The organism is Pseudoroseicyclus tamaricis (assembly GCF_012070395.1).
Taxonomy (GTDB): Bacteria; Pseudomonadota; Alphaproteobacteria; order Rhodobacterales; family Rhodobacteraceae; genus Pseudoroseicyclus_A; species Pseudoroseicyclus_A tamaricis.
In genome coordinates, this window is record NZ_JAAFYS010000003.1 from 111,587 (window position 1) to 222,170 (window position 110,584).

Genomic DNA, 110,584 nt, shown 5'->3' on the forward strand with positions numbered 1-110,584 from the left:
CGCTCCCAGGCCTCGATGACCACCCGGGCATTCTCCTGCGGTGCCGCGCCGCCATCCACCTCCAGGTCGTAGCGCTGCCCCTCGTGGACCCGGCCGAAATCTTCCGCCGCCATGCCCGCAGGGCGGTCGCCCCGGGCGGCTTCCCTGCGCTCCAGCTCCTCCAGCGGCGTCCGGAGGCCGACGTAGAAGAGGTCCACCCCCGCCCATCGCTCCGCCAGCTCGCCACGCCAGTCCGGCGCTTCGAGGATGTGCTCCAGGATCATGTCGTTGCCCGCCGCCAGGCCCGCACCGACCATGCCGTGGAAGCCGTCGAAGAAGGCCTGCCGCTGCGCGCCCCACGAGAACTCGCCGGAGCGGAAGCGGGCCATGGGCACGATGCCGCCGTCCCTCAGGTGATCGATGGAGAAATGCCAGAAGGGCTCCGGCAGCGCCGCCTGCAGCGCCCGCGCCAGCGTGCTCTTGCCCGAGGAGGACGCCCCGTGGAGAAAGATCAGCCGTCCGCCCATGGCGCCCCCCAACTTGCCAGCCCGCATCGGCCCGGCTACCCATCGATGGCCATGAGCCGCATCTGTCACATCCAGATCGACGATTCCAACCTGCCCCCTCCGACGCCGGAGATCGAGCAGGAGCGGAAGGTGGCGATCTTCGACCTCCTGGAGGAGAACTCCTTCACCCCCCTGCGTGACGGCGCCGATCTGCCCTCTGGCCCCTACCGGCTGCAGCTCTACGTCCGCGAGCGGCGGCTGGTGCTGGATCTGACCACCGAGGCGGGCGCGGAGGTGGGCGCCATCCACCTCTCCCTCGGGCCCTTCCGGCAGGTGGTGAAGGATTACTTCCAGATCTGCGAGAGCTATTTCGACGCCGTCAAATCCATGCCCGCCTCCCAGATCGAGACGATCGACATGGCCCGGCGCGGCATCCACAACGAGGGGGCGCGCCTCTTGCGCGAGCGGCTGGAGGGCAAGGCGGAGCTCGACCTCGACACGGCCCGCCGGCTCTTCACCCTCATCTGCGTGCTGCATTTCGGGGGCTGAAAGATATGGAGGACGGCAAGAGCGACAAGGTCGTCCGCGCCCCGCCCCAGTCCGTCCTCTTCTGCTGCGATCACAACGCCGTCCGCTCCCCGATGGCCGAGGGCATCATGAAGAAGTTCTACGGCACCGCCTGCTACACCCAGTCCGCCGGCGTGCGCAGCGACATGGAGATCGATGGCTTCGCCATCTCCGTCTGCGCCGAGATCGGCGTGGCGCTGGAGCGGCACCGCTCGCGCAGCTTCGACCAGATGGTCGAATGGGGCGACGACCTGACGTCCTTCGATCTCATCGTCGCGCTCACCCCCGCCAGCCACCGCCGGGCGCTGGAGCTGACGCGCGTCGTGCACCTCGACATCGAGTACTGGCCGATCCTCGATCCGACGGGCCTCGGCGAGGGGCGCGAGGAAAGGCTTGCCTCCTACCGCAAGACCCGTGACATGATCGCCGCGCGCCTTCAGGCGCGGTTCGGAGAGCCAAGGAAAACCCGATGAGAGACGAGACCGAAGCCCTGATCGCCGCCTATTACGAGGCCTTCAACGCCAAGGACACCGACGCGATGCTGGCCCTCCTCTCCGAGGATGTGGCCCATCACGTCAACGAGGGGCAGGTGCGGCAGGGGCGCGAGCTCTTCGCCGAGTTCAACGCCCACATGAGCCGCAGCTACGACGAGCGGCTGACGGAGATGGTGATCTTCGCCAGCGCCGACGGCACGCGCGCCGCCGCCGAGTTCATGGTCAACGGCACCTACCTGCAGACGGATCCCGGACTGCCGGAGGCGAACGGCCAGGGCTACCGCCTGCCCGGCGGCGCCTTCTTCACGGTGGCGGAGGGCAGGATCGCCCGGGTCACCACCTACTACAACCTCGCGGACTGGGTCGCCCAGGTCTCCGCGTGAGCCTGCGGTTCGAGACGCTATCGGGCGCCGCGGTCACCGAGCGGCTCGACGATCTGGCCCGCCTCAGGATCGAGGTCTTCCGCGACTGGCCCTATCTCTATGACGGCGATCTCGCCTACGAGCGCCGCTACATGGCCAGCTACGAGGACAATCCCCGCGCGGTGCTCGTCGGCGCCTTCGCCGGCGAGGCATTGGTCGGCGCCGCCACCGGCACCCCGATGGAGGATCACGCGGAGGACTTCGCCGCCGCCTTCGCCGGCCGCGACCTCGGCGAGATCTTCTACTGCGCCGAGAGCGTCCTCCTGCCCGACCATCGCGGCCAGGGCGCCGGCCATGCCTTCTTCGATGCTCGCGAGGCCCATGCCCGCGCCCTCGGCCGCCGCTATTCCGCCTTCTGCGCCGTCGACCGGCCGGCGGACCATCCGCTCCGGCCCGAGGGCTACCGGCCGCTCGATCCCTTCTGGCGTGCGCGGGGCTATGTGCCGCTGGAGGGCGTCTTCGCCACCTTCCGCTGGAAGGACGTCGATCAGCCGGCGGAGACGGAGCACCGGCTGCAGTTCTGGATGAAGACACTCTAGGGGGGCTCTGCCCCCCGCCTGCGGCTCCCCCCGGGATACTTGAAGAAAAGCGAGAGGCCCCATGAAGATCGCCGTGTCAGGATATGCGCCCGAATGGCTGCCCGACTGGGCGGCGCTGGAGGAGAGCCTCGCCGCCCATGTGGGCGGGGCGGTGGCCCAGGGGGCGGAGCTGCTGGTCTACCCGGAATATGGCGGCGTCGCCTCGGGCCTGATCGGCCAGCCGGAGGGGCTGGACGCCGCCGGCTGGGCGGACAGGCTGGCGGAGCGGGCGGAGGCGTGGGTCGGGCTCAACGCGCATCTGGCGAAGGCGCACGGGGTGCATGTCCTCGCGGGCTCCACTTGCGTGCGGCTGGACGGGCATATCGTCAACCGCACGTGGCTCTGCACGCCGGACGGCGCGACGGGCCATCAGGACAAGGCGATCCTCACCCCCTACGAGCGCGACGACATGCAGCTCTCGCCCGGGCAGGAGCTGAACGTCTTCGACACCGCGCTGGGGCGGATCGGCGTGCTGATCTGCTACGACAGCGAGTTCCCCCTCCTCGCCCGCGGGCTGGTGGAGGCGGGGGCGGAGATGCTGCTGGTGCCCTCCTACACCGACCTTCCGGCCGGCGCGACGCGGGTGCGGGAGAGCTGCCGGGCGCGTGCCATCGAGCAGCAATGCCTCGTCGTCAACGCGCCGCTGGCGGGGGCCTGCGCCGATTGCGAGATCTACGATGTCGGGACCGGCCGGCCCGGGCTATTCTGCCCGCCGGACGTGGGCCAGCCGCCCTCCGGCATCCTCGCGGAGGCTCAGAGCGACGCGGCACCGGGCTGGCTGATCGCCGAGGTGGACCCGGCCGCGATCTCCATGCCCCGTCTCACCGGCGCCGTCGGCAACCATGCGCAATGGGCGGAGCAGAAGCGGGTGCCGCCGCCAGGCCTCATCTCGCTGAAATAGGCAGAGGCGCAAACGGAAACGGGCCGCCCAAAAGGGCGGCCCGCTCCGTCTCGTCTGGCTAGCAGCCGGGTCGATTATTCGACCACGACGCTTTCCATGGCTTCGAGCTGCTCGTCGGTGTAGTCGGCATAGACGCGCACGTCATCGCCGAGGTCCGACTGCAGGATCGTCAGCGAGTTGAACGGGATGGCCACGTCCTTCTCACCGATGCCGAGGAAACCACCGACTTCGACGATCACGGCTTCGATCTGGCCACCTTCGCTGAACACGAAGTTGCCGATCTCACCGATCGTCTCGTCGTTGATGCCGTACAGCGTTTCGCCGAGCATTTCTTCGGCCGGGATGTCGCCGAGACCGGCAACATTGTAGCCGTCGAGCACGACGTTCGGGCCCATGGCTTCGTCTTCCATGAGTTCGCTGTCGGTGGCGGTCAGATCGCCGGCCTCGTCGACTTCGGCCTCGATCTCGTCACCGGCCGCGTCGAGTGTCGCCGCGGTTTCGGCACCGGCTTCCTGGACTTCGTCACCGACTTCTTCGGCGGCCATTTCCATCTCGTCGCCGGCTTCGTCCAGCTCGGCTTCGACTTCGTCGTCGATCGAGGTCAGCTCGGTATCGTCTTCGACCTCCATCTCGCCGTCGAGCTCCATGGTGTCGTCGGCCATGGCTTCGTCGTCCATGGTCGCTTCCATCTCGGCGTCGTCCATTTCGGCGTCGTCCATGACCGCAGCGCCATCATCGGAACCTTCAGCCTGGTTGAACGTCACGACGGGCTCGCCGGACTGCACCCACTGGACCTGCGGCTCGCCGGAGGAGCTGAACTGCACGTTCGGCTCGGCGCTCTCGAAGGAGACCATCGGCTCGCTGCGCTGGATGTCCACAGACGCTTCCTGACCACCGTCGGAGTAGGTGACGGTCGGCTGGTTGGCGGTCATGTTGACCTGCGCATCGGCCATCTCGCGCTCGGCGCCCGCGGCACCCGTCTGGTAGGTCTCGCCGGTGTTGCGGTCGGAGACCTGAACACCCGGGCTGCCTTCCTCGTCGACGGCACGGCGCAGTTCGAGCTCGACGCGCGGCTGGGCCTGCGTGACCGTGATGGTCGGCTCGGCCTGGCGCACTTCGACCTGCGGCTCGGTGGTGGCAACATCAACGCCCGGCTCGGGCATGGTGATGATGATTTCCGGGGCCGGCTGCTCGATCGTGATGGTCGGCTGCGGCATGTCGAGCGTGATGTTCGGCGCGGCCTGGCGCACGACGATCTGGGCCTGGCCCTCGGTCACGCGAACGGACGGAGCCGTCTCGGACACGGAAACCTCGGCGTCGCCGCCTTCGATGTTCACGGTCGGCGGGGTCTGCTCGAGATAGACGGTGCCCTCGATGACGGCCTCGTCTTCCAGACGCACGGTCGTGCGCTCGGTGTCGACGACTTCGGCTTCAGCTTCCACCTCGGCCTCGGCCTCGACTTCAGCAGTGGCCGTGTCCGTGTCGGTGGCCATGGCGGCCTCGTCCTCGGAGAACTGGACGAGCCAGAGCTGGCAGCTCTCGATGTCGCCGGCCTCGATGGCAGCCATGATTTCCTGATTCTCGGCGTCGGTGCTTTCAACGGTGCCGGATTCAACCACGGTGAGCAGATCTGCACAAACTTGTGCCTCGGCATCCTGTGCGAGCGCGGCGCCGCCGACGGGCACGGTCAGAGCCGTTGTCAGCAACATGGTGCGAGTGCTAATTTTCATGACGGGGTCTCCCTGTCGTTTCTATTCGGTTCACACCCTCACAACGACGAGACCGCTGTGGCGTTCCGCACAAAGTGAACGGAACGGCGCAGAAGCAGCCGGCCCACGCCCCTTCGGCAGGGTCGGTTGCTTCACTCTAGCCTTGAAATCCTAGGGATACGGGCGCATATGCACGCCACCCGCCGCATGCGGGAAACATTTTATGGAGATCACATGGCCAAGGAAGACACGCTCGAATTTCCTGGTGTCGTGAAGGAACTCCTGCCGAATGCGACGTTCAGGGTCGAGCTTGAGAACGGCCATGAGATCATCGCGCACACGGCAGGCAAGATGCGCAAGAACCGCATCCGCGTTCTGGCTGGCGACAAGGTTCAGGTGGAAATGACCCCCTATGATCTGACCAAGGGTCGGATCAACTACCGCTTCCGCTAAGCCGGGCGCGGTGCCCCAGAGCATGGCGCTCGTCCTCGGCTCGGCCAGCCCGCGCCGCCTCGAGCTGCTCGCGCAGCTCGGCCTGGCGCCGGCGGACGTGCGCCCCCCCGACATCGACGAGACCCCGGCCAAGGGCGAGCTGCCGCGTGACTACGTGCGCCGCATCGCCCGGCAGAAGGCGAAGGCGGTGCCCTGCGCGCCCGGTGAGGTCGTGCTCTGCGCCGACACCACCGTCGCCCTCGGCCGTCGCATCATGGGCAAGCCGGAGGACGAGGAGGAGGCGCGCCGCTTCCTGCAGCTCCTCTCCGGCCGGCGCCACCGCGTCATCACCGCCGTCGCGGTCTCGACGCCGGAGCGGCTGTGGGAGCGCGACGTGGTGACGAGCGTGCAGGTCAAACGCCTGAGCGAGGTGGAGATCGCCGGCTACCTCGCCACCGGCGACTGGCGCGGTAAGGCCGGCGCCTATGGCATCCAAGGCCCCTTCGGCGCGCTGGTGCCGTGGATCTCCGGCTCCTTCTCCGCCGTCGTCGGCCTGCCGCTGGCGGAGACGGCGCATCTGTTGCAGGCGGCGGGCGTGGAGGTCTGGCGATGACCGCCCCGACCGTGAAGGCCCCCGGCATGGAGACGCGGCCATGAAAGGCAGACGCATCGTTCTCGATCACCTCGGCGGCCGCCCCGCGGCGGCGCTGATGGTCGACGGTCGGCTGGACGATCTCCTGATCGACGATGAGGGCGTCCGCCCCGGCGCCATCTTCCGCGGCCTCTGCGACCGGCCGATGAAGGGCCAGGGCGGCATGTTCCTCAGGCTGCCGGATGGCGACCGCGCCTTCCTGCGCGGCGCAGGCGGGCTGAAGCCCGGCCAGTCGCTGCTGGTTCAGGTGACGGGCGTGGCCGAGCCCGGCAAGGCGATCCCGGTCACCGACCGGCTGCTCTTCAAGTCCCGCTTCGTCATCGTCACCCCCGGCGCCCCCGGCATCAACGTCTCCCGCGCCATCCAGGGCGAGGAAGTGCGCGCCGCCCTGCGCATCATCGCCGAGGAGGCGACGGACGGCGCCCATGGCCTGATCCTGCGCTCCGCCGCCGAAGGCGCGCCGGAGGAGGAGATCGCCGAGGACATCGCCTCGATGGAGGCTCTCGCCGCCGCCGTTCTCGCCGATGCCGCCGGCACCGAGCCCGAGGCGCTGACGGAGGGCGACGGCCCGCATGAGCTCGCCTGGCGCGACTGGACGGCGCCCGAGGTGGTGACGGAACCCGGCGGCTTCGCCCGCGAGGGCGTGCTGGACGAGATCGAGGCGCTGGGCCGGGCGGAGATCGACCTCGGCGAGGGCTTCATGAGCGTCGAGCCGACGCGGGCGCTGGTGGCGGTGGACGTCAACACCGGCGCCGACACCTCCCCCGCCGCGGCGCTGAAGGCCAATCTCGCCGCGTCCCGCGCCCTGCCCCGGGCCCTGCGCCTGCGCGGCCTCGGCGGTCAGGTGGCTGTGGATTTCGTCTCCATGCCCAAGGCGCAGCGCAAGCAGCTGGAGCAGAGCCTGCGCGCCAGCTTCCGGGCCGACGCCATCGAGACCTCGCTCGTCGGGTGGACGCAGATGGGTCTCTTCGAACTCCAGCGCAAGCGCGAGCGGCCGCCGATGGCGCCCATCCTCGCCGCCCTGAAGGAGCACCTGTGACATGGCCTGTCCCATCTGCGGCAAGAAGACCGACCCCGATCATCGCCCCTTCTGCTCCGACCGCTGCCGTGAGATCGACCTCGGCCGCTGGCTGAAGGGCACCTACCGCGTCCCCACCCAGGAGACGCCGACCGACGAAGACGAGGACTAGCCCCCTCTCCCGGCCAGCCCTGCCCCCGGCGCCCCGCACCCCTGTTTCATCTGGCCAAAAATACCCTCGGGGGTGTGGGGGCAGCGCCCCCACGCGTCGCCATCAAGGCCCCACCTCTCACCGGCACGCGCCCCGTCACCGGTCGTGCATCCCCTTCCCCGCGAGGATCGCCCCCCGCCACTTGTCGATCCGCCGCACCCGCGTCTCCGCCTGTTTCGCCTGCCCGATGTGCAGCACGTAGCCCCGCTGCCGTCCGGGCGTGAGCGCGTCCCACGCCTCCTGCAGCTCCGGGTCGGCATCCAGCGCGTCGACCAGCTCCTCGGGGTAGTCCAGCTCCACCGGGCCGAGCGTCACCTCCCGCCCGTCGTCCACCAGCCCGATCGCCTCCTCGACATAGGCGGTGATCACGTCGCTGGCGGCTTCCACCTCCTCCAGCGAGGCGAAGACGAGCTTGCGCATGGCGCGCGAGTTGGGGCCGGGGGCGACGAGGAGGCCTTCGGAATCGCTCAGCAGCACGCCGCGGTAGAAGCCGACGGCGCAATGGTCCTTGTAGCCCCAGATGGTGCAGACATTCCCCTGCCCCTCGCCCTCGCCGCGAACGTAGCAGGGCTGGGTCCATTTCCACGTCTCGGTGACGCCGGTGGCGAGGACGATCTCGCGCAGCCGCCGCCGCTCCTCCGCCCAGCGCTCCCGGGTGGCGTACCAGTGATCGGCTTTGGGATGGGTCACGGGATCGGGCAAATTGAGGCACCTCCTGCCGCCAGCCTAGCCCCCCGCCGCCCGTCCCTCCAGCGCCAAGGCCCTGCCCCCGCCGGTCACCCCCGGGTGACCTCTTGCGCCCCTGCCCGCGCGCTCCGATCTTCCGTCTCGACTGCCATAGACAAGGAGATCGCCATGACTCCCGCCCTCCTCGCCCTCGCCGGGCTTCTCGGTCTCGCCGCCGCCCTCCCACGGCCCCGGCCGATCCCGCTGGAGGCCCGGCCATGAGCAAGGCCCCTGCCGAGACCCGCATCGGCCACGTCCACCTCAAGGTCTCCGACCTGGAGCGCTCCGTCGCCTTCTACCGTGACGTGATCGGGCTGGAGGAGGTGATGCGCTATGGCGACGCCGCCGCCTTCCTCTCCGCCGGCGGCTACCACCACCATATCGGCCTCAACACCTGGGAGAGCCTCGGCTCTGCGCCCGGGCCGCGCCGGGCGCCCGGCCTCTACCACACCGCCTTCCTCTTCCCCGACCGCAAGGCGCTGGCGGAGGCGGTGGCCCGTGTCGTGGCCGCCGGCGTCCGCCTCTCCGGCGCCAGCGACCATGGCGTGTCGGAGGCGGTCTATCTCGACGATCCCGACGGCAACGGCATCGAGCTCTACTGGGACCGCCCGCGGGAGGACTGGCCGCGCGGCGCCGATGGCGAGCTGGTGATGTTCACCGAGCGGCTCGACCTGCAGGCCCTCCTCGCCGAGGCGGGCTGAGCCCCCGAAGGGCTGTCACGGAATCGATTCCGTCCGCCCCTATCCTTCCTCCTGCCGGGCCTCGCTCCCGGTGTCCCCCAGGCGTCGGTCCCTTGCCGATTCCTCTGCCGCGCCCGGGCCCTGCCGCCCGGGCGCGTTTTTCCCCGCCCCGCCCGTGACGGCCACCGGCCGGGGCGCTTGTCGCCCCCGCCGGCGCCGCCTAGTCTCCCCCGGCAATTCTCTGGGGGCAGCACATGGCGACCGGCACGAACATCCGCACGTGGTTCGAGGGGCAGTGGCACGAGGGCGACGCCTACGTCATGCGCGCAGCCGACCACGGCGCCTGGCTCGGCTCCGGCGTCTTCGACGGCGCCCGCCTCGCCCATGGCCTCGTGCCTGATCTGGATCTCCACTGCGCCCGCGTGAACCGCTCCGCCGAGGCGATGATGTTGACGCCGAGCCACTCGGGAGAGGAGATCGAGGCCATCGCCCGCGAGGGTCTCAAGCTCTACAGCCCCGGCAGCGCTGTCTACATCCGCCCGATGTACTGGGCCATCGAGGGCGGCCTCTCCGCCATCCTGCCCGCCGATGCCCCGCCCGGCTTCGCCCTCTGCCTCGAGGAGATCCCGATGCCGCCGGAAGACACGGCGGTCAGCCTCTGCCGCTCCTCCTTCCGCCGACCGGTGCTGGAGACGGCGGTCGTCAACGCCAAGGCCGGCGCGCTCTACCCCAACAATGCCCGAATGCTGGCCGAGGCCCGGGCCCGTGGCTGCCACAACGCCCTCGTCGCCGATGCCCTCGGCAACCTGGCGGAGAGCGCCACCTCCAACGTCTTCCTCGTCAAGGACGGCGAGGTCTTCACGCCGATTCCCAACGGCTGCTTCCTCGCCGGCATCACCCGCGCCCGCCACATCGCCAACCTGCGGGCCGACGGCGTCACTGTGCATGAGACGGTGCTCACCTTCGCGGATGTCCATGCGGCGGACGAGGTGTTCCTGTCGGGCAACATGGCCAAGGTCACCCCCGTCACCTCCTTCGAGGAGACGGAGTTCCGCCCCGGCCCCATGACCGCCCGCTCCCGCCAGCTCTACTGGGACTGGGCCGCCGCCTCGCCCCTCTGAGGGCCTCGAAGCGGCCCCGCCCGCCCCAGGCCCCCCTGTCTTTGGTCCCAAAAATCCCGGGGGTTCGGGGGCAGCGCCCCCGACGAACCAAATGGCGTGCGCCGCAGGCGCTCATTTTAACAAGCGGCCGGCGCTCAGCCCCGCCGCCGCAGCCGGATCACCACGTCGACGGAGGCGATTTCCGCCCCCTCCGGCACGTCGGGCAGGCGGGCGATCTCCAGCTCCGCCGCGGGGGCGTCGGTGAGGGCGCCGCTCTCTTCCCAGTAGAAGTGCGGGTGGTCGGTGTTGTTGGTGTCGAAGTAGCTCTTCGTGCCGTCCACGCGGATCTCGCGCAGCAGCCCGCAATCGCAGAAGGCGCCGAGCGTGTTGTAGACGGTGGCGAGCGAGACGCGCTCGCCGCGCGCCTGCGCGGCCTCGTGCAGGCCCTCGGCGGTGACATGCCGCGCCCGGCCGTCGCCGACCAGAAGGGCCGCGAGCGTCAGGCGCTGGCGCGTCGGGCGCAGGCCGGCTTCGCCGAGCCAGTCGGCGGCGCGCGCGTCGGAATGAGGGGCCTCGTCATGCATGGCTTTCGCAAGATAAGGCCTCTGCCCCCCGTCTTTCAACGGCTTTCGGTGTCGCATTTGTCGCGAGCGTCATCCCGCCGCCACGGCGGGGCCGGGGCGCAACCCTTGCTCTCTTTCACCTCACGGTGATAGTGGAGCATCCGTGACGCCGGGCGCAGCAGGCGCGCCGGCGATGGATTGGTTCAAGGGGCAGGCATGGCGGAGTATCCGACCTCATTCGACAAGGACGCACTTCTCGCCTGCGCCCGGGGCGAGCTGTTCGGGCCGGGCAATGCCCAGCTGCCCGAACCCCCGATGCTGATGATGGACAGGATCACCGAGGTCTCCGGCGATGCCGGCGAGAACGGCAAGGGCCATATCGTCGCCGAGCTCGACATCACGCCGGACCTCTGGTTCTTCCCCTGCCACTTTCCCGGCAACCCGGTCATGCCCGGCTGCCTGATGCTCGACGGGCTGTGGCAGCTCACCGGGTTCAACCTCGGCTGGCGCGGCTGGCAGGGCCAGGGCTTCGCCCTCGGCGCGGGGGAGGTGAAGCTCTCCGGCATGATCCGCCCCGATCGCAAGCTGGTGCGCTACGTCGTCGACTTCACCCGCGTCATCGAGCGGCGGCTGAAGATGGGCGTCGCCAATGGCCGGGTCGAGGCGGACGGTGAAGTTGTCTGCGAAGTCAAGGACATGAAGGTCGGCCTCGCGGCCGCCGAAGGCTGAGGAGGCCGCTCATGCGCCGCGTCGTCGTCACCGGGCTGGGAATCGTCTCGCCCATCGGAAATTCTGCCGACGAGGTCACCGAGAGCCTCCGCGACGGCCGCTCCGGCATCGAGGCGTCGGAGGAGATGGCCGAACACGGCTTCCGCAGCCAGGTCGCCGGCACGCTGAAGATCGACCCCAAGGAGCATCTGGATAAGCGCACCCTGCGCTTCATGGGCCCCGGCGCCGCCTATGCCTACATCGCCATGGAGCAGGCCATCGCCGATGCCGGCCTGACGGAGGAGGATGTCTCCAACATCCGCACCGGCCTCATCGCCGGCTCCGGTGGCCCCTCCACCTCCGCCCTCTTCGCCGCGCACCAGACGGTGCTGAAGAACGGCAGCCCCAAGCGGATCGGCCCGCTGGCCGTGCCGAAGGGCATGAGCTCGACGATCTCCGCCAACCTCTCCACCGGGTTCAAGATCAAGGGGATCAACTACTCGATCACCTCCGCCTGCTCGACCTCCCTGCACTGCATCGGCGCCGCGGCCGAGCAGATCCAGATGGGCAAGCAGGACGTGATGTTCGCCGGCGGCGCGGAGGAGCTCGACTGGACGCTCTCCTGCCTCTTCGACGCGATGGGCGCGATGAGCAGCAAGTTCAACGACGCGCCCTCCAAGGCCTCCCGCGCCTTCGACGAGGCCCGCGACGGCTTCGTCATCGCCGGCGGCGGCGGCATGGTCGTCCTGGAGGAGCTGGAGCGCGCGCAGGCCCGCGGCGCCAACATCCTCGCCGAGGTGACGGGCTTCGCCGCCACCTCCGACGGGCACGACATGGTCGCCCCCTCCGGCGAGGGCGGCGAGCGGGCGATGCGTATCGCGATGCAGACGCTGCCCGAGGGCCGCAAGATCAGCTACATCAACGCCCACGGCACCTCGACGCCCGTCGGCGATGTCGGCGAGGTGGAGGCGGTGCGCCGTGTCTTCGGCGAGGGCACCACACCGCCCATCAGCTCCACCAAGAGTATGACTGGTCATGCCCAGGGCGCCGCCGGCGCGCTGGAGGCGATCTTCTGCCTGCTGATGCTCAAGGGCGACTTCATCGCCCCCTCGATCAATGTCGAAACGCTCGATCCGGCGCTAAAGCCCGACGAAATTGCAACAAAATTGATCGAACGCGCCGCGCTCGACACCGTCATGACCAATTCGTTCGGCTTCGGCGGCACAAACGGTTCTATGCTGCTCTCGCGCTTTGAAGGATGAACTGATGGACATGAGCGGCAAGCGCGGGTTGGTGATGGGGGTCGCCAACGACCATTCCATCGCGTGGGGCATCGCCAAAGCCCTCTCCGCCGCCGGCGCCGAACTGGCCTTCTCCTACCAGGGGGAAGCCTTCGGCAAACGGGTGCAGCCGCTGGCGGCCTCCCTTGGCTCCGACTTCCTCTTGGACGTCGACGTGACGAACGATGCCTCGCTCGATGCCGCTTTCGGGCAGATCGGCGAGCGCTGGGGCGGGCTGGACTTCGTCGTCCACGCCATCGCCTTCTCCGACAAGTCGGAGCTGACGGGGCGGTTCATCAACACCTCCCGGGCGAACTTCCAGAAGTCGCTCTCGATCTCCTGCTACTCGCTGATCGACGTGGCCCGCCGGGCAGAGCCGCTGATGACCGATGGCGGCAGCATCATCACGCTGACCTACCAGGGCTCCAACCGCGTCACCCCCTTCTACAACGTCATGGGCGTCGCCAAGGCGGCGCTGGAGGCGGCGGTGCGCTATCTGGCGAACGATCTCGGCCCGCAGGGCATCCGCGTCAACGCCATTTCCCCCGGCCCGATGAAGACGCTCGCGGGCGCCGCCATCGGCGGCGCGCGGCGGACCTTCCGCCACACGCAGGAGAATGCGCCGATGCGCGCCAACGCCACGCTGGAGGCCATCGGCGGCACCGCCGTCTGGCTCTGCTCCGAGGGTGGCGCCTTCACGACGGGCGAAATCGTGCGCGTCGACGGCGGCTACCACGTCCTCGGGATGCCGCAGCCGGAACACCTCTGACACCGGGCGCAACAGATTTCCGCGCGGAAATCGTGCACGGAATTCGCGCGAATTCCGGTCGCCGCTCGTGGTAACGTCAGCTGATTGGACCCCGACCGCATCCGCCAAATAATTGACCCCCGCCGAGGGGTGCGGCGGGGGTCGAGCGCGCATCAGGGGGTTGCGCGCCAGGGGAGCGAGAGCCAGGGCAGGACAGGCATACCCGCCTGGTCATGCCTTAGTTACGCATAACCCCCGAAGATGGTTTCCGGGCGGCGCAAATTTTTTTTGCGCCCCTCTCACCCCCCGGATCGCGCCCCACCGGCCTACCGACAACCCTCTGACACCGCAAAAGAAAATGCCCGCCAGCGGGGTCGCTGACGGGCACCAGATTCTTCGCGCGGAGCGCCCGCGCAAAAAGAAATCTTACATCGACGGCTGGAAGGTAACCGTCACCGGCGCACCATCGTCCGTGACGGGCGTGTCGACGTCGGTCATGCCTTCGCCGAAGGAATAGACGCCGTCGCCATCCGTGTCGTAGTGCAGCATGAGCATGTACTGCTCATCGGCCGAGAATTCCTCGCCGATGCTGACGGTGACATCTTCGTTCATGCCGGCGACGAGTGCCGTGTGACCGATGGATTGCGGCACGACCGGCTCGCCATCCACCATCTCGTGCACGACGAGGAAGCCGGGCTCATCGATCCAGACCTGCGGCACGGTGACGGCCATGCCGCCGGCTGTGGCGCCATCGGCCATGATCATCGGCGCATCGAGATCGTCGATCTCCTCGGCCGCGGCATCGACACCGGCAGCGACATCCTCCGCCACGCCTTCGACACCCTCGGCCACGCCCTCGGCGACGTCCTGCACGCCCTCGACGACGGTGCCGGCGGCCTCGGCCACGGCGGCCTCGACCTCACCCAGCGCGTCGGCGGCGGTCGCGAAGACGGTGGTCACCGGGGCGCCGTCCATCACCACGGGGGTGTCGACGTCGGTCATGCCTTCGCCGAAGGAGTAGGTGCCGTCGCCATCCGTGTCGTAGTGCAGCATCAGCGTGTACTGCTCGTCGGCCATCAGCGGCTCGTCGAGATCGATGACGACGTCATCGCTCGTGCCGGCATCGACATAGGCGTGGCCGATGGATTGCGGCACGACCGGCGCGCCGTCTTCCATGCGGTGGACGACGATGAAGCCGGGCTCATCGACCATCACTTCGGGGACGATGATCTGGTTGCTGGAGGCGGTGACGCCCTGCACCATGATCATCGGCATCATGTCATCTTGCGCCGCGGCGGCGCCAGCGAGGGCCGACGCCCCGGCGGTCAGAGCGGCGAGTGTGTGTACCTTGAAAGACATTTACGAACTCCCTGTCGGGTTATTGCTACGTTGGTCACTAAAGTCGCGCCGGCCCCCACTCGTTCCCCGCCGCACACGGCCCCGTGACGGACCGGCGGAGTCCTGCCGGCGCCGCGCCCCATGCCGGTCCTTCCCCTCCGCCCGCCGTCATGCCAATTTCCCCCGGCGAGGAGCGGACGGGGGAGCGTGTGGCAACAACAACCGTGATTTTCGATGCCTACGGCACGCTCTTCGACGTCGCCGCCCCGGCGCGAGAGGCCGCCTCCGCCCCCGGGGGCGAGGCGCTGGCAGAGGTCTGGGAGGATCTGGCCCGCCTGTGGCGAGACAAGCAGCTGGACTACACCTGGCTGCGCGCCGCCGCCGGCCGCCACGCCGATTTCCGCACCGTCACCGAGGAGTCGCTGGACTGGACGCTGGCCTCCCTCGGCCTTGAGGAGCCGGGCCTGCGCGCCACCCTCCTCGGCCTCTACGACCGGCTCGCCGCCTTCCCCGAGGTGCCGGATGTGCTCGCGGCGCTGAAGGCGCGGGGGCTGGCGACCGGCATCCTCTCCAACGGCACGCCGCAGATGCTGGCGAGCGCGGTGGAGGCGGCGGGGATCGGCGGCCACCTCGACGCCGTGCTCTCCGCCGAGGACGCCGGCATCTACAAGCCGGCGGCCGCCGTCTACGCCCTCGTCGGCCGGCACTTCGGCTGCGCCCCGGTGGAGGTGCTCTTCGTCTCCTCCAACGGCTGGGACGCCGCCGCCGCCTCCGGCTACGGCTTCACCAGCGTTTGGGTCAACCGCGCCGGCGCCCCGCGCGAGCGCCTCTGGGCGGCGCCGGAGCATGAACTCACCGACCTCACCCCCCTGCCGGAGATCGCCTGATGCCCACCTTTTCCGCCGAGGACGGCACGACGATCTTCTACACCGACGAGGGCTTCGGCCCGCCGCTCCTCTGCCTTGCCGGGCTGACGCGGGGCGGCGAGGATTTCAACCACGTCGCCCCCCACCTGCAGGGCCTGCGCCTGATCCGTATGGATTGCCGGGGGCGCGCCGGCTCCGCTTGGGCGAACCCCGCGACCTACACGATCCCGCAGGAGGCGCGCGACGTCCTGACGCTCCTCGCCCATCTCGCCCTGCCGCAGGTGGCGGTGCTCGGCACCTCCCGCGGCGGGCTGATCGCCATGGTGCTGGCGGCGGCGGCGAAGGACCGGCTGCGCGCCGTGGCGCTCAACGACGTGGGGCCGGAGCTGATGCCCGAGGGCCTCGCCCACATCGCCTCCTACCTCGGCCGTCCTCCGAAGGCGGCAACGCTGGACGAGGCGGCGGCGCAGCTGGCCACGGACCCGCGCTTCCCCGGCGTCTCGCGCCAGCGCTGGCGCGAGGAGGCCGGCCACCGCTACCGCGAGCGGGAGGACGGGCTGGAGCTGCGCTACGATCCGGCCCTGCGTGAGGCGGTGCTGGGCGAGAGCGGCTCTCCCGCCCCCGCCGGCGACCAGTGGCACCTCTTCGAGGCGCTCTCCGGCCTGCCATTGGCGCTGATCCGGGGCGCGAACTCCGACCTTCTGTCTCTGGAGGTGGCGGACGAGATGTCCCGCCGCCGGCCGGACATGATCCGCGCCGAGGTGCCGGACAGGGGCCACGTCCCCTTCCTCGACGAACCGCAGGCGCTGGAGGCGCTGGCCGCATGGAGAGCTGCATGGACATGACACCCCCCGGCATCGCCGACATCCGCGCCGCCGCCGCCCGCATCGGCACGCGGCTCAACCGCACGCCCCTCCTCGCCTCGCCGGGCCTCGACGCCATGGCCGGCCGTCCGGTGCTGGTGAAGGCCGAAAGCCTGCAGCTCACCGGCTCCTTCAAGGCGCGCGGCGGCTGGTCGGCGGTGTCGAAGCTGGCGGAGGGCGGCGTGCGCGGCGTCATGGCCTTCTCCTCCGGCAACCACGCGCAGGGCGTCGCCTATGCCGCGCGAGAGCATGGGTTGCCGGCGACGATCCTCATGCCGGCTGACGCCCCGGCGGCGAAGATCGCCGGCACTCGGGCGCTGGGGGCTGAGGTCGTCACCTACGACCGCGCCACCGAGAGCCGCGAGGAGATCGGCGCCCGGCTGGCGGAGGAGCGCGGCTACGTGCTCGTGCGCCCCTACGACGAGCCGCTGGTCATCGCCGGGCAGGGCACCGCCGGGCTGGAGCTGGCGGCGCAGGCGGCGGAGCGCGGCCTGCGCGAGGCGGAGGTGCTGGTCCCCTGCGGCGGCGGTGGCCTCGCCTCCGGCATGGCGCTGGCGCTGGCGGCGGAGGCGCCGGGGATGCGGGTGCGGACGGTGGAGCCGGAGGATTTCGACGACGTCGCCCGCTCGCTGGCGGCGGGGGAGAAGCGTCGCAACGCCCGCCTGTCGGGCTCCATCTGCGACGCCATCGTCACGCCGGAGCCGGGGGACATCACCTTCCCGCTCCTCGCCGCCCACGCCGGCCCGGGCCTCGTGGTGACGGAGGAGGAGGTCCTCCGCGCCATGGGCGCCGCCTTCCGCCACCTGCGCCTGGTGGTCGAGCCCGGCGGCGCGGTGGCGCTGGCGGCGGCCCTGTTCCACGGGGCGGAGCTGGCAGGCGAGACGGTGATCGCGGTGGCCTCGGGCGGCAATGTCGATCCCGCGATGTTCGCCCGGGCGATGGAGCTCGCGCCCGAGGCCTGAGGCGGGCCGGGTTGGTGCCGAGGGGGCTCCGTAGGGCCCGTAGGGCGGGCTTCAGCCCGCCATGCCGCCGGTGCGCCTGTCCCGGCTGGCCGCGGGACCACCAGACCCGGGGAGCGACGATGCGAAGACAGTCCCATTGTCGGGCCGGGCATGGTGGGTTGAAAACCCACCCTACGTCGCGCGGATCCGTAGGGTGGGTTTCCAACCCACCTCGGCGCCCCACCACCGCTCCTTCCCCCGCGCGGAATCAAGGCCGCAGGCCGCCGCGCGAGCGCCGGCCCGTCCCCGCGGGCTGGCGCTCTGGCGGGGCTGGGTGCTTAGCGCGCCGCTGGGAGGGGCGTGACAGGCATAAAGCACGACAGCGGAACAGGAGGAGCGCCACCCCACGGGCCGGCGTGAGAGCCGGGCGCCAGCTGCGAGACGGCAATGCCCAAAGCGACCGCCTCACCGAGCCCCCCCTCCGACCAGTCTTCCACCCTTTTCCACCCACCGCCCTTCCGCCCCTGCCCCCGCCCGCGCTAAGCCTCGCCCCATGTCCCTGCCCCGCCTGCCCATCGACGACGCCCTCCCCGCTCTCCTGACCGCCCTTCAGGAGACCGGCCACGCCGTCCTCCAGGCCCCGCCCGGCGCCGGCAAGACCACCCGCGTCCCCCCCGCCATGCTCGCCGCCGGCCTCGCCGGCCCCGGCCGCATCCTCATGCTCGAGCCCCGCCGCCTCGCCGCCCGCGCCGCGGCGGAGCGCATGGCCACAGAGCGCGGCGAGCGCCCCGGTGAGACCATCGGTTACCGGATGCGCGGCGAGGCGGTCACCTCGCCCGCCACCCGCATCGAGGTGATCACCGAGGGCATCCTCACCCGGATGATCCAGTCCGACCCCGAGCTGCCGGGCATCTCCGCCATCCTCTTCGACGAGTTCCACGAGCGCTCCCTGCAAGCCGACCTCGGCCTCGCCCTCGCGCTGGAGATCCGCGGCGCCCTCCGCCCCGACCTCCGCCTCGTCGTCATGTCCGCCACGCTCGACGCCGCGCCCGTCGCCGCCCTCATGGGCGATGCCCCCGTCATCACGTCGGAGGGCCGCACCTACCCCGTCGAGCGCCTCTGGCTGGACAAGCCTCCGCCGCCCCGCGCCCGGCTCGAACAGGAGGTCGCTGCCCTCACCCTCCAGGCCCTGTCGGAGACGGAAGGCGGCGTCCTCGTCTTCCTCCCCGGCGAGGGCGAGATCCGCCGCACCGAGGCCGCCCTCTCCGGCCGCCTGCCCGCCGGCGCGCAGTGCTTCCCGCTCTACGGCGCCCTGCCCCCCGCCGCCCAGCGCGCCGCTCTCGCCCCCTTCGACGGGCGCAAGGTGGTCCTCTCCACCGCCATCGCCGAGACCTCGCTCACCATCGACGGCATCCGCGTCGTGGTGGACGCCGGCCGCGCCCGCCGGGCCCTCTTCGACCCCGGCTCCGGCATGTCCCGCCTCGTCACCGAGCGCGTCACCCGCGCCGAGGCCGAGCAGCGCGCCGGCCGGGCGGGCCGCGTCGCCCCTGGCCGCGCCTACCGGCTCTGGACGAAGGGCGAGGAGGGCGCCCTTGCCGCCCAGCCCCGGCCGGAGATCGAGGCCGGCGACCTTGCCCCCCTCGCGCTCGACCTCGCGCTCTGGGGCTCCGCCGACCTGCCGTTCCTGACGCCCCCGCCCGAGGCGGCGCTGGCCGAAGCCCGCGCCCTCCTCCTCGGTCTCGGCGCGCTCGACGCCTCCGGCCTCATCACCGCCCATGGCCGCCGCCTCGCCGCCCTTCCGCTGCACCCCCGCCTCGCCCATATGCTGGCCGAGGCCGGCGCCCCCGCCGCCCCCCTCGCCGCCCTGCTCTCCGAGCGGGACCCCTTCGGCCCCTCCGCCGGCGTCGACGTCGCGCCCCGCCTCTCCGCCCTCGCTGGCCAGCCCGGCCCCTCGGCCCCGCCCCCGGCCCTCAAGCGCCTGCGCTCCGAAACCAAACGCCTCGCCCGTGGCCTGCCCGAGACACACGCCTCCCCCGGCATCGCCGCCGCCCTTGCCTTCCCCGACCGCATCGCGCTCCGCCGCCCCGGCGACGCGCCGCGCTACCTGCTCTCCGGCGGCAAGGGCGCGATCCTGCCGGAGGCGGACCCACTGGCCGGCGACCGCCTCCTCGTCGCCATCGAGACGGATGGCCACCCCCGCGAGGCCAGGATCCGCCTCGCCGCCCGCCTCACCGAGGCCGAACTCCGCGAGACCTTCGGCGCCCGGATCACCTGGGTACAGCTCTGCGAATGGTCCCGCCGCGAGCGCCGCGTCGTGGCCCGCGAGGAGGAGCGCCTCGGCGCCCTCACCCTCGCCTCCCGCCGGTGGGAGGCGCCGGGGGAGCTGCGCGCCCGCGCCATGCTGGAGGGCGTCCGCCTCACCGGCCTCTCCCTCTCCGGCGCCGCGCTCCGCCTCTCCCAGCGGGTGGAGCTGGCCCGCTCCGCCGGCGCCGACGTGCCGCCCTTCACCGAAGAGGCGCTGCTGGCGGAGGCGGAGGAGTGGCTCCTGCCCTACATCGGCTCCGTCTCGTCGGAGGCGGAGTGGCGCGGCTTCAACCTCGTGCCCCCGCTCACCGCCCGCCTCGGCTGGGCGGGGGAGCAGGCCGTCAGCAGCGCCATCCCGTCGCATTTCACCACGCCGCTCGGCAACCGCGTGCCCATCTCCTACGAGGACGGCCAGCCCGCCATCGAGCTCAGGATGCAGGAGATGTTCGGCACCACGCGCCACCCCGTCGCCGCCGGCCAGCCCATCCGCATCACGCTCCTCTCCCCCGCCCGCCGGCCCCTGCAGGTGACGATGGACCTGCCCGGCTTCTGGGCCGGCGAATATGCCGAGGTCCGCAAGGAAATGCGCGGCCGCTACCCCCGCCACCCCTGGCCGGAGGACCCCCGCGTGGCGGACCCGACGCTCCGCGCCAAGCCGCGTGGTACCTGACTGGGCACCTGACGGGCGCCCCGATCCGCCCCCGAAGCCTTTTCTTTGTTTTTACCCTTGACTGTGATAGGGTGTCACAAATCTCAAAAACAAGAACTCGAGCACCCCATGCCGGCCAAAGCGCTTGTCGCGGCCAAACCGAAGAGAGCCTATTCACCGCCTGTCCATCGCCAGCTCGCGGCGCTCTGCCTGCGCAAGGGCAAGAGCGGCACCGAAGTGCTGCTCGTCACCTCCTCGGAGGGGCGCTGGATCCTGCCCAAGGGCTGGCCGATCAACGGCAAGACCCCCGGCGAGGCGGCGATGCAGGAGGCGTGGGAGGAAGGCGGCGTCAAGCGTGGCAAGGTCGGCCGCAAGGCGCTCGGCAGCTTCATCGCCACAAAGGTCACCGATCACGGCGATGAAGAGCCCTGCCTGCTCGACGTCTTCGAGGTGAAGGTCCGCAAGACCGTCTCCGACTACCCGGAGGCCGACCGCCGCAACCGCATCTGGGTGAGCCCCAAAGAGGCCGCCGAGATGGTGACGGAAGACGGCCTCAGAGAGATCCTGCTCTCCGTCTGACCACCCCCCGGGCGACAGCGCCCCGGCCGACCGCGAGGGCCGGCCGGTGACGGCTCAGGAGGCGCGCAGCGCCTCGGTGCCGAGGACGGGGTCGTGCTCCGCGGCGTAGTGGCCGGGGGAGACCTCGACGAGCTTGGGGCGATACTGGTCCGCCTCCGGGTCGTCGACGAGCTTGGATTTCATGAACCGCAGCTGCGCCCGGCTGTCGAGCGGGCTCGGCAGGTCGCCCTCGAGGCGCACCCGCTCCCGGCTCCGCTCGGCCCGCGGGTCGGGGCGCGGCACGGCGGAGAGGAGCGCGCGGGTGTAGGGATGCGCCGGGCTCTCGTAGATCTCCGGCCCGTCGGCCAGCTCCACCACGCGGCCGAGGTAGAGCACCATGATGCGGTGGCTCACCTCGCGCACGACCGAGAGGTCATGGCTGATGAAGATCATCGCCAGCCCCATGCTCTTCTGCAGCTCGATCAGCAGGTCCACCACGCGGGCCTGCACCGAGACGTCGAGCGCCGAGACCGCCTCGTCGCAGACGACGAGCTTCGGCTCGGTGATCATGGCGCGGGCGATGCCGACGCGCTGGTTCTGCCCGCCCGACATCTCGTGCGGGTAACGGTTGATCATGTTGGAATCGAGGCCCACCCGCTCCAGCATCTGCCGCACCTTCTGCTGCCGCTCGGAGCGGGACAGGCCGGGGCGGTGAACCTTCAAGGGCTCGGCGATGGAATCGCCCACCGTCATGCGGGGGTCGAGGCTCGCCAGCGGGTCCTGGAAGACGATCTGCAGCTCCTCGCGCAGATCGCGCAGCTCCGACCGGCTGGCGCCGGAGACATCGCGCCCGAGCCAGACCACCTCGCCGCTCGTCGGCGGGATGAGCTGGAGGACACCGCGCGCCAGCGTGGACTTGCCGCAGCCGGATTCGCCCACGACGCCGAGCGTCTGCCCCGGCTGCAGGTCGAAGGAGACGCCATCGACGGCGCGCAGCGGCCGCGTGCGCCGGAAGAGCCCCTTGCGGTCGATCTGCACCGGGAAGTGCACCTTCATGTCGCGCACCTTGAGGATCGGGTCCTCCCCCCGGCCGGCCGCGAGGTCGATCGACGGGCGCTCGCCCCTGTCCGTCCGCTCGAGGTGCGGCACGGCGGCGAGGAGCATCTTCGTGTAGTCGTGCTGCGGCTCGTAGAAGATCTGGTCGGCCGTGCCCCGCTCCACCACCTCGCCGTAGCGCATGACGATGATGTTGTCGCTCATCCGCGCGACGACGCCCATGTCGTGGGTGATGAGCGCGATGCCGGTGTTCGTCTCGCGCTTGAGGTCATCCATCACGTCCAGGACTTCGGCCTGCACCGTCACGTCGAGCGCCGTGGTCGGCTCGTCGGCGATCAGCAGCTTCGGCTTACAGAGCAGCGCCATGGCGATCATGATCCGCTGGCGCATGCCGCCGGAGAACTCGTGCGGATACATGTTGAGCCGCGCCTTGGCGGCGGGGATGCGCACCATGTCGAGCAGGCGCACGGCCTCGGCCAGCGCCTCCTTCTTCGACTTGCCCTCGTGATGCTGCAGCACCTCGGCCATCTGGTCGGAGATGCGCATGTAGGGGTTCAGCGAGGTCATCGGGTCCTGGAAGATCATCGCGATCTCCCGGGCCCGGATCTTGTTCATCTCCGCCAGCGGCATGCCGATGAGCTCGCGCCCGTCATACTTGGCCGAGCCGGAGACCTCGCCGTTCTGCGCCAGCAGGCCCACCGTGGCGAAGGCCGTCTGGCTCTTGCCAGAGCCGCTTTCGCCCACGATGGCGAGGGTCTCCCCCCGGTCGAGCGTGAAGTCGATGCCCTTCACGGCGTTGACGACGCCGTCGTTGGTGCGGAAGTCGACCTTCAGGTTGTGAATGTCCAGCAATGCCATGTCAGCGGTCTTTCGGGTCGAGCGCGTCACGCAGGCCGTCGCCCACGAAGTAGAACGCCGTCAGGATGAGGACGAAGAAGGCCAGCGGGAAATACAGCATCCACAAGGTGCCATAGGCCATGTTCTGCGCGCCGAAGTTGATGAGCGCACCGAGCGAGGTGTTCGGCTCCTGCACGCCGAGGCCGAGGAAGGAGATGAAGCTCTCCGCCAAGATCATGCCGGGCACCAGCAGCGTCGCGTAGACGATGACGAGGCCGAGCAGGTTGGGCACGATATGGCGCAGGATGATCGTCATCGGCGCCACGCCCGTGGCGATGGCCGCCTCGACGAACTCCTTGTTCTTGATGGAGAGCGTCTGCCCCCGTGCGATCCTCGACATGTCGAGCCAGGAGATCAGGCCGATGCCGACGAAGAGCATCCCGATGGAGCGGCCGAAGATGACGAGCAGGATGATCAGCACGAACATGAAGGGGATCGACATCAGGATGTCGACGGCGCGCATCATGATGCTGTCGGTCTTGCCGCCCACGTAGCCGGCGATGGCGCCGTAGAGCGTGCCGACGACCACCGCCACGAGCGCGCCAAGCACGCCGACGAGCAGCGAGATGCGCGTGCCCTGCACGGTGCGCGAATAGAGGTCGCGCTTGTCCTGATCGAGGCCGAAGTAATGGCCGTTCTCGATGCTGGGCTTGCCCACCTCGCGGAGGTTCCCCCCGATGGTGAAGTCGATGAACTGCCCGTTGTGCTCGTTCAGGTAGCCCCCGAAGAGCGCGAAGAGCAGGATGAGCAGCAGCACCACCATCGAGACGACGGCGGCCTTGTTCTGGAAGAACCGGTGCCGCGCATCGGCCCAGAGCGAGCGGCCCGCGATCTGGTCATGGCCGGCATGGCCCTGCCGCTCTTCGGCGGCATCCTTGTCGACGAAAGTCATGGCGCCCCCCTTCAGTAGCGGATTTTCGGGTCGATCCAGGCGTAGAGGATATCGACCACGAGGTTGAACAGGATGGTGAGGCAGCCGACGAGAATGGTGATCCCCATGATCACCGAATAATCGCGGTTGAACGCCGAGTTGACGAAGTACTGCCCGATGCCACCGGTGGAGAAGTAGACGTCGATGACCACCGAGCCGGTGATCATGCCCACGAAGGCCGGGCCGAGATACGACAGCACCGGCATGATCGTCGGCTTCATCGCGTGCTTCCAGATGATCCGGCGCATCGGCAGGCCCTTGGCCCGCGCCGTGCGGATGAATCCGGTGTTGAGCACTTCCAGCATCGACGAGCGGGTGAGGCGCGCGATCGAGGCGAAGTAGCTGGTGGAGAGCGCGATGACCGGCAGGATGATGTATTCGATCTGCCCGCCGTTCCAGCCGCCGCCCGGCAGCCAGCCGAGCCAGAGCGTGAAGATCAGCAGCAGGATGGGCGCCAGCACGAAGTTCGGCAGCACGCTTGCGCCGATGGCGACGCCGACGGCGGCGTAATCCACCTTCGAGTTATGGCGGATCGCGGCGACCACGCCCAGCGAGACGCCGGAGACGACCGCCACGACGAAGGACCAGAAGCCGTAGGTCAGCGTGACGGGAAAGCCCTGCGCGATGATGTCGGTGACCGAAAGGTCCTTGTACTTGAACGAGGGGCCGAAGTCGAAGTGCAGGACGATGTTCTTGATGTAATTGAAGATCTGCACGACGTAGGGCTGGTCCAGCCCGTAACGCGCCTCGATGTTCGCCAGCGTCTGCGGCGGCAGCGGCCGCTCGGAATTGAAGGGCCCGCCGGGGGCCGCGAACATCAGCACGAAGCTGATGATGACCAGAATGAGGATCGTCGGGATGGCGATCAGCAAACGGCGCAGGATGTAATTCAGCATGGATGCCCCCACTCAGGCGGAACGCGCCCCGCCTCACTCAAGAGACGGGGCGCGAAAGGCTCACAACGGCCGATTACTCGGACAGGGTGAAGTCTTTGACGTAGAAGTTGCCCTGCACGTTATCGTAGGGCCAGCCCTGGATCGCCGGGTTGAGCATGAAGACCGACGTGTAGTGGTAGAGCGGGATCACCGGCATCTCTTCCGCCACGATCTGTTCGATCTGCGTGTAGAGCTCCTGCGGGTTCTCCGCGGTCTTCGCGTCGGCCAGCATCGTGTCGACCTCTTCGTTGACGTAGGCGGCGTCGTTGTAGCCCGAGCCGCTGTCCATCAGGTCGAGGAAGGTGGAAGCCTCGTTGTAGTCACCGCACCAGCCGGCACGGGAGACGTCGAAGTTGCCATTGCCACGCTCTTCGAGGAACGTCTGCCATTCCATGTTGGCGAGCGTGGAGGTGATGCCGAGCGTCTGCTGCCACATCTGGGACACGGCGACGGCGATCTGACGGTGACCTTCGGAGGTGTTGTAGAGGATCTCCACTTCCAGCGGCTCGCCTTCCGGGCCGTAGCCGGCACCGGCGAGAAGCTCCTGGGCCATCTCGTTGCGCTCTTCCTGCGTCATCGTCGCGAACGGCACTTCCGGCACCTCGAAGCCGGCGGTGGCGCCGGGCGTGAAGGTGTAGGCCGGGATCTGGCCGGCCTGCAGGACGTTCTCGACCAGCACGTCACGGTCGACGGCGAGGCTGAGCGCCTTGCGCACGTCGGCGTTCTGGGCCCACTCCGGCCCCGTGTCGCGCAGGTTGTAGTTGTAGTAGTAGGTGCACAGCGACGGCACCGAGACGGCCTGATCCGGATATTCCTCGGAGAGGCTCGGGTACTGGCCGGTCGGCACTTCGGTGCGGTCGAGCTCACCGGCGAGGTAGCGGGTCAGCGCCACGTTCTCGTCGTTGATGATGAGGAAGACGACCTCTTCGATCGAGGTATTCTCGTTATCCCAGTACATCTCGTTGCGCTCGGCGACGAGACGCTCCTGCGGCACGCGCTCGGTGAGCACGTAGGCGCCGTTGGAGACCATGTTGCCGGGCTCGACCCAGGCATCGCCCAGCTCGGTGATCACGTGCTCGGGCACCGGGAAGGTGGTGGTGTGCGTGACCATCTGCGGGAAGTACGGCAGCGGCGTCGTCAGGTGCACGACGAAGGTGCTGTCGTCGGGGGCTTCGACGCCCAGCTCGGAGGGGTCGACCTCGCCGGCGATGACGGCCGAGGCGTTCTCGATCGACATCAGCTCGATGTACCAGGCGTAGGGCGAGGCGGTCTCGGGGTTGGCCGCACGCTGCCAGGAATAGACGAAGTCAGACGCCTTCACCGGCTCGCCGTCGGACCAGACGGCCCCGTCGCGCAGGTTGAAGGTATAGGTGAGGCCGTCCTCGGAGACCTCGTAATCGGTCGCGACGCCGGGGATCACGTTGCCCTCGGCATCCTGGTTCATCAGGCCTTCGAAGAGCTGGCGGGCGATGTCGGAGCCCGAGACGTCTTCGATGAGGCTGGGGTCGATCGACGGGGATTCGTCGAGCATCCGCATGGTGAAAGAGCTGTCCTGGGCGGCGGCTGCAGAGCCAAGGCCGAGGACGAAAGCAGCGGTGCCGCCCTTCAGAATGTTTTTGACTGTCATTGAAGTCTCCCTGTTCGGATAACGCGGTGCGGAGATGTCCCTCTCCGGCCCGCAGATGACGAAGGCCGCGCGGGGAGCCGCGCGCCATGCGGCCGATCCTTTGGCCTGCGCAAGAAAATGGCAAGAGCCTTTGAAAGTGACATGGCGGCAAAACCGGGCTGGGGGGCGGCCCCTGCCGCATTGCTACGTATTTTGCCCTGCCATCGTCAGTCTGACGACATTTGCGACAGATTGGCGGTCACTTTCCGGGCAGAATGGCCCCCGGATTGAGCAGCCCGTGGGGGTCGAGCGCCGTCTTGATGGCTGCCATCGCGGCAAGTTTACCCTTGTCGCCGTAGCGCGCCAGATCCTGCACCTTCAGCCGCCCGATCCCGTGCTCGGCGCTGATCGTCCCGCCCCGCTCATGGGCGAGATCGTGGACGATCCGCGACAGCGCCAGCGCCTGCTCCTTGTAGGCCTCGCGCCGCTGCCCCTTGGGCGGGAAGAGGTTGTAATGCAGGTTCCCGTCGCCGAGATGGCCGAAGCAGTTGATCCGCAGCCCCTCCGCCACCTCCGCCAGCCGCCCCGGCGCCTCCGCGATGAAGCCCGCGACCTCCGAGAGCGGCAGCGCGATGTCATGGCTGGCGATGGCGCCGATGCGCTTGTTCGCCTCGGGGATGGATTCCCTGAGCGTCCACAGCGCCTGCCGCTGCCCCTCCGAGGAGGCGATGACACCGTCGCTCACCAGCCCCTCCTCCGCCGCCGCCTCGAAGAGCCGCGTCAGCATCTCCTCCGGCGCGCCGCCCTCCGGCAGCCCCACCTCGGCGAGCACCATCCACTCGGGCACCTCGGCGAAGGGCCGCGTCACCTCCGGCCCCACTTCGGAGAGGAAATCCGGCCCCTGCCGGTGGATCAGCTCGAAGGCGGTCAGCGTCTCCCCCGAGAGCCGGTGCGCCAGCGCCAGCAGCGTCAGCGCCGCCTCGGGCGAGGGCACCACCAGCGCCGCCGTCCCCACCTGCGCCGGCCGCGGCACCAGCTTCAGCGCCGCCGCGGTGATGATGGCCAGCGTCCCTTCCGAGCCGACGATCAGGTCGCGGATGTCGTAGCCGGTGTTGTCCTTGCGCAGCCGCGTCAGCGTGTCGATCACCGTGCCGTCGGCCATCACCGCCTCGATCCCGAGGCAGAGCGCCCGCGCATTGCCCCAGCGCAGCACGTTGATCCCCCCGGCATTCGTCGCCAGCAGCCCGCCGATCCTTGCCGAGCCCTCCGAGGCCAGCGACAGCGGGAAGAGCCGCCCCTCCGCCTCCGCCGCCGCCTGCACCTCGGCCAGGATGCAGCCGGCCTCGACGACCATCACGTTCTCCTCGGGGTAGACGGTGCGGATGGCGCCCATCCGCTCCAGCGACAGAACGAGCGGCACCGCCCCCTCCGGCGCGATCTGCCCGCCGACCAGCCCCGTGCCGCCGCCATAGGGCACGATGCCCACCTTCGCCTCGGCGCAGGCCCGCACCACCTCGGCGACCTCCTCGGTGGAGCCCGGCGCCACCACCGGCCCCCGGCCCCGCCAGCGGCCCCGCGGCTCCTCGTGGTAGCGCGTCCCCTCGCGGATCGCCGCCTCGCCGAGACGGGCGCGAAGGGCATCGATCAGGCTGTCGGAGGCGTCCTGCAAACTCATGCCGCCAGAAGAACCACCACCCCGCGTTCAGCGCAAGGGTCGGGGCAAGCCCTTCTCATTCGGCGAGAAATCCCGACTGCAGCACCATCACCGTCGGCTCTCGCGGCAGCGTCTCCCTCGACAGCACCGCCTCGTTGCCGTCCCGCCGATCCACCGCCACGCCCTGCGCCTGCATCCCGGCCACGAAGCGCTCCATGTTCGCAGGCCCGAACCAGTGCATGGGGATCACCACCCTCGCCTGCCAGCGGGCCATGGCCCTCAGCAGAACCTCCTGCGGCAGCGTCAGCCCGCCATCGACAGGCACCATCACCACGTCGAGCCGCCCGATCTGCGCGTAATCGTCCAGCGTCGGCTCGTGGTGCAGGTGCCCCAGATGCCCGATGCAAAGCCCCCCGGCCTCGAAGATGAAGATCGAGTTGCCATCGGGCAGCAGCCCCACGTTCCCGAACCGGTCTCCCACCCGGATATCCGTCGGCACGTTGCGGATCAGCATGGCCCCGAGGTCGAGATAATGCTCCGCCGCCCCGCCCTCCTCGCTCCAGCCGCGCAGCACGTGCCCGATGGCCGGGTCGGGGAAGGGCGTCCAGTGGGAGGAATGCGCCCGGTTCATGGTCACCACGTCGGGCGTGAAATCGACATTGCCGACAAACCCGGTGAAGTCCGTCACCACGTCGATCCCCGGCACCTGGATGAGGAACATGGCGTGATCGATGAAGGTCAGCCGCACCTCGTCGGCCCCCAGCGGCTCGCGGAAGCTCGCCGGCATCACCTGCGCCTCCCCTTCGGCGAAGGCGAGGCAATGCGACGGAATCCGCTCCTGCGCCGCCAGCGGCGTGGCAAGGAGCAGAGCGGCAAGGGCCAGGACAATACGCATGCCCCATCCTGCCACGCCCCGCGCCTCCCCGACGTCACACCCCCGTGAGCCCGCCCCGCGCAACAAAAAGCACAGACCGCCCCCCGCGCCCCATGTTCATCTGGCCAAAAATACCCTCGGGGGGGCCGCAGGCGGGGGGCAGAGCCCCCCTCCTCCCTCTCCGCCCCCACCCAGCGCCAGATCCAGCGCCCCCCAGCGCCGGGCGCGCCGGGGTGGGTGGGCGGGAGGCCGCCCGGCGCTGCCGCCGGCTCCGCCGGCGCTCAGCCCGCCTCGGTCTTGCCGCGCCGGTCGCTGCGCAGGTTGGCGTAGAGCACGTGGTTGCGCCAGCGGCCGTTGATCTGCAGGTAGCTCTGCGCCACGCCTTCGTACTTGTAGCCGCAGCTCTCCAGGAGCCCGCGGGAGGGCGCGTTCTCCGGCAGGCAGCCGGCCTCGATCCGGCTGAGGTCGAGCACCGTGAAGGCGTGGTGCACCAGCGCCCGGATCGCCTCCCGCATGTAGCCCTGCCGGGCGTAGCCCTGGCCGATCCAGTAGCCCGTCGTCCCCGCCTGCGCCGGGCCGCGTCGGATGTTGTCCAGCGTGATCGCGCCGAGGAAGGCCTCGTCCTCGCGGCGGATGAGGAAGAGCGGCAGCGCCGAGCCCTGGTTGATCGAGCGCTGCGCCCAGTAGACGCGGTTGGTGAAGCTCTTGCGGGTCAGGTGATCCGCCGCCCAGGTCGGCTCCCATGGCTTGAGGAAGGCGGCGCTCTGCGAGCGCAGCGCCGTCCAGGCGCGGAAGTCGGCATGCACGGGCGGGCGCAGCGTCAGCCGCTCGGTCTCCAGCCGCACGCGGCGGCGGGACCCCAGCATCAGACGGCTCCCCGCATCGGCATCAGCCCCGCCTCACGCCGCCAGGCGCCGGCGCAGCTCGCCGAGCTCGGGCGCGCCGCCGGCGGGGCCGTAGAGCGCCATGGCCATGCCCTGCTGGCCCAGCGTCGCCGCGTGGGCCTTGAGGTCGGCCAGCGTCACGTCGCGGATGCGCGCCTCGGCCTCCTCGAGGCTCGGCACCCGGCCCCAGATCTGCAGCATCCGCGCCAGCCGTTCGGCGCGGTTCGACGGGCTCTCCAGCCCCATCATCATGCCGGCGAGGATCTGCGCCTTGGCGCGGTTGAGCTCCGCCTCGCTCATGTCGTCGGCCGAACGGCGGATCTCCGTCGCCGTCAGCTCGGCCAGCTGGGCGATCTCCGCCTCCGAGGTGCCGGCGTAGATGGTCAGCATCCCCGTATCCGCATAGGCCCCGGCCTGCGCGAAGATGGTGTAGCAGAGCCCCTTCTCCTCGCGCGCCTTCTGGAACAGGCGGGAGGACATGCCCCCGCCGAGCGCCATGGAATAGACCTGCGCCGCGAAGACCCGGTCATCGCGGTAATGCGGCCCCTCCAGCCCGAGCGTGAAGTGCACCTGCTCCAGCTTCTTCAGCTCTCTCCGCTCGCCGGAGGAAAAGCTGGCCGGCGTCGCGGCATCCTGCGCCTCGCTGGCGGGCAGGTGGCCGAAGAGTCGCTCGGCCTCGCGCACGATCTCGTCGTGGTCCACCGCGCCGGCGGCGCAGAGCATCATCTCGGCCGGGCGATAGCGCTCGGAGACGAAGCCCTTGAGGTCCGCCTTGGAGAAGGCCGCCACCCGCTCGGCGGGGCCGAGGATCGAGCGGCCCATGGGCTGGCCGGGGTAGGCAACCTCCTGCAGCCAGTCGAAGATGATGTCGTCCGGCGTGTCCAGCGCCTGCCCGATCTCCTGCAGGATCACGTGTCGCTCGACCTCGATCTCCTCGTCGTCGAAGGCGGGGTTCATCAGGATGTCGGCGATCACGTCCAGCGCCAGCGGCACGTCGGCCTCCAGTACGCGGGCGTAGTAGGCGGTCATCTCGCGCCCCGTGTAGGCGTTGATGTAGCCGCCCACGTCCTCGATCGCCTCGGCGATGGCCAGCGCGCTGCGCGTCCGCGTGCCCTTGAAGGCCATGTGCTCGAGGAAATGCGCGACGCCGTTCTGCTCCTCCCGCTCGTGCCGGCCGCCGGCCTGCACCCAGATGCCGATGGCGGCCGAGCGCATGGAGGGCATGTTCTCGGTCGCCACGCGGAGGCCGTTGGAGAGGGTCTGAACTTGTACGGTCACGTGCGGCGCGTCTCCCGGATGAAGGTTTTCAGGGCCGAGAGGTCGTCCGCCATCTCCGTCACCCGTTCCGGCCGGTCATACAGGTCCGCCATCTGCGGGGGAAGGGGCGGGCGGAGGCCGATTGCCTTCTCCACGGCGTCGGGGAACTTCGCCGGATGCGCCGTCGCCAGCGTCACCATCGGGTTCGCACCCTGCTGCGTCTCGGCGACGTGGTAGCCCACGGCGCTGTGCGGGCAGAGGATCTCCCCCGTCGCCACCTGCGCGCGGAAGATCGCCTGCAGCGTCTCCTCCTCGCTCGCACGGCCGGAGGCGAAGCGCTCCGCCAGCCAGCCCCAGGCCCCCTGCCCCAGCGCGTAACCGCCCTCGCTCGCCAGCCCCTCCATCGCCGCGCTCACCGCGGCGCCGTCGTTGCCATAGGCCTCGAAGAGCACCCGCTCGAAGTTGGAGGAGACCTGGATGTCCATGGAAGGCGACATGGAGGGCGACACCCCCTCCTTGCGCTGCTCGCCGGTCGCCATGGTGCGGTGCAGGATGTCGTTCTGGTTGGTCGCGATCACCAGCTTGCCCACCGGCAGCCCCATCCGCCGCGCGATGTGGCCGGCGAAGATATCGCCGAAGTTGCCCGTCGGCACGGTGAAATCCACCGCCCGGTGCGGCGCGCCGAGCGCCGTGGCGGAGGTGAAGTAGTACACCACCTGCGCCAGCACCCGCGCCCAGTTGATGGAGTTGACGCCCGCCAGCCCCACCTCGTCGCGGAAGCTGTGATCGTTGAAGAGGTCCTTCAGCCGGCCCTGGCAGGTGTCGAAATCCCCCTCCAGCGCGATGGCGTGCACGTTCTCCTCCGCCGCCGTCGTCATCTGCCGGCGCTGCACCTCGGAGACGCGCCCCTGCGGGAAGAGGATGAACACATCCACATTCGCCAGCCCCTTGAAGGCCTCGATCGCGGCCGAGCCGGTGTCGCCGGAGGTCGCGCCGACGATGGTGATGCGTTTGCCGGATCGGGCGAGCGAGGCCTGCATCAGCTGGCCGATCAGCTGCATGGCGAAGTCCTTGAAGGCCAGCGTCGGCCCGTGGAACAGCTCCAGCAGGAAGAGGTTCGGCCCCATCTGCCGCAGCGGCGCCCGCGCGGCATGGGCGAACTCGGCATAGGCCGCCTCGATCAGCCCCTCCAGCTCCCCTTCCGTGAAGGCATCGCCGAGGAAGGGCAGCACCACGCGGCGCGCCGCCTCCTCATAGGGCAGCCCCGCCAGCGCCGCGATCTCTTCGGGCGCCATCACCGGCACCGTCTCGGGCACGTAGAGGCCGCCGTCGCGGGCGAGGCCGGTCAGCATCGCCTCTTCGAAGCCGAGAACCGGCGCCTGGCCGCGGGTGGAGATGTAGCGCATGGATCAGTCCTTCGCTCGCAGGGTCCGGCGGATCAGGTAGAGGCTCATGCCCGCCCAGACGAGGGCGATGCCGAACCACTGGATCGCGTAGCCGAAATGGTTGTTGGGGATGCCCTCGGCGCTCACCGGCAGCGGCGTCAGCCCGGGGATGGTCGGCTCGATCTGCCGGGCGACGACGAAGACGGGCTCCGCCCCCAGCACCTCGGCGAGGTTGCCCAGCTCCCGCGCCGCCCAGGCGTTGGACTGGTCGAGATGCAGCGTGCCGCCGCGCCCGACGGGCATGACGAGGTTGCCGGTGATCTCCACCCGCCCCTCCGGCAGCTCCGGCGGGGCGCTGGCCATGGGCCGCGCCGGCACGAGGCCGAGATCGACGATCACCCGCCGCCCGGCCTCCGTCTGGACGGCGGCGACGATGTCTTCCTCGGTCCCCGAATAGATGAAGCGCAGGGCCGGGCCGGTGATCTCACCGCTCAGCGTGACGGGGGCATATTCGGCCTCCGCCTCCTCCAGCGGGACGGGGGCGGAGGCGATGCGCATCTCGATCTCGGCGAGGACGCTCTCCTTCCACTCCAGCCGGCGGAGCTGCCAGACGCCCAGCGAGATGAGCACGGCGCAGCCGAGGATGCCGAAGATCAGCGGTGGAATGATGCGCCGCAAGGGCCGCCTCCCCCTTCAGGAAGAGAGGCGCGCGGGCCCCGCCCGCACGCCTCCTGTCCGATCGTCCGTGGGGGTGTCAGCCGCCCCAGATATAGACGGCCGCGAAGAGGAACAGCCACACCACGTCGACGAAGTGCCAGTACCACTCGGCCGCCTCGAAGCCGACGTGATTGTCGGGCGTGAAGTGGCCGCGATAGGCGCGCAGCAGGCAGACGGCGAGGAAGATGGTGCCGATCACGACGTGGAAGCCGTGGAAGCCTGTCGCCATGTAGAAGACGGCGCCGTAGACGTTGCCCGAGAAGCCGAAGGTGGCGTGGGTGTATTCGTAGATCTGGAAGACGGTGAACAGGATGCCCAGCGCGACGGAGAGCGCCAGCCCGGCCTTCAGATCCTTGCGGTTGTTGTCATGCACCAGCGCGTGGTGCGCCCAGGTCGCGGCGGCGCCGGAGCACAGCAGCACGAGCGTGTTGATCAGCGGCAGGTGCCAGGGGTCGAACGTCTCGATCCCGGCCGGCGGCCACTGGCCGGCGACCATCGGGCTCTCCGGCCCCATCGGGTAGAGCGCGTTCTTGAAGAAGGCCCAGAACCAGGCGGAGAAGAACATCACCTCGGAGAGGATGAAGAGGATGAAGCCGTAGCGCAGGCCGATGCGCACGACGGGCGTGTAATCGACGCCGCTCGTGCCTTCCTTCACCGTCTCCGCCCACCAGGCGTACATGGTGTAGAGCACGAGGACGAAGCCGATCAGCCCCATGTAGGGGCCAGACCCATGCATCCACAGCACGGCGCCGAACAGCATCACGAACGCGCCGACGGAGCCGGTGAGCGGCCAGATGGAGGGGCTCAGGATGTGGTAGTCGTGATTCTTGGCATGGGCCATCTTTGCCGTCCCTCGATATTCTTCAGTTGGTGTCTATGGCGCCTTGCGCGGGGCCTGTCAAAGCCTCAGCGCCCTGCACGTCCACGGCCGCATACTCTTCCGGCAGGTCGATCTCGTAGAAGGTGTAGGAGAGGGTGATGACGTTGACATACTTGGCGTCCCGGTCGTCCACGATCTCGGGGTCGACGAAGAAGCTGACGGGCATCATCACGGTTTCGCCCGGCTGCAGCACCTGCTCGGTGAAGCAGAAGCACTCGATCTTGTCGAAGAAGCCGCCGGCCTCGTAGGGGGTGACATTGTAGGTCGCCTGCCCGGCGACCACCCGGTCCGTCGGGTTGCTCGCCTCGTAGAAGGCCAGAGCCGTCTCGCCGATGCGCACCTCCATCTCCCGCTGGGCGGGCGTGAAGGTCCACGGCATGTCGCGGTCGCGCGAGGCGTCGAAGCGCACCTTGATCGTCTGGTCGAGCACGGTGTCGGAGCCGGCCGTTGCCACGCCCGTCTCGCCGCCGAAGCCGGTGACGGCGCAGAACCAGGAGTAGAAGGGCACCGCCGCGTAGGAGAAGCTCACCATTGCGATGGCGACGCCCACGAGCGCGCCGGCCATCTTCGAGGGTGTCCACTTCATGGCGTGACCTCCTGTAGCTCCTGCTCCTCCGCCGCCCGCTCCAGCGCCGGATTGGCGACGTGGTCGAAATTCTCGAACGCCCGCGCATCGCCCAGCCGCGTCACCTTCACGACCGTGAGGCCGAAGACGACGCCGACGAAGGCGATGAGGATGAGGAGCAGCCCCCAGTTCCGCCCGGCGCGGCGCTTGTGCAGCTCATGCTCGACCTGGATGGCCATCAGAAGCCCCCCCATTGCGCCAGGCCCCACTGCGTCAGCACGGACTGGGCGAGGATCGCGCCGAAATGGCCGAAGAGGTACCACAGCGAGACCATGAAGACCCGCTTCTCGGTCGCGTAGCTGTCCGCCTCCGCCTGCGCCTCGCTCCGCCGGAAGATCGCCCATGCTCCGGCGAGGAACCAGACATCCAGCGCCAGCGCCACGGCGAGGTAGAGCCAGCCGCCGAGGGAGGTGAAGGCGATACCGAGCGACACGGCCACCAGCGGCAGCGTGTAGGCGAAGACCTGCACGCGCGTCGCGGGGCGGCCATGCGTTTCCGTCAGCATCGGCACGCCGGCGTCGCCGTAATCCGTCTTCACGAACAGCGCCAGCGCCCAGAAGTGCGGCGGCGTCCACATGAAGACGAGCGCGAAGAGCAGCACCGACTCAAGGCTCACGCCCCCCGTCGCCACGGCCCAGCCGATCATCGGGGGGAAGGCGCCGGCGGCGCCGCCGATGACGATGTTCTGCGGCGTGCGCCGCTTGAGGATCATCGAGTAGATGACGGAGTAGAAGAAGATCGTGAAGGCCAGCAGCGCCGCCGACAAAAGGTTCGTCGCCAGCCACAGCAGCACCACCGCGAAGCCGGAGAGGGCGAGCCCGAGGCCCAGCGCCTCCTCGGGGCGGACACGCCCCTGCGGGATCGGCCGGCTGCGGGTGCGGCGCATCTTGGTGTCGATGTCGCTGTCCCACCACATGTTCAGCGCGCCCGAGGCGCCGGCCCCGACCGCGATGCACAAGGTGGCCACGAAGGCGATGTAGGGGTGCACCGGCACCGGCGCCGCGAGCATCCCCACCAGCGCTGTGAAGACGACGAGCGACATCACCCGCGGTTTCAGCAGCGCGAAGTAGTCGCCGAGACCGGCTTCCACCGGGACGGCAGCGCTCTCGTCGAGGCTGGCCTCTTGCATTCTCACATCCTCGCTGGCGCCGCGGGCGGTCGCGGCGCCGGGGGCTCTCATCAGGCCGGGTACTCTTCCCGCGCCAGCTCGAGCCAGGCGTCATAGGTCTCCTGGTCCACGACCTTCACCACGATGGGCATATAGGCATGGTCCTTACCGCAAAGTTCGGAGCACTGGCCGAAGTACACGCCCTCGATCTCGGGGGCGAACCACAGTTGCGCGAGCCGGCCGGGCACCGCGTCCTGCTTCACGCCGAAGGCGGGGATGGTCCAGGAGTGGATCACGTCGGCGCCCGTGACGGTCATCACCACGGTGGCCCCCACCGGCACGACGACGGCGTTGTCGGCGGCGAGCAGGTAATCGTCGGCCGAGTAGCCGTAGGATTCCAGCTGGTCGACGACCTCCTCGTTGATCTGCCCGGCGCCCGAGCCGATCATGAAGGCGTCGAAGTAGACGCCCTCGTCGACGTATTCATAGCCCCAGTACCACTGGTAGCCCGTCACCTTGATGTTGATGTCCCCCTCCGGGATGACCTGCTGCTTGAACAGGACGGGCAGGGAGAAGGAGCCGATGAAGACGAGGATGACGATCGGCACGATCGTCCACGCGATTTCCAGCGGCGAATTGTGGGTGAAGCGCTTCGGCGTCGGGTTGGCGCGGCGGTTGTAGCGCACGATCACGATCAGGATCAGCGCCATGACCAGCAGCACGATGCCGGAGATGATCCACAGCAGCATCCCGTCGAGCCAGTGGATGTCGCGCGCCAGCTCCGTCGCCGCGGGCTGCCAGCCCACCGCCCCCGACTGGGGGTGGCCGATGACGGGCAGGTCGCCCAGCAATTCCTGGATTTCAGGCGTCTGCGCCCGCGCGGCGGCGGCCCCGAAGAGCGAGGTGGCGGCGGCGGCGAGCGCGGTCATGCCGCGGCGGATCGGGTTGAACTTGCGCATCGGGTCCCCTGGGTACTGGCGCGCACAGCCGCGCAACTTGCGATGGCCATCGGCCGGGCGTGGGCGGGGCCGATTGCGGTTCGGCGCTCTATTCCCATATCCTGACGGTCAGAACAAGAAGGCCGGTGGCGTCAAATGACCACGCGGTCCTCACCATTCGGTGCCGACAGGAGAGCCCCCATGGCCGACGCCCCCTTCCGTCCCTTCGAGACTCTCATCGGCGAGGCCGAGGCGCTCGCCCGCCTGCGCGAGGCCGTGGCCGGCGCCGATGACGGCGAACTCTTCCTCGAACGCCGCGCCACCGAGGTGCTCGGCTTCGATGACGGCCGACTCAAGATGGCCAATTTCGACGCCTCCGAGGGCTTCGGCCTGCGCGCCGTGCGCGGCGACGTCGCCGGCTACGCCCATTCCACCGAGATTTCCGAGCGCTCGCTGGCCCGCGCCGTCGCGACGGCCCGGCTGGCGGTGGGCGATGGCGGCGGCACCATGGCCCCGCCCCCGCCGGCCACCAACCGCAAGCTCTACGGCGACGACAGCCCCATCGACGGCGCCGCCTTCGGCGTGAAGGTCGACCTTCTGCGCGAGATCGACGCCTATGCCCGCGCCATGGACAAGCGCGTCGTCCAGGTCTCCGCCAATATCGCCGCCAGCCATCAGGAGGTCGTGATCCTGCGCCCCGAGGGGCACTCCGTCACCGACATCCGCCCCATGGCCCGCCTCAACGTGCAGGTGATCGTCGAGGAGAACGGCCGCCGCGAGAGCGGCCATTCCGGCGGCGGCGGCCGGCACGGGATCGAGCTGCTGCTCCAGCCCGACGGCTGGAAGGCCCATGTCGCCGAGGCGCTGCGCATCGCGCTGGTCAACCTCGGCGCCGAGGCCGCCCCCGCCGGCGTCCTCGATGTCCTCCTCGGCCCCGGCTGGCCGGGCATCCTCCTGCACGAGGCCGTCGGCCACGGGCTGGAAGGGGACTTCAACCGCAAGGGCTCCTCCGCCTTCTCCGGCCTCATGGGGCAGGAGGTCGCGGCCAAGGGCGTCACCGTCCTCGACGACGGCACGATGGAGGGCCGCCGCGGCTCCCTCAGCGTCGATGACGAGGGCACCCCCTCGGGCAAGAATGTCCTCATCGAGGACGGCCGGCTCGTCGGCTACATGCAGGATCGCCAGAACGCCCGGCTCATGGGAGTCGAACCCACCGGCAACGGCCGCCGCGAGAGCTTCGCCCACATACCCATGCCGCGGATGACCAACACCTACATGCTCGCCGGCGATTCGGAGCCGGAGGCGCTGCTGGGCGACCTCAAGGACGGCATCTGGGCCGTCGGCTTCGGCGGCGGGCAGGTGGACATCACCTCCGGCAAGTTCGTCTTCTCCTGCACCGAGGCCTACCGGGTGAAGAACGGCGTGAAGGGCGCCGCCATCAAGGGCGCGACGCTGATCGGCGACGGCGCCACGGCGCTCAAGCAGATCCGCGGCATCGGCAATGACCTCGCGCTCGATCCTGGCGTCGGCAATTGCGGCAAGGCCGGCCAATGGGTGCCGGTCGGCGTCGGCCAGCCGAGCCTGCTGATCGGCGGCCTGACGGTCGGCGGGTGACCCTCCGCCCCGCGACGCCGGAGGATCTGCCCGCCCTCGCCCGGCTCTGGCAGGAGGGCTGGCACGAAGCCCACGCCGCCCATGTCCCGCCGGAGGTGCTGACCTTCCGCGCCGCGCCCTATTTCGCCGAGCGTCTGCGCCTCATGCAGGCGGAGGGCCTCCTCCGCATGGCCGGCACGGCGGAGGCGCCGCTCGGCTTCTGCGCCATCGAGGGGGAGGAGATCGACCAGCTCTACGTCTCCCCCGCCGCGCGCGGCACCGGGTTGGCGAGCGAGCTCCTCCACGACGGCGAGGCGCGGCTCGCCGCCACCGGCGTGCAGGAGGCCCGCCTCCTCTGCATGGCCGAGAACACCCGTGCCGCCCGCTTCTACGGCCGCGAGGGGTGGCGTGACGCCGGCACCGCCCCGCATGAGCTCAAGAAGCTCGGCGGCACCTTCACCCTGCCGGTCACCACCTTCCGCAAGAGCCTCTGAGGCGGCTCACCCCGCCTCTCGCGCCCCCTCCTGCCGCTTCATCATCTGCGAGGGCGTATGCCCGAAGACGCTCCGGAACGCCTCGATGAAGGAGGAGACGTCGCGGTACCCCACCGCGAAGGCCGTCTGCGTCACGCTCATCCCCCCGGCGAGCAGCCCGGTGGCGAGCTGCACCCGCAGCGTCAGCCGCCACGCCCCGAAGGCCATCCCCGTCTCCGCCTTGAAGAGCCGCGCCGCCGTCCGCTCCGTCAGCGCGGCCCCGGCGGCGAGCTCGGCCAGCGTGTCGCTCCGCTCCGGCCGCGCCATCAGCCGGTCCGTCACTCTCCTGAGCCGCGCGCTCTCCGGCAGCGGCAGCACCACGTCGAAAACCGGCAGCGCGGCGAGGCAATCGAGCAGCACCGCCACCAGCCGCTCCTCCTTGCCGCTGCGCGGCGCGTCGGCGCCGAAGCCGCTCGCCGCGATCAGCAGCGCGTCGCAGAGCCGGTCGACGGAGACGGCGAAGGTCTCGCCGGGCAGGGTCGGCATGAGGGCGGCATCGACGTAGCAGGTCGTCAGCCAGAACGGCGCGGCGGAGAGGATGCGATGCTCCACCCCCGGCGGGATCCACACCGCCCTTTGCGGCGGGATCACGTAGCGCGCCGCCCGCGTCTCCACCGTCAGCACCCCGGCACTCACGTGCAGAAGCTGCCGCCGCCGGTGGCTGTGCCACGGCCCGGCGATCTTCGCGTGCCGGTCCGAGAGCACGAAGACCGGCGCCCCCGCCCGATCGGGATCGACGAGTCGCTCTGTCCGTCTGGCCGCATTCTTTGGCATGATGCGGCGAGTATGCAGCCCGGCGCCTCGCTACGTCCAGAGCATCCAGACGCAAAGGAGCATGGACATGCGAATCGCAATTCTCGGCAAGGGCAACATGGGCGCGCCGCTGGCCCGCCTGATCGAGGCCGCCGGCCACCAGGTGGAGGCCTTCGCCAGCACCGACGACCCGCTGGAGGCCCTCGCCGCCGCCGACCTCACCCTCCTCGCGGTGAAGTACGAACAGGCGCGGGCGCTCGCCGCGCAGCCCGGCGTGGCGGAGGCGCTGGCGGGCAAGACCCTCGTCGATCTCACCAACCCGCTGGCGCCCGACTTCATGAGCCTGACCATCGGCCACAGCACCTCGGCGGCCGAGGAGATCGCCCGCGCCCTGCCCGCCTCCACCGTCGTGAAGGCCTTCAACACGATCTTCGCGGCGGTCCTTGCAGGCCATGCGGGGGGGACGGTCTCCCCCCTCCCCGTCTTCGTCGCCGGCGACGACCCGGCGGCGGTCGAGTCCGTGGCCGGCCTCGTGCGGGACATCGGGATGACCGCGATTCCAGCCGGCGGCCTCACCAACGCCCGGTATCTGGAGCCGATGACGGAGATGATGATCCAGCTCGGCTACGGCCTCGGCCATGGCGACCGGATCGGATTCGCGCTCGTGGCGGCGGGGTGAGAGGGGCTTCCGGCGGTGCACAGCCTGTGCACGCCGGGTGCACGACCGGTGCGGGCCCAAAACGCGCCGCGGTGGCCTCGTCCGGACGCTCGACAAACAGCGTGTGAAATTATCCGGGACAATTCGATTTAATTCACGTCTCGTTAACCCCGCACGCCTAAACCTGTCGATGCAACAGGACGAGGTCAGGATGGCCGGGGCAACCCCTTCTTCCACTCACCCCCCACTCCCACCCACCACGGAAGATGAACGGCTGTCCTGGCTTCGCCTGTTGCGCTCCCGCCGCGTCGGGCCGCAGACATTCCACCGCCTTCTCCGGCAGCATGGCAGCGCCGGGGCCGCACTCACGGACCTTCCGGGCCTCGCCCGGAACGCAGGCGAAACGGAATACCAAGTCTGCCCCGAGGGCATTGCCCGCGCCGAGCTGAAAGCCGCGCGCCGCGCCGGGGCCCACTTCCTCGCCTTCGGCGCCCCGGATTATCCCGCGGCCCTCTCCGACCTTCCCGATGCCCCTCCAATCCTTTGGGGAATCGGCGATCTCTCCCTGCTGAAGCGGCCCATTATCGCCATGGTCGGCGCCCGCAACGCCTCCTCGCTCGGCCTGCGCATGGCCCGCCGGCTCGCGCAGGAGCTGGGGGAAGAGGGCTTCGTCATCGCCTCCGGCCTCGCCCGCGGCATCGATGCCGCCGCCCATGCCGCGGCCCTGCCCACGGGCACCATCGCCGTCTTCGCCGGCGGGCTCGACATCACCTATCCGCCGCAGAACGTCGATCTGGCGAAGGAGGTGGCGGCCCGCGGCCTCCTCCTCTCCGAGCAGCCCTTCGGGCGGCAGCCGCAGGCGCGGCACTTCCCGCTCCGCAACCGCATCGTCTCCGGCCTCGCCCGCGCCGTGGTGGTGGTGGAGGCGGCGGCGAAGTCCGGCAGCCTCATCACCGCCCGCGCCGCGCTCGACCAGGGGCGGGAGGTGCTGGCCGTCCCCGGCCACCCGCTCGATTCGCGCGCCTCGGGCTGCAACATGCTGCTCCGCGACGGCGCAACGCTCGTCCGCCGTGCCGAAGACGTGATCTCCGCCCTCGGCCCCGCCCCCCAGCCCTGCCTGCCGCTGGAGGAGCCGGCCGCCCCCGCCCCCCTGGCGGAGACGGTCGCCGCCCTCCCCTCGGCCCCCACCCGCCCTACGGGCGAGACGCGGGACCTGCACGCCGCCATCCTCGACCGGCTCGGCCACGCCCCCCTCGCGGAGGACCAGCTGCTGCGCGATCTAGGCGCCCGCGCCGACGAGGCCGCCCCCGCCCTGACGGAGCTGGAGCTCGGCGGCCGCATCCGCCGCGAGACCGGCGGCCTCTTGACCCGCGACGGCTGACACCCCACTTGGCGCGGGCCGCTCACTCCCCTGCCCCGCCGGCTGGCGGGCCGCATTGACAAGCCCCGAACCGCGCCCCCATGGTCGCGCCCCAATCGCTGCCCCTCCCCTTTCGGAAAGTGCCCCATGCCCGTCGTCGTCGTTGAATCTCCGGCCAAGGCCAAGACGATCAACAAGTATCTCGGCAGCGACTACACCGTCCTCGCCTCTTACGGTCACGTCCGTGACCTGCCCCCGAAGGACGGCTCCGTCGATCCCGATCATGACTTCGACATGCAGTGGGAGATCGCCAGCGACTCCAAGAAGCACGTCAAGGCCATCGCCGATGCGCTGAAGTCCGACCCCTCGCTGATCCTCGCGACGGACCCTGACCGTGAGGGCGAGGCGATCTCGTGGCACCTGCAGGAGGCGCTGACCGCCCGCAAGGCGATCAAGAAGGACACCGCCGTCAGCCGCGTCACCTTCAACGCCATCACCAAGGCGGCGGTGACCGAGGCGATGAAGAACCCCCGGCAGGTCGATGCCCCGCTGGTGGAGGCGTACCTTGCCCGCCGCGCGCTCGACTACCTCGTCGGCTTCAATCTCTCTCCCGTGCTCTGGCGCAAGCTCCCCGGCGCCAAGTCCGCCGGGCGCGTGCAGTCCGTCTGCCTGCGCCTGATCGTCGAGCGGGAGATGGAGATCGAGGCCTTCCGCGCGCAGGAATACTGGTCGGTCGCCGCCCAGCTCGCCACGCCGCGGGGGCAGACCTTCGAGGCCCGGCTCGTCACGCTCGGCGGCAAGAAGCTGGAGAAGTTCGACCTTGGCGACAAGACGTCCGCCGACATGGCCGTCAGCGCCATCGAGAAGCGCGATCTGTCGATCAAGAGCGTCGAGGCCAAGCCCGGCACCCGCAACCCGGCCCCGCCCTTCATGACCTCCACCCTCCAGCAGGAGGCGAGCCGCAAGTTCGGCTTCGGCGCCCGCGCCACGATGAGCGCCGCCCAGCGCCTCTACGAGGCCGGCCTGATCACCTACATGCGGACGGACGGCATCGACATGGCGCCCGAGGCCGTGATGCAGGCCCGTGACGCGATCAAGGCGAAGTACGGGGAGGAATACCTCCCCAACTCGCCGCGCATGTACAAGAACAAGGCCAAGAACGCGCAGGAGGCGCACGAATGCGTCCGCCCGACGGACATGACGCTCTCCGCCGACAAGCTGAAGATCTCCGATCCCGACCAGCGCAAGCTCTATGACCTGATCTACAAGCGCACCATCGCCAGCCAGATGGCCGCCGCCCGGCTGGAGCGGACGGAGGTGAACATCGCCTCCGCCGACGGGCAGGTGGGCCTGCGGGCGACGGGGCAGGTCGTGCTCTTCGATGGCTTCATCAAGATCTACGAGGAGGGGCGCGACGACGCCCTGACGGACGATGACGACAAGCGCCTGCCGCAGGTCGCCGAGGGCGAGCCGGCCGAGAAGCGCGGCATCACGCCGGAGCAGCACTTCACCCAGCCGCCGCCGCGCTACACCGAGGCGACGCTGGTCAAGCGCATGGAAGAGCTCGGCATCGGCCGCCCCTCCACCTACGCCTCCATCGTCACGACGATCCAGGACCGGGAGTATGTTCGCAAGGACAAGAACCGCCTGATTCCAGAGGATAAAGGCCGGCTCGTCACGGCCTTCCTCGAGAACTACTTCCGCCGCTACGTGGAGTATGACTTCACCGCCGATCTGGAGGAGCAGCTCGATTCCGTCTCCGCCGGCGACGCGCAGTATAAAGAGGTGCTCGCCCGCTTCTGGCGCGATTTCTCCGCCGCCATCTCCGAGACGAGCGAGCTGCGCATCACCGACGTGCTGGAGAAGATCAACGAGGTGCTGGAGCCGCATCTCTTCCCGCCGAACGAGGACGGGACGGACCCGCGGCTTTGCCCCAATTGCCACAAGGGCCGGCTGTCGATGCGCACCGCGCGGTCGGGCGGCGCCTTCATCGGCTGCTCGAACTACCCCGAGTGCCGCTACACCCGCCCCTTCGGCCCGCCGGGCGCGGAGGAGAGCAACATCCCCGCTGAGGGCAAGCTCCTCGGACACGACCAGGGCGATCCGATCACGCTCCGCGACGGGCGCTTCGGGCCTTACGTGCAGCGCGGCGATGTGACGGAGGAGATCCCGAAGCCGCCGCGCGCCTCGCTGCCCAAGACGTGGGACATCGAGGCGATGGATCTTGAGAAGGCGCTGCGCCTGCTCTCCCTGCCCCGCGAGGTCGGCAAGCACCCCGAGGATGGCGAGCCCGTCGAGGCCGGCATCGGGCGCTACGGCCCCTTCGTGAAGCACGGGCGGCTCTACGCGAACCTCAAGGAGGTCGACGAGGTCTTCGAGATCGGCATGAACCGGGCCGTCGAGCTCCTCGCCCAGAAGGCCGCCAGCCGCGGCGCCGGGCGCGGCGCGGCCGCCAAGCCGCTAAAGGAGCTGGGCGAGCACCCCGATGGCGGCGCAATTGCCGTGATGCCGGGGCGTTACGGGCCCTACGTGAAGTGGGAGAAGGTCAACGCCACCCTGCCGAAGGACGTCGAGCCCGAGGCGGTGACGCTGGATCAGGCCGTCGAGCTGGTCAACGAGAAGGCGGCGAAGAAGGGCGGCGGCCGCAAGAAGGCCGCGCCGAAGAAAGCCGCTGCGAAGAAGCCGGCCGCCAAGAAGACCGCCGCCAAGAAACCGGCGGCTAAGTCGACTGGGGCCAAGTCCACAACCAAGACGGCGGCGGCCAAGAAGGCCCCCGCCAAGACGTCCGCAGCGGCGAAGACCGCCGAGACTGACGAGGCCGGCGACAGCTGACTATCCCCGGGGGCCGCGGAACTCCGCGGCCCCTGCGGCTTTATCAAGCACCCCGGTTGTGAGGACATGACAATGTTCGCAGCTGCGCCTCGGCGCCCCTCCTCTCCCCCCTTCGCCGCCCCCCGGCCGGCACAGTAGGATACGGCTGACTGCCCTGCAGCGCCCCGGCCACGCCGGCGGCGCCGCGCGTCAATCCCCTTCAAGGACATCCCCAATGGCTTCCATCGAGCCCGCCCTTGCGCGCACAGGCCGCCTGCGCGCCCGCTATGCCCGCTGGGCAGAGCGGCCCGCCCGCAGCCTGCTCGCCGGCTACCTCGCCTACATGACCATCGGCTGGGTGCTGCTGCTCCTGCCGATCTCGCGCAGCGAAGTGGTGGCGCCGCTCGATTCGCTGTTCATCGCCGCCTCCGCCGTCTCGACCACCGGCCTTGCGACCGTCGATCCCGGCTCCAGCTACTCGGGCTTCGGCGAAGCGGTGATCCTGTCGCTGATCCAGCTCGGCGGCCTCGGCTACATGACCATCGGCTCGTTTGCGCTGATCGCTGTGCAGCGCCGGCTCTCCAGCCACCGCGCCGCCAATGCCCGCGCCGCCTTCGAGCTGCCGGAGAGGATCGACCCGCGGCCTTTCCTGATGTCCGTCGTCCTCTTCACCCTGCTGGCCGAGGCGGCGGGCGCCGCGGCGCTCTACCCGATGTTCCGCGATGCGGGAGAGGCGGCGCCGCTCTGGGCCGCGATCTTCCACTCCGTCTCGGCCTTCTGCACCGCCGGCTTCTCGCTCTTTCCCAACAGCCTGGAGGATTACTCCGCCCACGCCGGCGTCTCGCTCGTCATCTCGGCGCTCAGCCTGCTGGGGGCCATGGGCTTTCTCGTCGTCGTCGATGTCTGGCGCTCGCTGCGCCGGCGCCGGGCGCGGGCCTTCTTCACCACGAAGATGATCGTGCGGATCACCGCCGCCTTCCTGCTGCTCGGCACCGCGCTCCTCGCCATCGACGACCCGACGATCGCCGCCCTGCCCCTTGGCGAACGGCTGCTCGCGGCCTTCTTCCAGACGATGACCGCCGCCACCACCGTCGGTTTCGACACCGTACCCATCAGCTCGCTCGGCCCGGCGTCCGTCATGGGGCTGCTGGTGCTCATGGTCATCGGCGCCTCGCCGGCCGGCACGGGCGGCGGGCTGAAGACGACCTCCTTCGCTGCCCTCTTCGCGCTGGTGCGCGCCACACTGCGCGGCGAGAGTGAGGTGCGCTTCGCCGGGCGCCGCCTGCCGGAGGAGAAGCTGCGCGCCGCCGGCGCCTCGCTGGCCTATTACGCCGGGGTCATGAGCATCGCGATGATCCTGCTGCTCTCCACCGAGAGCGCCCCCTTCGAGCAGGTGCTCTTCGAGGCCGTCTCGGCTGTCGGCACCGTCGGGCTGTCGCTGGGGCTGACGGGGGACCTCACTGCCGCGGGCAAGCTGATCGTCATCGTGCTGATGACGGCGGGGCGGCTCGGCATCCTGACCTTCGGCATCGCCCTGGCCCGTCACAGGCCCCCTGAAAATCGCGCCGATCCAACGCTGTGAGGCCCATGTTATCGCATAACAGCGCCTCTTCCCCGCGTTGACTTTGCCACACCTGCGGGCGAAGACTCGTCATATTGCGAATGGGGAGGCGTGAGATGCAGAAGGTATTTGGGTCGGCGAGCGATGCGCTCGACGGGCTGCTCTTCGACGGCATGACAATCGCGGCAGGCGGCTTCGGCCTCTGCGGGATCCCCGAGCTGCTGATCGACGCGCTCGTCGAGGCCGGCACGAAGGACCTCACCGTCGCCTCCAACAATGCCGGCGTCGACGGCTTCGGCCTCGGCAAGCTGCTGGAGACGCGGCAGATCCGGAAGATGATGAGCTCCTACGTCGGCGAGAACGCCGAATTCATGCGCCAGTACCTGTCCGGCGAGCTGGAGCTGGAGTTCAACCCGCAGGGCACGCTGGCGGAGCGGATGCGCGCCGGCGGCTCCGGCATCCCGGGCTTCTACACCAAGACGGGTGTCGGCACGGTGATCGCCGAGGGCAAGGAGCACAAGGACTTCGACGGGCAGACCTACATCCTCGAGCGGGGCATCTTCGCCGACCTCTCCATCGTCAAGGCGTGGAAGGCGGACGAGACGGGCAACTGCGTGTTCCGCAAGACGGCCCGCAACTTCAACCCGCCGGCCGCCATGTGCGGCAAGACCTGCGTGATGGAGGTGGAGGAGATCGTCCCCGCCGGCTCCCTCGACCCCGACGCGATCCACCTGCCCGGCATCTACGTGCACCGTCTCATCCAGGGCGAGCACGAGAAGCGCATCGAGCAGCGCACCGTCCGGGCCGCCTGACGACTGGTCGCGCCGATGACTGAGACCTTCTCCTCCCCCTTCCCGCCCGAGGCCTTCACCGACCGTGAGGCCATGGCGCTGCTCGACCATTCGAACATCTCGCTGCTGGTCACCGACCCGCGGCAGCCCGACAACCCGATCGTCTACGTCAACGCCGCCTTCGAGAAGGTCACCGGCTACCGGCGCGACGAGGTGATGGGCAAGAACTGCCGCTTCATGCAGGGGATCATGACCGATCCCGAGGATGTCGATCAGCTCCGCCGCGCCATCGCGGAGGAGGAGGAGACGACCGTCGACATTCTCAACTACCGCAAGGACGGCACGACCTTCGTCAACCGGCTGGTCATGACCCCGGTGCGCGAGAACGGCGTCGTCACCTACTTCCTCGGCGTGCAGAAGCCGCTGACCCGGGGGGAGCGGCTGCGCTCCGTCAACTTCGGCAGCCGGATGGTGCGCGAGCTGCAGCACCGGGTGAAGAACCACCTCGCGATGATCGCCTCGCTGATCCGCATGGAAGGCCGCCGCGCGCCCGACCGCGCCCCCTTCGACCACCTGATCGAACGCATCGCCGGCCTGCAGGCGCTCTACGAGGAGCTTTCCGACCCGGCTGGCGGCGACAGGACGGCCAATCAGGTCTCGCTCGGATCCTTCCTCGAGCGGATCGCGCGCGCCGTCTCCCGCACCGGCGGGCACGAGTCGCTGAAAATCGAGGTGGACGTGCCGGAGGGAGCCCGCGTTTCCGCCCTCATCGGCGGCAAGCTCGGCTTCATCGCCTCCGAGATCGTGACCAACGCCATGAAACACGCCTACGAGGGTCGCGAGAACGGCACCATCCGCATCGCCGCGGAGCCCCGGGGGAAGACCGGCGTGCGGATCGTCTTTTCCGACGACGGATCGGGCATCGCCGACGGTGCCGAATGGCCTCGCTCCGACTCCGTCGGCGGGCGTGTCCTCGCCGGGCTGCTGGCCGAGCTGGAGGCCGATCTCGACGTGGAGAGCGGCCCGACCGGCACCACGATCACCATCGACATTCCCGAGGCGCTGTCCGCCTCGGGTTCCTGAGGAGGAGAATTCATGCCCTGGGATCGCAACCAGATGGCCGCCCGTGCCGCCGAAGAGCTGGAAGACGGGATGTATGTCAATCTCGGCATCGGCATCCCCACGCTCGTCGCCAACTACGTGGGTGACAAGGAGATCACCCTGCAGTCGGAGAATGGCATGCTCGGCATGGGACCCTTCCCGCTGGAGGGCGAGGAGGATGCTGACCTCATCAACGCCGGCAAGCAGACGATCACCGAGCTGCCGAAGACGGCCTATTTCGACAGCGCCACGAGCTTCGGCATGATCCGCGGCGGCAAGATCGCCGCCGCCATCCTCGGCGCCATGGAAGTGGCCGAGAACGGCGACCTGGCGAACTGGATGATCCCCGGCAAGCTCGTGAAGGGCATGGGCGGCGCGATGGATCTGGTCGCCGGTGTCGGCAAGGTCATCGTGGTGATGGATCACCAGAACAAGTCGGGCGCCTCCAAGGTGCTCAAGGAATGCACCCTGCCGCTGACCGGCGCGGGCGTGGTGGACCGGATCATCACCAACCTCGGCGTGCTCGATGTCGTCGAGGGCGGGCTCAGAATCGTGGAACTGGCCGACGGTGTCACCGACGAGCAGATGCGCGACGCGACGGAGGCGACCATTGTCTGACGAGGTCACCTACGAAGAGGCCGGCGGCAAGGGCCGTTACCACATCGACTGGCCCGAGGGTTCGGCGGAGCTGGTGACCTCGCTCACCTCCCCCGAGCTGGTCATCGCCGAGCATACCGAGGTGCCGAAGGCGCTGGAGGGCCAGGGGCTGGCCAAGCAGCTGGTCGAGGCGCTGGTGCAGGATGCCCGCGAGCGGCACTTTCGCATCGTGGCGCTCTGCCCCTACGTGAAGGCGCAGAGGGCCAAGCACCCGGAGTGGACGGGGCTCTTCACCGACTGAGCGGAGGCGCTGGCTGAAGCTGCGGGACCGGGGGGCGCTGCCCCCCGGAGCCCCCCGAGGGTATTTTTGGCCAGATGAAGGGGCGGCCCCTTTTTCAGAGGTTGTTCACCGTGAAGACGCATCCGTCGGAGAGCAGCTCCGGCGGCGTCTGGCAGAGGCCGCGGGCGAGGCGCCACGCGGCGAGGACCTTGGGCACGTAGGCACGGGTTTCGGCATAGGGCGGCACGCCGCCATTGTCGCGCACCGAGCCTTCGCCGGCGTTGTAGCCGGCCAGCGCGAGGACGGCGTCCCCCTGGAAATGGCCGAGCAGCCAGTCGAGATAGGCGGTGCCGCCGCGGATGGATTCCAGCGCATCGAGCCGGTCGGCGACGCCGAAGCGGGTGGCGGTGTCGGGCATCAGCTGCATCAGGCCGGCGGCGCCGGCATGGCTCTCGGCGCCCGCGTTGCCGGCGCTCTCCACCGCGATGACGGCGAGGACGAGGGCGGGCGAGACCTCGGTGCCGATGGTGGCGGCGAGGATGTCGCGGCCATGCGCCTCGGCGATGGCCTGCAGGGTGGCGAGGCGGGGCGTCGTCACCCCCTCCCCCTCCGGCGGCGAGGCGAGAACGGCGAGGGCGGCGTTCACCCGCTCCGCCGCGCCCATGCCGAGCTCGGGCGGCACGAGGGCCCAGAACCACTCCGCCCCGCTGGCCGGGGGCATCTGCGGCATCGCCGCGCCGGGGGCGGCGGCGAGCGGCACCGCCTCGGCCTCGCCATAGGCGGAGTTGCCGGGACGGATGGCGCTGGGGGCCTCCGGGTCGATCTGCACGGTGATGCGGGGCGGCGTGCCGGAGGGCGGCGCCGCCACCCGGCGGAAGGTGAAGTCGGGCTGCAGGCGGGTGTCGTCGGCCAGGGCCGCTCCCGCGCTCGCGCCGGAAAGGAGGATGGCGGCCAGCGCCGCCCCTCTTGCCAGTCTCATCTGCCTGCCTCCGGGGCCGGGCCCCGCCGTTTTGTTGTTGCGCTCATGCTCTCACGCGGGCGGGCCTTTGGACAGACGGCGGGGGCCCGCCTGCCCCATTTCTGCGGACTTTGGGTGACGGTGAAATTTTTCCGGCGGGGAATCAGGGGCTTAACCAAACCCCTCTGCCACGGAGATATACCACAAACGAGCGAAAGGTGCCAAATTCCCGCCTGAATTGACCCGCCATATTGAGCCTACCTGAGACGGGGATCGGGCCATGAGAGGCCGGCCTGAGACGATCCGCCCCAGACCCTATAATCCGCGTGAAACCCTGAGGAGGGACACTCAATGCTCAACTTCATCAACAAATTCCGTGCTGACGAATCCGGCGCTGTCACCGTCGACTGGGTCGTGCTGACCGCCGCCATCGTGGGCCTCGGCATCGCCGTTCTCGGCTCCATCCAGACCGGCGCCGAGGGCCTGGCCACCGACATCGGCGGCGACCTGACCGGCATGGAAACGGCCGACAGCTGATCCTGACATCAGCGACGTCAGCGAAAGGCCGCGCCCCGGGCGCGGCCTTTCCGCTTGAGGGACGGGGTGAAACCCCGGCCGGGGTGGCGGGCCGGGCTCCACCAAAGCACCGCCCAACTAACAGAGTTCCGCCACATTCATCCGCGATTCAGACCTGCAAGTGCAAGTTCTCACGCAGAAGAGGTGCTGCCGTGCATGACATCCTCAAACGTTTCCCCACCGACGAAGGCGGGGCCGTAACGGTCGACTGGGTCGTGCTCACGGCAGCGATCGGCTTCCTCGCCGTCGGCATCGCCGCCGGAATCTCGAGCGCCGCGATCGAACCTGCCGACTCCGTCGGCAACCAGCTGTCGGAGATGGTCACCGAGTGAGGTGAGAGCCTAAGTGAGGCGGGGTCGCCAGAAACCCCGCATCGAGCAGAAAGGACACGCCATGCGCGCCGTATTCGGTCTCGTGCTTCTCGTCGGGCTCGGCCTGGCCGGCTTCGCCGTCTACACGGTGAAGGGCTACCTCGAGCAGCAGCAATATGCGCTCGCCGTCGAACGCGCCGCCGCGGCGGAGCGGGTGCCGACGGTCGATGTCTATGCCGTCACGCGCACCATCGGCTACGGCGAACGCCTGACGCCGGAGGACGTGACGCTGATCCCCTATGCAGAGCCCTACCTGCCCGAGGGCGTCTTCCGCACCGAGGAGGAGCTCTTCCCGCAGGGCACCGAGGCGCTGCGCATGGTCGCCCGCCAGATGGAGCCGAACGAGCCTGTCCTCGCCGCCAAGGTGACGGAGCCGGGCGCCGATGCCGGCATCACCACGCGGCTGACGCCGGGCAAGCGGGCCTTCGCCATCTCCGTCGACGTGGCCTCCGGTGTCTCCGGCTTCCTGCGGCCGGGGGACCGGGTGGACGTCTACTGGACGGGCACCGCCGGGCGCTCCGTCTCCGGCACCGGGCGGCAGGTGACGAAGCTCATCGAGACCGGCCTGCGCCTCGTTGCGGTCGACCAGACGATCGACTCTGGCCGCTCCGAGGCCTCCGTCGCCCGCACGGTGACGGTGGAGGTCGACCCCCAGCAGGTCGCCGCGCTCGCCCAGGCCCAGGCCTCCGGCAAGCTCTCCCTCGCGCTCGTCGGCTACTCGGACGAGACGGTCGCCATGGCGGTCGAGGTCGACCAGCGCTCCCTCCTCGGCATTGTGGAAGAGGAGGAGCCGGTGGAAGTGGCCCCGCCGCCCCCGCCCGAAGAGGTCTGCACCATCCGCACGCGCCGCGGCTCGGAAGTCGTGGAGATCCCGATCCCCTGCCCCGACTGAGCCCGGACGGCGGCCGTGGCCGCTGGCGCAGATCGCCGCATTTCGCAAGCGCCGCCGGACCTCCGGCGGCGTTTGCTGTTGCGGTTTGTCCACATGAGGACCGCCGCGCAAGGCGCTGATCGTTGTATTGAGGCGGCGCCGCTGTCAGGGTGACCCGAAGGCGACCCGCAAGAGGCGCATGTCGGGCGTGATCCGAGAGGCAGGTCACATGAAGTTTCAAGACGCACTCAGGGTGGCCAGTATCGCCCTGATCACCGGCTTTGCCGCCCTGCCGCATGTCGCGGTGGCGGAAACGCTGCGGGTGCTGCGCGGGCAACCGACGTCGGCGCTGCAGGTGCCGATGAACCGCGCCGTGGTGGTCGAAAGCGATACGCCCTTCGCCGAGCTCTCCATCGCCAACCCGGGCATCGCCGACATCTCCTCGCTCAGCGACCGGACGATCTATGTCCTCGGCAAGGAGCCGGGGCGGACGACGCTGACGATTCTCGATGCCGAGGGGCGGCTGATCACCAACGTCGAAGTGCAGGTGACGCCCGATATCGGCGAGTTCCGCGAGCGGCTGGCGCAGATCCTTCCGGGCGAGCCGGTCGAGGTGCGCACCGCCAATGACGGCATCGTCCTCTCCGGCACCGTCTCCTCCATCGTGGCGCTCGACCGGGCGCTGGAGCTGGCGGAGCGCTATGCGCCCGACCGGGTGAGCAACCTGATGGACGTGGGCGGCCAGCAGCAGGTGATGCTGCGCGTGCGCTTCGCCGAGATGCAGCGCTCCGTCTCCAAGTCCCTCTCCTCCTCGCTGAGCGTGCAGGGGACGACCCTTGGCGGCGACCTCGGCGTCTCCGGCGGGGCGAACAGCCTGAACACCTCCGGCGCGATGCAGAACGCCTTCGGCGGCAACATCCCGGCGAGCAACCTCAACAACGGCGCCTTCCTCTTCGGCTTCAACGCCGGCGGCGTCGAGGTGGGGATGCTTCTGGAGGCGCTGGAATCGCGCGGTGTCGTCCGCACGCTGGCGGAGCCGAACCTGACCGCCCTCTCGGGGCAGGAGGCGCATTTCCTCGCCGGCGGCGAATACCCGGTGCCGATCAGCAACGGCGATTCCGTCTCCGTCGAGTACAAGCCTTTCGGGGTGGAGCTGAACTTCGTCCCCCGCGTGGTGGACGGAGACCTGATCAACCTGGAGCTTTCGGCCGCCGTCTCCTCCATCGATTCCAGCAACGGCGTGACGGTCAACGGCTTCTCCGTCGATGCCTTCCGCCGGCGGGAGACCTCGACGACCGTCGAGATCCGCGACGGCGAGAGCTTCGCCATCGCCGGCCTGCTGACCGACGACTTCCGCGATCTCAACGGGCAGGTGCCGTGGCTGGGCGACATCCCGATCCTCGGCGCGCTCTTCCGCTCCGCCGAGTACCAGCGCGAGCAGTCGGAGCTGGTGATCATCATCACCCCGCATCTCGTGACGCCGACGCGCGGCGAGGCGCTGGCCCTGCCGACGGACAGGGTGCGCCCGCCGACGGAGCGCGACCTCTTCCTCTTCGGGCAGGTCTCCGGCAATGCTCCCGTCACCGGCGCGGCGGGAGAGGTGGCCCGGCAGGACTTCTCCAGCCCCTACGGCTACGTGCTGGACTGAGGCAGGCGTGACTGTGCGAAAGGCGAGCGAGGCGATGCAGCGACTGATCCCCACCGCGGCGATGCTGGGCCTTCTCGCCGGCTGCGCCCCCGAGGCCGGCACGCTGATCGTCGCCGATCCGGCTTTCCCGGCCTTTGGCACGGCCACCGCCAACAATCTCGCCGTGCAGACCGGCGAGGCGGAGTACCTTGTCGGCTTCAATGCCCGCTTCTCCGAGAGCGTGCCGACGATGATCAACTTCGCCTTCGATTCCGCCGCCCTCAGCGCCGAGGCGCGCGCGACGCTGGATCAGCAGGCCTCCTTCATCCGCCAGTTCCCGGAAGTGGGCTTCCGCGTCTTCGGCCACACCGATCTCGTCGGCAGCGACGCCTATAACTATGACCTCGGCCTCCGCCGCGCCAATGCGGCCGTCAACTACCTGATCACCCACGGGATCTCCCGCTCCCGCCTTGAGGCGGTGGTCTCCTATGGCGAGACGCAGCCGCTCATCACCACCACCGATCCCGAGCGCGCCAACCGCCGCACGGTGACGGAGGTGTCGGGCTTTGTTTCCGGCCATCCCAATGTGCTCAACGGCAAGTATGCCGAGGTGATCTTCCGCGACTACGTCGCCTCCGCCGCGCCCTCCCCCACCGTGCAGAGCGCCGGGCAGTCGCTGGGCGGCGGCGGTGGTGGCGGTGCTGGCGGTGGTGGTGGCACTGGCGGTGGTGGCGGCGGCCAGAGTGCCGGCGGCGGCGGCGGAGAGGGCTGAACGTCCCCCGAGCGTGAACAGGGCACGCGAATTTGAGACGATCGTCACCCCTGCCCCAACAATTCCAGATTTGAAGCCCGATTCCTGCCCCGATTGACGCGCACTTCGTGTCTTCGGAGGAGGCGCCGATTCCGTTGGATCCTCCTCCAGGCTTGCGGCCCCGTCCGCGGGCCGCGCCGCTGGTAGAAGTGAGGAACACTGGACCATGGGAAGCACCGCCGTCCTGCAACCCGATCCACAGCCGATCGTGGCCTGCACCGTCAGCCGCGATGTGCAGATCTTCGACCTCCTGATCGAGGACATGGAAGCCAGCCTCGGCGAGCGCTGGGGGGATCTGAGCTTCACCGACGCCCTGACCTTCCTCGACCAGCCGGATGCCGACAGCCTCGACTTCATCGCGCTCGCCCTCGATTCAGAGGACGAGACCGACCTGACGCTGCTGATGGAAGTGATCGCCTCCGCCAAGGCACGGGGGATCAAGGTGATCCTCATCGCCGAGGATGTCAGCCCCGCCGCCCTGCACCAGCTGCTGCGCGAGGGGGGCGACGAGTTCATCCCCTACCCGCTGCCCGAGGGCGAGCTCGACCGCGCCATCCGCCGGATGAGCACGCCGGACGAGGGCGAGAAGCCTGCAAGCACGGAGCCGACGCCGCTGCGCGCCAAGGATGACCGCTCGGGCGTGGTGATCCCCGTCCACGGGCTGGCCGGCGGCGTGGGGGCGACGACCTTCGCCACCAACCTCGCCTGGGAGCTGGCGAGCCTGTCGCCCGAGGGCGACCGCCCGCGCGTCTGCCTCCTCGACCTCGACCTGCAGTTCGGCACCGTCGCCACCTATCTCGACCTGCCGCGCCGGGAGGCGGTGCTGGAGCTGCTCTCCAACATCGACGCGATGGACAGCGAGAGCTTCATGCAGGCGCTGCTGCCCTACGAGACCAAGCTGCAGGTGCTCACCGCCCCGGCCGAGCTGGTGCCGATGGACCTGCTGACGCCCGACGACGTCGGCCGCATCATCGAGACGGCGCGGCTGAATTTCGACTACGTCGTCATCGACATGCCGACCACCATGGTCGAGTGGTCGGAGACGGTGCTGCAGGCCGCGCATGTGTATTTCGCCCTCATCGAACTCGACATGCGCTCCGCCCAGAACGCGCTGCGCATCAAGCGCGGCCTTCAGGGCGAGGATCTGCCCTTCGAGAAGCTGCGCTTCGTGCTCAACCGGGCGCCGGGCTTCACCGACCTCAATGGCAAGGCCCGGGTCAAGCGGCTGGCCGAGAGCCTCGGCATCTCCATCGAGGTAACGATGCCCGACGGCGGCAAGCAGGTGGTGCAGGTCAACGACCACGGCTCGCCGCTCGCCGTGGCCGCCGCCAAGAATGCCCTGCGCAAGGAAATCCAGAAGCTCGCCAAGTCCGTGCACGAGGTCAACGCCGACGACGAGCGCGCCAAAGCCTGATTGTGAAAGACGCCCATGTTTTCCAAATACAAGAAGCCTGACGCGCGCCCGGCCAAGACCGCCGCCCCCGCCGCCGCCCAGCCGGCCCCCACCCCGGCGGCGGAGCCCGCGGCGCCGCGCAAGTCGCTGATGCGCACGGCCCCCACCGCGGCGGCCGAACCGCCGCCGGCGGACAAGGAAAAGCGCCGCAAGGAGCGGCTGGGCGAGATCAAGCTCGAGCTGCACAAGGCGCTGCTGGAGAACCTCAACCTTGCCGCGCTGGAGAAGGCGAGCGAGCAGGAGCTGCGCACCGAGATCCAGGCCATCTCGTCTGAGACTCTGGAGGAGCTCGGCATCGTCCTCAACCGAGAGGAGCGCGCCCAGCTCAACCAGGATCTCTACTTCGAGGTGACGGGCCTCGGCCCGCTGGAGACCCTGCTGAAGGACGACAGCGTTTCCGACATCCTCGTGAACGGGCCGCAGCAGATCTTCGTCGAGCGCGGCGGCCGGCTGCAGCTGACGGACATCACCTTCAAGGACGAGCGCCACCTGCAGCGCATCATCGACAAGATCGTCTCTGCCGTCGGCCGCCGCGTGGACGAGTCCAACCCCTATGTCGACGCTCGCCTCGGCGACGGCTCGCGCTTCAACGCCATGGTGCCGCCCATCGCGGTGGACGGCAGCCTCGTCTCCATCCGGAAGTTCAAAAAGGACAAGCTGGGCATCGACGACCTGGTGAAATTCGGCGCCTTTTCCGAGGAGATGGCAGCATATCTGCAAGCCGCCGTCGCCACCCGGCTGAACGTCATCGTCTCCGGGGGCACCGGCTCGGGCAAGACGACGACGCTCAACGCCCTCTCCTCCTTCATCGACAACTCCGAGCGGATCCTCACCATCGAGGACACGGCGGAACTGCAGCTGCAGCAGACGCACGTGGGCCGCATGGAAAGCCGGCCCGCCAACGTGGAGGGCCGCGGCGCCGTCTCCGCCCGCGACTGCCTGAAGAACGCCCTGCGGATGCGGCCAGACCGCATCATCGTCGGCGAGACGCGGGGCGAGGAGGTCATCGACATGCTGCAGGCCATGAACACCGGCCACGACGGTTCGATGACGACGATCCACGCCAACTCGTCGCGCGATGCCATCTCCCGCCTCGAGAACATGATCGCCATGGCCGGCGTCGACATGCCGATGAAGGCCATGCGCAGCCAGATCGCCAGCGCCGTGAACCTCGTCGTGCAGGCCTCCCGCCTGCAGGACGGCTCGCGGCGCATGACCTCCATCACCGAGATCACCGGCATGGAGGGCGACGTCATCTCCATGCAGGAGATCTTCCGCTTCCAGCGCACCGGCCTGACGGCTGACAACAAGATCATCGGCCACTTCACGGCGACCGGCGTCCGCAGCCACTTCTCCGAGAGATTCCGCCTCTGGGGCTTCGACCTGCCGGCGGCGATCTTCGAACCCTTCAACGGATAGGACGCCTCATGTCCCTCTCTCCGGAACCGATCATCTACGGCCTGATCTTCGTCGCCGTCCTCGTGCTCGTCGAGGGCGTCTACCTCGTCGCCTTCGGCAAATCGATCAAGCTCAACTCCCGCGTCAACCGCCGGCTGGAGCTGCTGGAAAAGGGTGGCCGCCGTGAAGAGGTGCTCGAACAGCTCCGCAAGGAGATGACGCAGCACATGAAGAGCCAGAGCATCCCGCTCTACTCGCTCCTCGCCAGCCAGGCGCAGAAGGCCAATATCGCCTTCACGCCCGTCCAGCTCATCGGCGTCATGGCCGGCCTCGCCGCCGTTGCCTTCATGGGGCTGACCTACTTCACCGACGCCTCCACCCCGATCCGCGCGCTCGCCGCCATCGCGATGGGGATCGCCGGCGTCTACCTGTGGATCAACAACAAGGCCAAGAAGCGCATGAGCCTGATCGAGGAGCAGCTGCCCGACGCGGTGGAGCTCATGGTCCGCTCGCTGCGCGTGGGGCATCCCTTCTCCAGCGCCATCAACATCGTCGCCAAGGAGGTGCCGGACCCGCTCGGCACCGAGATGGGCGTCATCTCCGACGAGGCGGCCTATGGCCGCGACATGGGCGAGACGCTCAAGGCCATGGCCGAGCGGATCGACATGCAGGATCTGCGCTTCCTGGCCGTGGCGGTCACGATCCAGCAGCAGGCGGGCGGCAACCTCGCCGAGATCCTCGACGGCCTCGCCAAGGTGATCCGCGCCCGCTTCCGCCTCTTCCGGCGGGTGAAGGCGATCACGGCGGAGGCGAAGTTCTCCGGCCTCTTCCTCTCCGCCTTCCCGCTCGTGGCGCTGGTGGGGATCAACATCGCCGAGCCGAATTACTACGACGAGGTGAAGGACACCTCCGTCTTCATCCCCGCCTGCCTCGTCGTCGGCGCCTTCCTGGTGGCGAACCTCGTCGTCATGCGCTCGCTCGTGAACATCAAGGTCTGACCGGACATGTTGCAGACGCTGAACGACACCCTCATCGCTCCGCTCGGCCCCCTCGGGCCGGTGATGCTGGCCGGCGCGGCCGGAATCGTCCTGATCCTCGTGGCGCTGGCCTTCCTCATCCGCCGCGAGAAGGACCCGCTCGACAAGCTGAAGGACTCCAACACCACGCCCAAGGTCACCACGGCCCCCGGCAAGGACAAGCTGCGCGCCGCCAGCAACGGCCGCGGCGACAAGCTGGAGCGCTACTCGAATTTCCTCGAGCCGCAGAGCGAGGAGGAGTTCTCCGCCTCGCGCCTGAAGCTGCTGCAGGCCGGCTACCGCTCGAAGAACGCGGTGCGCATCTTCCACTTCTCGCAATTCGCCATGGGCATCGGCGGGCTGATCCTCGGCATCGCCTACACGCTCTACCTCTCCGCCACGGGCGACCCGACGACGCGTGATCTGGCGCTCTACGGGCTCGGCCCCGGCGTCGTCGGCTACATGCTGCCCAAGTACTGGGTGAACCGGCGCCAGCAGGAGCGCAAACAGGCGATCACCAACGGCTTTCCGGATTCACTCGACATGATGCTCGTCTGCGTCGAGGCGGGCCAGTCGCTCGACCAGTCGATCATCCGCGTGGCGCGCGAGCTGCGCACCGGCTTTCCCGAGCTGTCGGAAGAATACGAGATGGTCGCCTACGAGATGAAGGCCGGCAAGGACAAGACGGCCGTGCTGCGCGACATGGCCGAGCGCTGCGGCGTGGCGGACGTGACCAGCTTCGTGACCGTCCTCATCCAGAGCCAGCAGTTCGGCACCTCCATCGCCGAGGCGCTGCGCGTCTATGCCGGGGAGATGCGCGACAAGCGCGTCATGCGGGCGGAGGAGAAGGCCAACACCCTGCCCACCAAGATGACGCTGGCGACCATGATGTTGACCGTGCCGCCGCTTCTCATCATCCTGATCGGGCCGTCGGTCTGGGACATCTACCAGACGCTCGGCGGTGGCGGGGCGGCAGAAGCGACAGGCGTTGACGAAGGTCACGAGATCGACAGCGGCGAGGAGTGACGGGCCCGCCCGAGCCCTCCTGCCCGCCCTTTTTTCCGCTGCTCTGATGGTTCTGCTGGCCGCCTGCGGGGGCGGCGATCTCAACCAGTCCGCCGGCGGCGTCTATGCGCCCGGCCCCTCCGGCGAGCCCGATATCGACGGGCTGATCATCGGTCACCGGCTGATGGCGGCGGGGGAATACGAGCTGGCCCTGCGCGCCTACACCCGCGCCGCCTCCGAGCAGGGGCTGACCATCGACACGCTCTCGGCCATGGGCTCCGCCAACCTCCGCCTCGGGCGGCTGAACCAGGCGGAGGAGCTCTTGCGCCGCGCCGTGGAGGAGGATGCCTCCTTCCCGCCGGCGTGGAACAACCTCGGCGTCATCCTGATGGAGCGCGGCAAGGTCGCAGAAGCCGCCGAGGCCTTTCGTCGCGCCTATGCAACGGACAACGGAAACTCCGACCGGATTCGGGACAACCTGAGATTGGCGCTCGCAAGACGGGATGCGGCGTTCTATGCTCCCCCCCAAGAGGACGAACAGTTCCAATTGGTGCGGCGTGGCCAGGGCGATTACCTGATCCTCGCACCGCTCTGAGGCAGAGACATATCAGCGAGGGCAGTTCCATGCTCCGGGCGATCCATTTCACCCTTCTGGCGGGGGCCGTTGGCCTGTCCGCCTGTTCGCAGTCCGGTGACGCGGTGGTCGACCGGGCGCTGGCCGACATCAACGTGGTGGACGAGACCAACCTCAACGAGGTGATGCTCACCGTGGGCGACCCGACGGAGGCGGTCAGCTACTTCACCCGCGCCCTGCAGGCGAACCCCGGGCGCATCGATCTGGAGCGCGGCCTCGCCACCTCCCTCGTCCGCGCCGGCCGCGCGGCGGAAGGCGTCACCGCCTGGCAGGCCGTCACGGCGCACGGCGAAGCGACGAACGAGGACAGGGTGCAGCTGGCCGGCGCGATGATCCGCGCCGATCGCTGGGACGAGGCGGACCGGGCGCTCGACGCCATCCCGCCGACCTACGAGACCTACGAGCGCTACCGCCTCGAGGCCATCGTCGCCGACAGCAACCAGGAATGGCAGAAGGCCGACAGCTTCTACGAGATCGCCGCCGGGCTGACGACGACGCCCGCCGGCGTGCTCAACAACTGGGGCTTCTCCAAGCTCTCCCGCGGGGCCTACCGCGAGGCGGAGGGGCTGTTCGAGGATGCGCTGCGGCACGACCCGCAGCTCTTCACCGCCAAGAACAACCTCGTCATGGCCCGCGGCGCCCAGCGCGTCTACGAGCTGCCAGTGGTGCCGATGAGCCAGATCGAGCGGGCGGAGCTGCTCTACACGGCGGCGCTGACGGCCATCAAGCAGAACGACCTGACCATCGGCAAGCAGCTGCTGCGCGAGGCGGTCGACACGCATCCCCAGCATTTCGAGGAGGCCGTGCGCGCCTTGCGCGCGCTCGAAGACGGCGCGGCGTAGAGGCGATGCTTGCCGTCACGGCCCGGGAGGCCGCCTTCTTCCTGCCGCTCGTCGTTCCGATCTGCCTCTATGTCTGCTGGTCGGACCTCTCCATGATGAAGATCACCAACATCGCCGTGCTGGCGCTGCTGGCGGTCTACGTCGTGCTCGGCCCCTTCGCGCTGGAGATGTCCGATTACATCTGGCGCTACAGCCACCTCGCCGTGGTGCTGATCGCCGCCATGCTGCTCTTCGCCGTCGGCGCCATGGGCGCGGGAGACGCCAAGTTCGCCGCCGCCGCCGCGCCCTTCATCGCGCTGGCCGACCTGCGGTTGATCCTGCTGCTCTTCGCCGCCTGCCTGCTGGCCAGCTATGCCGCGCACCGCCTCGCCCGCGCCACGCCGCTGCGCCGCCTCGCGCCCGACTGGCAGAGCTGGGAGGCGGGCCGCCGCTTCCCCATGGGGCTGCCGCTCTCCGCCACGCTGGTCTTCTACCTCGCCCTCGGCCTCGTCGGCGCCTGAGCGCTCAGAACCACTGGGTCAGAACCACTGGCTCAGAACCATTGGCCCGGCTCCATCAGACCGAGGTCGAGGAGCTGCTGCGAGGCCCAGTCGAAGGGCACCGAGTTGCCCCACATGAAATCGCTGATCGCGAAGGTCGAGCCGGGATTGCGCTTGAGCGCCTTGGCCGTCCGGAAGGAGCAGATCGCCGCCGTCACCGAATGGTGCCACGGGCAGGCATATGTGTTCATCTCCTCGTCCGAGAGGCGATGATCCGCCAGCAGCTTCAGCCCCGGCTTCGTGCGGAAAAGTCCGATCCGGTCGATCCGCCGGCTCGCCTCGGGCACGAACTCCTCGAAGCGCCATCGCAGGCCCCCGAAGAAGTCGAGCTGCCGGTCCTTCGGGTGGCCATGGTTCGCTTCGTCACGCCGGGCGAGGGCGAAGTAGCCGTTGCGGTCGATATGCGCATCGGTCAGCGAGACGGCCTCGGGCGCGGCGGAAAGGTCGCTGGCGTAGAGGTCGATGACGTAGGTGAGCACCGAGTCCCGCCGCTCCTCCGCCACGAAGGCCAGCATCTCCCCGATGCTGCGCGTCTCGCAGAAGGGGTAGAACAGGTACTCCGCCCCGTAGCCGTAGTAGAGCCACGTGCCCGCCGGCGCCCGGGCGATGACCTCGTTGACGGCGCGCATCGCCGCCCGCCCCTGCCCTGGCGCAAGATCGACCCGCGCCACCCGCTCGTCGGCCAGCTCGGGCAGCTCCGGCAGGGCGAGGCCGGGGTCGGCGAAGAGCAGCAGGGTGGCAAAGCCGCAGCGCAAGTGGTGGGCGAGGGTCGAGCCCAGCTCCACCTCGTCCTCCGCCACGATCGCCGCGACAGGGCCCTTCGCCAGCGCGGCCGGGCGGGCGGAGAGGAGGGAGGAGAGGCTCTCGTAGCGCATGGGCCAAGCCTTCGCTCGCGGCGCCTTGCATTGCAAGGCCGGGCGCGAGCCGCTAGAGCCTCTCGCCAGACCCAGACCCCTCGCGAGGCCCCATGGCCAAGAAGCTCCACATCCGCACCTACGGGTGCCAGATGAACGTCTATGACAGCGAGCGCATGGCCGAGGCGCTGGCCGGCCGCGGCTACGAGCAGACGGAGGACGTGGGCGAGGCCGATCTGGTGCTTCTCAACACCTGCCACATCCGCGAGAAGGCGGCCGAGAAGGTCTATTCCGAGCTCGGGCGCCTCAGGGAGCTGAAGGCCGCCCGCCCCGGCATGCGCATCGGCGTCGCCGGCTGCGTCGCCCAGGCCGAGGGGGAGGATATCCTCACCCGCGCGCCGATGGTCGATCTCGTCCTCGGCCCGCAGAGCTACCACCGCCTGCCGGAGCTGGATCGCGCCCTCGCCACCGGCGCCCGTCTGGTGGAGACGGACTTCCCCGCCGAGGACAAGTTCGACGAGTTGCCCGAGCGCCGCAAGGCGACGCGCGGGCCCACGGCCTTTCTCACCGTGCAGGAGGGCTGCGACAAGTTCTGCGCCTTCTGCGTGGTGCCCTACACCCGCGGCGCCGAGGTCTCCCGGCCCGCCGAGCGGGTGCTGGCCGAGGCGCGGGCGCTGGTCGAGGCGGGGGTGTGCGAGCTGACGCTGCTGGGCCAGAACGTCAACGCCTACCACGGCCATCCGGGCGGCCTCGCCGGGCTGGTGCGGGCGCTGGCGGAGATCGATGGCCTCCTGCGCATCCGCTACACGACGAGCCACCCGAACGACATGGACGACGCGCTCATCGCCGCCCATGGCGAGGTGGACAAGCTCATGCCCTATCTGCACCTGCCGGTGCAGTCCGGCTCCGACCGGGTACTGAAGGCGATGAACCGCAAGCACAGCGCCGCCGAGTACCTCGCCGTCATCGAGCGGCTGCGCGAAGCCCGCCCCGACATCCTGCTGACATCGGACTTCATCACCGGCTTTCCCGGCGAGACGGAGGCGGAGTTCGAGGAGACGATGAGCCTCGTGCGCGCCGTCGGCTACGGCGCCGCCTTCTCCTTCGCCTATTCCCCCCGCCCCGGCACCCCGGCGGCGGATCGCAAGGGGCAGGTGCCGCGCGAGGTCTCCATGGACCGGCTGCATCGCCTGCAGGCGCTGATCGCCGAGCAGCAGCGCGCGGCGCTGGAGGCGATGGTGGGGCGCGAGGTGGGCGTCCTCTTCGAAAAGCCGGGACGGCTGGAAGGCCAGATGGCCGGCAAGTCCGATCACCTGCACGCCGTGCACGTGCAGGCCCCCGCCTCCGCCATTGGAGAGCTGCGCCGCGTGCGCATCACCGAGGCGGGGCCCAACTCCCTCGCCGGCGTGCTTGTCTAGTAGGGCGAAGGGCAGGACGAATCGAGCCACGCCGCCCCGAGCGGCGGCTGGGCCTTCCCCGACAATCCACGCTCCGAGGCTGGATTGTTGCCGCCGATGGCGCAGATTTCGTTAAAATTTCTTTCCAACTTGACCGGCTGGCGTAACATCCGCCTTAACACGTCAAAGTCCTGTGCCATGCCGGCCCGCTGCCCGCCGCTGGCCCGACCATTCCGAAAGGGATCGCTGCCATGAGAAGCTTCGTCCGCCACCTGAGGGCCACCTTGTCCGCGCTCGCCGCGGGCGCCTTCCTCTCCGCCGGGCTGCTCCAGCCCGCCTTTGCGGACGAGCAGTACCTGCCCAGCATCTGGATCGATCCCGACGGCTGCGAGCACTGGGCCCTCGATGACGGCGCCGAGGGCTACATGTCCCCCCATCTCGATCGCAATGGCGACCCTGTCTGCCACCGCGCCGAGATCTGCGGCGTCATGCCGACGGACCAGCTCTTCGCCACCGACCGCTCGGACATCAACGCCGAGAACCGCCAGCGGCTGGCGAACTTCTTCACCAGCGCCAATGCCTTCGGCTTCCTGATCTACGGCCACACCGACAGCCGCGCCTCCGACGAGTACAACATCGCGCTGTCCGAGCGCCGCGCCGCCTCCGTCGCCGACGTCGCCCAGTCGATCGGCGCGCGTGTGGTGGACGTGAAGGGCTTCGGCGAGCGCCGGCCCCGCGCCGTCAACGATACCCCGCAGGGCGGCATGCGCCTGAACCGCCGTGTCGAGATCTACTGCCTGCGCTAACCCGGTAAGGATGACGATCATGACCTTTCTCAAACCCGCCATCCTGCTGGCCGGCCTCGCGGCGCTCTCCGCCTGCACCGATTACGGGCCGGACAAGAGCGTGGACCGCAACATCGACTCCCACTCGCTGACCGACCTCGTCGCCGGCATCTGGGTCGATCCCAACGGCTGCGACCACTGGATCATCGACGACGGCTTCGAGGGCTACATGTCCGAGCGGCTGACGCCCGACGGACGACCCGTCTGCTCCGGCGTCGCCGCCCCGAGCACCGTCACCGGCCCCTTCAAGGACGGCTCGCCGATCCCCGACCTGCTCTGAGGGCAGCGGCAGACCGACATGGCAGGCGCCGGTGGGGAGACCCGCCGGCGCCCTTCCCTTTGCGTGGGCCGCAGCGCAGGGAAATCGGGCGTTCTCCGCGCCGATTTCCGCGCGGACATCGGTCCCTCCAAGGCGCCACGCAGCATGGCTCTGCGGCGCCCCGCCGAGCGGCACAATGCCCGCTTGCGCCATGGCGGCGATCTTGCCACGATGGCCCTAGGGACCAGCCCCAGGAGCCTACATATTTGGTGTCGATTCTTCCCCCGCCCGCGATCCTCGAATTCCCTGACAACTTCCTCCTGATCGACCTGTGCGGCGAGCATGACCGCAATCTTGCCGAGCTCGAGGAGCGGCTGGAGGTGCAGATCCTGCGCCGCGGCAACCGGCTGGAGATCCACGGCGAGGCGGATTCGCAGCGCACGGCCGAACGAGTGCTCGCCGCGCTCTACCACCGGCTGGAACAGGGCCGCGGCATCGCCTCCGGCGATCTGGACCGTGAGCTGCGCATGGGCGGGCCGGAGCCGGCCCCGCCGCCCCGCTCCCGCCCTGCCGCCCTGCCCGGCCAGGCCGAACTCTTCGGCGCCGACGGGCAGCGGATCGAGATCAAGACCCGCAAGAAGCTGGTGGAGCCGAGGACGGAGGCGCAGAAGGCCTATGTCCGCTCACTCTTCCAGCACGAGCTGGCCTTCGGAATCGGCCCGGCCGGCACCGGCAAGACCTACCTCGCCGTCGCCGTGGGCGTCTCGATGTTCCTCACCGGCCATGTCGACCGCATCCTCCTCTCCCGCCCCGCCGTCGAGGCGGGCGAGAAGCTGGGCTACCTGCCCGGCGACATGAAGGAGAAGGTCGATCCCTACATGCAGCCGCTCTACGACGCGCTGGGGGATTTCCTGCCGGGCAAGCAGGTGCAGAAGATGATGGAGGAGAAGGTGATCGAGATCGCCCCCCTCGCCTTCATGCGCGGGCGCACGCTCTCCCGCTCCTTCGTGGTGCTGGACGAGGCGCAGAACGCCACGACGATGCAGATGAAGATGTTCCTCACCCGCCTCGGCGAGGGCAGCCGCATGGTCATCACCGGCGACCGGACGCAGGTGGACCTGCCGCGCGGCATCTCCTCGGGCCTGTCGGACGCCGAGCGCCTGCTCAAGGCCATCCCGGAGATCTCCTTCAACTACTTCACGTCGAAGGACGTCGTCCGCCACCCGCTCGTCGCGGCGATCATCGAGGCCTACGATGCCGATGCCCCCGGCTGACCGGCCCCGCTCGCCGCTCCCTTGCGGGCACGTCTCGCCCGCTGCCGCCGCGCCCCCTGTCTTTGGTCCGAAAAAATCCTCGGGGGGGCTGCCGCAGGCAGCGGGGGGCAGACAGCCCCCCTCCCCGGCCGGACACCCCGCGACGGGGTTTCAGCGATGAGCGCCATCGACGTTCTCATCGAGGATGACCGCTGGTCCACAATCGACCTCGAAGCCCTTGCCGAGCGCGCCGCCACTGCGGCGCTTTTCCATCTCGGCCTCGCGGGCGGCGGCTACGAGGCCGCCCTCCTCGCCTGCAACGACGCGCGCATCGCCGCGCTAAACGCCGATTTCCGCGGCAAGCCCGTGCCCACCAACGTCCTCTCCTGGCCGTCGTCGGAGCGGGGCGCGGACACCGCCGGCGCCGTTCCCCCGCCGCCCGGGCCGGGCGACGAGGAGCTCGGCGACATCGCCATCGCGTGGGAGACCTGCGCGACCGAGGCCGAGGCGGCGGGGCGGCCGATGGCGGCGCATGTGACTCACCTTGTCGTGCACGGGTTTCTTCATCTTCTCGGTTACGATCACGAGAGAGACGAGGACGCCGCGTTGATGGAACGACTTGAGGCGGAGATACTGGACAAGGTGGGGGTGGCGAACCCATATGAGATGGAGATGTGACGGGCGGGTCGAACCGCCGTTTCTTGCGAGATGACAGTGACGATGGATAACCCCACGCCCGGGCCCACGAACGGGCCCACGCCCGGGGACGACAGCGAAGAAGGGGAGCCTCCTCAGGGGAGGCCCGGACTTTTCACCCGCATCAAGGAGGCCTTCGGGCCGCAGGAGGCCGATGACCCGGCCGACCGCCCCGCTTCGGCGCCGACGACCTCGGTGCCCGGGCTGGGAAACCTGCGCCGGCTGCGGGTCAACGATGTCTCCGTCCCCACGGCGGAGATCACCGCCGTCCCGGTGACGGCCAGCGAAGAGGAGCTGGTGGACGTCTTCCGCGACAGCGGGCTGACGCGGCTGCCTGTCTTCGACGGTACGCTCGACACGCCCATCGGGTTGGTGAACCTCAAGGATTTCGCCCTCAAGCACGGCTTCAACGGCGACGGCGGCGAGGCCTTCGACCTGCGCCCGCTCGTGCGGCCGCTGCTCTTCGTGCCGCCCTCGATGCCGCTCGGCGTCCTGCTCACCAAGATGCAGGCGGAGCGGATCCACATGGCGCTGGTGATCGACGAATACGGCGGCACCGACGGGCTGGTGACGATCGAGGACCTGATCGAGCAGGTCGTCGGCGAGATCGAGGACGAGCACGACGTCGACGAGGCGGACAGCTTCGTGCAGGAGCGGCCGGGCATCTGGCTGGCGCAGGCGAAGACGGAGCTGACCGATTTCGAGGAAGCGACCGGCATCAACCTGACCGAGCACGAGGAAGTCGATGAGGAAGAGGTCGACACGCTGGGCGGCCTCGTCTTCATGCTCGCCGGGCACGTGCCGGCACGCGGAGAGGTGGTGCGCCACCCCGACGGGCCGGAATTCGAGGTGATCGACGCCGATCCCCGCCGCATCAAGCGCCTGCGCGTGCGCCTGCGGCCCGTGCCGGCGGAATGACGCCAGACAGGCTTAAGGGGACGGTTGGCATTGAGGGGGGCGCGGCCCCCCGCCTGTCGGCCTACCCGGGCTATTCCCCGGAAAGCGAGAGCCGGCTGTGAGGCGGGCGACGGCCCCTGGGCTGCCGATCCTGCTCGGGGCGCTGGCGGCGCTGGGGCAGGCGCCGTGGGGGCTATGGCAGCTGACGGTGCTGGCGCTGGCGGGGCTGTTCTGGCTCTGGCCGGGTCGGGCGCGGCCGGCGCTCTTCGGCCTGCTGGCCGGCTTCGGATATTTCGCGGTGGCGCTGCACTGGATCGTGCATCCCTTCCTCGTCGAGCCGGAAATCTACGGCTGGATGGCGCCCTTCGGGCTCTTCTTCATGGCGCTCGGCGGCGGGGTGTTCTGGGCGATCGGTGCCTGGGGCGCGGCCCAGCTGACGCGCGGCGGCGGGGTGTGGGCGCAGAGGCTGGCACTGGCGGGCGGGCTGGCGGCGGTGGAACTGCTGCGCGGGCTCATCTTCACCGGCTTTCCCTGGGCGCTGATCGGCCATGTCTGGGTGGGCACGCCCCTCGCCCAGCTGGCCGCATGGATCGGGCCGCACGGGCTGACGACGCTGTCCTTGCTGGTCGCCGCCGGCATCGCCGGGCTGGCGGCCGGGCGGCATCGCTGGATGGCGGCGCTGCCGGTGCTGGCGCTGGCGCCGCTCTGGCCTCTGCTGGCGACCGGAGCGGCCCCGGCCTCCGAAGGGCCGATGATCCGCATCGTGCAGCCGAACGCCCCGCAGGCGGAGAAGTGGCGCCGGCCGGAGGTCTTCTACCAGCGGCTGCTTGACCTCTCCGCCGGGGACGGGGCGGGCGCGCCGCCGGACCTCGTCGTCTGGCCGGAGACGGCGGTGCCGTGGTGGCTGAACAGCGTCGGCGACCGCCTGCCGGAGATGGCGGAGTCGGCGCGGGGGGCGCCGCTCGTCACCGGCATCCTGCGGCAGGAGGGGGCGCGGCTCTACAACTCGCTGATCACCCTCGGGCCGGCCGGGGAGGTGCAGAGCCTCTATGACAAGGCGCATCTGGTGCCCTTCGGCGAGTACATGCCCTGGGGCGACGTGCTCGGCCGCTTCGGGCTGCACGGGCTGGCGGCGAGCGAGGGGAGCGGCTTCTCCTCCGGGCCGGGGGCGCGGGTGATCGAGGTGCCGCGGCTCGGGCCCATGCTGCCGCTCATCTGCTACGAGGGCATCTTCGCCGAGGAGGTGCGCGCCGGGGCCGCCGGCGAGAGGCCGCGCGCCATGCTGTTGATCACCAACGATGCATGGTTCGGGCCGGGCGCCGGGCCGAAGCAGCACCTCGCGCAGGCGCGCCTCAGGGCCATCGAGCAGGGGCTGCCGATGATCCGCGCCGCCAATACCGGCATCTCGGCGATGATCGACGCCAAAGGTCGCGTCACCGCCGAGCTGCCACTGGGTGTGGCCGGCGCGCTCGACGCGCGGCTGCCCGAGGCGCTGGCGCCGACACTCTACGCGCGGCTGGGCGACGGTCCGGCGGCGGGGGCGATGCTGCTCCTGCTGCTCGGCGCCGCGCTGGGGGGCCGGCGCTTTCGCGGTTGACGCGGTTGTGAGGCCCGGCTACCTCCATACGATCCCCGTCACAACGGCTTCCTGGCGTGTCGGGCAGACCATAATGGAGCGCTCCCCAATGGCCCGTAAAGAATACATTTTTACCTCGGAATCCGTTTCCGAGGGGCATCCGGACAAGGTCTGCGACCGCATCTCGGACGCCATTCTCGATGCCCTCCTCGCCGAAGAGCCCGAGGCCCGCGTCGCCTGCGAAACCTTCGCCACCACCAACCGCGTCGTCATCGGCGGCGAGGTCGGCCTGCGCGATCAGGACAAGCTGCACCGCTACATGGAGGCCATCCCGGATATCGCGCGGGAGTGCATCCGCGATATCGGCTACGAGCAGGACAAGTTCCATTGGAACACCTGCGAAGTGACGAACCTGCTGCACGAGCAGTCCGCGCACATCGCCAAAGGGGTCAACGCCTCCAACGAGAAGGCCGAGGGGGCGGGCGACCAGGGCATCATGTTCGGCTTCGCCACCAACGAGACGCCGGAGCTCATGCCGGCGCCGATCCTCTATTCCCACGCCGTGCTGCGCCGGCTGGCCGAGGCGCGCAAGTCGGGGGAGGAGCCGACGCTGCGCCCCGACGCGAAGAGCCAGATCTCGCTGCGCTACGAGGATGGCAAGCCGGTGGAGGTGACCTCCATCGTCCTGTCCACCCAGCATGCCGACGAAGGGCAGACGAGCGCCGACATTCGCGCCATCGTCGAGCCCTACATCCGCGAGGTGATCCCCGAGGGCTGGCTGACCGAGGCGACGGAGTGGTGGGTGAACCCCACCGGCACCTTCGTGATCGGCGGGCCTGACGGGGATGCGGGCCTGACCGGCCGCAAGATCATCGTCGACACCTATGGCGGCGCGGCGCCGCATGGCGGCGGCGCCTTCTCGGGCAAGGACCCGACGAAGGTCGACCGCTCGGCCGCCTACGCGGCGCGCTACCTCGCCAAGAACGTCGTGGCGGCGGGGCTGGCGGAGAAGTGCCTGATCCAGCTCTCCTACGCCATCGGCATCGCCAAGCCGCTGTCGATCTACGTCGACACCGCGGGCACCGCCGAGGTGCCGCCCGAGCAGATCGAGAAGGCCATCGCCCGGGCGATGGACCTGACGCCGCAGGGCATCCGCACGCACCTGGAGCTGAACAAGCCCATCTACGAGCGCACCGCCGCCTATGGCCATTTCGGCCGAGCGCCGGACGATGATGGCGGCTTTTCGTGGGAGCGGACGGATCTGGGCGACGCGCTGAAAGCGGCGCTCTGACTTCGGATTGACGTGCGGGGGCTCTGCCCCCGCGCCCCCGAGGTATTTTTGGCCAGATGAAAACAGGCGGGCCGGGACTCAGGCGTCTGGGCCTTCGGGCGCCGTTTCCCGGGCGTCTGGCAGGCGGCGGCGCCGGCGGCGCTGGCGGGCGCCGAAGAGGCGGATGCCAAGGAAGAGCGTCACCGCCAGCGAGCCCAGCAGCAGCAGGACGTTGAACGCCATGTCCGACGCCTGCTCGAGGCTGTCGGCGAAGACGTAGCCGAGGCCGAGGTAGAGCGCGAGCCAGATGAGCTCCCCCGCCCGGCCCCAGGCGCACCAGACCGCCCAGGGCTGGCGGGCGGCACCGGCGGCGAAGGTGACGTAGGGCCCCAGCGGCGAGAAGAGCCAGCGCGAGAGGAAGAGGAACGGCCCGCCCCGCCGCGCCAGCAGCGCCGAGGCGCGGGCGACATGGCGCGAGCGGCGCGAGAAGTAGCCGGCCAGCCGCCCTCCCCCGCCGCGGCCGAGCCAGTAGACGGCCTCGTTTCCCGCCACCAGACCCAGCGCCGCCGCCCCCGCCACCGGCACGAGGCCAAGGTCCCCAACCGCCACGAAGCCGCCGGCCGCCAGCAGCATGATCGAGGCGGGGATCGGCACCGCGAAGCATGACAGGAAGATGGCCACGCCCAGAAGGAGCGCGCCATAGGTCGGCACGAGCGGCAGCAGCCAGTCCGTCACGGCCGCCCTGCCCCCGTCCCGACGCGGTCCGCCGAGCCTTCCGCCTCCCGCAGGCGGGCGATGGCGGCCTCGACCTCGCTGATCGCCTGCTCCACCGGGATGCCGCGCTCGCGGGCGATCTCGCTGATCGTCATCGGCCCGTCCGGGCCGGGCATCGGCAGGCCGGCCATGGCATCGAGCGCGCGGAGGTCGAGGTCATGCATCCGGGCGACGACGCCCATCGTCATCCAGGGCTGGATGTCGGGCCGCTCCGGCGGGGCGGTCACCGCGTCCGCGACGATCCGCAGCGCGAAGTAGAGTGTCACCGTCCCTGCGAGGAAGAAGGCGAAGACGAGGCCTGGGCTCTCCACCCAGGCCCGCCGCAGCCGCGCCGGCCAGCGCCTCCGCCGCCTGCCCATCATGGGCCGAACGCCTCGTCCCAGCCGTAGAGGGCAGAGATCTGCTCGACCCCGCCGAGGCTGCGATAGAGGGCGCGGGCGGGCGCGTTCTCCATCTCCGTGCCGAGCCAGACGCCCTCCGCCCCGCGCTCACGCGCGATCTCGAACAGCCGGCGGGTGACGGCGCTGGCGTGGCCGCGGCGGCGGTGCCCCTCAAGCGTGCCGACCTCGTTGATGAAGAGGCTCACCGGCTTGTCGGGATGGCGCAGGAAGGTGCCGGACGCGAAGGCCACCGCGCGGCCGCCCTCCATGGCGAGGACGATGACATTCGCCGGGTCCGCCAGGAAGGCCTCCGCCTCCTCGGGGATGACCGGATTGTCGAAGAGATCCGCCGGCGCGTCGAGCAGCCGGGGCAGATCGCCCTTTCCGACCTCGATGTATTCGATATCGTCCATGCGCAGCGCCTTGCCGGGAGACCTAGAATGAACCTCGCCGATCTGGACGTCATTGTCACCGCCCCGCCCGCGCCCGGCTGGGGCGGGCGCTACTGGATCCTCGTGAAGGTGACGACGACGGACGGTATCACCGGCTGGGGCGAGGTCTACGCCGCCGCCGTCGGGCCCGAGGCCATGGAGGCCGTCATCCGCGACGTCTTCGAGCGGCACATGCAAGGCGAGAGCGCAGAGAACATCGAGCTGATGTTCCGCCGCGCCTATTCCTCCGGCTTTACCCAGCGGCCCGATCCCACGGTGATCGGCGCTTTCTCGGGGCTGGAGATCGCCTGCTGGGATATCCTCGGCAAGGCGCGCGGCCGCCCCGTCCACGCGCTCCTCGGCGGGCGGGTGCAGGAGCGGATCCGCGCCTATTCCTACCTCTACCCTTCGGCCCCGCATCACGCGCTCCCCGCCTTCTGGGGCAGCGCAGAGCAGGCGGCCGAGAGCGCGCTGGCGCTGGTGGAGCGCGGCTACACGGCGGTGAAGTTCGACCCGGCGGGGCCCTACACCATCCGCGGCGGCCACACGCCGGCGCTGACGGACCTCTCCCGCTCCGCCGCTTTCTGCCGCGCGGTGCGCGAGGCGGTGGGCGACCGGGCGGACCTGCTCTTCGGCACGCACGGGCAGTTCTCCACCGCCGGCGCCCTGCGCATGGCCGCCGCCATCGCGCCCTGGGACCCGCTCTGGTTCGAAGAGCCGGTGCCGCCCGACGCCCTGACCTCCCTCGCCCGCGTCTCCGCCGGCTCCCCGGTGCCCGTCGCGGTGGGCGAGCGGCTGGCGACCCGCGCGGAGTTCGCCCCCGTCCTGCGCGACGGCGGCGCGGCCATCGTGCAACCGGCGCTCGGCCGCTGCGGGGGGATCTGGGAGGCGCGCAAGATCGCAGTACTCGCAGAGGCCTACGGCGCCGAGGTCGCCCCCCACCTCTACTGCGGCCCGATCGAATGGGCGGCGAGCCTGCAGCTGAGCGCCGCCATCCCCAACCTGCTCATGGCCGAGACCATCGAGACGGAGTTCCACAGCCGCCTCATCAAGGGCAGCATCGCGGTGGAGGACGGCTACGTCGCCGTCCCCACCGCGCCGGGCCTCGGCATCGAGGTCGACGAAGACCTCGCGCGCGCCCACCCCTACACAGGCACCGCCCTGCACCTGGAGATGACGGAGGCCCCCGTCAGCTACGGCGCGGAGCAGATCTTCGCGGGGGGCGCGCCTCGGGAAGAGTGAGGGGCTCTCTCTCCTGAGATCGGGGATCAGGGGCAAGGGCGCCGCAGTGGGCGCCGCCGGAGTCCCTCGCGTCTGCACACCAGCGGCGCCGGATTGATCCTCATCAAGGCAGGGTCGCGCGAGCGCCCTTAACATCGGCTCAACCATTATGGAGGGCACGATGACAGGTGAATTCAAGGGCAAGGCAGCGATCGTCACGGGCGGCGCCTCGGGGATCGGGGCGGCCATCGCGCGCGAGCTCGCCGCGAGCGGCGCGAGCGTGCTGGTCGCCGATCTCGACGGTGAGGCGGCAGAGGCTTTGGCGGCTCAGCTGCGCGAGAGCGGGGCGAAGGCCGAGGGGTTCGCCGTCGATGTCGCCGACGCGAGCCAGGTGGAGGCGATGGTGGCGAAGGCGGCCCAGGCCTTCGGCGGGCTGCATCTCGCCGTCAACAACGCCGGCATCGGCGGGCCGGCGGAGGCAATCGCCGATCTCTCGCTGGACGGCTGGCGCAAGGTGATCGACGTCAACCTGAACGGCGTCTTCTACGGCATGAAGTACCAGATCGCCGCGATGCTGGCCTCCGGCGGCGGCTCCATCGTCAACATGTCGTCGATCCTTGGCTCGGTGGGCTTCGCCTCGGCGAGCGCCTACGTGGCGACGAAACACGCCCTGCTGGGGCTCAGCCGCACGGCCGCTCTGGAGTATTCGCAAGCCGGGATCCGGGTGAACGCCGTGGGCCCGGCCTTCATCGACACGCCGCTGCTGTCGAAGAACCTCGACCAAGGGGCGCTCGACGGGCTTGCCGGGCAGCACCCGGTGGGGCGCCTCGGCCGGCCGGAGGAAGTCTCGGCGCTGACCTGCTTCCTGCTCTCCGACCGGGCGAGCTTCATCACCGGCAGCTACCACCTCGTCGACGGGGGCTACACCTCCCGCTGACGTCTGGTGGAGCCCGGCGCCAAGGTGGCAGCGCCGCCACTTTTGGCGCCTGGCGGCGAACCGCCGGGACCGGCGGTTTTCCCTCCGCCAGCAGAGGGCTCACACGATTTCCCCGTATGGATTTTCCGCGTCTGGCCGTATGACCTTCCCCAAGGGCGCGCTAGCTTAGCGCCTATGAAACGGTCAGCGCGGCTCCCGCCTGCCGATGCGGGAGCCTCAGATGAACGAAACCCCCGATGCCCCTGCCCCCCGGTCCCACTGGGCCGTCACGGGGCTGTTCATCATTGGCTGCGGCGTCGTCATGGTGCTGGCGCGCACCTTCCTGATGCCCCTGATCCTGGCGTTCCTGCTGTCGCTGACCTTCTCGCCGATCCGCCGCTGGCTGCACCGCCGCGGCCTGCCGGACGGCGCATCGGCCGGGCTCATCGTGCTGATGCTCGTCGCGCTGAGCGTCGCCGGGGCCGTCAGCCTCGCCGGGCCGGTTCAGAACTACGTCCAGGACGGGCCGGCGCTCTTGCGAGACGTGGAGTTCAAGCTGCGGGGGATCAACGATCTCGTGGAGCAGGTCTCCGACGCGACCGAGCAGGTCAGCGAGCTGACGGACCGCGATGACGAGGCGCAGGAGCAGATCGCCGTCGATACAAGCCCCGGCCTCTTCACGCAGGCGGTGACCACGGTGCCCTTCGTCATGGCGCAGATCGGCCTGACGCTGGTGATGCTGTTCTTCCTGATCGCCTCGGGCGATCTCTTCTACGAGAAGATCGTCGCGGTGAACCCGACCTTCCATGACAAGCGCCGCGCCATCGGGATCGTCTACGATATCGAGCGCAAGATCAGCCGCTACTTCCTGACGATCACCGTCATCAACGCCGGCCTCGGGCTCGCCATCGGGGTGGCGCTGTGGCTTCTGGGGATGCCCAACCCGGCGCTCTTCGGGGTGCTGGCCTTCGTGCTCAACTTCATCCCCTTCCTCGGTGCCATCGCCGGGGCGGTGCTGACCTTCGGGATCGGCATCGTCTCCCTCGACACGGTGGGGGCGGCGGCTCTCGTGGCGGGGGTCTACATCGCGCTGACGAGCATCGAGGGGCAGTTCGTGACGCCCTATGCGGTGGGACGGAGCCTCAAGCTCAACCCGGTGGCGGTGTTCGTCGCGGTGGCTTTCTGGGGATGGGCCTGGTCCGTCGTCGGGATGATCATCGCCGTGCCGGTGCTGATCGTGGTGCGCGCCTTCTCGGAGAAGTTCGACAGCCTGCACGGGCTGGGGCTGTTCCTCTCCGGTCGCGGCGAGGGGATCATCCCTCCGGCGAAGACGGAGGCGGAGATGGACGGGGCGGTGGAGAGCCAGTCCTAAGCTGGTTGAAGCGCTCCTTGCGCGCTCCAAATGCAGGCGGAACGAGAAGCTGCAGTGCCGGCTCCTGTCAATTTGTGGAATGCCGGGCATGCGCAGCTTGTTCGCTGCGGTCAATGGCTTTTGCCAGGTCGCCGAATGAGCCGCGTAGCGCCCGAGACCATTCGTATGTCACCAGAGCCACGGTGATTTTTTTCACCTCAGGGTTCAGCTGTTGTGCTGAACAGTTGCCGTTCAATCACTCTAAGGAGTCCCGAGACCAAGAAAACGGCGGAGAACCTCTGGACGCTGCGCCGCAGCACTGCTTAGACAACCGGCGAGGGCACAGCGCACGCGGCGACGATGAACAAACTTCGTCTCTCGATGGCCTTAGGAAAAAATGCAGATCTTTTCGACTCAGGGCATTCTATATGAAAGATCAAATTGTCGTATTTGGCGGAGCAGGATTTATTGGCTCGCATCTTCTTGAGAGGATGAGTAAGACGGATCCAGAGGCACAAATGACCTCGGTCGACATCGCCGAGCCGCGGTGGCGGGTCGACGGTGTCACCTACCTGAGGCACGATCTTACCCTCCCCCTCGGCGACCTCATCGACGGCCCGGTCCGCAAGATTTTCAACTTGGCAGCCGTCCATACCACGCCGGGCCACCCAGACTGGGAGTATTTCTGGGCCAATGTACTGGGTGCCACTCACGTGTGCGATTTTGCACGTTCGAAAGGCGTGAACGAACTTCTATTCACAAGTTCCATCTCGGTCTACGGGCCGACCGAGGAGGCGGTGGACGAGAGTTCGCCGCTCCGGCCGGAGAGCGCCTACGGCAAATCAAAACTGTGTGCTGAGGAAATCCATCGGCAGTGGCACAACGAACAGCCTGCAGGCCGGAAGCTGACCATCGTCCGACCGGCTGTTATCTTCGGCCGTGAGGAGCGGGGCAACTTCACTAGAATGACCAGAATGCTTGCGAGAAACCGGTTCGTGTTTCCGGGCAGGACCGATACAATCAAGTCCTGCGGATACGTGAAGGATCTCGTCGAGAGTATGTTCTTTGCCATGGACCGTGCCGAACCCACCTTCACCTACAATTTTGCCTATCCCGAACGCCATACGTCGAAGGACATTGCTGATGCGATGGCTGAGGTAGGTGGATACAAAAAGGCCGAACGGGTTGTGCCGAAGTTGGCCGTCTTGGGCGCAGGGCAAGTATTCGAAGGACTTGACCGCGTGGGCGTGAAGACTGGCATCAATCGAGCGCGTGTGATGAAGCTCAATCTCTCCACAAATGTTGTTCCTGAAGCGCTGGTTGCAACCGGGTTCCGGTACAGTTACGACCTGAAGTCGGCGCTGGCCGATTGGAAAAAGGAGAGCAAGCGGACGGACTTCGATTAGTGATGGCGGTGAAAGTTGCTCGGTTCAAGGCCTTGGGGAGGGATGGGGGTCTACTTGTTTTGTGGTAATACGATTAGGATCAGGACTGATAGCCAATAGATGACCGTGGCGGCGCGAGGGCTGGCAGGAAGACCTTGGGGCCTCGGTCATAGCGAGTGGCCACGCGGCGCCAACATTAGATGCGGCCGAACATGATCTCGATACGGTGGCGCGGCCACGCCCTTTCGAGCCTCCAAGCTTGAGGCCGTGCGGTGCTCCTTCAGAGGTCGCGTCGATCATGATGGCAGTCGGCCCGCTCGGCGGCGAGCCGCTCCATGAGCTTGGCGAACACCCCCATGCGGCTCCATCTGATCCAGAGATTGTGGAGCGTCTTGTGCCGAGCGTATTCGTGTGGCGCATCTGACCTGAGACCCGACTTCCCTCCGGCCTTACGGAGAGTCCGCCGTTTGATGTCTGGGGCTACGCGGCACGTGTTGCCAAGCCGTTCTTTGCCACGAACTCGGCTGGCGGGATGTTCCCGAGCCCCTAGTGCGGGCGGTGATGGTTGTAGTCCTCCTGCCAGGCCCGGATTTGCCATCGGGCGTCGTTGAGCGACGAGAACAGCGTCTCGTTGAGCAGCTCGTCGCGGAACCGGCCGTTGAAGCTCTAGACGAAACCGTTCTGCATGGGCTTGCCGGGTGCGATGTAGTGCCAATCGACGCCGGTGCTCTGGCACCATGCCAGGACGGCCATCGAGGTGAGCTCGCTGCCATTATCTGAAACCACCATTGCGGGCGGCCCCCGCCGAACGATCAGGGCCTCCAGCTCTCGGACAACCCGTAGACCGGAGAGGGAGGTGTCAGCGACCAGCGCCAGACACTCCCGGCTGTAATCATCGACGACCGCCAAGACCCGGAACCGCCGCCCGTCGGTCAGTGCATCGCTGACGAAGTCCAGGCTCCAGCGCATGTTCGGTGCCTCCGGCACCAGCATCGGCCGCCGTGTCCCCAAGGCGCGCTTGCGCCCACCCCGGCGGCGCACTTGGAGCTTCTCCTCGCGGTAGAGCCGTCTTAGCTTCTTCAGGTTCATCACGATCCCCTGGCGCTCGAGCATCACGTGGATGCGCCGATAGCCGAACCGCCGCCGCTCCGCGGCCACCGCCTTCATCGCCGCCCGAGCTTCGGCATCGTCCGGCCGCACGCCACGATAGCGCACGCCGGAGCGATCCACGGCCAGGACCCTGCACGCCCGGCGCTGGCTCACCCCGTGGATCTCCACGACATGCGCCACCGCCTCCCGCTTCACGCCGGGCGCTACATTTTTTTGCGGCGACATCCTTCAGGATCGCCCCTCGGCAAATCGATCCACTGGATCGATTTGTCCTCCTCGGGGCTGTCGAGCATGGCTTCGGCGAGCAGCTTCTTCAGCTTGCCGTTCTCCTCTTCGAGCGCCTTCAGCCGCCGCGCATCCGACACCTCGAGCCCGCCATAGCGCGCCTTCCACTTGTAGAACGTGGCGCGGCTGACCCCGTGCTTCCGGCACACGTCGGCCGTCGACATCCCGGCCTCCTACTCCTTCAGCGCTCCGATGATCTGCTCTTCCGTGAACCTTGATCGCTTCATTGTCCGTCTCCTCGTTGGAGCGAACTCTACCTCAAACTGGAGGAAGAAACGGGGCTCAGGTCACATCCCGCCAACGCAAGCCATTACGATTGATGAAGACAATGCCGCTCAGCACAAACTTATCATCCACGCGGGGTCGAGCATAGGACTTGGGAAACTAGGGCCGCAACCGCTCCATCTGCGCATCGCTCAACCAGTAAAGATCACTCATCGTCAGCCTACTTCTGACGAAGCCTGAATCATGCAGCGCCGTCCTGATCAATGGGTCCTGAGGCTAGCAACGATCAATGGAGGCACTCCTTATGAAAAGGCCTACAGACAGCTTCTTGAGCGCTTGCAACCCGAGTGCGACGATAGATCTCACTCGCAGCATCGATCTACCTTAATAACCGGAGACTGGCGATCCCGGAAGGACTCGAACCCTCAACCTGCCGATTAGAAGTCGGCTGCTCTATCCAGTTGAGCTACGGGACCGCACGGGCGACGGGATAGCTTGCCGTCGCCCGCGGCGCCAGTCCTGCGCCTTATTCGGTGACGATTGTCTCGTCGCCGTCGGGATCGACGACAACGGCGTCGTCGACGACGACCGCGCCCTCGGGCTCGAGGCCGAAGATCCCCGAGAAGTTGCCCCCGAAGAGGCCGAAGAAGACATCCACCGCGATGAGTATCGCGACGATGATGACGATGATGGCGATCCAGCGAATCATGTATTCTGCTCCTGTTGGTCCCGGTTTATGCGGGGCTCATATGCACAGGAATTGAGCAGCCACCAGTGGCCGCGGCAAGCCCGCGCGCGAATTCGGCTCCCGTCCGTGGCGCAAGCGCGCCACTTGCCGGCGGCCGGGCGTCAGTGCGTCCAGGGACCGCGGCGGTGGGTGGCGAAATTCTCACCATATCCGCCGGCGCGGATGTTGGGCGCGCGGCGGCGCGGCTCACGCACGAGAGCGTCGATCCCGTGGCGCTCGGCGTAGGCGATGGCCTCTTCCTTGGTGTCGAAGTGCAGCTTCACCTGCGCGTTCATGTCGCTCGAGGAGGTCCAGCCCATCAGCGGGTCGACCGAGCGGGCTTCCGAGGGCACGAAATCCAGCACCCAGCCGCGGGTGCGGGCGTTGCCCGATTGCATGGCGTTGCGGGACGGCTGGTAGATTCTCGCGCGCATCGGTCAGGCTCCGTCTGAGTGCCGCCTGCTTATGCCAAGCGCGAGCGAACAGGGCAAGGCGCAGGGGCCTCCCCGCCCCTCCCCACGGCCCCCGCACGGGCAATCGGGGAACAACCCCGCGCCGCCTCGGTTGACTCGGTGAACCGGCGCGGCCCCGCCGCGCAAGGCACCAGAGGAGGACCACATGACCAGACGCATTCTGCCCGCCCTCGCCGCCACGCTCGCGCTCGGCCTGCCAGCCGCCGCGCAGGCGCAGGAGATCTCCGCCGCCATTCATGACCGGGCCGGAGAGGTGATGGGCGGCGCCACCGCCACCCGCACCGCCTCGGGGATCATGATGATCCAGATCTCGCTCGTGGACGCCCCCGCCGGCGTCCATGGCGTGCATATCCACGAGGTCGGCGACTGCTCGGATGAGGACTTCACCTCCGCCGGTGGCCATATCGCCGGCGATGCCGAGCACGGCGTCTTCTCGCCGGACGGCCCGCACCCGGGAGACTTGCCCAACTTGCACGCCAATCTCGAGGGCGAGGCGACGGTGACCTACTTCAACCACCTGCTGACCTTCGACATGCTGACGGATGGCGACGGCGCCGCCATCGTCATCCACGAGGGCGACGACAATTACGCTGAACAACCCTCCGGCGGCTCCGGCGAGCGGCTGGGCTGCGGCGTGTTCAGGAGCCTCGACGAGGTCGTTGAGTGATCGAGGTGCCGTCACCCTCGCGGTGACAGGACAGCCGAGCTTTTTTCCTGCGGGCGGTGTTCCAGCTTGTCGCCCGCAGGCGGGGCTTCCATGCTCCCACCGCCATCTCGAGCAGGGGCGCGATGCTTTGATTGCTACCAGGCTCAACGGTGCAGGCGCCACCAGTAGAGGGGGATGGCTGCGCATTCGCGCAGGGCCAGCCACGACTGGCTGCGCAGGTGGCTGCCGCGGAAGGGCACAGGGGCAGCGCGGGCGCTCAAGCCATGGGCGCGGGCGGTCATCACGGCGCGGGGGCAGTGGACGGCGTCGGAGACAATGAGGACCTCGGTCGCGCCCAGCTCACGCAGGAGGGGGAGGGAGAGGCGGATGTTCTCCAGCGTATCACGCGCCTCGCGTTCCTGCCGGATCGCGCTGTCCGGTACGCCCTCGGCCATGAGGACGCGAGCGATGGCCTCCGCCTCGCTCTCCGTCCCCCCGCCGACCCCGCCGGTGCCGACGAGCGCCTGCACCCGCCCCTCGTGCCAGAGCTGGGCGCCGTGGCGGGCGCGGCGCAGGAGGTTCGGCGAGGGGCCGTCGGGGCGATTGGCGGAGCCGAGGACGAGAGCGACATGCATGAAGGGCTAGATGGCGGCCCCGTGCGCGGCGACAAGGGGGAACCGGCAGCCTCCCCGGCGCCTTGAGAGGGAAAGGTAACGTGGGAGCGTGAAATGGAAGATCTCATTCAAGGCATCGGCATCTTCATGCTGATCGTGCTGGCCCTGATCGGCCTCGTCGCCGGCTGGATCGCCGGCATGGTCGCGGGGCGCGACAAGGGCCTCTACATGATCGTGGGCGTGGTGGCTGCGCTGGCGACGCCATTCATCCTCGCCGCGCTGGGCGTGACGGCGCTGGCGGCGGGCGGGGTGCTCCTCGTCCTGATTGTCGGCGTCATCGGCGCGGTGATTGTGCTGGCGATCGTGCAGGCGCTGAAGGGCGGTCGGAAGAAGAACACGCCGCCGCGGTGAGGGAATTCGAGTGACTTTGGGTACGAGTGAATGGCGGGGCTGGTCCCCGCCATTTTTACGTCAGTCGCAGCCGATGCCGTCGCCGTCCCTGTCGAGCTCGTAGATATCCCTGCCCACGACGCGCACGGGGCCCTGCACGTAAGCGGGGCCATTCCCTGAGCCACCTGCGCAATCGACATTTGACGCGATGGGGACACAGGCGCCTGAGTAATTCGGATCGCATTGGGACTGCGCTCGAACGGGCAGACCTGTTGCAAGCAGACCGGCCAGCACCGTGGCTGACAGCGCTGCCGTTGCGATACCTTTCAAGGCGAGTCCTCCGTTAACGATTCGTTAACGGAGGTTAACGCTACGTGAGGCGTTTCGCCAAACGCATCCTGCCTCGGTCCGTCACCGCTTCCCGCGCCGTTTCACCCCGCCGCGCTGGCCCGGCCGCCCGGCCGTGCTGCGGCCGGAGCTTTTCGCGCCGGCCTCGACGGCGGCGTCCACGGCCGTCTGCCGGGCGAGGGGGTCGTCGGAGATGACGAGGTCCACCGTCTCCAGCCGCTTGACCTCGTCGCGCAGGCGCGCCGCCTCCTCGAACTCGAGATTCTCGGCGGCCTTGCGCATGTCTGCCCGCAGCCCCTCCAGCACCGCTTCGAGGTTCGCGCCGGGCACCGGGCGGTCGACCTTGGCCGTCACCCGGTTCATGTCGACGTCGCCCTGGTAGAGGCCGGCGAGGATGTCGTCGACGTTGCGCTTCACCGTCGCCGGGGTGATGCCGTGCTCGATGTTGTAGGCGATCTGCTTCTCGCGCCGCCGCTCCGTCTCTCGCATCGCGCGCTCCATCGAGCCGGTGATGCGGTCGGCATACATGATGACCCGGCCCTCGACGTTCCGCGCCGCTCGGCCGATCGTCTGGATCAGCGAGGTCTCGGAGCGCAGGAACCCCTCCTTGTCGGCATCGAGGATCGCCACCAGCCCGCATTCCGGGATGTCGAGCCCCTCGCGGAGCAGGTTGATGCCGATCAGCACGTCGAAGGCGCCGAGACGCAGGTCGCGCAGGATCTCGATCCGCTCGATCGTGTCGATGTCGCTGTGCATGTAGCGCACCTTGATGCCCTGCTCGTGCAGGTACTCCGTCAGATCCTCCGCCATGCGCTTGGTCAGCACGGTGCAGAGCGTCCGGTAGCCCTTGGCGGTGACCTTGCGGATCTCGTCGAGCAGGTCGTCGACCTGCGTCGCGACGGGGCGGATCTCCACCTGCGGGTCGAGGAGGCCGGTGGGGCGGATCACCTGCTCGGCGAAGACGCCGCCGGCCTGGTCCAGCTCCCACGCCGCCGGGGTGGCGGAGACGTAGATGGACTGGGGGCGCATCGCGTCCCACTCCTCGAACTTGAGAGGGCGGTTGTCCATGCAGGAGGGGAGGCGGAAGCCGTGCTCGGCGAGGGTGAACTTGCGCCGGTAGTCGCCCTTGTACATGGCGCCGATCTGCGGGACCGAGACGTGACTCTCGTCGGCGAAGACGATGGCGTTGTCGGGGATGAACTCGAAGAGCGTCGGCGGCGGCTCACCCGGGGCGCGGCCCGTCAGGTAGCGCGAGTAGTTCTCGATGCCGTTGCAGGCGCCGGTCGCCTCCATCATCTCCAGATCGAACTGGGTGCGCTGCTCCAGCCGCTGCGCCTCCAGCAGCTTGCCCTCGCCGACGAGCTGGTCGAGCCGCACCGTCAGCTCCTTCTTGATGCCCTGGATGGCTTGGGCGAGCGTCGGGCGCGGGGTGACGTAGTGCGAGTTGGCGTAGATGCGCACCCGCTCGAAGCTGTCGGACTTCTCGCCCGTCAGCGTGTCGAACTCGGTGATGCTCTCCAGCTCCTCCCCGAAGAAGGAGAGGCGCCAGGCGCGATCCTCGAGGTGGGCGGGCCAGACCTCGATGGTGTCGCCGCGCACGCGGAAGGAGCCGCGCTGGAAGCCGGCATCGTTGCGGCGGTACTGCTGGGCGACGAGATCGGCGATGACCTCGCGCTGCTCGTAGGAGCGGCCCTTGTGCAGGTCGACGGTCATGGCGGAATAGGTCTCCACCGAGCCGATGCCGTAGATGCAGGAGACGGAGGCGACGATGATGACATCGTCGCGCTCGAGCAGGGCGCGGGTCGCCGAGTGGCGCATCCGGTCGATCTGCTCGTTGATCTGGCTTTCCTTCTCGATATACGTGTCCGACCGCGGCACGTAGGCCTCCGGCTGGTAGTAATCGTAGTAGGAGACGAAGTACTCCACGGCATTGTCGGGGAAGAAACCCTTGAACTCGCCGTAGAGCTGCGCCGCCAGCGTCTTGTTGGGGGCGAGGATGATGGCCGGGCGCTGCGTCTCCTCGATGACCTTGGCCATGGTGAAGGTCTTGCCCGTCCCGGTGGCGCCGAGCAGCACCTGGTCCCGGTCGCCGCCACCGATGCCGCTGGCCAGCTCCTTGATCGCCGTCGGCTGGTCGCCCGCCGCCTTGAACTCCGTCTGCATGCGGAAGCGCTTGCCACCCTCCAGCTTCTCGCGCCGCTCGGGCGGGCGCTGGAGCATGGGCATCTGTTCAGGCGAATTGTTGTGCATCGGGTCTCCCCTCGGGCGCGTGCGGCTGCGAGTCTCGGTCTCATCTTGGGCTGTGGCAAGGCAGGCTGCTGACAGATGGTGTCAGCATGCGGCGGATCAAGGGTCTTTTGCCGGGGAGGGGTCGCGCAAGCGGCGACCGCAAAGCGCAGCCATGCCTAAGCTAGCGCCCCGATCAAGTGAAATAAAAGGACGAGGATCATACCCGGATTGACCGGCTTGGGCCGCTGCGCCCCGCGCTACGTCATCGGAAGGATCAAGTACGCGAGCTTGGCAGGACCGGCGCCGCGCGAGGAGGATTTGCGGCGCCGGGCGACAGCCGCAGCCGGCGGCCACCGGGAGGAGGACGGTGGCCCGCAGGGCAACGCCTGAGCTTGGCCGAGAACGCGGGACCGGGGGGCCAGCCCCCCGGGAACCCCCCGCGGTATTTCTGGCCCGATGAAATGGATCCGGCAGGGTGAGAGGGGGGCGAAGGGCGGAGCGATTTTCCGTGCCTTGAGCCCGGTTCGGCCGCTTGACACCGGCCGCCAATCGCCTCTATGTGGCGCCGGTTCGGGGCCGTAGCTCAGTTGGGAGAGCGCGTCGTTCGCAATGACGAGGTCAGGGGTTCGATCCCCCTCGGCTCCACCACCCCCCAAGATGATCGATTCTAGCCGGTGAGGCTTCGGGCCACCGCGACAGCCGCTCTCACAAGATGTCGTAGAGAAAGTCCTGCCGGAAATCGCCGGTGCGGTAGAGCTTGTCGCGGTTCATGATCTGCACATGCCCGCCGGCGAGCGTGCAGATCTCGGCCTCGCGCAGCTCCCGCAGGATGCGGTTCACGTGCACGGGCGACATGCCGCAGGCGTCGGAGAGATCCGGCTGGGTCAACGGCAGGGCGTAGCCGCCTTCCTCGCCGACCCCCGCGATACGCATCCGGCAATCCATCTCCGCCAGAAAGTTGGCAATGCCCGCCAGCGCGCGCAGCCGGCCGAGGCGGAAGGTCCAGTGCCGGTGGATGGCGCCGTCGATCAGCGTGAGCCGCCAGAGCGCTTCCATCAGCTCGTAGTCGTCCCGCAGCGCAGCGCGGAGCGTCTCGTGCGGGAAGACCGCCAGGCGCGCCGTCGTCAGCGCCTCCACCTCGTGGTCGAGCGAGCCGAGCGGGAAGGAATGCAGATCGACGAAATCCAGCGGCACCTGGATCGCCACCATCTGCTGCCGCCCCTGCTTGTCACGCACGTAGCGGCCCATGAGCCCATCCAGCAGCAGCACGCTCTCGTCCAGCCGCTCCTGCGCGGTGGAGAAGAGGCGCCGGCCCTCGACCACCCGTGTCTCGCTGCACAGGGGCGCCAGCCGGGCGCGCAGCTCGGGCGACAGACGCCCGACCATTCCGCGCGCGAGATCCTCGGGACGCAGGGCGTCATTTGTCATTCTTTCTGTCCCTATTGGCCACGGCCAGTGGCGCCTAACAAATGTTGCTGCGCTTGGAGGAAACACTGCAGCCGCTTCCCGGTTTCAACAGCACATACACAAACAACGGGGACGCCATGTTCTATCATTCCGGAAAACTGCAGTACGAGGTCAAGGTCGATACACCGAATCCGATGTTCGCCAAGTACTTGCAGCAGGCGATCGGCGGGGTTGAGGGTGAGATCCGCGTTGCCATGCAATATTTCTTCCAGGCGATGGGCGCGCGCGGTGACAGCAAATACCGCGATCTTCTCATGATGACGGCGACGGAAGAACTCTCCCATATCGAGTTTCTCGGACATGCCGTGGCGCTCAATCTTCAGGATGCGCCCACGTCAATGCAGGACGAGGCAGCGGCCGACCCTGTCGTTGCCGCGATCATGGGCGGCATGAACCCCCGCCACGTGCTCTCCTCCGGCCTCTCCGCCATGCCGGTGAACGCCAATGGCGTGCCCTTCGACATGAGCCACGTCTACGCCACCGGCAACCTCGCCGCCGACATGATGGCGAATGCCATGGCCGAGGGCGGCGGTCGCGTGCTGGCCAGCCGGCTCTACAACCTCACCGACGATGCCGGGATGAAGGACATGCTCTCCTTCCTCATCGCCCGCGACACGATGCACCAGCAGCAGTGGCTTGCGGTGATCGAGGAGCTGGGCGGCATGGAAGCTACCCTGCCCGTCCCCAACTCCACGCCCGAGAGCCACGAGGCGACGGAGCATTCCTACTACTTCCTCAACACCTCCCTCGACGAGCCGACGCCGGAAGGTCGCTGGACCGCCGGCCCCTCGCTCGACGGGCGCGGCACCTTCACCAAGAAGGACAAGGTCGAGCCGCTGGGCCAGAAGCCGGACCTCGGCAAGGCCCGGCCCGATTCCGCCGCGCAGAAGGAGCAGATGTAACCGGCAGCTCCCGGCGGCGCCGTTCGCGCGGCGCTGCTAAATGCTGGATTTCGGGGCTTATTGTCCCGGCCACACGCAAGCGTGACATTCCTGCCTCCCCCCGCCGGTTGAGCCCGGCGGGGGGCTATTCCCGTTGGCCGGAGTGGTTAACCATACGTGACGTTCAGATGCATCGCCCCCGGCGGATGCCGCGCGGAGCTTGAACGCTCTTCACGTGCCGTTTACTCTTTTAAGAACGGCCGTCCGCTGCAGCACGTTACGGCGAGACCTGTCTCAATTTGCGAGTGCCCGACCGGCGAGTGAGTATGCCCAGAACCGCACGATCCACATTCAACTCGGCGCGAGAGCCCGCCCCGCTCGAGCCTGACGTCTTCGACCTCGCGCCCATCGCCATGTGGTTGGAGGATTACTCCGCGGTCATCGCCCAGTTCGACGCGTGGCGGGAGGAGGGGATCACCGACATTCGTGCTTTCCTCGGCGAGGATCCGCGCCGCGCCAAGGCCTGCGCCGAGAAGATCCGGGTTCTGCAGGTCAATGCCGCCACGCTCAAGCTCTTCGGCGCGCGCGATCAGGACGAGCTGGTCGCCAATATGCCGGTCATCTTCCACGACGAGATGATGCGCACCCACATCGAGGAGCTCAGCCAGCTATGGAGCGGCGGCACCCGCTTCTCCTCCGTCACCACCAACTACACGCTCGATGGGCGCCGGCTCGACATCAAGCTGCGCGGCAACGCCCTGCCCGGCCACGAGGCGACGATGGACCGCGTGCTGGTGACGACGGAGGACATCACCGACACCGCCGATGCCCGCCGCCAGGCCGTGCAGAAGGAGCTGGAGGCACAGGGGATCTTCGAGCATTCCCCCGTCTCGCTCTGGATCGAGGATTTCTCCCGCATCCGCCACCTGCTGGAAGGGCTGCGCCAGCGCGGCATCTCCGACCTGCGCGTTTTCCTCGACGTGCACCCTGAGTTCATCCGCCAGTGCATGGCCGAGATCCGGGTGCTCGACATCAACCAGGCGACGCTGACGATGTTCGGCGCGCCCGACAAGTCGACGCTGCTGCACAGCCAGCACCTGATCTTCCGCGGCGATTTCGAGAACCATTTCCGCGAGCAGCTCATCGAGCTGTGGCAGGGCAACCTCTTCCACAGCCGCGAGGTGGTGAACTACGCGCTCGACGGCTCGGAGCGCTTCGTCATCATGCAGTTCTCCGTTCTGCCCGGCCACCAAGGCAGCTGGAGCCGCGTGCAGGTGGCGCTGACAGACATCACCGCCCGCAAGAAGGCCGAGGCCTACCTCGAGTACCTCGGCAAGCACGACGTCCTCACCGGCCTGCGCAACCGCGCCTACCATATCGAGGCGGTGAACCGGCTCGAGCGGATGAGCGTGCGCCCGGTCTCGGTGCTGATCGTCGACCTCAACGGGCTGAAGACCATCAACGACACGATGGGCCACGACACCGGCGACGGCCTGCTGCGGCGCTTGGGCGAGGTTCTCAGCGAAGCGGCGGGGGAAGAGGGCAGCGCGGCGCGCATCGGCGGCGACGAGTTCGCCGTCCTGCTGCCGAACGTGGGCCGCAGCGCCTCCATGACGACGATGGAGACGATCGACCGGCTGGTGAAGCTCAACAACCAGTATTACTCGCACATGCCGCAGCTGCAGCTGGCCATCGGCCACGCGACGATCCGCGACGGCGAGACGCTGGAGGCGACCATCCGCCGGGCGGACGAGCGGATGTACACGCAAAAGCGCGAGTATTATGCCGCCGAGATCAAGGGCGAGAAAAAGAGCGTCGCCTGACGGAGCCCGACCGGGCCCTGTGGCGTGACGCGGCCGGCTGCGGCGGGACCGCGCGCGCCGTAAGCTTCTCATTTTACCGGACATAGAAACGGGGACGGTGAGTGCGTGTGTGCGCCGCTCTCACCGTCCCCGCGTCCCGGACCACCCCATGCAATCCGGGTCGACGCAATTCCTGACTGATTCCATCGGGCATTGCAATCCCCTTGTCCGCCGCCGGGTGACCGGCGCCGGACGGAGGCTACTCGCCCGGCATCTGGCACGAGAAATTGGCCGCGTCGCTGTTATCCCCCTCGCCCGAATAGGTGGCGACCTGCGGGAAGGGGCAGAGGATGCGCGTGCGGTCGGCCACGCCCTCCGTCAGGTGTGCGGCGGGGATGACCTCGGGCGCCGCGCCTTCCGTCACCCAGCCGTCGATGGCCGAGAGCATGTCGAAGCTGGTCGGCCCCGGCCCGCCACCGCAATGGCCCATGCCGGGCACCATGAAGAGCCGCGCCGCCTCCTCCGCGCCGCTGCTCTCGGCCCGGATATCCTCGTAGAACGCGATGGAGTTGTAGGGCGAGATGCCCGGATCGGCCCAGCCGTGATACATGATCAGCTTGCCGCCGGCGCTGAAGAACTCGGAGAGGTCGGCGCTCTCCGCCCCGATCGTGTCGGCGATGGACGTGGCATTCGCGATCTCCGCCTCCGGGTCGAATCCCTCCCAGCTCCAGCTCTCGTCGCCATGGACGAAGATGCGAAAGAAATCCGAGGCCACGATCAGCGGCGCCTCGCCTCTGAGCGCGAACCATGTACCCTCCGAGCCCGGCGCGTAGCCGTGAAAGAGCGGCGCGCCGCTGGCGTCCAGCGGCCCGGTATAGAGCGCCTCGGCCGTCTCCAGCTTCTCGCCGCTGAGGCCGGCGGCCGCGAGGTCCGGCTCGCAGGCCAGCGGGTTCTCGATGACGCCGTCGGCGACGCCGTCGTTCATGTCGCAGGCGTCGAGGGTGGACTGGGCGATGGCGGCGTAGTCCTCATCGGTCAGCACCGACTGCCCGCCATCCATCCCCACCAGCCCGGTGAAGACCTGTTGCGCATGGAGCCGCGCGCCGTTCACCGCCGCCGCCCCGGCGACGATGCCGTCGAAATCCTCCGGGTAGCGCGCCGCGGCGGTCAGCGCCTGGCGCCCGCCGGTGGAGCAGCCGGTGAAGTAGCTCTCCTCCAGCTCCCCCTCGTAGTAGCTGCCGATCACCTCCTTCGAGGCGGCGGCGGTCTCGTGCACCGCGCGGTAGGCGAAATCGAAGAAGGCCGGCTCCTCGAGCGCGAAGCTCGCATCCGCCCCGCCCTCGTGGCCGGTGTCTGTGGAGGCGACGGCGTAGCCCGCCGCCAGCGGCCCGGCCATCGCCCCGTGGGAGATGGAGCCGGCGAAGCCGCCATTGCCCACCACGACGAACCGGCCGTTCCACGCCTCCGGCTCCGGCAGCCAGAGCTCCATGCCGATGTCGGAGCCCTCCTCGCTGGAAAGCCGCGCCTCGATCCGGCAGAGCGCCGGCGCGTCGGCGAGCGTCTGCACGCCGTCCCGCCCGGGGATCTGCAGCGCCCCCGCCTCCACCGCCGCGGCGGCGCTGACGGTGCCCGCGCCGAGCCCCATGTCCTGCAAACCGGCGCAGTCCTGCGCCATGGCCGGCGCGGCGGATGCGAGGCCGATGGCCGCGCCCGCGATCAGATGATGTCTCATGTTTTCCTCCTCTTGGCGCCTCTGCCGCTCCCTCCCGAGCGGCGAGGCAGGGCCAGCCTAGCCCTTGGCGGCACGCCTGTCGCGGAGAATCGAAAGGCCTTTCGGCCAGCGAAAACCGGCCCCCGTCGCGCGAGGCAGGCCGTGCCGATCGGGGTGGGTGGGCGGGAGCGCGGCAGGGCCTGCCGCCCTCGAAAACCTGTGGATAAACCTGTGAACGCGGCGGCGTGAGGCGGCTCCCCCTGCCCTATCCGGCCAGTTTTACATGGACCTCGTCGAGGTCAATCTCGCCTGTGGGTAACTTGTTGGCAGGATTCTCGAAGTCATAGCGGAAGAGCTGGAAGTCGCGCTTGTAGATCTCGTAGACGAGATGCATCGACAGGTCGTCGAAGTAGGCCTCCACCGGGTGCGCCCGCTTCGGCCCGTGCCCCTCGCTCTCGTTGAAGCGGGGGATATCGTCCAGCGACACCGGCACCGGCGTCTCCACACGGTCGAGCACCCCTTGCATCCCTTCGTTGAAGCGCTCCGTCCAGAAGATCGCGTCATACCGCCCGCCATTGGCGATGAAGGTCGAGATATGCCCCGACATGGCGGACCAGTGGATGTCCGCCGCCATCGGCTTCTTCCAGCGAATGGTGTCCCGGGCGAAGAGCAGGAAACGCCGGAAGCTCTTGATCTGGTCGAACTCGAACCCGTCCTCGGGGCTGCCCACCTCGATCCCGTATTTCTGCACCAGCAGCGGCACGAGGTTGCCCCGGTAGCGCCGGCCGTTGCGCTGGATGCCGCAGATCTTGTCGAAGAAGCTGGAGAGGATGCGCGTGTACGGATTGCGCACGCAGGTGAAGGCGAAGCTTCTGTGCGCCTCGACATTCGCGGTGATCGGCCCCTGGCTCGCCTCGATCCCCCACTTGTGCAGCCCCTCCTGCGCGTCATGGATGTCACCGTCGAAGAAACGCCCGTGGTCGGAGTAGTACATGATCTGCCCGATGGTCGAGCAGGCGCATTTGGGCACCACGCGGTAGACCATGCTCTCGCTCTCGGTCATCCAGGTTCCCGGAAAGCCCATCTGATGTTCCCTTCGCGCGGCGTCGCCCGGCAAATGACCATGAAGGGGGCTGTCTTTACAACGCATCTTCACGCTATCCCCCAAGGGGCGTGACACGGGGACCTCATGGCGCAGATCGCCTTCCTGCTACTTTGCCACAAGGACGCGGCGGCCATCATCCAGAAGGCCCGCCAGCTCACGGCCGCGGGCGATGTCATGGCGATCCATGTCGATGCCAACGCGCCGAAGGCAGTGTGGGAGGAGGTGCACGGAGCCCTCGCCGGCAACCCCGCCATCACCTTCGCCCCCCGCGTGCGCTGCGGCTGGGGGGAGTGGAGCCTCGTGCAGGCGACGCTGAATGCCGCCGAGGCGGCGCTGGCGACGTTCCCCGAGGCGACCCACTTCTACCTCCTCTCCGGCGACTGCATGGCGATCAAGTCCGCCGCCTGGGCGCATGAGCTCCTGGAGCGGGACCCGGCCGACTACATCGAGAGCTTCGACTTCCACGAGAGCGACTGGATCAAGACCGGCATAAAGGACGAGCGGCTGACCGTCCGCCACTGGTTCAACGAGCGGCGACAGAAGTGGCTCTTCTACCGCAGCATCGAGGCGCAGCGCGCCCTCGGCCTCACCCGCCGCCCGCCGGCAGACCTGACGATCCAAATCGGCTCACAATGGTGGTGCCTGCGCCGCGCCACGCTTGAAGGCGTGCTCGCCTTCCTCGCCGAGCGGCCCGACGTCACCCGCTTCTTTCGCACCACGTGGATCCCGGACGAGACCTTCTTCCAGACGCTCGTCCGCCACCTCGTGCCGGAGGCCGAGATCCGCTGCCGGACGCTGACGTTCCTCATGTTCACCGACTACGGGATGCCGGTGACCTTCTACAACGATCACTATGATCTGCTGCTGGGGCAGGATTACCTCTTCGCCCGCAAGATCAGCCCCGAGGCGACCGAGCTGAAGGGCCGGCTCGGCGACCTCTGGGCGTCGGGTCGGACGGAGTTCCCCATCTCCAACGAAGGCCGCCGGCTCTTCGCCTTCCTCACCGGCCGTGGCCGCATCGGGCGCCGCTTCGCGCCGCGCTTCTGGGAGGCGGGGATGAGCATGGGGCGCGAGCGGGTGCTCTATGTCATCGCCAGCAAGAAGTGGCACGTCGCCAAGCGCCTCGTCGGCGCCATCCGCGAGGCGACCGGCCTGCCCTGCCTCGACTACATCTTCAACGAGGAGGAGACGCCCCTGCCGGATCTTGGCGGCATCCAGTCCTCCATCGCCAAGCGGACGAGGCACCGCAGGGCGATGATGCGGATGCTCTTCGATCACCACGGGACGGACCGGCTGCTGATCTGCCTCGACACCTCCGGCCTCGACCACCTGCAGGATTTCGCGGCTGACCGCTGCGAGCTGCGCGTGCTGGAGATCGACCCGGTCTATTCGGACGCCTTCCTCACCGGCCATGCCCGCCGCATGGGCCTGATCGGCGCCGGCACCGACGCCGCCGGCCTCGCCCGCCTGCTGCCGACGCTGCGCCACGACATCGCGTACGAGGTCGAGGGGCTGCGCAGCGCCGGGCTGCCGCATCACGACCGCCTCCGCGAGGGGGCGAGCGAGGCGGAGCTGGCCCGCACCATTGCGGATTTCCTCCAAGTCGGGCAGGAGGAAGCGGCGCGCATCGCCGCCACGCCTGATCTGTTCGCCGACTAGCAAGGGCCCCGGGTATGAGCTTCGACTACGACCCCGAGAACATCTTCGCCAAGATCCTGCGCGGAGAGATCCCCAACAAGACGGTGTTCGAGAACGAGCACGCGCTGGCCTTCGAGGATATCGCCCCGCAGGCCCCGGTGCACGTCATGGTGCTGCCCAAGGGGCCTTACGTCTCGCTCGATCATTTCGCGGGTGAGGCGAGCCCGGAGGAGCAGGTGGGCTTCTTCGCCGCCGTGGCGGAGGTCTGCCGCATTCTCGGCGTGGAGGAGGGCTTCCGCGCCATCGCCAATGCCCGCGGCCACGCCCATCAGGAGGTGCCGCATTTCCACCTGCATATCCTCGGCGGCCGCCCCCTCGGCCCCCTGCTGACCAAGCCGGAGTGACCCAAGTGACGCGTACCCCTGCCTCCGCCTACCCCGCCCCCGAAACGAAGATGACGAAGACGCGCCGCTTCGCCTGCGACGGCAGCGAAGGCGCCCTCGGCCATCCCCGCGTCTGGCTGACGATCCCGCTCGGCGCCGAGGCGATCGACTGCCCCTATTGCGACGCCCGCTGGATGATGGACGGCGACGGCCACGAGGCACACTGAGCCCCGTAGGGTGGGTTTCCAACCCACCTTCCCCGGCTGACGACGGGGCGACTGCCTCGCTTTCCGCGACGCCGCCCCTTCGGCCTCGCTCCCCTGCCCCTCCCCACGTCCTTGCGGCGCGACCTCACCGCTGTTTCCCCCGCGCGGAATTATTGCCGCAAGCCGCCGCGCGAGCGCCCGCCCGTCCCCACGGGCTGGCGTGCGACCGAGGCGCTTGTGGCGGACCGTCAATGGTGGGTTGGAAACCCACCCTACGGGGGCTCGCTCGGGGCGAGCGCTCGAGAGGCTCCGCCGCCGCGCTTCCCCCGCGCGGAATAAAGCCGCAGGCGCCGCGCGAGCGCCGGCCCGTTCCGGCGGGCTGGCGCTCTGGCTGGGCTGGGCGCTGAGCGGGGAGCTGGGATGAGCTCGGCTGGCATAAAGCGCGCCGCAGAGCCGTTGCTGCGCCACCCCACGGGCCGGCGTGTGAGGGCAGCGCGGGTGGAGGCGGGGCAACGTTTCAGGGGGAGCGATCCGCGGCACGGTGGTTCTCGGGAAGGCGACAGGGCGGCGGTGGGCTGCCCCCCCACTGCCGCGAGGCTCGTGCCCTGTGGGGGACATCCACCCAAAGCCCACCGCCCTCCCCTCTGGCCCTCGGCGCCCCCCTGTGGCACCTCTGGGGCCAGCCAACGGAGACCCGTCCCATGAGCAATTTCGGCAAGGGCCATCACCTGATGCTGGTCGATGGATCGGCCTTCATCTTCCGCGCCTATCACGCGCTGCCGCCGCTCACCCGCAAGTCCGACGGGCTGCCGGTCGGTGCCGTCTCCGGCTTCGTGAACATGCTCTTCAAGATGGTCGAGGATAACCAGGGCGCCGACGCGCCGACGCATGTCGCCGTCATCTTCGACTATTCCTCCAAGTCCTTCCGCAACGAGCTCTATGCCGACTACAAGGCCCACCGGCCGCCGCCGCCGGAGGATCTCGTCCCCCAGTTCCCGCTGACGCGCACCGCGACACGGGCCTTCAACATCCCCTCCATCGAGATCGAGGGCTTCGAGGCCGACGACATCATCGGCTGCCTCTCCTGCCGGGCCCGGGATGCCGGCGGCCGGGTCACCATCGTCTCCTCCGACAAGGACCTGATGCAGCTCGTCGGCGACGGGGTCGAGATGTTCGACCCGATGAAGAACAAGCGCATCGACCGCGAGGGCGTCTGGGAGAAGTTCGGCGTCTATCCCGAGCGGGTGGTCGACGTGCAGGCGCTGGCGGGCGACTCGGTCGACAACGTGCCCGGCGCGCCGGGCATCGGGCTCAAGACGGCGGCCCTCCTCATCAACGAGTTCGGCGACCTCGACACGCTCCTCGCCCGGGCGGAGGAGGTGAAACAGCCCAAGCGCCGGCAGACGCTGATCGACAAGGCCGAGCAGATTCGCATCTCTCAGAAGCTGGTCACGCTCGACTGCGCTATGGACTGCCCCGTCACGCTGGATGAGCTGGAGGTGAAGGAGCCGGACCCGGAGGTGCTCCTCGGTTTCCTGGCAGAGATGGAGTTCCGCACCCTTTCCAAGCGCGCCGCCGACAAGCTCGGCGTCGAGGCGCCGGCGATGAAGGAGCCGGAGAGCCCGAAGGCCGAGGAGCTGCGCGAGGAGGTCCCGCAGATCCCCTTCGAGGAGGCGGAGTATGTCTGCATCCGCGATGCCGAGGCTTTGGGGCGCTGGATCGCCTACATCTACGAGCGCGGCCATGTCGCCATCGACACCGAGACGACCTCGCTCTCCGAGATGCGGGCCGAGCTCGTCGGCATCTCGCTCTGCGTGACGCCCGGCCTTGCCGGCTACATCCCCCTCGCCCACAAGGCGGGCGGCGGCGACGAGGGGCTTTTCGGCAACGATGACCTCGCCGAGGGGCAGATGTCCTTCGCCGAGGCCATCGACCTGCTCAAGCCGGTGCTGGAGGATCCGTCGATCCTCAAGATCGGCCAGAACATGAAGTACGACGCCAAGATCTTCGCCCGGATCGGCGTCGACGTCGCGCCCATCGATGACACCATGCTCATGAGCTACGCGCTCCACGCCGGACTGCACAACCACGGTATGGACGAGCTGAGCGAGCGCTACCTTGCCCACACGCCCATCCCCATCAAGTCCCTCCTCGGCAGCGGCAAGTCGGCGATCACCTTCGACCGCGTGCCCATCGATGACGCCGTCAAGTACGCCGCCGAGGATGCAGATATCACCCTGCGGTTATGGGAGCTTTTCAAGCCCCGCCTGCACGCCGCGAAGGTCACCCGCGTCTACGAGCGGATGGAGCGGCCGCTCGTCCCGGTGCTGGCGCGGATGGAGCTGGCCGGCATCAAGGTCGATCGCGACCACCTCTACGCCATGTCCAACGCCTTCGCGCAGAAGATGGCGATGCTGGAGGAGGAGATCGCCGCCAAGGCCGGCCGGCCCTTCAACGTGGGCAGCCCCAAGCAGCTCGGCGAGATCCTCTTCGACGAGCTGGGCCTGCCCGGCGGCAAGAAGGGCAAGACCGGCGCCTGGGGCACCGGGGCGGACGTCCTGGAGGATCTGGCGACGGAGCATGAGCTGCCCGGCCTGATCCTCGACTGGCGGCAGATCTCCAAGCTCAAGAGCACCTACACCGACGCCCTGCAGGAGCATATCCACGCCGATACCGGGCGGGTGCACACCTGCTACTCCATCGCCGGCGCCAACACCGGCCGCCTCGCCTCGACGGACCCGAACCTGCAGAACATCCCCGTGCGCACCGAGGAGGGCCGCCGCATCCGCGAGGCCTTCATCGCCGAGCCGGGGCATGTGCTGGTGTCGCTCGACTATTCCCAGATCGAGCTGCGCATCCTCGCCCATATCGCCGGCATAGAGCAGCTCCGCGAGGCCTTCGCCGAGGGGCAGGACATCCACGCCGCCACCGCGTCGGAGATGTTCGGCGTGCCCATCGAGCAGATGACGCCTGACATCCGCCGGCAGGCCAAGGCGATCAACTTCGGGGTGATCTACGGCATCTCCGGCTTCGGCCTCGCCCGCAACCTGCGCATCCCGCGCGACGAGGCGCAGGGCTTCATCGATCGTTACTTCGAGCGCTTCCCCGGCATCCGCGCCTACATGGACGAGAGCGTCGCCTTCGCGAAGGAGCATGGCCGGGTGGAGACGCTCTTCGGCCGCCGCATCCAGACGCCGGAGATCAACGCCCGCGGCCCCCATGCCGGCTTCGCCCGGAGAGCCGCAATCAACGCCCGCATCCAGGGCACGGCGGCGGACATCATCCGACGCGCCATGACGCGGATGGAGGCGGCGATCGAGGGGCTGCCGGCGCGGATGCTTCTGCAGGTCCACGACGAACTGCTCTTCGAGGTGGAAGAGGGGCACGAGGAGACCCTCATCGCCCGCGCCCGCGAGGTGATGGAAGGCGCCGCGCAGCCGGCCCTGCAGCTCGCCGTGCCGCTGGTCGTCGACGGCGGCGTCGGCCGCAACTGGGCCGAGGCGCACTGACCTTCGGGCGCCGATTTCCACATGGAAATCGGAGGCGGAAACCATATGGTTTCCGCTCCCTCCCCAACCGCTGCGCGCGATTTTCCGAAAGCAGCGAGAGGGATTCCGACGCACAGGCCGGTGGGCCAGGTCATCAGTCAGGCCTGATCCACGCAAAAAGGGCGAGCCAAATCGGCCCGCCCCCACTCAGCTCACGTTCCGGGCGATCAGTTGACCGCTTCGGCCTCCAGCTGCTCAGCGCGGCGGCCGCCGCGGGAAATCTCGATCTGGCGCGGTTTGAGGGCCTCGGGCACCTCTTTCACCAGCTCGATATGCAGCATGCCGTTCTCATGCGCGGCACCGGTAACGCGGACGTGGTCGGCCAGCGTGAAGCGGCGCTCGAAGGCGCGGGTGGCGATGCCGCGATGCAGGTAGCGGCGCTCGGTCTCGTCGCCGTCCTTGCGGGCGGTGATGACGAGGGCGTTCTCGCGGGCCTCGACGTTCAGCTCGTCGGCGGAGAAGCCTGCCACGGCGATCGAGATGCGCCAGGCGTCATCGCCGGTCTTCTCGATGTTGTAGGGCGGGTAATTGTTGGCCTGCGGCTCGCTGGCCATCACGCGGTCCATCATCTCGGCGATCTGGTCGAAGCCGACGCTGGCGCGGTAGAGCGGGGAGAAGTCATACGTGCGCATAGGGGTATCCTCCAGTGAAGCGACACATGCGGGTGGCCCCTCGCTACGGACGGGGCCGGGTTGGTGCGGGACCCCAGCTGGGCGTCCCGCGACGCTGATCTAGGCACCCGCGCGCGGGGTTCAAGACCCTCCGGGGCGCACGAACTTCGCGCCCGTGTCGTTGCGCTCCCCCTCGCCCACGACGATGCGCCGGGGCAGGCCGGCGGCGAGGCGGCCGCCCGTCTCTTCCATCAGCGCCATGAGCTCCGGCAGTTCCCCGGCGAGCGGCGAGCCGAGGGCGATGACCTCGCCGCTCACCTCCGCTTTGGCGGAGACGACGGAGACGATTCGCGGCCCCTCGGGCCCCAGCCGGAAGATCGGCGCCCCGGAGGCCCCGAACTCCACCTCGCAATCCATGAGCAGCACGCCGGAGACCTCGCCCAGCAGCGCGCAGACCTCCTGCAGCGCCGGCGCCTCGGCGCGGCCCATGGCATAGGAGACGATGCCCACCTGCGCCCCCGCCCCACCGGAGGCGGCGGGCTCGAACGGGTGGATCTGCGGCGTGCGGATGGGCTGGTCGAGCTCGAGGAGGGCGAGGTCATGCGCCGAGCGCTGGGTGCGGTCGCCCTCGCCGAAGCGGAAGGCGGGATGCGCCAGTGCCCGCCGGACCCCGCGCTCCGCCAGCGCCCGCCCGCCGCGCAGCCCGGCGCGGAAGGTGATCCGCTCCGGCCCGATGGGTGCGCCGCTGGCGCTCTCGTGCAGGCAATGGGCGGCGGTGAGCACCAGCGTCTCCGAGATCAGCGAGCCGGTGCAGAACCCTTCGCCGGCGATGTCGAGCCGCCCCACGGCCTCCCACCCGCGCGCCTCCTCCATCGTCTGCAACGTGGTGAGCGCGGATTGCGCCCCGGCAGGCGCGGCGGCGAGGGCGAGGAGAAGGGCGAGACAACGAAGCATGGGCCGATCATACCCCGTCCCGGCGGCAGGATTACGGCGCAGTCCCGCCCTCCCCCTCATTTCCCACGCCCCTGTGGCCCCCGCAGCCCACCCCGCCCTCTTCCCCGGCGCGCCGCGAGTCGCCCCGGGTCAAGGACGCCGCAGGCGCCGCCAAAGGCGGGCGAAGCTCCTTGACGCGGGGCGACTCGCCCTCACCATCCAGGAGGCCTGTTTGCGGGCAGACCTGCCAGCAAACGGCCTCTCAGCAGATGGATATACCTCTCCACACCCCGCACGCTGGAGTCAGCGCGGACAGGGATATGGAGGGCGGGCGGGCGATTGCCGAAGGCGAGGCCGCCCCGCCCTCAGCCGCTCACCTCACCGGGTCCGCATGTCCGCGGGGTTGAAGGTCATCTCCACCGTCCGCCAGCTGTCGTACTTGTCGCCCGGCAGCGGGTAGCCGCCCTCGCCCTGGCAGCGCAGCACGGCGCGGCGGGCCGCTTCGAAGGCGGAGTTGACGGCCGCCGGTGCGCCGCCGGAATTGCCGATCATCGCCACCTGGTTGTTCTCCACCCGGCCCTCGCGGGTCAGGCCGAAGGCGACCGTGACTGTCACCATCGCCGCCTCGGAGCCGGGGTCGAGCACCCAGCAGCCCTGCACGGCGACGCGGAAGGTATCCTGCTCCGCCGCCGTCAGCGGCTGGCTGCCGCCGGCCGGGGCGCCGGCCTCGACGTCGGGCGCGAAGCCGCTGTCGCTGCCGGAGGTCGCCTGCGCCAGCGCCTCGGCCAGCGCGTCGGCCTCGGCATCCGCGGTGCTCTCGGGCGTGCTCTCCGCCGTCGTCTCGGGCGCATCCGCCACCGGAGCCGGCTGCGCGGCGAGGTTGGCCGGGCGGCTGGGCGGGCGGATGGCGCTCTGCACCGCCGTCTCGATGGTGCCGGCCGGCTCCTCGGCTTCGGTGACGATCTCCGGCGCCGCTTCCTCAGGGGCGGTCGCCTCCTGCGGCGGCTCCTCGACGACCTCGGCCTCCTCGGCCTCCGCCTCGACGGCCTCCTGAACCTCGGGGGCGACTTGCGCGTCGCTCTCGGGCGCCGCCTCGGGCGAGACGCGCTCGGAGGGGCGGGGCTGCGGGCGGAGGGCCACGTCGGGGGCGTCGGCTTGCGGCGGCGGGGCCACCTCCGTCACCACGTCGGGCACGACCTGCGGCTCCGCCTCCGGGAGAGGCGGCAGGGTGGGCAGGTCGCTCGGCGCCGGCTCGGGCTGCGGCTCCGGCTCCGGCTCGGGCTGCGCCTCGGGGAGAGGCTCGGGCTCCGGCTGAGGCGGCAGATCGGGGATGTCCTGCGGCGGCGGCGTCACCTCCGCCGGCGGCTCGGGGGCCTCGGGGGGCGGCGCCTCGTCCTGCGGGGCCTCGAGCGGCGGCTCGGGCTCGGCCGTCTCCACCGGCTCCTCGGCCTGCGGCGCGGCGGGCGCCGGCTCGGCGGTGTCGTCCACCTCCGGCGGTTCGGGGGCGGGCGGCAGATCCGCCTCGGCCTGCGGCGTGGTGGCGGCGACGATGTCGGCATATTCTGCGGCCGAGACCATGGAGACCTCGGCAATCTCGAAGTCCAGAGGCTCGTTGTCGAGCCCCCAGCCGGCCAAGAGCCAGACGATCAGGGCGGCATGGCCGGCGCCCGAGAGATATCCGCCGACACTCATGTCTGGCCTTACCCGTCCGAGCCGTCCGCCGCGGCCCCCACGCCGGAGTCGGGCCCGGCCCCGGCATCCGCCGGCACGGCCGCTCCGCCGAGGCCGGCATCACCGCCCAGCCCGCCGGCGCCGAAGCCGCCGTCGAGCGTCGGCCCGCCGGGATCGGTGACGAGGCCGATATTGGTGAAGCCGCCGGCATTGAGCGCGCCCATGATCTCCGCCACCCGCGCCCAGGCGTTGGCGCCGTCGGCGCGCAGGAAGATGCGGTCGGAGGTGCGCTCGGCCGCGATGGCGGAGAGGCGGGGGATCAGCTCCTCCGGCGGGATCTCCGTCGTCTGGATCAGCACCTGCCCCTCGGCGGTGATGGTCACCGTCAGCGGCTCTTCCTGATCGCTCGGCAGGGCGCCCGCCGCCGTCTCCGGCAGCTCGACGGGCACGCCCACCGTCATGAGCGGCGCCGCGACCATGAAGATGATCAGCAGCACCAGCATGACGTCGACGAAGGGCGTGACGTTGATCTCCGCCATCGGGACGGCGCGGCCGCGCCGGCGCCTGCGGCCACCGCCGCCCTCCGCCTTCTTCTGGACCCCGGCGCCCATGTCAGCTGTCCAGCTGGCGCGAGAGGATGGTGGCGAACTCGTCGGCGAAGGCCTCGTAGCCGGCGATGATCCGGTCGGCATCGCCCGAGAGCTTGTTGTAGAAGATGACCGCCGGGATGGCGGCGAGGAGGCCGAGGCCGGTGGCCAGCAGCGCCTCGGAGATGCCGGGCGCCACGACCGCGAGGTTGGTGTTCTGCGCCTCAGCGATCTCGATGAAGGCGTTCATGATGCCCCAGACGGTGCCGAAGAGGCCGACGAAGGGCGCCGTGGAGCCGACGGTGGCCAGCACCGGCAGCCCGCGCTGCAATTCGCCCGCCTCCTTGGCGATGGCGACATCCATGCTGCGGTCGATCCGCGCCTGCGCCCCGGCGATCAACCCGCCGTCCTGCCGGTGCGATCGACGCCATTCCAGCATCCCGGCGACGAAGATCTTCTGGCTCTGCCCCGAGGGGTTGGTGCCGATCTGGTCGAAGAGCCCGTCGAGCGGCTCGCCGGACCAGAAGGATTCGTCGAAGATGCGCGCCTCGCGCCGGGCGCGGCGGTACTGGACAAACTTGTCTATGATCACCGCCCAGCACCAGACGGAGGCCGCGACCAGCATCACCATCACCAATTTGACGATGAGGGTCGCGCGGGCAAACAGCGCCCACATCGTGTAATCGGTGGCGATATCCATGCTCTGCTCTTTCTGCCTCGGCCGTCTGGGGGGCCGTTTGGAGGTGATTCTAGCGCAGGGAGCGGGAGAAATCCAACGCCCCTGCGGTCAAGCCCGCGTTTTCCCGCCGGCGCCCTCTCCCGGGGCCTCGGCCGGGGCCTGCTCCGGCGCCGCCGCGCGCAGCGCCGGGGGCAGGCGGACGGCGCGTTCGCGGGGGCCGATGGCGACGATTGTCACCTTTGCGGCGAAGAGCAGCTCCGCCCCCCGGCGCACCTCCTGCAGCAGGAGCGCCCGCGCCGGCTGCACCCGCTCCGGCGCCGTCGTGACCTCGATCACGTCGTCGAAACGGGCGGGCGCGAGGTAATCGGCCTCGATCCGCCGCACCGCGAAGACCAGCCCTTCGGCCTTCAGCGCCCGCTGGTCGAGCCCCAGCTCGCGCACCCATTCCGAACGCGCCCGTTCGATGAAGCGCAGGTAGTTGGCATAGTAGACGATGCCGGCGAGATCGACGTCCTCGTAATAGACGCGGGTGGTGAAGCGATGGGCCATGGGGCCATCCTCGCCGGACCGGGGCGCAATGGAAAGGCGTCGCTGCGGGCGGGGGCGCCGGCGTGACGGCTGTTCTGCGGAGCGCCTGCGGCGCACGCCCTTGAGTGCGGTGGGGGCTCTGCCCCCACACCCCCGCGGTATTTCTGGCCAGATGAAAGGGGGGAAGAGGCGCGCGGAGGCGGGCGGCGGGAACGTTTTCTTAAAGCGGGGGGCCTATGCGGGGGTCCGGCGCAGAGGGGGCGGCAGCCCGGCGCCAGGGGAAACGCGGCAGCCGGGAGACGAGACGTGACCGAGACGGGGCAGAGCTACCGGATGGAAGCGCAGCGGGCGCAGAGCGGGGCCGACCCGCTCTACGCCTTCCTGAAGGGGGCCGCGGGCGGGCCGGCCGTGATCGACCTCTCCGAGGTGGGCCTGTGCGATGCGCAGCGCCTGCAGATTCTGGTGAGCGCCAGCCGCCACTGGCGCGCTGCGGGCGCCTCCCTGCGCCTGACGGGCGCCGGCGAGGCCTTCATGGAGGGGCTGGAGCTGTCCGGCCTCGACCCGGCCGAATTCGATTTTGAGGACAAGTGAGCATGACCAAGGTTCTGGCGATCGATGATTCGCGCACCATCCGCAATCTCCTGCGCATGTCGCTGGAGAATGCCGGCTTCGAATATCACTGCGCCGAGGATGGGCGCCTTGGCGTCGACGCCTTTCCCGATGTGCGCCCCGATGTCGTCATCACCGACATCAACATGCCCAACCTCGACGGCTACGGCGTCATCGAGGAGCTGAGGCGCGGGCCGAACGCCACCAAGGTGCCGATCATCGTGCTCACCACCGAGAGCTCCGACGAGCTGAAGGCCCGCGCCCGCGCGGCCGGCGCCACGGGCTGGATCGTCAAGCCCTTCGACGACGCCTCGCTCATTTCCGTCCTCAAGCGCCTTACCGGGCACGCAGCCTGAGGTCCGTGGCCGTGCAACCCTCCATCCGCGATACCTTCTTCGAGGAATGCGAAGAGCTCCTCGAAGCCATGGTCGAAGGCCTCGGCATCATCGACGAAGGCTCCTATGATTCCGAGACGGTGAACGCCGTCTTCCGGGCCGTGCATTCCATCAAGGGCGGGGCCGGTGCCTTCGGCCTGACCGATCTCGTCTCCTTCGCCCACACGTTCGAGACGGTGTTCGACGAGGTGCGCTCCGAGCGCCTCGCCGTGACGCCGGAACTGGTGGCTGTGCTTTTCCGCGCCGGCGACCAGCTGGCGACACTGGTCGAGGCGGCCCGCGACGAGACGGAGGTCGAGGCCGGCCCCCGCGATTCCGTCGTCAAGGAACTGAAGCGCTACCTCGACGAGCCGGCCGAGCCCGAAGGCGGCGCTGCCGGCGGCAACGGCACCGAGCCGCCGGGCGGCTTCCAGCCCATGACGCTGGACTTCTCGGCGCTGGCCCTGCCGGCGGCGGAGCCGGTGGCGCCGATGCGCAGCTTCGAGATCCGCTTCCAGCCAGACCGGGCGATGATGGCCAATGGCCACGAGCCGATGCTGCTGCTGCGGGCGCTGTCCGAGCTGGGCACGCTCGAGGTCTCCGCCCAGTCGGACGAGCTGCCGGCCTTCGACGAGCTCGACCCCGACGAGTGCTACCTCAAGTGGTCGATGCAGCTGGAGACGGACAGCGACCGCGCGGCGGTGGAGAAGATCTTCGAGTTCGTCGAAGGGCTCTGCACGCTGGAGATCACCGAGGCGGAGGGCGCGGCCCCTCCCGCCGAGGCGCCGGCCATGGCCCCGCCGCCCGTCGCCGCATCGCCGGCGGCGCCGGCGGGCGCGCCCGCCCCGGCCCCGGCCGAGTCTGCCCCGGCCGCCCCTCCTCCTCCCCCGCGCTCGCGCGTCGGCGATGACGAGGCCAAGGGCGGCAAGGGCAGCAGCGGCGGGGCCAATGCCCGCGCGACCCTGCGGGTGGAGCTCGACCGGGTCGACCGGCTGATCAACACCGTGGGCGAGCTCATCATCAACCAGGCGATGCTCTCCCAGCGCATCGCCGAGCTGGAGCTGCCCAAGGGCGCCGATGTCGAGGTCGAGCTGGAGGATTACAAGCTCCTCGCCCGCGAGATCCAGGAAGGCGTCATGGCCATCCGCGCCCAGCCGGTGAAGCCGCTTTTCCAGCGCATGGCCCGCATCGTGCGCGAAGCCTGCGCCGCCACGGGCAAGAGCGCCCGGCTGGTGACGGTGGGCGAGCATACGGAGGTGGACAAGACGGTGATCGAGCGGCTCTCCGACCCGCTCACCCACATGATCCGCAACTCCATCGACCACGGGCTGGAGAAACCCGATAAGCGCCGCGAGGTCGGCAAGGAGGAGGAGGGTGAGGTGCGCCTCTCCGCCTCACAACGCTCGGGCTCGATCTTCATCGAGATCACCGATGACGGGGCGGGCCTCAACCGGCCGAAGATCCTCGAGATCGCCACGTCGAAGGGCCTCGTGCCCCCGAACGCGGAACTCAGCGACAGCGAGATCGACAACCTGATCTTCATGCCCGGCTTCTCCACGGCCACCGAGGTCTCCAACCTCTCCGGCCGCGGCGTGGGGATGGATGTCGTCCGCACCGCCATCCAGGCGCTCGGCGGCCGCGTCTCCATTGCGTCGGAGACGGGCAAGGGCACGACGCTGACCATCATCCTGCCGCTGACGCTGGCGGTGATGGACGGCATGGTCATCTCCGTGCAGGGGCAGACCATGGTGGTGCCCATCGCCTCGGTGCTGGAGACGATCCGCCCGACGGACAAGGACATCCACAAGGTCGGCTCCGGCGAGATGGTTCTCTCCATCCGCGGCTCCTACGTGCCGATCATCGACGTGGCGTCGAGCCTCGGCATGCACGGGCAGTCCAACCCGATCACCAAGTCGGTGCTGATCCTGGTGGAGACGGAGCAGCGGGGCCAATGCGCCATGGCGCTCGATGCCATCCATGACCAGCGGCAGGTCGTCATCAAGAGCCTCGACCGCTCCTTCGGCGACATCCCCGGCATCTCTGCGGCGACCATCCTCGGCGATGGCAAGATCGCCCTGATCCTCGACCCGGACGGCGTGGTGCAGATCGGCGGCAGCCGGGCCGATGCCGGCGCCCCAATCCTTCAAGCGATGGAGTTCTTCGATGAGTGAAGACGTGACCAAGAGCCTTTCTGGCCGCGACCTGAAGTTCGTGACCTTCACCGTCGCCGGGCAGAACTACTGCCTCGACATCCAGAAGATCCGCGAGATCCGTCGCTGGACACCGGTGACCCCCCTGCCCCACGCCTCCAATGGTGTCCTGGGTGTGATGAACCTGCGGGGCGCCGTCATCCCGATCTACGACATGGCCTCGCGCCTCGGCCTCGGCATCACCGACCCGAGCGAGCGCAATGTCGTCATCGTCGTGGCGATGGATGACAACCTCTTCGGGCTGCTGGCCGAGACGGTGCAGGAAATCCTCTCCGTCACCGAGGATCAGCTGCTGCCGACGCCGGACGTCAAATCCGAGAGCACGCGCGAGGCCATCCAGGGGGTGATCTCGCTGGCCGATGACATGACGCGCATCCTCGATCTGCGCTTCGTCACCGGCAGCTTCTCGCGCGCTGTCGCCTGACGGGGGCGAGGCAGGGAGCATGACACACGTGGCCGCACACCAGCCGCCCGCCCGCCGGGGGGGAGAATTCGAGCTGACCGAGGCCGATTTCGCGGCCATCGCCCAGCTCGCCTACCGGCATTTCGGGCTCTACCTCACCGAGTCGAAGCGCAGCCTCGTCTATTCGAGGCTGGCACGGCGGCTGCGCAAGCACGAGCTGCCCGATTTCGCTGCCTACGTCGCCCTCCTCAAGGGGCCGGAGTGGGAGAACGAGAAGCTCGACTTCCTCACCGCGCTGACGACCAACACCACGCATTTCTTCCGCGAGGCGCACCACTTCACGCGGCTGGAGAAGGCGCTTCTGCCGGATCTCATCGCCCGGGCGCGAAAGCGCGGGCGCGTGCGGCTGTGGTCGGCGGCCTGCTCCTCCGGGCAGGAGCCCTACTCGCTGGCCATGTGCATCGTGCGTCATTGCCCCGAGGCGGCGGATCTCGACATCAAGATCCTCGCGACCGACATCGACCCGGTGATCATCGCCAAGGCGAAGGCGGCGACGTACCTGCCGGAAGAATACGAATCCATGCCGCCCGACATGCGGTCGGAGTGCAGCCAGCCCCGGCCCGGCAACTACCAGTTGAGCAGCAAGGTCACGCGCCTTGTCACCTTCGGTGTGCTCAACCTGATGGACGAGCTGCCCTTCCGGGGGCCGTTCGACGCGATCTTCTGCCGGAACGTGGCGATCTACTTCGACAAGCCGACGCAGGCGAGGGTCTGGTCGAAGCTGACCAGCGTGCTCCGGCCCGGGGGCGAATTGTTCATCGGCCATTCCGAGCGCCTCTCGGGCGAGGTGAGCAATTGTTATGAAAACTCTGGCATCACCTCCTACAGGCGGGTCGCCGGGGCGGTGGAGCCGAAGGCAAGGAGCTTGAAGACATGAGCCTGAAAGATCAGCTCAGAATAATGGTGGTGGATGACATGTCCACCAGCCGGGCGATCATCACCAATACGCTGGATGAACTGGGCATCGTGCACAACTATGCCGAGAATGACGGGCAGGTTGCGCTCAACAAGCTGGCCGCCAATCCAGTCCACCTCGTGCTGTCGGATTACAATATGCCCAAGATGGACGGGCTGCAGCTGCTGCATGCGCTCCGGCAGAACCGGATGACGCAGCAGATCGGCTTCATCCTCGTCACCGGCCGGGCCACGCCGGAAATCGTGCAGCAGGGTCAGCAGCTCGGCCTCAACAACCTGATCGAGAAGCCGTTCACCACGGCGCAGATGAAGGCCTGCATCGAACGGGTCGTGGGGCCGCTCTGAGCCATGGCGGATCACTATCACCCCTTGCGAGAGCTTCTGGGCAACGTCGCCGACGAGCTGCAGCGGGCAGACGGCGAGCTGCGCGACCTTGAGGAGATCGTCATCGACGCCCTTTCCCGCTCCCCCACGCAGTGCGATTTCGAGACGCTGCAGAGCTTCGACACGATCTCGCAATGCCTCCTCGCTGTCGCGGGCTTTCTGCGCGCGGCGCTGCGCGGCCTGCCGGAAGACTACGGCATCGACGCGGCCGAGGCATTCGGCGGCGTCCCGCTCCATGCCCTGGCGGCGCGCCTCGCCGGCGAGGCGCAGGTGCGCGTCCCCGCAGAGTCGTCGGGGATGGAGGCGATCGACCTCTTTTGACGTCCGGCCCGCCGGACAGGCGCCAGAAGCCGGCGCCGCAGGATGAACCTCAAGCGCCGCGGCCCGCCGCGGTCAGGGACGGCCAGCCACGCCCCGCGCGCGGCGTGGCGCAGGAATGGACATGATGAAGAACTCGAAGATCGCCATCAAGATTCCCCTCGGCGTCGGGGCCGTGTGCCTCGCGCTGATGACCGCCTTCTGCGTGCTGTGCTACTCGATGCTCAAGAGCGCCTCCGTCGAGACGGCGCGGGAGAATTTCGTGCAGGTCGTCGAGCAGCGCAGCCGCGACCTCCTCGACCTCTTCGAGCGGATCGACGAGGATCTCCTCGTCCTCGCGCAGTCAAGCGAGACGATTACCGCCGCGCAGCGCTTCTCCGGCGCCTTCGCGCTCATGGGCGACGCGGCGACGGACGAGCTGCAACGCGACTACATCGAGAACAATCCCTACCCGCCGGAAGAGCGGCAGCAGATGCTGCGCGCCGATGCGCCCACCCCCTACAACATGAACCACGCCGCCTATCACCCGACGATCGCCGCGCTGCGGGAGGCGAAGGGGTTCTACGACATCTTCCTCATCGATCCGCGGGGCAACCTCGTCTACTCGGTCTTCAAGGAGGCGGACTTCGCCACGAACCTCCTGACCGGCCCCTATGCCGAGAGCGGGCTTGCCGAGGCCTACCTGAAGGCGATGGAGGGCGAGCCGGGCGAGACCTACTTCGCCGATTATTCCGCCTACGCACCCAGCGCCGGCCAACCCGCCGCCTTCTCGGCCACCCAGGTGCTGACCGCGGAGGGCGATCTGGTCGGCGTGCTGGCGGTGCAGGTCGGCATGTCCGCCGTGGCTGAGGTGATCAACGACCCCTTCGGCATGGAGGAGTCGATGAAAATCTTCCTCGCCGTCCCCGACGGAACCCTGCGCAGCGACGCCGCCGATGGCGAGAGCTACCGGGTGCTCGACCCAGTGCCCGCGACGAGCGATCTCCGCCGGCTCTTCGACCCGGCCTACCTCGCCGACCCGCAGGTGCTGATGGGCCTCACCGGCCTCGGCGGCGATGATGTCTTCGCCTATGCCAGCCGCCTCAACTTCCACGACACCGAGTGGGAGGTGGTCGCCCAGCAGGACGAGGCGGTGATCTACGCCACGCTCCACTCGCTGCGGAACCTCTTCATCGGCGCCACCGCCGTCGTCACCGCCCTCCTCTGCCTCGTCAACTGGGCCAGCATCACCTACATCACCCGCGGTCTGACCCGCGTGCGCGAGGCGATGGGACAGGTCAGCGGCGGCAATTACGCCAGCCCGGTGCCCGATGCCGAGCGCGGCGACGAGATCGGCGAGATCGCGCAGGAGCTTGTCGACTTCCGCGACCGTCTGCGCCTCGCCGACCAGGAGCGGGCGGAAGCCGCCCGCCGCGAGGCCGAGCAGGCGGAGGTCGTGGATGCGCTGTCCCGCGGGCTCGGCTCCCTCGCCGAGGGGGATCTCACCCAGCGGCTGGAGACGCCCTTCTCCGCCGATTACGAGGCGCTGCGCGAGAACTTCAACCGCACGCTCGCCAACCTCTCCAGCGTCATCGACCAGGTGGTGGAGACGGCCGGCTCCATCAATCACGGCTCGGCCGAGATCAGCCAGGCCTCCGACGACCTGTCCTCACGCACCGAAACGCAGGCCGCCACGCTGGAGGAGACGGCCACGGCGCTCGACCAGCTGACGACCTCCGTCGTCGCCGCGGCGGGCAATGCCAAGTCGGTCGAGACGGTCGTCGGCGAGGCGCGCGGCGAGGCTAGGCGCTCGGGCGAGATCGTGCAGAGCGCCGTCGCGGCGATGACCGCGATCGAGGCCTCCTCCGAGCAGATCAGCCAGATCATCGGCGTGATCGACGACATCGCCTTCCAGACGAACCTCCTGGCGCTCAACGCCGGCGTCGAGGCCGCGCGCGCCGGCGAGGCGGGCAAGGGCTTCGCCGTCGTCGCGAGCGAGGTGCGCGCCCTTGCCCAGCGCTCCTCCGATGCGGCCAAGGAGATCAAGGATCTCATCTCCGGCTCGTCGGAGCAGGTGGAATCCGGCGTCAAGCTGGTCGGCAAAGCGGGAGAGGCGCTCAATGCCATTGCCGAGCGGGTCAACAACATCTCCGGCCTGATCACCGAGATCGCCTCCGGCGCCGTCGAGCAGTCGACCGGCCTCGGCGAGATCAACACCGGCGTCGGCCAGCTCGATCAGGTGACCCAGCAGAACGCCGCCATGGTGGAGCAGGCGACGGCCGCCAGCCACATCCTGAAAAAGGATGCGCAGACGCTGACTGGCCTCGTCCAGCGCTTCGTCACCGCCCCCGGCGGCGCCGGGCTGGCGACGCTCTCCGCCGCGCCCGCCCCCGCCGCTCTTCCGGCGCCGGAGCCCGCGCCGGCCACCCACGAGGCCTACCGCGAAGCCCCCCGGGAGATCCTCCGCGAGGGCCCGCACCGCAGCCCGCGCGAACTGACGGGCCATGGCGCCGCCGATGACATCGAGCCTCTGCCCATCGAGGCCGCCATCGACGGCACCAACCAGGCCGGCATCTGGCAGAGCTTCTGACGACCCGGCCGCGCCCTCCCCACCCGGCGGGCGGCGCGGCCAACCGTGACGAAACCAGACAACGGCGGTTCATGGCGACATGTCTCCCTGCATCATCATAGCCAGCCCCGACCAGCGCTGCCGGGCCCGCCTGACCCGGCTGCTGGGCGGCAAGGTCACGGCCAACATCGTCGAAGCGGCGACCCTGCGGGACACCTTTAACCTGACGGAGGAGCGGGATCCCACGCTCGTCATCGTCGACGATGTCCTCGCGACGCTGCCGGAGTTCCGCGCCGTGCAGATGCTCTTCACCGCCATCGACACGCGCTGGCTGACGCTCTGCACTCGTCCCGGCGACGGCCGCTCGGCCATCGCCCCCACCGCCTCGGGGCTCTTCTGCCTCGATCTCACGGCGCCGCCGCAGCGCATCCTGGAGCAGGTGCGTGCCGTTGTTCGCAACCCCAAGAAGCGTGTCAGCGGCGCCCCCGCCCCCAGCCCCTCGGCCGGGCGAAGCTGGCGGCGGCTCGCCCTCATCGGCTCCTCCACCGGCGGGATCGAGGCGCTGATCCGCATCCTCTCCGAATACCCGGCCCAGTGCCCACCCACGGCCATCGTGCAGCATACCGGGCAGGGCTTCGGCGACAGCCTCACCAAGCTCCTCGCCCGCAATTGCGCCGCCGAGGTGCGCCCCATGGAGCCGGGGCTGGAGATGCGGCCCGGCCGCGTCGTCATCGCCGCCGGCACACCCCGGCACATGGAGCTGGCGGGCGCCTCCGGCCCCCCGGCCCTGCGTTTCACCCATGCCGGCCCCGTCGCCGGGCATTGCCCTTCGGTCGACGCGCTTTTCCACTCCGCCGTGCCGCGGGCCCGCAAGGTCGTCGGCGTGCTGCTGACCGGCATGGGCTCCGACGGGGCGCAGGGTCTGCTCGCCCTCCGCCGCGCCGGGGCCATGACGCTGGCGCAGGACGAGGCCTCGTCGGTCGTCTACGGCATGCCGCGCGTCGCCTTCGAGCGGGGCGCCGTCTGCGAGCAGGTGCCCATCGGCGGCATCGCCGCCGCCATTCTCAAGACAGCCGCCGCCTCCTCCGGGGCCGGCGCCGAGCCAAGAACGGGAGCGAGAGCATGAGCCATATCGCCATGGGCGGAAAGGTCGTGACGATCTTTCAGGGGGAGTTCCACGTCTCCGACGATCCGGGCGCCGTGATCAACACGCTGCTCGGCTCCTGCATCGCCGTCTGCCTGCATGAGCCGCAGCGGCGCATCGGCGGGATGAACCACTTCCTCCTCCCCGAGGGGCAGGGCGGCAGCACCTCGCCGGACGTCAAGCAGGGCGCCCACGCGATGGAGCTGCTGATCAACGACATGATAAAGCGCGGCGCCATGCGCTCCAAGCTCACGGCCAAGGTGTTCGGGGCGGGGCGCATCACGCAGCGCTTTTCCTATGTCAGCGAGGCCAACATCGCCTTCGTGCGCCAGTTCCTGCGGGCGGAGAACATCCCCTGCCTCGCGGAAAGCGTCGGAGGGGAGAGCGCGCGCCGCATTCGCTTCGAGCCGGTGACCGGCGACGCCCGCCAGATGCTCGTGCCCCGCTCCGACGCCAAGGAGGATCTGCGCCCCGTCCGCCCGCCGCCCCCCGCCGCGAACCCGGTCGAGCTCTTCTGAACCGGCGACGCCGGTGCCGACGTGGGCCGTCGTAGACGTCTAGTCGCGTGATTGGGCAGATGCCGCTCGCACCGCCAAGCCCTGCGGCGGGCGCCTAGAGGTCCAGAGCCCCCTGCCCCG

110 protein-coding genes, 2 tRNA genes, 4 pseudogenes and 1 riboswitch (2 of these 117 cut by a window edge) are annotated in these 110,584 nt (G+C 69.1%); of the genes and pseudogenes, 72 read left to right on the forward strand and 44 right to left on the reverse strand.

Annotated features, from left to right (window positions below; all coding sequences use genetic code 11):
- Positions 1-506, reverse strand: partial view of a chloramphenicol phosphotransferase CPT family protein gene (locus GY170_RS12270; protein ID WP_163894071.1) — the 5' portion only. Its footprint begins 40 nt before the window's first position; 506 of the gene's 546 nt are visible here — the first part of the coding sequence; its start codon is at positions 504-506; its stop codon lies off the left edge, out of view.
- 51 nt (positions 507-557) lie between these two features.
- Here GY170_RS12270 and GY170_RS12275 point away from each other — a divergent pair, with 51 nt between their 5' ends.
- The 5 genes from GY170_RS12275 (at position 558) to GY170_RS12295 (ending at position 3,447) form a co-directional block, all read left to right on the forward strand.
- Positions 558-1,034, forward strand: a complete 477-nt coding sequence (locus tag GY170_RS12275) for a UPF0262 family protein (RefSeq protein WP_163894073.1) — start codon at positions 558-560, stop codon at positions 1,032-1,034.
- Positions 1,035-1,039: 5 nt separating this feature from the next.
- Positions 1,040-1,525 (forward strand): arsenate-mycothiol transferase ArsC, encoded by a 486-nt coding sequence (locus tag GY170_RS12280; protein ID WP_163894075.1) that lies wholly within the window; start codon positions 1,040-1,042, stop codon positions 1,523-1,525.
- Entirely contained in the window at positions 1,522-1,929 is a 408-nt protein-coding gene (locus tag GY170_RS12285) for a ketosteroid isomerase-related protein (RefSeq protein WP_163894077.1), read from the forward strand. Before GY170_RS12280 ends, GY170_RS12285 begins: the two co-directional genes overlap by 4 nt.
- The gene (locus GY170_RS12290; protein ID WP_163894078.1) at positions 1,926-2,507 is read left to right on the forward strand and encodes a GNAT family N-acetyltransferase; all 582 of its coding nucleotides are present in this window, start codon (positions 1,926-1,928) and stop codon (positions 2,505-2,507) included. The genes GY170_RS12285 and GY170_RS12290 overlap by 4 nt, the downstream gene beginning before the upstream one ends.
- A gap of 61 nt (positions 2,508-2,568) precedes the next feature.
- The gene (locus GY170_RS12295; RefSeq protein ID WP_163894080.1) at positions 2,569-3,447 is read left to right on the forward strand and encodes a carbon-nitrogen hydrolase family protein; all 879 of its coding nucleotides are present in this window, start codon (positions 2,569-2,571) and stop codon (positions 3,445-3,447) included.
- A gap of 74 nt (positions 3,448-3,521) precedes the next feature.
- Here GY170_RS12295 and GY170_RS12300 read toward each other — a convergent pair whose 3' ends face one another.
- Positions 3,522-5,156: a PRC-barrel domain-containing protein gene (locus tag GY170_RS12300; protein WP_163894082.1), complete on the reverse strand. Its 1,635-nt coding sequence runs from the start codon at positions 5,154-5,156 to the stop codon at positions 3,522-3,524.
- A gap of 234 nt (positions 5,157-5,390) precedes the next feature.
- Here GY170_RS12300 and infA point away from each other — a divergent pair, with 234 nt between their 5' ends.
- Genes infA through GY170_RS12320 form a run of 4 tightly spaced genes read left to right on the forward strand, consistent with a single transcriptional unit; the run spans position 5,391 to position 7,430 of the window.
- Entirely contained in the window at positions 5,391-5,609 is a 219-nt protein-coding gene (infA, locus tag GY170_RS12305; RefSeq protein ID WP_163894084.1) for a translation initiation factor IF-1, read from the forward strand.
- 22 nt (positions 5,610-5,631) lie between these two features.
- Positions 5,632-6,201: a Maf family protein gene (locus GY170_RS12310; RefSeq protein ID WP_163895343.1), complete on the forward strand. Its 570-nt coding sequence runs from the start codon at positions 5,632-5,634 to the stop codon at positions 6,199-6,201.
- A 40-nt stretch (positions 6,202-6,241) separates the two neighbouring features.
- The gene (locus GY170_RS12315) at positions 6,242-7,279 is read left to right on the forward strand and encodes a ribonuclease E/G (protein ID WP_163894086.1); all 1,038 of its coding nucleotides are present in this window, start codon (positions 6,242-6,244) and stop codon (positions 7,277-7,279) included.
- 1 nt (position 7,280) lies between these two features.
- The gene (locus tag GY170_RS12320) at positions 7,281-7,430 is read left to right on the forward strand and encodes a DNA gyrase inhibitor YacG (protein ID WP_163894088.1); all 150 of its coding nucleotides are present in this window, start codon (positions 7,281-7,283) and stop codon (positions 7,428-7,430) included.
- 135 nt (positions 7,431-7,565) lie between these two features.
- On the opposite strand, the gene GY170_RS12325 is transcribed toward GY170_RS12320, so the two are convergent.
- Entirely contained in the window at positions 7,566-8,159 is a 594-nt protein-coding gene (locus GY170_RS12325; protein ID WP_163895345.1) for a YdeI/OmpD-associated family protein, read from the reverse strand.
- 254 nt (positions 8,160-8,413) lie between these two features.
- Between GY170_RS12325 and GY170_RS12330 the strand changes: the two genes are divergently transcribed.
- A complete protein-coding gene (locus tag GY170_RS12330) occupies positions 8,414-8,896 on the forward strand; it encodes a VOC family protein (protein WP_163894091.1) in 483 nt (160 codons plus the stop codon).
- Positions 8,897-9,129: 233 nt separating this feature from the next.
- Positions 9,130-9,996, forward strand: coding sequence for a branched-chain amino acid aminotransferase (locus GY170_RS12335; RefSeq protein ID WP_163894092.1), 867 nt, complete (start codon positions 9,130-9,132; stop codon positions 9,994-9,996).
- Between the two features lie 134 nt (positions 9,997-10,130).
- Here GY170_RS12335 and irrA read toward each other — a convergent pair whose 3' ends face one another.
- The gene (gene irrA / locus GY170_RS12340; protein ID WP_163894094.1) at positions 10,131-10,559 is read right to left on the reverse strand and encodes an iron response transcriptional regulator IrrA; all 429 of its coding nucleotides are present in this window, start codon (positions 10,557-10,559) and stop codon (positions 10,131-10,133) included.
- A gap of 195 nt (positions 10,560-10,754) precedes the next feature.
- Between irrA and fabA the strand changes: the two genes are divergently transcribed.
- Genes fabA through GY170_RS12355 form a run of 3 tightly spaced genes read left to right on the forward strand, consistent with a single transcriptional unit; the run spans position 10,755 to position 13,295 of the window.
- Positions 10,755-11,267 carry a bifunctional 3-hydroxydecanoyl-ACP dehydratase/trans-2-decenoyl-ACP isomerase gene (gene fabA / locus GY170_RS12345; protein ID WP_163894096.1) on the forward strand — a complete coding sequence of 171 codons (513 nt, stop codon included), beginning with the start codon at positions 10,755-10,757 and terminating at the stop codon, positions 11,265-11,267.
- A gap of 11 nt (positions 11,268-11,278) precedes the next feature.
- Positions 11,279-12,508, forward strand: a complete 1,230-nt coding sequence (gene fabB, locus GY170_RS12350) for a beta-ketoacyl-ACP synthase I (protein ID WP_163894097.1) — start codon at positions 11,279-11,281, stop codon at positions 12,506-12,508.
- A 4-nt stretch (positions 12,509-12,512) separates the two neighbouring features.
- Complete coding sequence (locus GY170_RS12355) at positions 12,513-13,295, forward strand: enoyl-ACP reductase FabI (RefSeq protein WP_394351494.1); 783 nt, start codon at positions 12,513-12,515, stop codon at positions 13,293-13,295.
- A 405-nt stretch (positions 13,296-13,700) separates the two neighbouring features.
- Here GY170_RS12355 and GY170_RS12360 read toward each other — a convergent pair whose 3' ends face one another.
- Positions 13,701-14,633 (reverse strand): DUF7282 domain-containing protein, encoded by a 933-nt coding sequence (locus GY170_RS12360; protein ID WP_163894099.1) that lies wholly within the window; start codon positions 14,631-14,633, stop codon positions 13,701-13,703.
- Between the two features lie 149 nt (positions 14,634-14,782).
- On the opposite strand from GY170_RS12360, the gene GY170_RS12365 reads away from it, so the two are divergent.
- From GY170_RS12365 to GY170_RS12385, 5 genes are all read left to right on the forward strand, one after another.
- Positions 14,783-15,499 carry a haloacid dehalogenase type II gene (locus GY170_RS12365; protein WP_167803317.1) on the forward strand — a complete coding sequence of 239 codons (717 nt, stop codon included), beginning with the start codon at positions 14,783-14,785 and terminating at the stop codon, positions 15,497-15,499.
- Positions 15,499-16,323: an alpha/beta fold hydrolase gene (locus GY170_RS12370; RefSeq protein WP_163894103.1), complete on the forward strand. Its 825-nt coding sequence runs from the start codon at positions 15,499-15,501 to the stop codon at positions 16,321-16,323. The genes GY170_RS12365 and GY170_RS12370 overlap by 1 nt, the downstream gene beginning before the upstream one ends.
- Positions 16,314-17,303: a threonine ammonia-lyase gene (locus GY170_RS12375; RefSeq protein ID WP_394351495.1), complete on the forward strand. Its 990-nt coding sequence runs from the start codon at positions 16,314-16,316 to the stop codon at positions 17,301-17,303. The genes GY170_RS12370 and GY170_RS12375 overlap by 10 nt, the downstream gene beginning before the upstream one ends.
- Before the next feature lie 532 nt (positions 17,304-17,835).
- Positions 17,836-20,256 carry an ATP-dependent helicase HrpB gene (hrpB, locus tag GY170_RS12380; RefSeq protein ID WP_235924170.1) on the forward strand — a complete coding sequence of 807 codons (2,421 nt, stop codon included), beginning with the start codon at positions 17,836-17,838 and terminating at the stop codon, positions 20,254-20,256.
- 108 nt (positions 20,257-20,364) lie between these two features.
- Entirely contained in the window at positions 20,365-20,814 is a 450-nt protein-coding gene (locus GY170_RS12385) for an NUDIX hydrolase (protein ID WP_163894105.1), read from the forward strand.
- Positions 20,815-20,868: 54 nt separating this feature from the next.
- Here GY170_RS12385 and GY170_RS12390 read toward each other — a convergent pair whose 3' ends face one another.
- From GY170_RS12390 to coxB, 15 genes are all read right to left on the reverse strand, one after another.
- On the reverse strand, positions 20,869-22,707 hold the full coding sequence (locus tag GY170_RS12390) for an ABC transporter ATP-binding protein (RefSeq protein ID WP_163894107.1): 1,839 nt from the start codon (positions 22,705-22,707) through the stop codon (positions 20,869-20,871).
- A 1-nt stretch (position 22,708) separates the two neighbouring features.
- A complete protein-coding gene (locus GY170_RS12395) occupies positions 22,709-23,638 on the reverse strand; it encodes an ABC transporter permease subunit (protein WP_163894109.1) in 930 nt (309 codons plus the stop codon).
- A gap of 11 nt (positions 23,639-23,649) precedes the next feature.
- A complete protein-coding gene (gene oppB, locus GY170_RS12400) occupies positions 23,650-24,573 on the reverse strand; it encodes an oligopeptide ABC transporter permease OppB (protein ID WP_163894111.1) in 924 nt (307 codons plus the stop codon).
- A 73-nt stretch (positions 24,574-24,646) separates the two neighbouring features.
- The gene (locus tag GY170_RS12405) at positions 24,647-26,239 is read right to left on the reverse strand and encodes a peptide ABC transporter substrate-binding protein (protein WP_163894113.1); all 1,593 of its coding nucleotides are present in this window, start codon (positions 26,237-26,239) and stop codon (positions 24,647-24,649) included.
- A gap of 238 nt (positions 26,240-26,477) precedes the next feature.
- The gene (locus GY170_RS12410; protein WP_163894115.1) at positions 26,478-27,893 is read right to left on the reverse strand and encodes an FAD-binding oxidoreductase; all 1,416 of its coding nucleotides are present in this window, start codon (positions 27,891-27,893) and stop codon (positions 26,478-26,480) included.
- Positions 27,894-27,948: 55 nt separating this feature from the next.
- Positions 27,949-28,767 carry an MBL fold metallo-hydrolase gene (locus tag GY170_RS12415; RefSeq protein WP_163894117.1) on the reverse strand — a complete coding sequence of 273 codons (819 nt, stop codon included), beginning with the start codon at positions 28,765-28,767 and terminating at the stop codon, positions 27,949-27,951.
- Positions 28,768-29,027: 260 nt separating this feature from the next.
- Positions 29,028-29,612 (reverse strand): GNAT family N-acetyltransferase, encoded by a 585-nt coding sequence (locus GY170_RS12420; RefSeq protein ID WP_163894119.1) that lies wholly within the window; start codon positions 29,610-29,612, stop codon positions 29,028-29,030.
- Positions 29,613-29,645: 33 nt separating this feature from the next.
- Positions 29,646-30,908 (reverse strand): M16 family metallopeptidase, encoded by a 1,263-nt coding sequence (locus GY170_RS12425; protein ID WP_163894121.1) that lies wholly within the window; start codon positions 30,906-30,908, stop codon positions 29,646-29,648.
- Entirely contained in the window at positions 30,905-32,293 is a 1,389-nt protein-coding gene (gene thrC / locus GY170_RS12430; RefSeq protein WP_163894123.1) for a threonine synthase, read from the reverse strand. The genes GY170_RS12425 and thrC overlap by 4 nt, the downstream gene beginning before the upstream one ends.
- 3 nt (positions 32,294-32,296) lie before the next feature.
- Entirely contained in the window at positions 32,297-32,950 is a 654-nt protein-coding gene (locus GY170_RS12435; protein ID WP_163894124.1) for an SURF1 family protein, read from the reverse strand.
- Between the two features lie 76 nt (positions 32,951-33,026).
- Positions 33,027-33,830 carry a cytochrome c oxidase subunit 3 gene (locus tag GY170_RS12440; protein WP_163894126.1) on the reverse strand — a complete coding sequence of 268 codons (804 nt, stop codon included), beginning with the start codon at positions 33,828-33,830 and terminating at the stop codon, positions 33,027-33,029.
- A gap of 22 nt (positions 33,831-33,852) precedes the next feature.
- Positions 33,853-34,455 carry a cytochrome c oxidase assembly protein gene (locus GY170_RS12445; RefSeq protein WP_163894128.1) on the reverse strand — a complete coding sequence of 201 codons (603 nt, stop codon included), beginning with the start codon at positions 34,453-34,455 and terminating at the stop codon, positions 33,853-33,855.
- Positions 34,452-34,673, reverse strand: coding sequence for a cytochrome c oxidase system small membrane protein (locus tag GY170_RS12450; protein WP_163894129.1), 222 nt, complete (start codon positions 34,671-34,673; stop codon positions 34,452-34,454). Before GY170_RS12450 ends, GY170_RS12445 begins: the two co-directional genes overlap by 4 nt.
- The gene (cyoE, locus tag GY170_RS12455) at positions 34,673-35,623 is read right to left on the reverse strand and encodes a heme o synthase (RefSeq protein WP_163894131.1); all 951 of its coding nucleotides are present in this window, start codon (positions 35,621-35,623) and stop codon (positions 34,673-34,675) included. Before cyoE ends, GY170_RS12450 begins: the two co-directional genes overlap by 1 nt.
- A gap of 50 nt (positions 35,624-35,673) precedes the next feature.
- Positions 35,674-36,561: a cytochrome c oxidase subunit II gene (coxB, locus tag GY170_RS12460; RefSeq protein WP_235924171.1), complete on the reverse strand. Its 888-nt coding sequence runs from the start codon at positions 36,559-36,561 to the stop codon at positions 35,674-35,676.
- Between the two features lie 180 nt (positions 36,562-36,741).
- Here coxB and tldD point away from each other — a divergent pair, with 180 nt between their 5' ends.
- Positions 36,742-38,154, forward strand: coding sequence for a metalloprotease TldD (gene tldD / locus GY170_RS12465; RefSeq protein WP_163894132.1), 1,413 nt, complete (start codon positions 36,742-36,744; stop codon positions 38,152-38,154).
- Complete coding sequence (locus GY170_RS12470; RefSeq protein WP_163894134.1) at positions 38,151-38,627, forward strand: GNAT family N-acetyltransferase; 477 nt, start codon at positions 38,151-38,153, stop codon at positions 38,625-38,627. The genes tldD and GY170_RS12470 overlap by 4 nt, the downstream gene beginning before the upstream one ends.
- 6 nt (positions 38,628-38,633) lie before the next feature.
- Here GY170_RS12470 and GY170_RS12475 read toward each other — a convergent pair whose 3' ends face one another.
- Positions 38,634-39,440, reverse strand: coding sequence for an AraC family transcriptional regulator (locus GY170_RS12475; RefSeq protein WP_163894136.1), 807 nt, complete (start codon positions 39,438-39,440; stop codon positions 38,634-38,636).
- A gap of 67 nt (positions 39,441-39,507) precedes the next feature.
- Between GY170_RS12475 and GY170_RS12480 the strand changes: the two genes are divergently transcribed.
- The 8 genes from GY170_RS12480 to GY170_RS12515 all read left to right on the forward strand — a co-directional run bounded on the left by GY170_RS12480 (position 39,508) and on the right by GY170_RS12515 (position 48,599).
- Positions 39,508-40,098 (forward strand): NADPH-dependent F420 reductase, encoded by a 591-nt coding sequence (locus tag GY170_RS12480; protein ID WP_163894138.1) that lies wholly within the window; start codon positions 39,508-39,510, stop codon positions 40,096-40,098.
- Positions 40,099-40,288: 190 nt separating this feature from the next.
- Entirely contained in the window at positions 40,289-41,458 is a 1,170-nt protein-coding gene (gene dprA, locus GY170_RS12485) for a DNA-processing protein DprA (RefSeq protein ID WP_163894140.1), read from the forward strand.
- Between the two features lie 126 nt (positions 41,459-41,584).
- The gene (topA, locus tag GY170_RS12490) at positions 41,585-44,269 is read left to right on the forward strand and encodes a type I DNA topoisomerase (protein WP_163894142.1); all 2,685 of its coding nucleotides are present in this window, start codon (positions 41,585-41,587) and stop codon (positions 44,267-44,269) included.
- 214 nt (positions 44,270-44,483) lie between these two features.
- Positions 44,484-45,830, forward strand: coding sequence for a TrkH family potassium uptake protein (locus GY170_RS12495; RefSeq protein ID WP_163894144.1), 1,347 nt, complete (start codon positions 44,484-44,486; stop codon positions 45,828-45,830).
- 95 nt (positions 45,831-45,925) lie between these two features.
- Entirely contained in the window at positions 45,926-46,621 is a 696-nt protein-coding gene (locus GY170_RS12500; RefSeq protein WP_163894147.1) for a CoA transferase subunit A, read from the forward strand.
- A gap of 15 nt (positions 46,622-46,636) precedes the next feature.
- Positions 46,637-47,683, forward strand: a complete 1,047-nt coding sequence (locus GY170_RS12505; RefSeq protein WP_163894149.1) for a PAS domain-containing protein — start codon at positions 46,637-46,639, stop codon at positions 47,681-47,683.
- 12 nt (positions 47,684-47,695) lie between these two features.
- Positions 47,696-48,319, forward strand: coding sequence for a 3-oxoacid CoA-transferase subunit B (locus GY170_RS12510; protein ID WP_163894151.1), 624 nt, complete (start codon positions 47,696-47,698; stop codon positions 48,317-48,319).
- Positions 48,312-48,599 carry a GNAT family N-acetyltransferase gene (locus GY170_RS12515; RefSeq protein ID WP_235924172.1) on the forward strand — a complete coding sequence of 96 codons (288 nt, stop codon included), beginning with the start codon at positions 48,312-48,314 and terminating at the stop codon, positions 48,597-48,599. The genes GY170_RS12510 and GY170_RS12515 overlap by 8 nt, the downstream gene beginning before the upstream one ends.
- Positions 48,600-48,693: 94 nt before the next feature.
- Here GY170_RS12515 and GY170_RS12520 read toward each other — a convergent pair whose 3' ends face one another.
- A complete protein-coding gene (locus GY170_RS12520; RefSeq protein WP_163894155.1) occupies positions 48,694-49,557 on the reverse strand; it encodes a lytic transglycosylase domain-containing protein in 864 nt (287 codons plus the stop codon).
- Positions 49,558-49,887: 330 nt separating this feature from the next.
- On the opposite strand from GY170_RS12520, the gene GY170_RS12525 reads away from it, so the two are divergent.
- The 12 genes from GY170_RS12525 to GY170_RS12580 all read left to right on the forward strand — a co-directional run bounded on the left by GY170_RS12525 (position 49,888) and on the right by GY170_RS12580 (position 60,640).
- Complete coding sequence (locus GY170_RS12525; protein ID WP_163894157.1) at positions 49,888-50,073, forward strand: Flp family type IVb pilin; 186 nt, start codon at positions 49,888-49,890, stop codon at positions 50,071-50,073.
- A 191-nt stretch (positions 50,074-50,264) separates the two neighbouring features.
- Positions 50,265-50,444: a hypothetical protein gene (locus GY170_RS12530; protein WP_163894159.1), complete on the forward strand. Its 180-nt coding sequence runs from the start codon at positions 50,265-50,267 to the stop codon at positions 50,442-50,444.
- A gap of 61 nt (positions 50,445-50,505) precedes the next feature.
- The gene (cpaB, locus tag GY170_RS12535; RefSeq protein WP_163894161.1) at positions 50,506-51,375 is read left to right on the forward strand and encodes a Flp pilus assembly protein CpaB; all 870 of its coding nucleotides are present in this window, start codon (positions 50,506-50,508) and stop codon (positions 51,373-51,375) included.
- A 208-nt stretch (positions 51,376-51,583) separates the two neighbouring features.
- On the forward strand, positions 51,584-53,002 hold the full coding sequence (locus GY170_RS12540) for a type II and III secretion system protein family protein (protein ID WP_163894162.1): 1,419 nt from the start codon (positions 51,584-51,586) through the stop codon (positions 53,000-53,002).
- Positions 53,003-53,036: 34 nt separating this feature from the next.
- Positions 53,037-53,753: an OmpA family protein gene (locus GY170_RS12545; protein WP_163895354.1), complete on the forward strand. Its 717-nt coding sequence runs from the start codon at positions 53,037-53,039 to the stop codon at positions 53,751-53,753.
- 205 nt (positions 53,754-53,958) lie between these two features.
- Positions 53,959-55,206, forward strand: coding sequence for a CpaE/TadZ family protein (locus GY170_RS12550; protein ID WP_163894164.1), 1,248 nt, complete (start codon positions 53,959-53,961; stop codon positions 55,204-55,206).
- A gap of 15 nt (positions 55,207-55,221) precedes the next feature.
- Positions 55,222-56,664, forward strand: a complete 1,443-nt coding sequence (locus GY170_RS12555) for a TadA family conjugal transfer-associated ATPase (RefSeq protein WP_163894166.1) — start codon at positions 55,222-55,224, stop codon at positions 56,662-56,664.
- An 8-nt stretch (positions 56,665-56,672) separates the two neighbouring features.
- Positions 56,673-57,641: a type II secretion system F family protein gene (locus GY170_RS12560; RefSeq protein ID WP_163894167.1), complete on the forward strand. Its 969-nt coding sequence runs from the start codon at positions 56,673-56,675 to the stop codon at positions 57,639-57,641.
- Between the two features lie 6 nt (positions 57,642-57,647).
- A complete protein-coding gene (locus GY170_RS12565) occupies positions 57,648-58,685 on the forward strand; it encodes a type II secretion system F family protein (protein WP_163894169.1) in 1,038 nt (345 codons plus the stop codon).
- Positions 58,686-58,731: 46 nt separating this feature from the next.
- Entirely contained in the window at positions 58,732-59,259 is a 528-nt protein-coding gene (locus GY170_RS12570; protein ID WP_163894170.1) for a tetratricopeptide repeat protein, read from the forward strand.
- Positions 59,260-59,288: 29 nt separating this feature from the next.
- Complete coding sequence (locus tag GY170_RS12575) at positions 59,289-60,140, forward strand: tetratricopeptide repeat protein (protein ID WP_163894173.1); 852 nt, start codon at positions 59,289-59,291, stop codon at positions 60,138-60,140.
- 5 nt (positions 60,141-60,145) lie between these two features.
- On the forward strand, positions 60,146-60,640 hold the full coding sequence (locus GY170_RS12580; RefSeq protein ID WP_163894175.1) for a prepilin peptidase: 495 nt from the start codon (positions 60,146-60,148) through the stop codon (positions 60,638-60,640).
- 32 nt (positions 60,641-60,672) lie between these two features.
- Here the strand turns inward: GY170_RS12580 and GY170_RS12585 are convergent, their stop codons facing one another.
- Positions 60,673-61,554 (reverse strand): glycosyltransferase family 2 protein, encoded by an 882-nt coding sequence (locus tag GY170_RS12585; RefSeq protein ID WP_163894177.1) that lies wholly within the window; start codon positions 61,552-61,554, stop codon positions 60,673-60,675.
- Between the two features lie 92 nt (positions 61,555-61,646).
- Between GY170_RS12585 and miaB the strand changes: the two genes are divergently transcribed.
- The 8 genes from miaB to metK all read left to right on the forward strand — a co-directional run bounded on the left by miaB (position 61,647) and on the right by metK (position 69,747).
- Positions 61,647-62,951, forward strand: coding sequence for a tRNA (N6-isopentenyl adenosine(37)-C2)-methylthiotransferase MiaB (miaB, locus tag GY170_RS12590; RefSeq protein WP_163894179.1), 1,305 nt, complete (start codon positions 61,647-61,649; stop codon positions 62,949-62,951).
- 230 nt (positions 62,952-63,181) lie between these two features.
- The gene (locus GY170_RS12595) at positions 63,182-63,736 is read left to right on the forward strand and encodes an OmpA family protein (protein ID WP_163894181.1); all 555 of its coding nucleotides are present in this window, start codon (positions 63,182-63,184) and stop codon (positions 63,734-63,736) included.
- 19 nt (positions 63,737-63,755) lie between these two features.
- Positions 63,756-64,055, forward strand: a complete 300-nt coding sequence (locus tag GY170_RS12600; RefSeq protein ID WP_163894182.1) for a hypothetical protein — start codon at positions 63,756-63,758, stop codon at positions 64,053-64,055.
- 248 nt (positions 64,056-64,303) lie between these two features.
- A complete protein-coding gene (locus GY170_RS12605) occupies positions 64,304-65,308 on the forward strand; it encodes a PhoH family protein (protein WP_235937842.1) in 1,005 nt (334 codons plus the stop codon).
- A 156-nt stretch (positions 65,309-65,464) separates the two neighbouring features.
- Positions 65,465-65,965, forward strand: a complete 501-nt coding sequence (gene ybeY / locus GY170_RS12610) for an rRNA maturation RNase YbeY (protein ID WP_163894186.1) — start codon at positions 65,465-65,467, stop codon at positions 65,963-65,965.
- A gap of 42 nt (positions 65,966-66,007) precedes the next feature.
- Complete coding sequence (locus GY170_RS12615) at positions 66,008-66,901, forward strand: hemolysin family protein (RefSeq protein WP_235924173.1); 894 nt, start codon at positions 66,008-66,010, stop codon at positions 66,899-66,901.
- A 97-nt stretch (positions 66,902-66,998) separates the two neighbouring features.
- A complete protein-coding gene (gene lnt, locus GY170_RS12620; protein WP_163894190.1) occupies positions 66,999-68,477 on the forward strand; it encodes an apolipoprotein N-acyltransferase in 1,479 nt (492 codons plus the stop codon).
- A gap of 32 nt (positions 68,478-68,509) precedes the next feature.
- A riboswitch (SAM-SAH riboswitch) is annotated at positions 68,510-68,558 on the forward strand.
- A gap of 7 nt (positions 68,559-68,565) precedes the next feature.
- Entirely contained in the window at positions 68,566-69,747 is a 1,182-nt protein-coding gene (gene metK, locus GY170_RS12625) for a methionine adenosyltransferase (RefSeq protein WP_163894192.1), read from the forward strand.
- A 78-nt stretch (positions 69,748-69,825) separates the two neighbouring features.
- Here metK and GY170_RS12630 read toward each other — a convergent pair whose 3' ends face one another.
- Genes GY170_RS12630 through GY170_RS12640 form a run of 3 tightly spaced genes read right to left on the reverse strand, consistent with a single transcriptional unit; the run spans position 69,826 to position 71,293 of the window.
- Positions 69,826-70,461 carry a DedA family protein gene (locus GY170_RS12630; RefSeq protein WP_163894193.1) on the reverse strand — a complete coding sequence of 212 codons (636 nt, stop codon included), beginning with the start codon at positions 70,459-70,461 and terminating at the stop codon, positions 69,826-69,828.
- Entirely contained in the window at positions 70,458-70,862 is a 405-nt protein-coding gene (locus GY170_RS12635; RefSeq protein WP_163894195.1) for a hypothetical protein, read from the reverse strand. Before GY170_RS12635 ends, GY170_RS12630 begins: the two co-directional genes overlap by 4 nt.
- Positions 70,859-71,293 (reverse strand): GNAT family N-acetyltransferase, encoded by a 435-nt coding sequence (locus GY170_RS12640; RefSeq protein WP_163894197.1) that lies wholly within the window; start codon positions 71,291-71,293, stop codon positions 70,859-70,861. Before GY170_RS12640 ends, GY170_RS12635 begins: the two co-directional genes overlap by 4 nt.
- Before the next feature lie 27 nt (positions 71,294-71,320).
- On the opposite strand from GY170_RS12640, the gene GY170_RS12645 reads away from it, so the two are divergent.
- The 4 genes from GY170_RS12645 (at position 71,321) to GY170_RS12660 (ending at position 76,205) form a co-directional block, all read left to right on the forward strand.
- Positions 71,321-72,553 carry a mandelate racemase/muconate lactonizing enzyme family protein gene (locus tag GY170_RS12645; RefSeq protein WP_163894199.1) on the forward strand — a complete coding sequence of 411 codons (1,233 nt, stop codon included), beginning with the start codon at positions 71,321-71,323 and terminating at the stop codon, positions 72,551-72,553.
- A 160-nt stretch (positions 72,554-72,713) separates the two neighbouring features.
- Positions 72,714-73,469 (forward strand): SDR family NAD(P)-dependent oxidoreductase, encoded by a 756-nt coding sequence (locus GY170_RS12650; protein ID WP_163894201.1) that lies wholly within the window; start codon positions 72,714-72,716, stop codon positions 73,467-73,469.
- A 220-nt stretch (positions 73,470-73,689) separates the two neighbouring features.
- Positions 73,690-74,820 carry an AI-2E family transporter gene (locus GY170_RS12655; RefSeq protein WP_163894203.1) on the forward strand — a complete coding sequence of 377 codons (1,131 nt, stop codon included), beginning with the start codon at positions 73,690-73,692 and terminating at the stop codon, positions 74,818-74,820.
- Positions 74,821-75,227: 407 nt separating this feature from the next.
- Complete coding sequence (locus GY170_RS12660; RefSeq protein WP_163894205.1) at positions 75,228-76,205, forward strand: NAD-dependent epimerase/dehydratase family protein; 978 nt, start codon at positions 75,228-75,230, stop codon at positions 76,203-76,205.
- 50 nt (positions 76,206-76,255) lie between these two features.
- On the opposite strand, the pseudogene GY170_RS18550 reads toward GY170_RS12660, so the two are convergent.
- From GY170_RS18550 to GY170_RS12680, 6 genes and pseudogenes are all read right to left on the reverse strand, one after another.
- Positions 76,256-76,623, reverse strand: a pseudogene (locus GY170_RS18550) (transposase family protein); the annotation flags it as partial.
- A 110-nt stretch (positions 76,624-76,733) separates the two neighbouring features.
- A pseudogene (locus GY170_RS18555) lies at positions 76,734-77,806 on the reverse strand (IS3 family transposase); the annotation flags it as partial.
- Positions 77,807-77,870: 64 nt separating this feature from the next.
- Positions 77,871-78,017 (reverse strand): annotated as a pseudogene (locus GY170_RS18400) (transposase); the annotation flags it as partial.
- A gap of 186 nt (positions 78,018-78,203) precedes the next feature.
- Positions 78,204-78,280, reverse strand: a tRNA-Arg gene (locus GY170_RS12670).
- 50 nt (positions 78,281-78,330) lie between these two features.
- Positions 78,331-78,513 carry a hypothetical protein gene (locus GY170_RS12675; protein ID WP_163894207.1) on the reverse strand — a complete coding sequence of 61 codons (183 nt, stop codon included), beginning with the start codon at positions 78,511-78,513 and terminating at the stop codon, positions 78,331-78,333.
- A 140-nt stretch (positions 78,514-78,653) separates the two neighbouring features.
- The gene (locus tag GY170_RS12680) at positions 78,654-78,965 is read right to left on the reverse strand and encodes an ETC complex I subunit (RefSeq protein WP_163894209.1); all 312 of its coding nucleotides are present in this window, start codon (positions 78,963-78,965) and stop codon (positions 78,654-78,656) included.
- 184 nt (positions 78,966-79,149) lie between these two features.
- Between GY170_RS12680 and GY170_RS12685 the strand changes: the two genes are divergently transcribed.
- Positions 79,150-79,671: a superoxide dismutase family protein gene (locus tag GY170_RS12685; RefSeq protein ID WP_163894211.1), complete on the forward strand. Its 522-nt coding sequence runs from the start codon at positions 79,150-79,152 to the stop codon at positions 79,669-79,671.
- Positions 79,672-79,814: 143 nt separating this feature from the next.
- On the opposite strand, the gene GY170_RS12690 is transcribed toward GY170_RS12685, so the two are convergent.
- The gene (locus tag GY170_RS12690; RefSeq protein ID WP_163894213.1) at positions 79,815-80,285 is read right to left on the reverse strand and encodes a YdcF family protein; all 471 of its coding nucleotides are present in this window, start codon (positions 80,283-80,285) and stop codon (positions 79,815-79,817) included.
- A 93-nt stretch (positions 80,286-80,378) separates the two neighbouring features.
- On the opposite strand from GY170_RS12690, the gene GY170_RS12695 reads away from it, so the two are divergent.
- Positions 80,379-80,675, forward strand: a complete 297-nt coding sequence (locus tag GY170_RS12695; protein WP_163894215.1) for a GlsB/YeaQ/YmgE family stress response membrane protein — start codon at positions 80,379-80,381, stop codon at positions 80,673-80,675.
- A gap of 390 nt (positions 80,676-81,065) precedes the next feature.
- On the opposite strand, the gene uvrB is transcribed toward GY170_RS12695, so the two are convergent.
- Positions 81,066-83,252: an excinuclease ABC subunit UvrB gene (gene uvrB, locus GY170_RS12705; protein WP_163894217.1), complete on the reverse strand. Its 2,187-nt coding sequence runs from the start codon at positions 83,250-83,252 to the stop codon at positions 81,066-81,068.
- A 551-nt stretch (positions 83,253-83,803) separates the two neighbouring features.
- Here uvrB and GY170_RS12710 point away from each other — a divergent pair.
- Positions 83,804-83,879: transfer RNA gene (locus GY170_RS12710), tRNA-Ala, on the forward strand.
- 57 nt (positions 83,880-83,936) lie between these two features.
- Here GY170_RS12710 and GY170_RS12715 read toward each other — a convergent pair.
- Positions 83,937-84,659, reverse strand: coding sequence for a Crp/Fnr family transcriptional regulator (locus tag GY170_RS12715; RefSeq protein WP_163894219.1), 723 nt, complete (start codon positions 84,657-84,659; stop codon positions 83,937-83,939).
- Between the two features lie 116 nt (positions 84,660-84,775).
- Here GY170_RS12715 and GY170_RS12720 point away from each other — a divergent pair, with 116 nt between their 5' ends.
- Together GY170_RS12720 and GY170_RS12725 are read left to right on the forward strand one after the other, a co-directional pair.
- Positions 84,776-85,600 (forward strand): manganese catalase family protein, encoded by an 825-nt coding sequence (locus GY170_RS12720; protein ID WP_163894221.1) that lies wholly within the window; start codon positions 84,776-84,778, stop codon positions 85,598-85,600.
- Positions 85,601-85,905: 305 nt separating this feature from the next.
- The gene (locus GY170_RS12725; protein WP_163894222.1) at positions 85,906-87,402 is read left to right on the forward strand and encodes a sensor domain-containing diguanylate cyclase; all 1,497 of its coding nucleotides are present in this window, start codon (positions 85,906-85,908) and stop codon (positions 87,400-87,402) included.
- Between the two features lie 238 nt (positions 87,403-87,640).
- On the opposite strand, the gene GY170_RS12730 is transcribed toward GY170_RS12725, so the two are convergent.
- Together GY170_RS12730 and GY170_RS12735 are read right to left on the reverse strand one after the other, a co-directional pair.
- A complete protein-coding gene (locus tag GY170_RS12730; RefSeq protein ID WP_163894224.1) occupies positions 87,641-89,113 on the reverse strand; it encodes a tannase/feruloyl esterase family alpha/beta hydrolase in 1,473 nt (490 codons plus the stop codon).
- Between the two features lie 244 nt (positions 89,114-89,357).
- Complete coding sequence (locus GY170_RS12735) at positions 89,358-90,176, reverse strand: sulfotransferase family protein (RefSeq protein WP_163894225.1); 819 nt, start codon at positions 90,174-90,176, stop codon at positions 89,358-89,360.
- A gap of 105 nt (positions 90,177-90,281) precedes the next feature.
- Between GY170_RS12735 and GY170_RS12740 the strand changes: the two genes are divergently transcribed.
- The 4 genes from GY170_RS12740 to polA all read left to right on the forward strand — a co-directional run bounded on the left by GY170_RS12740 (position 90,282) and on the right by polA (position 95,933).
- On the forward strand, positions 90,282-91,856 hold the full coding sequence (locus GY170_RS12740) for a DUF5928 domain-containing protein (RefSeq protein ID WP_163894227.1): 1,575 nt from the start codon (positions 90,282-90,284) through the stop codon (positions 91,854-91,856).
- A gap of 14 nt (positions 91,857-91,870) precedes the next feature.
- Entirely contained in the window at positions 91,871-92,239 is a 369-nt protein-coding gene (locus GY170_RS12745; protein WP_163894229.1) for an HIT domain-containing protein, read from the forward strand.
- 50 nt (positions 92,240-92,289) lie between these two features.
- Positions 92,290-92,445, forward strand: a complete 156-nt coding sequence (locus tag GY170_RS12750; protein ID WP_163895358.1) for a zinc-finger domain-containing protein — start codon at positions 92,290-92,292, stop codon at positions 92,443-92,445.
- Positions 92,446-93,125: 680 nt separating this feature from the next.
- Positions 93,126-95,933, forward strand: coding sequence for a DNA polymerase I (gene polA, locus GY170_RS12755; protein WP_163894231.1), 2,808 nt, complete (start codon positions 93,126-93,128; stop codon positions 95,931-95,933).
- A gap of 206 nt (positions 95,934-96,139) precedes the next feature.
- On the opposite strand, the gene GY170_RS12760 is transcribed toward polA, so the two are convergent.
- The 6 genes and pseudogenes from GY170_RS12760 to ybgC form a co-directional block, all read right to left on the reverse strand.
- A complete protein-coding gene (locus GY170_RS12760; RefSeq protein WP_163894233.1) occupies positions 96,140-96,604 on the reverse strand; it encodes an Hsp20 family protein in 465 nt (154 codons plus the stop codon).
- Positions 96,605-96,724: 120 nt separating this feature from the next.
- Complete coding sequence (locus tag GY170_RS12765; protein ID WP_163894235.1) at positions 96,725-97,537, reverse strand: trypsin-like serine peptidase; 813 nt, start codon at positions 97,535-97,537, stop codon at positions 96,725-96,727.
- A 357-nt stretch (positions 97,538-97,894) separates the two neighbouring features.
- The gene (locus GY170_RS12770; RefSeq protein ID WP_163894237.1) at positions 97,895-99,208 is read right to left on the reverse strand and encodes a hypothetical protein; all 1,314 of its coding nucleotides are present in this window, start codon (positions 99,206-99,208) and stop codon (positions 97,895-97,897) included.
- 119 nt (positions 99,209-99,327) lie between these two features.
- A pseudogene (locus tag GY170_RS12775) lies at positions 99,328-99,798 on the reverse strand (ExbD/TolR family protein); the annotation flags it as partial.
- 1 nt (position 99,799) lies between these two features.
- Positions 99,800-100,474, reverse strand: coding sequence for a protein TolQ (gene tolQ / locus GY170_RS12780; RefSeq protein ID WP_203531319.1), 675 nt, complete (start codon positions 100,472-100,474; stop codon positions 99,800-99,802).
- Positions 100,475-100,561: 87 nt separating this feature from the next.
- Positions 100,562-101,002, reverse strand: coding sequence for a tol-pal system-associated acyl-CoA thioesterase (ybgC, locus tag GY170_RS12785; protein ID WP_163894241.1), 441 nt, complete (start codon positions 101,000-101,002; stop codon positions 100,562-100,564).
- A 285-nt stretch (positions 101,003-101,287) separates the two neighbouring features.
- Between ybgC and GY170_RS12790 the strand changes: the two genes are divergently transcribed.
- The 10 genes from GY170_RS12790 to GY170_RS12835 all read left to right on the forward strand — a co-directional run bounded on the left by GY170_RS12790 (position 101,288) and on the right by GY170_RS12835 (position 110,464).
- Positions 101,288-101,572 carry an STAS domain-containing protein gene (locus GY170_RS12790; protein WP_163894243.1) on the forward strand — a complete coding sequence of 95 codons (285 nt, stop codon included), beginning with the start codon at positions 101,288-101,290 and terminating at the stop codon, positions 101,570-101,572.
- A 2-nt stretch (positions 101,573-101,574) separates the two neighbouring features.
- Entirely contained in the window at positions 101,575-101,946 is a 372-nt protein-coding gene (locus tag GY170_RS12795; protein WP_163894245.1) for a response regulator, read from the forward strand.
- An 11-nt stretch (positions 101,947-101,957) separates the two neighbouring features.
- Positions 101,958-104,135, forward strand: coding sequence for a chemotaxis protein CheA (locus GY170_RS12800; RefSeq protein ID WP_268960249.1), 2,178 nt, complete (start codon positions 101,958-101,960; stop codon positions 104,133-104,135).
- On the forward strand, positions 104,128-104,598 hold the full coding sequence (locus GY170_RS12805) for a chemotaxis protein CheW (RefSeq protein ID WP_163894247.1): 471 nt from the start codon (positions 104,128-104,130) through the stop codon (positions 104,596-104,598). Before GY170_RS12800 ends, GY170_RS12805 begins: the two co-directional genes overlap by 8 nt.
- Positions 104,599-104,617: 19 nt before the next feature.
- Positions 104,618-105,514: a CheR family methyltransferase gene (locus GY170_RS12810; RefSeq protein ID WP_163894249.1), complete on the forward strand. Its 897-nt coding sequence runs from the start codon at positions 104,618-104,620 to the stop codon at positions 105,512-105,514.
- Entirely contained in the window at positions 105,511-105,897 is a 387-nt protein-coding gene (locus GY170_RS12815) for a response regulator (RefSeq protein WP_163894251.1), read from the forward strand. Before GY170_RS12810 ends, GY170_RS12815 begins: the two co-directional genes overlap by 4 nt.
- Positions 105,898-105,900: 3 nt before the next feature.
- Positions 105,901-106,257, forward strand: coding sequence for a DUF8776 family protein (locus GY170_RS12820; protein ID WP_163894253.1), 357 nt, complete (start codon positions 105,901-105,903; stop codon positions 106,255-106,257).
- Positions 106,258-106,381: 124 nt separating this feature from the next.
- Complete coding sequence (locus GY170_RS18405; protein ID WP_209316616.1) at positions 106,382-108,823, forward strand: methyl-accepting chemotaxis protein; 2,442 nt, start codon at positions 106,382-106,384, stop codon at positions 108,821-108,823.
- 79 nt (positions 108,824-108,902) lie between these two features.
- Positions 108,903-109,928, forward strand: a complete 1,026-nt coding sequence (locus GY170_RS12830; protein WP_163894255.1) for a CheB methylesterase domain-containing protein — start codon at positions 108,903-108,905, stop codon at positions 109,926-109,928.
- On the forward strand, positions 109,925-110,464 hold the full coding sequence (locus tag GY170_RS12835) for a chemotaxis protein CheD (RefSeq protein ID WP_163894257.1): 540 nt from the start codon (positions 109,925-109,927) through the stop codon (positions 110,462-110,464). Before GY170_RS12830 ends, GY170_RS12835 begins: the two co-directional genes overlap by 4 nt.
- Before the next feature lie 94 nt (positions 110,465-110,558).
- Here the strand turns inward: GY170_RS12835 and ruvB are convergent, their stop codons facing one another.
- Positions 110,559-110,584, reverse strand: the final stretch of a protein-coding gene (gene ruvB / locus GY170_RS12840) for a Holliday junction branch migration DNA helicase RuvB (RefSeq protein WP_163894259.1). Its footprint extends 982 nt past the window's final position; the window shows 26 of its 1,008 coding nt (coding positions 983-1,008); the start codon falls outside the window, past its right edge — the gene reads right to left on this strand; it ends in the stop codon at positions 110,559-110,561.

What these genes read in the sequence shown, in the direction of transcription:
- GY170_RS12275 (WP_163894073.1), top strand. Translation starts at nt 558, where the DNA reads ATGAGCCGCATCTGTCACATCCAGATCGACGATTCCAACCTGCCCCCT.
- GY170_RS12280 (WP_163894075.1), top strand. Translation starts at nt 1,040, where the DNA reads ATGGAGGACGGCAAGAGCGACAAGGTCGTCCGCGCCCCGCCCCAGTCC.
- GY170_RS12285 (WP_163894077.1), top strand. Translation starts at nt 1,522, where the DNA reads ATGAGAGACGAGACCGAAGCCCTGATCGCCGCCTATTACGAGGCCTTC.
- GY170_RS12295 (WP_163894080.1), top strand. Translation starts at nt 2,569, where the DNA reads ATGAAGATCGCCGTGTCAGGATATGCGCCCGAATGGCTGCCCGACTGG.
- GY170_RS12300 (WP_163894082.1), bottom strand. Translation starts at nt 5,156, where the DNA reads ATGTTGCTGACAACGGCTCTGACCGTGCCCGTCGGCGGCGCCGCGCTC.
- infA (WP_163894084.1), top strand. Translation starts at nt 5,391, where the DNA reads ATGGCCAAGGAAGACACGCTCGAATTTCCTGGTGTCGTGAAGGAACTC.
- GY170_RS12310 (WP_163895343.1), top strand. Translation starts at nt 5,632, where the DNA reads ATGGCGCTCGTCCTCGGCTCGGCCAGCCCGCGCCGCCTCGAGCTGCTC.
- GY170_RS12315 (WP_163894086.1), top strand. Translation starts at nt 6,242, where the DNA reads ATGAAAGGCAGACGCATCGTTCTCGATCACCTCGGCGGCCGCCCCGCG.
- GY170_RS12320 (WP_163894088.1), top strand. Translation starts at nt 7,281, where the DNA reads ATGGCCTGTCCCATCTGCGGCAAGAAGACCGACCCCGATCATCGCCCC.
- GY170_RS12330 (WP_163894091.1), top strand. Translation starts at nt 8,414, where the DNA reads ATGAGCAAGGCCCCTGCCGAGACCCGCATCGGCCACGTCCACCTCAAG.
- GY170_RS12335 (WP_163894092.1), top strand. Translation starts at nt 9,130, where the DNA reads ATGGCGACCGGCACGAACATCCGCACGTGGTTCGAGGGGCAGTGGCAC.
- irrA (WP_163894094.1), bottom strand. Translation starts at nt 10,559, where the DNA reads ATGCATGACGAGGCCCCTCATTCCGACGCGCGCGCCGCCGACTGGCTC.
- fabA (WP_163894096.1), top strand. Translation starts at nt 10,755, where the DNA reads ATGGCGGAGTATCCGACCTCATTCGACAAGGACGCACTTCTCGCCTGC.
- fabB (WP_163894097.1), top strand. Translation starts at nt 11,279, where the DNA reads ATGCGCCGCGTCGTCGTCACCGGGCTGGGAATCGTCTCGCCCATCGGA.
- GY170_RS12355 (WP_394351494.1), top strand. Translation starts at nt 12,513, where the DNA reads ATGGACATGAGCGGCAAGCGCGGGTTGGTGATGGGGGTCGCCAACGAC.
- GY170_RS12360 (WP_163894099.1), bottom strand. Translation starts at nt 14,633, where the DNA reads ATGTCTTTCAAGGTACACACACTCGCCGCTCTGACCGCCGGGGCGTCG.
- GY170_RS12365 (WP_167803317.1), top strand. Translation starts at nt 14,783, where the DNA reads ATGCCAATTTCCCCCGGCGAGGAGCGGACGGGGGAGCGTGTGGCAACA.
- GY170_RS12370 (WP_163894103.1), top strand. Translation starts at nt 15,499, where the DNA reads ATGCCCACCTTTTCCGCCGAGGACGGCACGACGATCTTCTACACCGAC.
- GY170_RS12375 (WP_394351495.1), top strand. Translation starts at nt 16,314, where the DNA reads ATGGACATGACACCCCCCGGCATCGCCGACATCCGCGCCGCCGCCGCC.
- hrpB (WP_235924170.1), top strand. Translation starts at nt 17,836, where the DNA reads ATGTCCCTGCCCCGCCTGCCCATCGACGACGCCCTCCCCGCTCTCCTG.
- GY170_RS12385 (WP_163894105.1), top strand. Translation starts at nt 20,365, where the DNA reads ATGCCGGCCAAAGCGCTTGTCGCGGCCAAACCGAAGAGAGCCTATTCA.
- GY170_RS12390 (WP_163894107.1), bottom strand. Translation starts at nt 22,707, where the DNA reads ATGGCATTGCTGGACATTCACAACCTGAAGGTCGACTTCCGCACCAAC.
- GY170_RS12395 (WP_163894109.1), bottom strand. Translation starts at nt 23,638, where the DNA reads ATGACTTTCGTCGACAAGGATGCCGCCGAAGAGCGGCAGGGCCATGCC.
- oppB (WP_163894111.1), bottom strand. Translation starts at nt 24,573, where the DNA reads ATGCTGAATTACATCCTGCGCCGTTTGCTGATCGCCATCCCGACGATC.
- GY170_RS12405 (WP_163894113.1), bottom strand. Translation starts at nt 26,239, where the DNA reads ATGACAGTCAAAAACATTCTGAAGGGCGGCACCGCTGCTTTCGTCCTC.
- GY170_RS12410 (WP_163894115.1), bottom strand. Translation starts at nt 27,893, where the DNA reads ATGAGTTTGCAGGACGCCTCCGACAGCCTGATCGATGCCCTTCGCGCC.
- GY170_RS12415 (WP_163894117.1), bottom strand. Translation starts at nt 28,767, where the DNA reads ATGCGTATTGTCCTGGCCCTTGCCGCTCTGCTCCTTGCCACGCCGCTG.
- GY170_RS12420 (WP_163894119.1), bottom strand. Translation starts at nt 29,612, where the DNA reads ATGCTGGGGTCCCGCCGCCGCGTGCGGCTGGAGACCGAGCGGCTGACG.
- thrC (WP_163894123.1), bottom strand. Translation starts at nt 32,293, where the DNA reads ATGCGCTACATCTCCACCCGCGGCCAGGCGCCGGTTCTCGGCTTCGAA.
- GY170_RS12440 (WP_163894126.1), bottom strand. Translation starts at nt 33,830, where the DNA reads ATGGCCCATGCCAAGAATCACGACTACCACATCCTGAGCCCCTCCATC.
- GY170_RS12445 (WP_163894128.1), bottom strand. Translation starts at nt 34,455, where the DNA reads ATGAAGTGGACACCCTCGAAGATGGCCGGCGCGCTCGTGGGCGTCGCC.
- GY170_RS12450 (WP_163894129.1), bottom strand. Translation starts at nt 34,673, where the DNA reads ATGGCCATCCAGGTCGAGCATGAGCTGCACAAGCGCCGCGCCGGGCGG.
- cyoE (WP_163894131.1), bottom strand. Translation starts at nt 35,623, where the DNA reads ATGCAAGAGGCCAGCCTCGACGAGAGCGCTGCCGTCCCGGTGGAAGCC.
- coxB (WP_235924171.1), bottom strand. Translation starts at nt 36,561, where the DNA reads ATGCGCAAGTTCAACCCGATCCGCCGCGGCATGACCGCGCTCGCCGCC.
- tldD (WP_163894132.1), top strand. Translation starts at nt 36,742, where the DNA reads ATGGCCGACGCCCCCTTCCGTCCCTTCGAGACTCTCATCGGCGAGGCC.
- GY170_RS12475 (WP_163894136.1), bottom strand. Translation starts at nt 39,440, where the DNA reads ATGCCAAAGAATGCGGCCAGACGGACAGAGCGACTCGTCGATCCCGAT.
- GY170_RS12480 (WP_163894138.1), top strand. Translation starts at nt 39,508, where the DNA reads ATGCGAATCGCAATTCTCGGCAAGGGCAACATGGGCGCGCCGCTGGCC.
- dprA (WP_163894140.1), top strand. Translation starts at nt 40,289, where the DNA reads ATGGCCGGGGCAACCCCTTCTTCCACTCACCCCCCACTCCCACCCACC.
- topA (WP_163894142.1), top strand. Translation starts at nt 41,585, where the DNA reads ATGCCCGTCGTCGTCGTTGAATCTCCGGCCAAGGCCAAGACGATCAAC.
- GY170_RS12495 (WP_163894144.1), top strand. Translation starts at nt 44,484, where the DNA reads ATGGCTTCCATCGAGCCCGCCCTTGCGCGCACAGGCCGCCTGCGCGCC.
- GY170_RS12500 (WP_163894147.1), top strand. Translation starts at nt 45,926, where the DNA reads ATGCAGAAGGTATTTGGGTCGGCGAGCGATGCGCTCGACGGGCTGCTC.
- GY170_RS12505 (WP_163894149.1), top strand. Translation starts at nt 46,637, where the DNA reads ATGACTGAGACCTTCTCCTCCCCCTTCCCGCCCGAGGCCTTCACCGAC.
- GY170_RS12510 (WP_163894151.1), top strand. Translation starts at nt 47,696, where the DNA reads ATGCCCTGGGATCGCAACCAGATGGCCGCCCGTGCCGCCGAAGAGCTG.
- GY170_RS12520 (WP_163894155.1), bottom strand. Translation starts at nt 49,557, where the DNA reads ATGAGACTGGCAAGAGGGGCGGCGCTGGCCGCCATCCTCCTTTCCGGC.
- GY170_RS12525 (WP_163894157.1), top strand. Translation starts at nt 49,888, where the DNA reads ATGCTCAACTTCATCAACAAATTCCGTGCTGACGAATCCGGCGCTGTC.
- cpaB (WP_163894161.1), top strand. Translation starts at nt 50,506, where the DNA reads ATGCGCGCCGTATTCGGTCTCGTGCTTCTCGTCGGGCTCGGCCTGGCC.
- GY170_RS12540 (WP_163894162.1), top strand. Translation starts at nt 51,584, where the DNA reads ATGAAGTTTCAAGACGCACTCAGGGTGGCCAGTATCGCCCTGATCACC.
- GY170_RS12545 (WP_163895354.1), top strand. Translation starts at nt 53,037, where the DNA reads ATGCAGCGACTGATCCCCACCGCGGCGATGCTGGGCCTTCTCGCCGGC.
- GY170_RS12550 (WP_163894164.1), top strand. Translation starts at nt 53,959, where the DNA reads ATGGGAAGCACCGCCGTCCTGCAACCCGATCCACAGCCGATCGTGGCC.
- GY170_RS12555 (WP_163894166.1), top strand. Translation starts at nt 55,222, where the DNA reads ATGTTTTCCAAATACAAGAAGCCTGACGCGCGCCCGGCCAAGACCGCC.
- GY170_RS12560 (WP_163894167.1), top strand. Translation starts at nt 56,673, where the DNA reads ATGTCCCTCTCTCCGGAACCGATCATCTACGGCCTGATCTTCGTCGCC.
- GY170_RS12565 (WP_163894169.1), top strand. Translation starts at nt 57,648, where the DNA reads ATGTTGCAGACGCTGAACGACACCCTCATCGCTCCGCTCGGCCCCCTC.
- GY170_RS12570 (WP_163894170.1), top strand. Translation starts at nt 58,732, where the DNA reads ATGGTTCTGCTGGCCGCCTGCGGGGGCGGCGATCTCAACCAGTCCGCC.
- GY170_RS12575 (WP_163894173.1), top strand. Translation starts at nt 59,289, where the DNA reads ATGCTCCGGGCGATCCATTTCACCCTTCTGGCGGGGGCCGTTGGCCTG.
- GY170_RS12580 (WP_163894175.1), top strand. Translation starts at nt 60,146, where the DNA reads ATGCTTGCCGTCACGGCCCGGGAGGCCGCCTTCTTCCTGCCGCTCGTC.
- GY170_RS12585 (WP_163894177.1), bottom strand. Translation starts at nt 61,554, where the DNA reads ATGCGCTACGAGAGCCTCTCCTCCCTCCTCTCCGCCCGCCCGGCCGCG.
- miaB (WP_163894179.1), top strand. Translation starts at nt 61,647, where the DNA reads ATGGCCAAGAAGCTCCACATCCGCACCTACGGGTGCCAGATGAACGTC.
- GY170_RS12595 (WP_163894181.1), top strand. Translation starts at nt 63,182, where the DNA reads ATGAGAAGCTTCGTCCGCCACCTGAGGGCCACCTTGTCCGCGCTCGCC.
- GY170_RS12600 (WP_163894182.1), top strand. Translation starts at nt 63,756, where the DNA reads ATGACCTTTCTCAAACCCGCCATCCTGCTGGCCGGCCTCGCGGCGCTC.
- ybeY (WP_163894186.1), top strand. Translation starts at nt 65,465, where the DNA reads ATGAGCGCCATCGACGTTCTCATCGAGGATGACCGCTGGTCCACAATC.
- GY170_RS12615 (WP_235924173.1), top strand. Translation starts at nt 66,008, where the DNA reads ATGGATAACCCCACGCCCGGGCCCACGAACGGGCCCACGCCCGGGGAC.
- metK (WP_163894192.1), top strand. Translation starts at nt 68,566, where the DNA reads ATGGCCCGTAAAGAATACATTTTTACCTCGGAATCCGTTTCCGAGGGG.
- GY170_RS12635 (WP_163894195.1), bottom strand. Translation starts at nt 70,862, where the DNA reads ATGATGGGCAGGCGGCGGAGGCGCTGGCCGGCGCGGCTGCGGCGGGCC.
- GY170_RS12640 (WP_163894197.1), bottom strand. Translation starts at nt 71,293, where the DNA reads ATGGACGATATCGAATACATCGAGGTCGGAAAGGGCGATCTGCCCCGG.
- GY170_RS12645 (WP_163894199.1), top strand. Translation starts at nt 71,321, where the DNA reads ATGAACCTCGCCGATCTGGACGTCATTGTCACCGCCCCGCCCGCGCCC.
- GY170_RS12650 (WP_163894201.1), top strand. Translation starts at nt 72,714, where the DNA reads ATGACAGGTGAATTCAAGGGCAAGGCAGCGATCGTCACGGGCGGCGCC.
- GY170_RS12655 (WP_163894203.1), top strand. Translation starts at nt 73,690, where the DNA reads ATGAACGAAACCCCCGATGCCCCTGCCCCCCGGTCCCACTGGGCCGTC.
- GY170_RS12660 (WP_163894205.1), top strand. Translation starts at nt 75,228, where the DNA reads ATGAAAGATCAAATTGTCGTATTTGGCGGAGCAGGATTTATTGGCTCG.
- GY170_RS12675 (WP_163894207.1), bottom strand. Translation starts at nt 78,513, where the DNA reads ATGATTCGCTGGATCGCCATCATCGTCATCATCGTCGCGATACTCATC.
- GY170_RS12680 (WP_163894209.1), bottom strand. Translation starts at nt 78,965, where the DNA reads ATGCGCGCGAGAATCTACCAGCCGTCCCGCAACGCCATGCAATCGGGC.
- GY170_RS12685 (WP_163894211.1), top strand. Translation starts at nt 79,150, where the DNA reads ATGACCAGACGCATTCTGCCCGCCCTCGCCGCCACGCTCGCGCTCGGC.
- GY170_RS12690 (WP_163894213.1), bottom strand. Translation starts at nt 80,285, where the DNA reads ATGCATGTCGCTCTCGTCCTCGGCTCCGCCAATCGCCCCGACGGCCCC.
- GY170_RS12695 (WP_163894215.1), top strand. Translation starts at nt 80,379, where the DNA reads ATGGAAGATCTCATTCAAGGCATCGGCATCTTCATGCTGATCGTGCTG.
- uvrB (WP_163894217.1), bottom strand. Translation starts at nt 83,252, where the DNA reads ATGCACAACAATTCGCCTGAACAGATGCCCATGCTCCAGCGCCCGCCC.
- GY170_RS12715 (WP_163894219.1), bottom strand. Translation starts at nt 84,659, where the DNA reads ATGACAAATGACGCCCTGCGTCCCGAGGATCTCGCGCGCGGAATGGTC.
- GY170_RS12720 (WP_163894221.1), top strand. Translation starts at nt 84,776, where the DNA reads ATGTTCTATCATTCCGGAAAACTGCAGTACGAGGTCAAGGTCGATACA.
- GY170_RS12725 (WP_163894222.1), top strand. Translation starts at nt 85,906, where the DNA reads ATGCCCAGAACCGCACGATCCACATTCAACTCGGCGCGAGAGCCCGCC.
- GY170_RS12730 (WP_163894224.1), bottom strand. Translation starts at nt 89,113, where the DNA reads ATGAGACATCATCTGATCGCGGGCGCGGCCATCGGCCTCGCATCCGCC.
- GY170_RS12735 (WP_163894225.1), bottom strand. Translation starts at nt 90,176, where the DNA reads ATGGGCTTTCCGGGAACCTGGATGACCGAGAGCGAGAGCATGGTCTAC.
- GY170_RS12740 (WP_163894227.1), top strand. Translation starts at nt 90,282, where the DNA reads ATGGCGCAGATCGCCTTCCTGCTACTTTGCCACAAGGACGCGGCGGCC.
- GY170_RS12745 (WP_163894229.1), top strand. Translation starts at nt 91,871, where the DNA reads ATGAGCTTCGACTACGACCCCGAGAACATCTTCGCCAAGATCCTGCGC.
- GY170_RS12750 (WP_163895358.1), top strand. Translation starts at nt 92,290, where the DNA reads ATGACGAAGACGCGCCGCTTCGCCTGCGACGGCAGCGAAGGCGCCCTC.
- polA (WP_163894231.1), top strand. Translation starts at nt 93,126, where the DNA reads ATGAGCAATTTCGGCAAGGGCCATCACCTGATGCTGGTCGATGGATCG.
- GY170_RS12760 (WP_163894233.1), bottom strand. Translation starts at nt 96,604, where the DNA reads ATGCGCACGTATGACTTCTCCCCGCTCTACCGCGCCAGCGTCGGCTTC.
- GY170_RS12765 (WP_163894235.1), bottom strand. Translation starts at nt 97,537, where the DNA reads ATGCTTCGTTGTCTCGCCCTTCTCCTCGCCCTCGCCGCCGCGCCTGCC.
- GY170_RS12770 (WP_163894237.1), bottom strand. Translation starts at nt 99,208, where the DNA reads ATGAGTGTCGGCGGATATCTCTCGGGCGCCGGCCATGCCGCCCTGATC.
- tolQ (WP_203531319.1), bottom strand. Translation starts at nt 100,474, where the DNA reads ATGGATATCGCCACCGATTACACGATGTGGGCGCTGTTTGCCCGCGCG.
- ybgC (WP_163894241.1), bottom strand. Translation starts at nt 101,002, where the DNA reads ATGGCCCATCGCTTCACCACCCGCGTCTATTACGAGGACGTCGATCTC.
- GY170_RS12795 (WP_163894245.1), top strand. Translation starts at nt 101,575, where the DNA reads ATGACCAAGGTTCTGGCGATCGATGATTCGCGCACCATCCGCAATCTC.
- GY170_RS12805 (WP_163894247.1), top strand. Translation starts at nt 104,128, where the DNA reads ATGAGTGAAGACGTGACCAAGAGCCTTTCTGGCCGCGACCTGAAGTTC.
- GY170_RS12810 (WP_163894249.1), top strand. Translation starts at nt 104,618, where the DNA reads ATGACACACGTGGCCGCACACCAGCCGCCCGCCCGCCGGGGGGGAGAA.
- GY170_RS12815 (WP_163894251.1), top strand. Translation starts at nt 105,511, where the DNA reads ATGAGCCTGAAAGATCAGCTCAGAATAATGGTGGTGGATGACATGTCC.
- GY170_RS12820 (WP_163894253.1), top strand. Translation starts at nt 105,901, where the DNA reads ATGGCGGATCACTATCACCCCTTGCGAGAGCTTCTGGGCAACGTCGCC.
- GY170_RS18405 (WP_209316616.1), top strand. Translation starts at nt 106,382, where the DNA reads ATGAAGAACTCGAAGATCGCCATCAAGATTCCCCTCGGCGTCGGGGCC.
- GY170_RS12830 (WP_163894255.1), top strand. Translation starts at nt 108,903, where the DNA reads ATGTCTCCCTGCATCATCATAGCCAGCCCCGACCAGCGCTGCCGGGCC.
- GY170_RS12835 (WP_163894257.1), top strand. Translation starts at nt 109,925, where the DNA reads ATGAGCCATATCGCCATGGGCGGAAAGGTCGTGACGATCTTTCAGGGG.